Source organism: Pseudanabaena yagii GIHE-NHR1, from assembly GCF_012863495.1.
Lineage (GTDB): Bacteria > Cyanobacteriota > Cyanobacteriia > Pseudanabaenales > Pseudanabaenaceae > Pseudanabaena > Pseudanabaena yagii.
Genome location: NZ_JAAVJL010000001.1, coordinates 288,358 through 403,700, shown reverse-complemented (window position 1 = coordinate 403,700; position 115,343 = coordinate 288,358). Strand labels below are relative to the sequence as shown.

At 42.9% G+C, this 115,343-nt stretch carries 108 protein-coding genes, 8 tRNA genes and 6 pseudogenes (2 of these 122 only partly in view); 71 read left to right on the top strand and 51 right to left on the bottom strand.

The genetic code is table 11. From position 1 onward, the window contains the following. Both argZ and moaA read right to left on the bottom strand, forming a co-directional pair. Positions 1–1,033, bottom strand: partial view of a bifunctional arginine dihydrolase/ornithine cyclodeaminase gene (gene argZ, locus HC246_RS01990; protein WP_169361928.1) — the 5' portion only. It extends 1,079 nt beyond the left edge of the window; 1,033 of the gene's 2,112 nt are visible here — the first part of the coding sequence; it begins with the start codon at positions 1,031–1,033; its stop codon lies beyond the left edge, outside the window. A gap of 654 nt (positions 1,034–1,687) precedes the next feature. Beyond that, positions 1,688–2,671: a GTP 3',8-cyclase MoaA gene (moaA, locus tag HC246_RS01985; protein WP_169361927.1), complete on the bottom strand. Its 984-nt coding sequence runs from the start codon at positions 2,669–2,671 to the stop codon at positions 1,688–1,690. A gap of 126 nt (positions 2,672–2,797) precedes the next feature. Here moaA and HC246_RS01980 point away from each other — a divergent pair, with 126 nt between their 5' ends. Both HC246_RS01980 and HC246_RS01975 read left to right on the top strand, forming a co-directional pair. After that, positions 2,798–3,718: a branched-chain amino acid transaminase gene (locus tag HC246_RS01980; protein WP_169361926.1), complete on the top strand. Its 921-nt coding sequence runs from the start codon at positions 2,798–2,800 to the stop codon at positions 3,716–3,718. A gap of 367 nt (positions 3,719–4,085) precedes the next feature. After that, complete coding sequence (locus HC246_RS01975; protein WP_169361925.1) at positions 4,086–6,260, top strand: glutamine synthetase III family protein; 2,175 nt, start codon at positions 4,086–4,088, stop codon at positions 6,258–6,260. 107 nt (positions 6,261–6,367) lie between these two features. On the opposite strand, the gene HC246_RS01970 is transcribed toward HC246_RS01975, so the two are convergent. From HC246_RS01970 to uvrC, 4 genes are all read right to left on the bottom strand, one after another. Continuing rightward, on the bottom strand, positions 6,368–6,613 hold the full coding sequence (locus HC246_RS01970) for a hypothetical protein (protein ID WP_211167598.1): 246 nt from the start codon (positions 6,611–6,613) through the stop codon (positions 6,368–6,370). Next, positions 6,597–6,872, bottom strand: a complete 276-nt coding sequence (locus tag HC246_RS01965) for a BrnT family toxin (protein WP_169361923.1) — start codon at positions 6,870–6,872, stop codon at positions 6,597–6,599. Before HC246_RS01965 ends, HC246_RS01970 begins: the two co-directional genes overlap by 17 nt. Positions 6,873–7,567: 695 nt before the next feature. Continuing rightward, complete coding sequence (locus HC246_RS01960; RefSeq protein ID WP_169361922.1) at positions 7,568–8,089, bottom strand: hypothetical protein; 522 nt, start codon at positions 8,087–8,089, stop codon at positions 7,568–7,570. 387 nt (positions 8,090–8,476) lie between these two features. Beyond that, on the bottom strand, positions 8,477–10,354 hold the full coding sequence (gene uvrC / locus HC246_RS01955; RefSeq protein ID WP_169361921.1) for an excinuclease ABC subunit UvrC: 1,878 nt from the start codon (positions 10,352–10,354) through the stop codon (positions 8,477–8,479). Positions 10,355–10,626: 272 nt separating this feature from the next. Between uvrC and serS the strand changes: the two genes are divergently transcribed. From serS to HC246_RS01940, 3 genes are read left to right on the top strand one after another with little or no spacing between them, the layout of a single operon-like run. Continuing rightward, positions 10,627–11,901, top strand: coding sequence for a serine--tRNA ligase (gene serS / locus HC246_RS01950; RefSeq protein ID WP_169361920.1), 1,275 nt, complete (start codon positions 10,627–10,629; stop codon positions 11,899–11,901). Positions 11,902–11,946: 45 nt separating this feature from the next. Next, positions 11,947–12,618: an L-threonylcarbamoyladenylate synthase gene (locus HC246_RS01945; protein ID WP_169361919.1), complete on the top strand. Its 672-nt coding sequence runs from the start codon at positions 11,947–11,949 to the stop codon at positions 12,616–12,618. A 52-nt stretch (positions 12,619–12,670) separates the two neighbouring features. Next, positions 12,671–13,072, top strand: a complete 402-nt coding sequence (locus HC246_RS01940; protein WP_169361918.1) for a hypothetical protein — start codon at positions 12,671–12,673, stop codon at positions 13,070–13,072. 27 nt (positions 13,073–13,099) lie between these two features. On the opposite strand, the gene HC246_RS01935 is transcribed toward HC246_RS01940, so the two are convergent. Continuing rightward, a complete protein-coding gene (locus tag HC246_RS01935) occupies positions 13,100–13,732 on the bottom strand; it encodes a DUF1361 domain-containing protein (RefSeq protein ID WP_169361917.1) in 633 nt (210 codons plus the stop codon). A gap of 121 nt (positions 13,733–13,853) precedes the next feature. On the opposite strand from HC246_RS01935, the gene HC246_RS01930 reads away from it, so the two are divergent. The 6 genes and pseudogenes from HC246_RS01930 to HC246_RS26820 all read left to right on the top strand — a co-directional run. Next, positions 13,854–14,597 carry a TIGR00297 family protein gene (locus tag HC246_RS01930; protein ID WP_169361916.1) on the top strand — a complete coding sequence of 248 codons (744 nt, stop codon included), beginning with the start codon at positions 13,854–13,856 and terminating at the stop codon, positions 14,595–14,597. A 34-nt stretch (positions 14,598–14,631) separates the two neighbouring features. Further along, complete coding sequence (locus tag HC246_RS01925; RefSeq protein ID WP_169361915.1) at positions 14,632–15,066, top strand: DUF6918 family protein; 435 nt, start codon at positions 14,632–14,634, stop codon at positions 15,064–15,066. A 204-nt stretch (positions 15,067–15,270) separates the two neighbouring features. After that, positions 15,271–15,639, top strand: a complete 369-nt coding sequence (locus tag HC246_RS01920) for a cyclic nucleotide-binding domain-containing protein (protein WP_169361914.1) — start codon at positions 15,271–15,273, stop codon at positions 15,637–15,639. Positions 15,640–15,812: 173 nt separating this feature from the next. Continuing rightward, the gene (gene eno / locus HC246_RS01915; protein WP_169361913.1) at positions 15,813–17,096 is read left to right on the top strand and encodes a phosphopyruvate hydratase; all 1,284 of its coding nucleotides are present in this window, start codon (positions 15,813–15,815) and stop codon (positions 17,094–17,096) included. Between the two features lie 88 nt (positions 17,097–17,184). Next, positions 17,185–17,322 (top strand): annotated as a pseudogene (locus tag HC246_RS26825) (helix-turn-helix domain-containing protein); the annotation flags it as partial. Between the two features lie 13 nt (positions 17,323–17,335). Continuing rightward, positions 17,336–17,722: pseudogene (locus HC246_RS26820) on the top strand (transposase family protein); the annotation flags it as partial. 108 nt (positions 17,723–17,830) lie between these two features. Here HC246_RS26820 and HC246_RS01905 read toward each other — a convergent pair. From HC246_RS01905 to menB, 5 genes and pseudogenes are all read right to left on the bottom strand, one after another. After that, entirely contained in the window at positions 17,831–18,199 is a 369-nt protein-coding gene (locus HC246_RS01905) for a four helix bundle protein (protein ID WP_169361912.1), read from the bottom strand. A 204-nt stretch (positions 18,200–18,403) separates the two neighbouring features. Then, on the bottom strand, positions 18,404–20,740 hold the full coding sequence (locus HC246_RS01900) for a GUN4 domain-containing protein (protein ID WP_169361911.1): 2,337 nt from the start codon (positions 20,738–20,740) through the stop codon (positions 18,404–18,406). A gap of 58 nt (positions 20,741–20,798) precedes the next feature. After that, the gene (locus HC246_RS01895; protein ID WP_169361910.1) at positions 20,799–21,029 is read right to left on the bottom strand and encodes a hypothetical protein; all 231 of its coding nucleotides are present in this window, start codon (positions 21,027–21,029) and stop codon (positions 20,799–20,801) included. Next, a pseudogene (locus HC246_RS01890) lies at positions 21,017–21,295 on the bottom strand (hypothetical protein). The gene HC246_RS01895 and the pseudogene HC246_RS01890 overlap by 13 nt, the downstream one beginning before the upstream one ends. Positions 21,296–21,426: 131 nt before the next feature. Beyond that, positions 21,427–22,257 carry a 1,4-dihydroxy-2-naphthoyl-CoA synthase gene (gene menB / locus HC246_RS01885; protein ID WP_169361909.1) on the bottom strand — a complete coding sequence of 277 codons (831 nt, stop codon included), beginning with the start codon at positions 22,255–22,257 and terminating at the stop codon, positions 21,427–21,429. A gap of 603 nt (positions 22,258–22,860) precedes the next feature. Here menB and HC246_RS01880 point away from each other — a divergent pair. The 3 genes from HC246_RS01880 (at position 22,861) to petM (ending at position 24,255) form a co-directional block, all read left to right on the top strand. Beyond that, complete coding sequence (locus tag HC246_RS01880) at positions 22,861–23,157, top strand: hypothetical protein (protein ID WP_169361908.1); 297 nt, start codon at positions 22,861–22,863, stop codon at positions 23,155–23,157. Next, complete coding sequence (locus HC246_RS01875; RefSeq protein ID WP_169361907.1) at positions 23,091–23,978, top strand: hypothetical protein; 888 nt, start codon at positions 23,091–23,093, stop codon at positions 23,976–23,978. Before HC246_RS01880 ends, HC246_RS01875 begins: the two co-directional genes overlap by 67 nt. A gap of 166 nt (positions 23,979–24,144) precedes the next feature. Beyond that, positions 24,145–24,255: a cytochrome b6-f complex subunit PetM gene (gene petM / locus HC246_RS01870; RefSeq protein ID WP_169361906.1), complete on the top strand. Its 111-nt coding sequence runs from the start codon at positions 24,145–24,147 to the stop codon at positions 24,253–24,255. Between the two features lie 43 nt (positions 24,256–24,298). Here petM and plsY read toward each other — a convergent pair whose 3' ends face one another. Beyond that, entirely contained in the window at positions 24,299–24,940 is a 642-nt protein-coding gene (gene plsY, locus HC246_RS01865; protein WP_169361905.1) for a glycerol-3-phosphate 1-O-acyltransferase PlsY, read from the bottom strand. 152 nt (positions 24,941–25,092) lie between these two features. Then, entirely contained in the window at positions 25,093–25,299 is a 207-nt protein-coding gene (locus HC246_RS01860) for a hypothetical protein (protein ID WP_169361904.1), read from the bottom strand. Positions 25,300–25,685: 386 nt separating this feature from the next. Between HC246_RS01860 and HC246_RS01855 the strand changes: the two genes are divergently transcribed. From HC246_RS01855 to HC246_RS01845, 3 genes and pseudogenes are all read left to right on the top strand, one after another. Further along, positions 25,686–27,371 (top strand): DUF6930 domain-containing protein, encoded by a 1,686-nt coding sequence (locus tag HC246_RS01855; protein WP_169361903.1) that lies wholly within the window; start codon positions 25,686–25,688, stop codon positions 27,369–27,371. 60 nt (positions 27,372–27,431) lie between these two features. Further along, positions 27,432–28,481 (top strand): thiamine phosphate synthase, encoded by a 1,050-nt coding sequence (locus HC246_RS01850; RefSeq protein WP_169361902.1) that lies wholly within the window; start codon positions 27,432–27,434, stop codon positions 28,479–28,481. 161 nt (positions 28,482–28,642) lie between these two features. Beyond that, positions 28,643–29,635: pseudogene (locus HC246_RS01845) on the top strand (RtcB family protein); the annotation flags it as partial. Here the strand turns inward: HC246_RS01845 and HC246_RS01840 are convergent. After that, on the bottom strand, positions 29,635–30,693 hold the full coding sequence (locus HC246_RS01840) for an IS4 family transposase (protein WP_169361901.1): 1,059 nt from the start codon (positions 30,691–30,693) through the stop codon (positions 29,635–29,637). The pseudogene HC246_RS01845 and the gene HC246_RS01840 overlap by 1 nt on opposite strands. 74 nt (positions 30,694–30,767) lie before the next feature. Between HC246_RS01840 and HC246_RS01835 the strand changes: the two are divergent. Continuing rightward, positions 30,768–30,971 (top strand): annotated as a pseudogene (locus HC246_RS01835) (RtcB family protein); the annotation flags it as partial. Between the two features lie 182 nt (positions 30,972–31,153). After that, complete coding sequence (locus HC246_RS01830; protein ID WP_169361900.1) at positions 31,154–31,582, top strand: cupin domain-containing protein; 429 nt, start codon at positions 31,154–31,156, stop codon at positions 31,580–31,582. A 26-nt stretch (positions 31,583–31,608) separates the two neighbouring features. Here HC246_RS01830 and surE read toward each other — a convergent pair whose 3' ends face one another. Then, positions 31,609–32,313: a 5'/3'-nucleotidase SurE gene (surE, locus tag HC246_RS01825; RefSeq protein WP_169361899.1), complete on the bottom strand. Its 705-nt coding sequence runs from the start codon at positions 32,311–32,313 to the stop codon at positions 31,609–31,611. A 229-nt stretch (positions 32,314–32,542) separates the two neighbouring features. Next, positions 32,543–32,761, bottom strand: coding sequence for an NAD(P)H-quinone oxidoreductase subunit O (ndhO, locus tag HC246_RS01820; protein ID WP_169361898.1), 219 nt, complete (start codon positions 32,759–32,761; stop codon positions 32,543–32,545). A gap of 403 nt (positions 32,762–33,164) precedes the next feature. Between ndhO and HC246_RS01815 the strand changes: the two genes are divergently transcribed. Both HC246_RS01815 and HC246_RS01810 read left to right on the top strand, forming a co-directional pair. Further along, the gene (locus HC246_RS01815) at positions 33,165–33,416 is read left to right on the top strand and encodes a Ycf34 family protein (RefSeq protein ID WP_169361897.1); all 252 of its coding nucleotides are present in this window, start codon (positions 33,165–33,167) and stop codon (positions 33,414–33,416) included. 197 nt (positions 33,417–33,613) lie between these two features. Continuing rightward, positions 33,614–34,573 carry an N-acetylmuramoyl-L-alanine amidase-like domain-containing protein gene (locus tag HC246_RS01810; protein ID WP_169361896.1) on the top strand — a complete coding sequence of 320 codons (960 nt, stop codon included), beginning with the start codon at positions 33,614–33,616 and terminating at the stop codon, positions 34,571–34,573. 33 nt (positions 34,574–34,606) lie between these two features. Here the strand turns inward: HC246_RS01810 and prmA are convergent, their stop codons facing one another. Together prmA and HC246_RS01800 are read right to left on the bottom strand one after the other, a co-directional pair. Beyond that, positions 34,607–35,530 carry a 50S ribosomal protein L11 methyltransferase gene (gene prmA, locus HC246_RS01805; RefSeq protein WP_169361895.1) on the bottom strand — a complete coding sequence of 308 codons (924 nt, stop codon included), beginning with the start codon at positions 35,528–35,530 and terminating at the stop codon, positions 34,607–34,609. Positions 35,531–35,627: 97 nt separating this feature from the next. Then, a complete protein-coding gene (locus tag HC246_RS01800; RefSeq protein ID WP_169361894.1) occupies positions 35,628–36,029 on the bottom strand; it encodes a DUF4346 domain-containing protein in 402 nt (133 codons plus the stop codon). A gap of 228 nt (positions 36,030–36,257) precedes the next feature. Between HC246_RS01800 and HC246_RS01795 the strand changes: the two genes are divergently transcribed. Together HC246_RS01795 and HC246_RS01790 are read left to right on the top strand one after the other, a co-directional pair. Next, positions 36,258–37,970, top strand: a complete 1,713-nt coding sequence (locus HC246_RS01795; RefSeq protein ID WP_169361893.1) for a serine/threonine-protein kinase — start codon at positions 36,258–36,260, stop codon at positions 37,968–37,970. A gap of 66 nt (positions 37,971–38,036) precedes the next feature. After that, entirely contained in the window at positions 38,037–38,849 is an 813-nt protein-coding gene (locus HC246_RS01790) for a DUF429 domain-containing protein (RefSeq protein ID WP_169361892.1), read from the top strand. Positions 38,850–38,892: 43 nt separating this feature from the next. Here the strand turns inward: HC246_RS01790 and HC246_RS01785 are convergent, their stop codons facing one another. Further along, a complete protein-coding gene (locus HC246_RS01785; protein ID WP_169361891.1) occupies positions 38,893–39,273 on the bottom strand; it encodes a HepT-like ribonuclease domain-containing protein in 381 nt (126 codons plus the stop codon). A 34-nt stretch (positions 39,274–39,307) separates the two neighbouring features. Next, positions 39,308–40,096, bottom strand: coding sequence for a uroporphyrinogen-III C-methyltransferase (gene cobA, locus HC246_RS01780; protein WP_169361890.1), 789 nt, complete (start codon positions 40,094–40,096; stop codon positions 39,308–39,310). A gap of 305 nt (positions 40,097–40,401) precedes the next feature. On the opposite strand from cobA, the gene HC246_RS26670 reads away from it, so the two are divergent. From HC246_RS26670 to HC246_RS01750, 6 genes are all read left to right on the top strand, one after another. Next, entirely contained in the window at positions 40,402–41,604 is a 1,203-nt protein-coding gene (locus HC246_RS26670) for a pentapeptide repeat-containing protein (protein WP_169361889.1), read from the top strand. Position 41,605: 1 nt separating this feature from the next. Further along, positions 41,606–42,502, top strand: a complete 897-nt coding sequence (locus HC246_RS01770) for a pentapeptide repeat-containing protein (protein WP_169361888.1) — start codon at positions 41,606–41,608, stop codon at positions 42,500–42,502. A gap of 145 nt (positions 42,503–42,647) precedes the next feature. Continuing rightward, positions 42,648–43,406, top strand: a complete 759-nt coding sequence (gene pyrH / locus HC246_RS01765) for a UMP kinase (protein ID WP_169361887.1) — start codon at positions 42,648–42,650, stop codon at positions 43,404–43,406. Further along, the gene (gene frr / locus HC246_RS01760) at positions 43,393–43,941 is read left to right on the top strand and encodes a ribosome recycling factor (protein WP_169361886.1); all 549 of its coding nucleotides are present in this window, start codon (positions 43,393–43,395) and stop codon (positions 43,939–43,941) included. The genes pyrH and frr overlap by 14 nt, the downstream gene beginning before the upstream one ends. Positions 43,942–44,213: 272 nt before the next feature. Next, positions 44,214–44,912: a VIT1/CCC1 transporter family protein gene (locus tag HC246_RS01755; RefSeq protein ID WP_169361885.1), complete on the top strand. Its 699-nt coding sequence runs from the start codon at positions 44,214–44,216 to the stop codon at positions 44,910–44,912. Between the two features lie 20 nt (positions 44,913–44,932). Further along, on the top strand, positions 44,933–45,463 hold the full coding sequence (locus tag HC246_RS01750) for a hypothetical protein (protein ID WP_169361884.1): 531 nt from the start codon (positions 44,933–44,935) through the stop codon (positions 45,461–45,463). Between the two features lie 43 nt (positions 45,464–45,506). On the opposite strand, the gene HC246_RS01745 is transcribed toward HC246_RS01750, so the two are convergent. The 4 genes from HC246_RS01745 to HC246_RS01730 form a co-directional block, all read right to left on the bottom strand. Continuing rightward, complete coding sequence (locus tag HC246_RS01745) at positions 45,507–45,878, bottom strand: DUF5615 family PIN-like protein (RefSeq protein ID WP_169361883.1); 372 nt, start codon at positions 45,876–45,878, stop codon at positions 45,507–45,509. After that, positions 45,878–46,177 carry a DUF433 domain-containing protein gene (locus tag HC246_RS01740; protein WP_169361882.1) on the bottom strand — a complete coding sequence of 100 codons (300 nt, stop codon included), beginning with the start codon at positions 46,175–46,177 and terminating at the stop codon, positions 45,878–45,880. The genes HC246_RS01745 and HC246_RS01740 overlap by 1 nt, the downstream gene beginning before the upstream one ends. 254 nt (positions 46,178–46,431) lie before the next feature. Beyond that, the gene (locus tag HC246_RS01735) at positions 46,432–49,791 is read right to left on the bottom strand and encodes a leucine-rich repeat domain-containing protein (protein WP_169361881.1); all 3,360 of its coding nucleotides are present in this window, start codon (positions 49,789–49,791) and stop codon (positions 46,432–46,434) included. A gap of 191 nt (positions 49,792–49,982) precedes the next feature. Continuing rightward, positions 49,983–51,887: a tetratricopeptide repeat protein gene (locus HC246_RS01730; protein WP_169361880.1), complete on the bottom strand. Its 1,905-nt coding sequence runs from the start codon at positions 51,885–51,887 to the stop codon at positions 49,983–49,985. A 397-nt stretch (positions 51,888–52,284) separates the two neighbouring features. On the opposite strand from HC246_RS01730, the gene HC246_RS01725 reads away from it, so the two are divergent. The 5 genes from HC246_RS01725 to secA all read left to right on the top strand — a co-directional run bounded on the left by HC246_RS01725 (position 52,285) and on the right by secA (position 58,582). After that, positions 52,285–52,357, top strand: a tRNA-Ala gene (locus HC246_RS01725). Between the two features lie 143 nt (positions 52,358–52,500). Beyond that, a complete protein-coding gene (locus tag HC246_RS01720) occupies positions 52,501–52,653 on the top strand; it encodes a hypothetical protein (protein ID WP_169361879.1) in 153 nt (50 codons plus the stop codon). A 272-nt stretch (positions 52,654–52,925) separates the two neighbouring features. Then, positions 52,926–53,483, top strand: coding sequence for a hypothetical protein (locus tag HC246_RS01715; protein ID WP_169361878.1), 558 nt, complete (start codon positions 52,926–52,928; stop codon positions 53,481–53,483). 354 nt (positions 53,484–53,837) lie between these two features. After that, positions 53,838–55,205: a hypothetical protein gene (locus tag HC246_RS01710; protein ID WP_225902896.1), complete on the top strand. Its 1,368-nt coding sequence runs from the start codon at positions 53,838–53,840 to the stop codon at positions 55,203–55,205. A 566-nt stretch (positions 55,206–55,771) separates the two neighbouring features. After that, positions 55,772–58,582 carry a preprotein translocase subunit SecA gene (gene secA / locus HC246_RS01705; RefSeq protein ID WP_169361876.1) on the top strand — a complete coding sequence of 937 codons (2,811 nt, stop codon included), beginning with the start codon at positions 55,772–55,774 and terminating at the stop codon, positions 58,580–58,582. Between the two features lie 145 nt (positions 58,583–58,727). Here the strand turns inward: secA and tatC are convergent, their stop codons facing one another. Continuing rightward, positions 58,728–59,555: a twin-arginine translocase subunit TatC gene (tatC, locus tag HC246_RS01700; RefSeq protein WP_211167596.1), complete on the bottom strand. Its 828-nt coding sequence runs from the start codon at positions 59,553–59,555 to the stop codon at positions 58,728–58,730. 405 nt (positions 59,556–59,960) lie between these two features. Here tatC and HC246_RS01695 point away from each other — a divergent pair, with 405 nt between their 5' ends. Then, complete coding sequence (locus HC246_RS01695) at positions 59,961–60,362, top strand: hypothetical protein (protein ID WP_169361875.1); 402 nt, start codon at positions 59,961–59,963, stop codon at positions 60,360–60,362. Positions 60,363–60,636: 274 nt separating this feature from the next. Here the strand turns inward: HC246_RS01695 and HC246_RS01690 are convergent, their stop codons facing one another. The 4 genes from HC246_RS01690 to HC246_RS01675 all read right to left on the bottom strand — a co-directional run bounded on the left by HC246_RS01690 (position 60,637) and on the right by HC246_RS01675 (position 63,554). After that, positions 60,637–60,906 (bottom strand): hypothetical protein, encoded by a 270-nt coding sequence (locus tag HC246_RS01690; RefSeq protein ID WP_169361874.1) that lies wholly within the window; start codon positions 60,904–60,906, stop codon positions 60,637–60,639. An 18-nt stretch (positions 60,907–60,924) separates the two neighbouring features. Then, a complete protein-coding gene (locus tag HC246_RS01685) occupies positions 60,925–61,194 on the bottom strand; it encodes a hypothetical protein (RefSeq protein WP_169361873.1) in 270 nt (89 codons plus the stop codon). Then, the gene (locus HC246_RS01680; protein WP_169361872.1) at positions 61,187–61,501 is read right to left on the bottom strand and encodes a hypothetical protein; all 315 of its coding nucleotides are present in this window, start codon (positions 61,499–61,501) and stop codon (positions 61,187–61,189) included. Before HC246_RS01680 ends, HC246_RS01685 begins: the two co-directional genes overlap by 8 nt. A 223-nt stretch (positions 61,502–61,724) precedes the next feature. Further along, positions 61,725–63,554, bottom strand: coding sequence for an iron uptake porin (locus tag HC246_RS01675; RefSeq protein ID WP_169361871.1), 1,830 nt, complete (start codon positions 63,552–63,554; stop codon positions 61,725–61,727). Positions 63,555–63,740: 186 nt separating this feature from the next. Between HC246_RS01675 and HC246_RS01670 the strand changes: the two genes are divergently transcribed. After that, positions 63,741–64,241 carry a hypothetical protein gene (locus tag HC246_RS01670; protein WP_169361870.1) on the top strand — a complete coding sequence of 167 codons (501 nt, stop codon included), beginning with the start codon at positions 63,741–63,743 and terminating at the stop codon, positions 64,239–64,241. Between the two features lie 212 nt (positions 64,242–64,453). Continuing rightward, complete coding sequence (locus HC246_RS01665; RefSeq protein ID WP_169361869.1) at positions 64,454–66,298, top strand: ABC transporter ATP-binding protein; 1,845 nt, start codon at positions 64,454–64,456, stop codon at positions 66,296–66,298. Here HC246_RS01665 and HC246_RS01660 read toward each other — a convergent pair. From HC246_RS01660 to HC246_RS01650, 3 genes are all read right to left on the bottom strand, one after another. Further along, positions 66,289–67,254 carry a glutathione S-transferase family protein gene (locus HC246_RS01660; RefSeq protein WP_169361868.1) on the bottom strand — a complete coding sequence of 322 codons (966 nt, stop codon included), beginning with the start codon at positions 67,252–67,254 and terminating at the stop codon, positions 66,289–66,291. The two genes, HC246_RS01665 and HC246_RS01660, sit on opposite strands and share 10 nt — an antisense overlap. Positions 67,255–67,466: 212 nt before the next feature. Then, entirely contained in the window at positions 67,467–68,243 is a 777-nt protein-coding gene (locus HC246_RS01655; RefSeq protein WP_169361867.1) for a DODA-type extradiol aromatic ring-opening family dioxygenase, read from the bottom strand. A 118-nt stretch (positions 68,244–68,361) separates the two neighbouring features. Beyond that, the gene (locus HC246_RS01650) at positions 68,362–68,814 is read right to left on the bottom strand and encodes a MarR family winged helix-turn-helix transcriptional regulator (protein WP_169361866.1); all 453 of its coding nucleotides are present in this window, start codon (positions 68,812–68,814) and stop codon (positions 68,362–68,364) included. A 346-nt stretch (positions 68,815–69,160) separates the two neighbouring features. Between HC246_RS01650 and HC246_RS01645 the strand changes: the two genes are divergently transcribed. Together HC246_RS01645 and HC246_RS01640 are read left to right on the top strand one after the other, a co-directional pair. Beyond that, a complete protein-coding gene (locus HC246_RS01645; RefSeq protein ID WP_169361865.1) occupies positions 69,161–70,264 on the top strand; it encodes an ISAs1 family transposase in 1,104 nt (367 codons plus the stop codon). 227 nt (positions 70,265–70,491) lie between these two features. Then, complete coding sequence (locus HC246_RS01640) at positions 70,492–72,018, top strand: phosphomannomutase/phosphoglucomutase (protein ID WP_169361864.1); 1,527 nt, start codon at positions 70,492–70,494, stop codon at positions 72,016–72,018. Between the two features lie 183 nt (positions 72,019–72,201). On the opposite strand, the gene HC246_RS01635 is transcribed toward HC246_RS01640, so the two are convergent. Beyond that, a complete protein-coding gene (locus HC246_RS01635; RefSeq protein ID WP_174235239.1) occupies positions 72,202–72,606 on the bottom strand; it encodes an MAPEG family protein in 405 nt (134 codons plus the stop codon). Between the two features lie 81 nt (positions 72,607–72,687). On the opposite strand from HC246_RS01635, the gene HC246_RS01630 reads away from it, so the two are divergent. Next, entirely contained in the window at positions 72,688–73,176 is a 489-nt protein-coding gene (locus tag HC246_RS01630) for a GNAT family N-acetyltransferase (protein WP_169361863.1), read from the top strand. Here the strand turns inward: HC246_RS01630 and HC246_RS01625 are convergent, their stop codons facing one another. After that, complete coding sequence (locus tag HC246_RS01625) at positions 73,177–73,641, bottom strand: hypothetical protein (protein ID WP_169361862.1); 465 nt, start codon at positions 73,639–73,641, stop codon at positions 73,177–73,179. It abuts the gene before it with no gap. A 16-nt stretch (positions 73,642–73,657) separates the two neighbouring features. Beyond that, on the bottom strand, positions 73,658–74,791 hold the full coding sequence (locus tag HC246_RS01620; RefSeq protein WP_169361861.1) for a sensor histidine kinase: 1,134 nt from the start codon (positions 74,789–74,791) through the stop codon (positions 73,658–73,660). 99 nt (positions 74,792–74,890) lie between these two features. Here HC246_RS01620 and HC246_RS01615 point away from each other — a divergent pair, with 99 nt between their 5' ends. From HC246_RS01615 to HC246_RS01600, 4 genes are all read left to right on the top strand, one after another. Next, a complete protein-coding gene (locus HC246_RS01615; protein ID WP_169361860.1) occupies positions 74,891–75,193 on the top strand; it encodes a hypothetical protein in 303 nt (100 codons plus the stop codon). A gap of 569 nt (positions 75,194–75,762) precedes the next feature. Next, positions 75,763–76,035, top strand: coding sequence for a phage tail protein (locus HC246_RS26180; RefSeq protein ID WP_169361859.1), 273 nt, complete (start codon positions 75,763–75,765; stop codon positions 76,033–76,035). Between the two features lie 194 nt (positions 76,036–76,229). Then, entirely contained in the window at positions 76,230–78,152 is a 1,923-nt protein-coding gene (gene dxs / locus HC246_RS01605; protein ID WP_169361858.1) for a 1-deoxy-D-xylulose-5-phosphate synthase, read from the top strand. Between the two features lie 109 nt (positions 78,153–78,261). Further along, positions 78,262–78,858, top strand: a complete 597-nt coding sequence (locus tag HC246_RS01600) for a hypothetical protein (RefSeq protein ID WP_169361857.1) — start codon at positions 78,262–78,264, stop codon at positions 78,856–78,858. Between the two features lie 7 nt (positions 78,859–78,865). Here HC246_RS01600 and HC246_RS01595 read toward each other — a convergent pair whose 3' ends face one another. From HC246_RS01595 to HC246_RS01585, 3 genes are all read right to left on the bottom strand, one after another. Continuing rightward, entirely contained in the window at positions 78,866–79,363 is a 498-nt protein-coding gene (locus tag HC246_RS01595; protein ID WP_263972416.1) for a restriction endonuclease subunit R, read from the bottom strand. Positions 79,364–79,697: 334 nt separating this feature from the next. After that, the gene (locus HC246_RS01590) at positions 79,698–80,108 is read right to left on the bottom strand and encodes a hypothetical protein (protein WP_211167595.1); all 411 of its coding nucleotides are present in this window, start codon (positions 80,106–80,108) and stop codon (positions 79,698–79,700) included. A gap of 243 nt (positions 80,109–80,351) precedes the next feature. Next, positions 80,352–81,560, bottom strand: coding sequence for an FIST signal transduction protein (locus HC246_RS01585; RefSeq protein WP_169361856.1), 1,209 nt, complete (start codon positions 81,558–81,560; stop codon positions 80,352–80,354). Positions 81,561–82,290: 730 nt separating this feature from the next. On the opposite strand from HC246_RS01585, the gene apcB reads away from it, so the two are divergent. The 4 genes from apcB to HC246_RS01565 all read left to right on the top strand — a co-directional run bounded on the left by apcB (position 82,291) and on the right by HC246_RS01565 (position 85,698). Further along, complete coding sequence (apcB, locus tag HC246_RS01580) at positions 82,291–82,791, top strand: allophycocyanin subunit beta (RefSeq protein WP_169361855.1); 501 nt, start codon at positions 82,291–82,293, stop codon at positions 82,789–82,791. 240 nt (positions 82,792–83,031) lie between these two features. Then, a complete protein-coding gene (gene fba, locus HC246_RS01575; protein ID WP_169361854.1) occupies positions 83,032–84,111 on the top strand; it encodes a class II fructose-bisphosphate aldolase in 1,080 nt (359 codons plus the stop codon). Positions 84,112–84,341: 230 nt separating this feature from the next. Further along, positions 84,342–85,244, top strand: a complete 903-nt coding sequence (locus HC246_RS01570) for a response regulator (RefSeq protein WP_169361853.1) — start codon at positions 84,342–84,344, stop codon at positions 85,242–85,244. Then, the gene (locus HC246_RS01565; RefSeq protein WP_169361852.1) at positions 85,231–85,698 is read left to right on the top strand and encodes an HD domain-containing protein; all 468 of its coding nucleotides are present in this window, start codon (positions 85,231–85,233) and stop codon (positions 85,696–85,698) included. The genes HC246_RS01570 and HC246_RS01565 overlap by 14 nt, the downstream gene beginning before the upstream one ends. Positions 85,699–85,733: 35 nt before the next feature. Here HC246_RS01565 and HC246_RS01560 read toward each other — a convergent pair whose 3' ends face one another. Next, the gene (locus HC246_RS01560) at positions 85,734–86,069 is read right to left on the bottom strand and encodes a hypothetical protein (protein WP_169361851.1); all 336 of its coding nucleotides are present in this window, start codon (positions 86,067–86,069) and stop codon (positions 85,734–85,736) included. A 91-nt stretch (positions 86,070–86,160) separates the two neighbouring features. On the opposite strand from HC246_RS01560, the gene HC246_RS01555 reads away from it, so the two are divergent. The 12 genes from HC246_RS01555 to HC246_RS01500 all read left to right on the top strand — a co-directional run bounded on the left by HC246_RS01555 (position 86,161) and on the right by HC246_RS01500 (position 91,707). Then, positions 86,161–86,460 (top strand): hypothetical protein, encoded by a 300-nt coding sequence (locus tag HC246_RS01555; RefSeq protein WP_169361850.1) that lies wholly within the window; start codon positions 86,161–86,163, stop codon positions 86,458–86,460. 181 nt (positions 86,461–86,641) lie between these two features. Next, positions 86,642–87,175, top strand: a complete 534-nt coding sequence (locus tag HC246_RS01550; RefSeq protein WP_169361849.1) for an HNH endonuclease — start codon at positions 86,642–86,644, stop codon at positions 87,173–87,175. Continuing rightward, entirely contained in the window at positions 87,168–87,650 is a 483-nt protein-coding gene (locus HC246_RS01545; RefSeq protein WP_169361848.1) for an alr0857 family protein, read from the top strand. Before HC246_RS01550 ends, HC246_RS01545 begins: the two co-directional genes overlap by 8 nt. A 214-nt stretch (positions 87,651–87,864) precedes the next feature. Continuing rightward, positions 87,865–87,938: transfer RNA gene (locus HC246_RS01540), tRNA-Phe, on the top strand. A gap of 47 nt (positions 87,939–87,985) precedes the next feature. Then, positions 87,986–88,058: transfer RNA gene (locus HC246_RS01535), tRNA-Asn, on the top strand. A gap of 45 nt (positions 88,059–88,103) precedes the next feature. Beyond that, positions 88,104–88,175 (top strand) — tRNA-Pro (locus HC246_RS01530). A 133-nt stretch (positions 88,176–88,308) separates the two neighbouring features. After that, positions 88,309–88,385: transfer RNA gene (locus tag HC246_RS01525), tRNA-Met, on the top strand. 51 nt (positions 88,386–88,436) lie between these two features. Then, positions 88,437–88,509, top strand: a tRNA-Thr gene (locus tag HC246_RS01520). A gap of 215 nt (positions 88,510–88,724) precedes the next feature. Further along, complete coding sequence (locus tag HC246_RS01515; protein WP_169364403.1) at positions 88,725–89,660, top strand: IS5 family transposase; 936 nt, start codon at positions 88,725–88,727, stop codon at positions 89,658–89,660. Positions 89,661–89,698: 38 nt separating this feature from the next. Next, positions 89,699–90,193 carry a hypothetical protein gene (locus tag HC246_RS01510; protein ID WP_225902895.1) on the top strand — a complete coding sequence of 165 codons (495 nt, stop codon included), beginning with the start codon at positions 89,699–89,701 and terminating at the stop codon, positions 90,191–90,193. Between the two features lie 39 nt (positions 90,194–90,232). Further along, a tRNA-Arg gene (locus tag HC246_RS01505) sits at positions 90,233–90,304 on the top strand. A gap of 182 nt (positions 90,305–90,486) precedes the next feature. Then, positions 90,487–91,707, top strand: coding sequence for a DUF4336 domain-containing protein (locus HC246_RS01500; RefSeq protein ID WP_169361847.1), 1,221 nt, complete (start codon positions 90,487–90,489; stop codon positions 91,705–91,707). On the opposite strand, the gene HC246_RS01495 is transcribed toward HC246_RS01500, so the two are convergent. The 4 genes from HC246_RS01495 to HC246_RS01480 all read right to left on the bottom strand — a co-directional run bounded on the left by HC246_RS01495 (position 91,704) and on the right by HC246_RS01480 (position 96,245). Further along, positions 91,704–93,269, bottom strand: coding sequence for a cytochrome P450 (locus tag HC246_RS01495; protein WP_169361846.1), 1,566 nt, complete (start codon positions 93,267–93,269; stop codon positions 91,704–91,706). The genes HC246_RS01500 and HC246_RS01495 overlap by 4 nt on opposite strands. A 27-nt stretch (positions 93,270–93,296) precedes the next feature. Continuing rightward, positions 93,297–94,184, bottom strand: a complete 888-nt coding sequence (locus tag HC246_RS01490) for a bestrophin family protein (RefSeq protein WP_169361845.1) — start codon at positions 94,182–94,184, stop codon at positions 93,297–93,299. 71 nt (positions 94,185–94,255) lie between these two features. Further along, positions 94,256–95,155 (bottom strand): S66 peptidase family protein, encoded by a 900-nt coding sequence (locus HC246_RS01485; RefSeq protein ID WP_169361844.1) that lies wholly within the window; start codon positions 95,153–95,155, stop codon positions 94,256–94,258. Between the two features lie 22 nt (positions 95,156–95,177). Next, complete coding sequence (locus tag HC246_RS01480) at positions 95,178–96,245, bottom strand: D-alanine--D-alanine ligase family protein (protein ID WP_169361843.1); 1,068 nt, start codon at positions 96,243–96,245, stop codon at positions 95,178–95,180. 301 nt (positions 96,246–96,546) lie between these two features. Between HC246_RS01480 and leuB the strand changes: the two genes are divergently transcribed. Beyond that, on the top strand, positions 96,547–97,629 hold the full coding sequence (leuB, locus tag HC246_RS01475) for a 3-isopropylmalate dehydrogenase (protein WP_169361842.1): 1,083 nt from the start codon (positions 96,547–96,549) through the stop codon (positions 97,627–97,629). 76 nt (positions 97,630–97,705) lie between these two features. Here leuB and HC246_RS01470 read toward each other — a convergent pair whose 3' ends face one another. Next, positions 97,706–98,458, bottom strand: a complete 753-nt coding sequence (locus HC246_RS01470) for a hypothetical protein (protein ID WP_169361841.1) — start codon at positions 98,456–98,458, stop codon at positions 97,706–97,708. Positions 98,459–98,549: 91 nt separating this feature from the next. On the opposite strand from HC246_RS01470, the gene HC246_RS01465 reads away from it, so the two are divergent. Together HC246_RS01465 and HC246_RS01460 are read left to right on the top strand one after the other, a co-directional pair. Beyond that, positions 98,550–98,621, top strand: a tRNA-Ile gene (locus HC246_RS01465). 221 nt (positions 98,622–98,842) lie between these two features. Next, positions 98,843–99,553 carry an Arm DNA-binding domain-containing protein gene (locus tag HC246_RS01460; protein WP_169361840.1) on the top strand — a complete coding sequence of 237 codons (711 nt, stop codon included), beginning with the start codon at positions 98,843–98,845 and terminating at the stop codon, positions 99,551–99,553. A gap of 1 nt (position 99,554) precedes the next feature. On the opposite strand, the pseudogene HC246_RS01455 reads toward HC246_RS01460, so the two are convergent. Beyond that, positions 99,555–100,266: pseudogene (locus HC246_RS01455) on the bottom strand (IS1 family transposase). 459 nt (positions 100,267–100,725) lie between these two features. Between HC246_RS01455 and acs the strand changes: the two are divergent. Continuing rightward, on the top strand, positions 100,726–102,696 hold the full coding sequence (acs, locus tag HC246_RS01450; protein WP_169361839.1) for an acetate--CoA ligase: 1,971 nt from the start codon (positions 100,726–100,728) through the stop codon (positions 102,694–102,696). 365 nt (positions 102,697–103,061) lie between these two features. Here acs and HC246_RS01445 read toward each other — a convergent pair whose 3' ends face one another. Continuing rightward, positions 103,062–104,105 carry a hypothetical protein gene (locus tag HC246_RS01445; RefSeq protein WP_318655888.1) on the bottom strand — a complete coding sequence of 348 codons (1,044 nt, stop codon included), beginning with the start codon at positions 104,103–104,105 and terminating at the stop codon, positions 103,062–103,064. A 153-nt stretch (positions 104,106–104,258) separates the two neighbouring features. Further along, a complete protein-coding gene (locus tag HC246_RS01440) occupies positions 104,259–105,248 on the bottom strand; it encodes a permease (RefSeq protein ID WP_169361838.1) in 990 nt (329 codons plus the stop codon). Positions 105,249–105,868: 620 nt separating this feature from the next. Between HC246_RS01440 and HC246_RS01435 the strand changes: the two genes are divergently transcribed. The 3 genes from HC246_RS01435 to HC246_RS26815 all read left to right on the top strand — a co-directional run bounded on the left by HC246_RS01435 (position 105,869) and on the right by HC246_RS26815 (position 108,069). Beyond that, a complete protein-coding gene (locus tag HC246_RS01435) occupies positions 105,869–107,053 on the top strand; it encodes a HEAT repeat domain-containing protein (protein ID WP_169361837.1) in 1,185 nt (394 codons plus the stop codon). A 91-nt stretch (positions 107,054–107,144) separates the two neighbouring features. Beyond that, positions 107,145–107,501: a Spx/MgsR family RNA polymerase-binding regulatory protein gene (locus tag HC246_RS01430; RefSeq protein ID WP_169361836.1), complete on the top strand. Its 357-nt coding sequence runs from the start codon at positions 107,145–107,147 to the stop codon at positions 107,499–107,501. A gap of 307 nt (positions 107,502–107,808) precedes the next feature. Then, complete coding sequence (locus tag HC246_RS26815; RefSeq protein ID WP_225902894.1) at positions 107,809–108,069, top strand: hypothetical protein; 261 nt, start codon at positions 107,809–107,811, stop codon at positions 108,067–108,069. On the opposite strand, the gene HC246_RS01425 is transcribed toward HC246_RS26815, so the two are convergent. Then, the gene (locus HC246_RS01425) at positions 107,990–108,454 is read right to left on the bottom strand and encodes a VOC family protein (RefSeq protein ID WP_169361835.1); all 465 of its coding nucleotides are present in this window, start codon (positions 108,452–108,454) and stop codon (positions 107,990–107,992) included. The genes HC246_RS26815 and HC246_RS01425 overlap by 80 nt on opposite strands. Next, positions 108,451–109,965: an amidophosphoribosyltransferase gene (gene purF / locus HC246_RS01420; RefSeq protein WP_169361834.1), complete on the bottom strand. Its 1,515-nt coding sequence runs from the start codon at positions 109,963–109,965 to the stop codon at positions 108,451–108,453. Before purF ends, HC246_RS01425 begins: the two co-directional genes overlap by 4 nt. Positions 109,966–110,801: 836 nt before the next feature. Here purF and glpX point away from each other — a divergent pair. The 4 genes from glpX (at position 110,802) to HC246_RS01400 (ending at position 115,105) form a co-directional block, all read left to right on the top strand. Beyond that, the gene (glpX, locus tag HC246_RS01415) at positions 110,802–111,845 is read left to right on the top strand and encodes a class II fructose-bisphosphatase (RefSeq protein ID WP_169361833.1); all 1,044 of its coding nucleotides are present in this window, start codon (positions 110,802–110,804) and stop codon (positions 111,843–111,845) included. A 266-nt stretch (positions 111,846–112,111) separates the two neighbouring features. Next, positions 112,112–113,413 (top strand): glutamyl-tRNA reductase, encoded by a 1,302-nt coding sequence (locus tag HC246_RS01410; RefSeq protein WP_169361832.1) that lies wholly within the window; start codon positions 112,112–112,114, stop codon positions 113,411–113,413. Between the two features lie 369 nt (positions 113,414–113,782). Beyond that, positions 113,783–114,226, top strand: coding sequence for an HHL1-like protein (locus tag HC246_RS01405; RefSeq protein WP_169361831.1), 444 nt, complete (start codon positions 113,783–113,785; stop codon positions 114,224–114,226). A 198-nt stretch (positions 114,227–114,424) separates the two neighbouring features. Next, a complete protein-coding gene (locus HC246_RS01400) occupies positions 114,425–115,105 on the top strand; it encodes a hypothetical protein (RefSeq protein WP_169361830.1) in 681 nt (226 codons plus the stop codon). 38 nt (positions 115,106–115,143) lie between these two features. On the opposite strand, the gene HC246_RS01395 is transcribed toward HC246_RS01400, so the two are convergent. Further along, positions 115,144–115,343, bottom strand: the final stretch of a protein-coding gene (locus HC246_RS01395) for an Hsp70 family protein (protein WP_169361829.1). It continues 1,432 nt past the right edge of the window; the window shows 200 of its 1,632 coding nt (coding positions 1,433–1,632); the start codon falls outside the window, past its right edge; its stop codon occupies positions 115,144–115,146.

The window sequence follows — 115,343 nt, the reverse complement described above, 5'->3', positions numbered from 1 at the left end:
GGTCATGGGATGGTGCAGAAATGCGAATCCTTGCTAAGGATGTACTTTGTCTCTGTTCACCGAGATTAAATTCTAAAACTTGGAAGCTACCACCATTGTCAGTAACTAGATCGAGCGCCCGATTGATAATTCCAGAATCCAGTAGATGTCCTGTTAATTCCACAATTCTTGCCTCAACACCACTAGGCTCAAGAGCAGCCTGTTCACTGGTAATGGGAACTTCAAAAGTTCTGAGGGTTAAGCATTTAGCAGCTCCACCTGCTTTGAGGAATTCCGTAAGCGGTGTTTCGATCACATTAAAGCCAGCCTTCGTAATGCGCTGTTTTAAGCCATCGCTAATTTTGTTCATGACAACATTGCGATCAACATTCACCGCATTACAAGCAAAATTAACCGCATCAGCTTCCTCAATGGCAATCCGCTTTTCCGCAGGAATCCGCATCTCAATCAAACGATTGGAATAGGAATCAAAGGCAGGGGGATAATACAGTAAATAGCCATCAGTTAATGGGCAGAAGCAGGTATCTAAATGATAGAAGCGATTATCAATGAGGCGTAAAGATAGGACTTCTACATCTAACCATTTTGCTAGATAAGGATGAGCATCTAGTTCTGAACGGAAGCCATAACCAGCCCATAGCCAACCGCCTGCGCGATCGAATAGAGCGTCACCTGCGCCCTCAAAGGGTAAGTCCTTGGGCAGCTCATACACCGTGAAACCCTTCGACTCAAACCATGCTTTGAAATAGGGTTCTTCGCCCTGACGCTCTTTATGGAGGAAACGGCTTAATACGGCTTTGTCACCTAGTACCAATCCTGCATTTGCCGTAAATACCATGTCTGGCCATCCCTTAGCAGGGGGCACTAGCTCTACATTAACTAAACCCTTAAGGACTCCATATAGTTTTTGCCATTGCTCCACAGCGCGATCACGGCTAGATTTGTGGACGTTGCCTTCCATCCAAGGATTGATCACATAGTCTACATCGTAGTGATCAGGGGCACACATCAGATAATTCAACGAGGAAGTCATAAATATCAATAAATAGTTGAGAGAAAATGCGAAACTTAGCTCATGCTTCGGTGGGAGATCCCAAAAATTACCAAACAATGGTGAAGCTCCCAACCTTTAATGATACCGAATACGTTATGCCTCAACTCCTTGTAAAAGTTATGATCTCTTGATAATTGGCAATACTGAAATTATCCCTAAGGCTCTTGCGGATAAAAAATGTCCCACCAAAATTATCTAGATTCGACTTCGCTCAGCTAACGTTGGCTGAGCGAAGTCGAATCTAGATAATTTAATTAATAGCAAGTCCCTAAAAGTTTCATTTTAATGAGACTCACTTTAGTGCTAGTTCCAAAATGTCTCATTGAGCAGGGCATCAAAAATTTTTTGATAAACTCTTGCAAATATATCTCGATTACTGTACATTATTAGCAGACCCATCCTATTCCCCCCCGTGTGGGTCTAGTATCCCCGAAATGGCAATTACTTCCGAAAGGGGTAAGCGCAAATCAGTAGACCTAGAGCTATCCGCTACACATACGGTATGGTGGCTACTGATGCCGAAGGGATATTTTGTACTCTTACAACTAAATAAACAAATAAGGCTCGCTATGCGAGCCTTATTTGTTTATTTAGTTGTAAGAGAGTGGCGGCGCTTTGCGCCGCCACTCTCTGTTAGCCACCAATTTGGGACATGGTGCGGAAATAACTTTTTTGCTCACCAATGCCCCGATCACGTTCTTTAAAATTAATTTCCTCTTTTAAATTAAGTAAATCGCGCACCGCCATCCGTAATTCGGCAAAATGTTGACCCTGACGCAAGGCAGTTTTGAGATCGATCTGTCCTAACTCATTTAATAAACATGGTCGCAATAAGCCATCCGCCGAGAGCCGCATCCGATTGCAGCGATCGCAAAAACATTCCGACATTTGGCTAATAAAGCCTAAAGTCCCTTTCGCATTGGGGATTTGAAAAACATCGGCGGGTCCGTTGCCCTTACAGTTGCCAGTATCTAAACCATAGCGATCGCTAATTTGTTGCCGCAAGGTTGCCGAATCCACCCAGCCCTTATGGGTAAATAGGCTGTCATTACCAATAGGCATAAACTCAATAAAGCGAATATGCCAACGGCGATCAATGCTGAGGGCTGCTAAATCTAATATTTCGCGATCGTTCACATCTGGCACAACTACCACATTTAATTTAAGCGGATCGAAGCCTACTTCATAAGCCGCCAAGATTCCCGCCCACACCTTTTCCCAGAGGTTACGTCCTGTGATTTGGCGAAATACATCGCGATCTAGGGAGTCCAGACTAATATTAATCCGTCTCAAACCTGCTTCGTATAAGGGTTTTGCTAAATCACTTAATAAAAAGCCATTAGTGGTCATTGACAGATCTTCCACACCTTGAAGATTGGCGATCGCTTCTACTAGTTGCACCAAATCGCGCCGCAATAAAGGCTCTCCCCCCGTCAGGCGAAATTTTTTAAACCCTAATGGAATAAATACCTCTCGCAACAGGTTAATTAATTCAGTATTGGTAAGGCTTTCCTGTGCTTGGATATAATCGACTTCCGAGCCTTCTGGCATACAGTAAGTACAGCGAAAATTGCAGCGATCGATCAAACTGATGCGAAGGTAGTCAACATTGTTCACAGAGTTTTGTCCTCATGGCTTGCATTTAAGAAATTAACTTTGAGGCTTCGCGTCAAAATTAATTTCTGGGTTTTAATTTGTCATAGCTATATGATAGAAAAATAATTGATCCAGATGTGTTAAACCATGACCTCACAGTACGCCTATATACGCGGAACATTTGTCCCTCTCGAAGATGCCACAATCAATGTCCGCACTCACGCATTTCTATATGGTACGGCTGTTTTTGAAGGGATTAAGGCGTATTGGCTACCTGAAGAAAACCGCATGGCGGCATTTCGCCTAAAAGAGCATTATCAACGCTTAATCCAAAGCTGCCGCATTATTGGTTTGCAACATCCTCTTGATGTTGACACAATGATCAGCCTTACTACCGAGTTATTACATCGCAATCAATGTAACTCTGCGACATATATCCGCCCAATTATCTACAAAGCTGACCTTCGTATTGGACCAATTCTCAAAGTTCCTCATACCCATGATGATTTCTGTTTGTTCAGTGTGCCGATGGATGGCTACCTCGATACTAGCAACGGTATTAAAGTCGGTGTGTCTTCATGGCGGCGTTTAGATGACAACGCTATTCCTGCGAGAGCAAAAGTTAATGGTGCTTATGTAAATACTGCCCTTGCTAAGACTGATGGCTATGCTTCTGGCTTTGATGACGTTGTCGTTTTGACAAATGAAGGTCATGTTGCAGAAGGAAGTGCGATGAATCTCTTTTTAGTAAGAGAAGGAAAGCTGATTACTAGTTCTATTACTGACAATATTCTCGAAGGTATTACCCGTAGTTCGATCATTGAGCTAGCTGCAAAAGAATTAGGACTAGAAACTGTATCGCGCACAATCGATCGCACTGAGTTATATATTGCCGACGAGGCATTTTTTGTTGGTACTGCGACTGAGCTTGCACCGATCACTAGTTTTGATCATCGTCCTGTTGGCGATGGCACTATTGGCGAAATCACTAAGAAACTCCGTGATTTATACAGTAAGGCTGTTCAAGGTCTCTTGCCTGACTATCATCACTGGCTAACTAAAGTGTAAATAATAAAAAAGAGGGTTTGCTTAGCAAATCCTCTTTTTTATTTATCAAGAGCAGAAAACCTCGTGTAGCAAGGTTTTCTGTTAAGAGAGGTTTCGCGTAGCCGAACCTCTCTTAAAAACTATTTTGAGTTATCCCCAACGCGCAGTTTTTTAATCACTGAGTATTCTAGGTGCATATATAAAAATCGTATTCTTGATATATGTGTGACTTAAAAATAAAAATATGTAGGCATCAATCTTTTCTTCAAAATTTTGTGTGCGCGTTTATACCAATCAAGTGCGATCAAATCGGTATCTTTTTTATCTATTTGATAAATATATCTTGAGTATGATTAGAAAAACTTGACAATATCCCCTACGAACAACCATGAGCGGAAACGAGTCGCGCCTTCAAGCCATTTTTCAAATTACCAATCGCGAGCCACAGCCCAAAAAAGCTCCCAAGCGATTGGAAGAATTGTGGGCGACCGATGTGTTTACTCTGAGCAAAATGCAGGAATGCCTGCCTAAGCCAGTTTTTAAATCCATTAAGAAAACCATTCAAACTGGTGAACCCCTTGATAGCTCAGTAGCTGACGCGATCGCCCTAGCAATGAAAGATTGGGCAATCTCTAAGGGCGCTCTGTACTATGCCCACGTCTTTTACCCCTTAACCAATGCTACTGCCGAAAAGCATGATGGATTCATTTCAGTCCAAAGCGATGGATCGGCAATCTCAGAATTTGCAGGAAAATTATTAGTCCAAGGTGAACCAGACGGTTCTTCCTTCCCCAATGGCGGTATCCGCTCCACCTTTGAAGCCCGTGGTTACACTGCATGGGATGTCACCAGCCCTGCATACATCATGGAAACCGACAATGGTTCTACCCTATGTATTCCTACAGTTTTCGTGTCTTGGACTGGTGAAGCTCTTGACAAGAAAACCCCTCTCCTCCGCTCCAACGCAGCAATGAACAAGGCTGCAACTAGAGTTTTAAAAATCTTGGGTGAAAAGGAAATTGCCCCTGTTAACTCTAGCTGCGGTGCTGAGCAAGAGTACTTCCTCGTTGATGCCAACTTTGCTAATGCTCGTCCTGACTTGTTGCTCGCAGGTCGTACCTTATTTGGTAAGCCTTCGGCTAAGGGTCAACAGTTTGATGACCATTACTTTGGTGCAATCCCAGAGCGTGTACAGGTTTTCATGCAAGATGTTGAAGAGCGTCTATATCGTCTCGGTATTCCTGCTAAGACTCGTCACAACGAAGTTGCCCCTGGACAGTTTGAAATTGCTCCTGTATTTGAAGCAGCTAACGTAGCTACCGATCACCAACAAATGATCATGACCATGCTGCGCTTCACTGCTAAGAAGCATGGCTTTGTTTGCTTGCTCCATGAAAAACCCTTTGCAGGTATTAACGGTTCTGGTAAGCACGTTAACTGGTCCGTTGGTAACGCAACTCAAGGCAACCTGCTCGACCCCGGTGACACCCCTCACTCCAATGCTCAGTTCTTGGTGTTCTGTGGTGCAGTCATCCGTGGTATTCACAAGTATGGACCTCTACTCCGCTCAGTGGTGGCAACTGCGAGCAACGACCACCGCTTAGGTGCTAACGAAGCTCCTCCTGCGATCATCTCGGTATACCTCGGTTCACAGCTTGAGGATGTATTTGAGCAAATCCGCCAAGGCGATCTTAAGAGTTCCACTGGCAAAGGTCAGATGCATATTGGTGTAGATACCTTGCCTGTTCTACCTACTGACCCCGGCGATCGCAACCGTACTTCTCCTTTTGCATTTACTGGCAACCGCTTTGAGTTCCGTGCTGTCGGTTCTGGTCAATCGGTAGCTGGTCCTCTCGTTGCCATGAATACCATCTTGGCAGACTCCCTCAACTGGATGGCAGATCAATTAGAGGCTGAAATCTCTAAGGGTATTGATTTGAATGCTGCTATTGGTTCTGTGCTCAAGCAGGTGATGGAGTTACATGGCGCGATTGTCTTCAATGGCAATGGCTACTCTGAAGAATGGCACAAGGAAGCAGTTGAGAAGCGTGGTTTACGCAATCTCCGTACCACTGCTGATGCTTTACCTGTGCTCAAGGAACCTGAAATCATTGATTTGTTTGGCAAGTTGAATGTCCTCTCTCCTGTAGAGATGGCTAGCCGCTTTGAGACTTATGCTGAGCAATACATTAACTCTATTGCGGTAGAAGCAAAGCTGGTTGTGAGCATTGTGAAGACTTTGATTTACCCTGCGGCAACTCGTTACTTGTCAGAATTGGCAAATACTGCCCTGAGCCTCAAGGAAGTTGGTGTTGATTTTGATAAAGAAACCATTGACAAGGTTTCTTCACTCGCCAAATTGGCGATCGATGGTGTTAGCAAGTTGAGTGATGCTTTGGCTAAGCATGACTTTGCTTCTACTGAAGAGCATATGCAGTTCACGGCTCAAACTGTGCGTCCTTTGATGGATACAATCCGTGGATATGTCGATGCCCTAGAAGCTGAAGTTGCTGATGATCTATGGCCATTGCCTACCTATCAAGAGATGTTATTCATTAAGTAACATCAGTTTGACCAAAACAAAAAAACGTAAGAATCACTTAGTGATTCTTACGTTTTTTTGTTTTGCATTACATTGCATTAATGCAACCTAAATAGGCGATCGCGCTTTTAAGAGGTTGGCTCCAACGAGGTGTTAAGCTTCTGTCTTTGAGCAATTTGCATGAGCAGCCGAAGTGCTTCATTAACTGAGTCGCTTGTTGGAAATGCTTGAGCAACATCAGGATCAAGTAATACTACATTCGTTCCTGTCCTGTAGCGTTCAGCGTATTTTCCTCTAACGCCACCCTGCATCTTACTAAAGTCATACTCAGGTCTTAAGTCGTCTTCTAGCTCGTTGTTACTCTCCATCTTCATAAAACCTCTTCTCATTTCGGGTTGCTTCTCGTGCACTAATAATCCGAATACGATCTGCTCGATCTGTATGGTTGACTATCAGGATACGATTATTATTGGATAATCCAATGATAACGTAACGCTCCTCACCGTAAGAGTGGTCTGGATCAGGAAATGTCACAGATAAAGGATCGTTGAAAATAGTAGATGCCTCATTGAATGAAATACCATGCTTCTTCAAGTTTGAGTTTGCTTTGTTTGGATTCCATTCAAATTGCATCTAAACCATACTTGTTACTTTACTTCAAAAGCTGAGTTTAGCATTAAAAAAGTGCGTTACATTCCATTAACGCACCCTACGAGATCGGCGATCGCACTGACCTACGCTAGGAATAAAGCCTAAAATAATTTTTAGCTTTTAAATATCTCTTTTGAGAGGTCAGATCCGACTCAGTGTCTAGACCATGTTTATTTTGTGGATTTTTACACTGCCTTCTTCAAATAATTGAACTGTGAGTTAATTGCCTTGCATCAATGACAATCCAACAAAAGTTTCTGAATCAGCTAAGGTGCGTTACATTTCGTTAGGTTACACTACAAGATTGGAGATCGCTAAATCCCTTTAATTTTCAAGATAACCAAGCCTAAATGGTAGCTCGGGAAACTCATTTAGAAATCTTTTGGGTTACTCAACTTTCCCTATTTTGAACTTGCAGTGTCTGTTAAGGCGCTTGCGGATAAAAAATGTCCCACCAAAGTTATCTAGCTTCGACTTCGCTCAGCTAACGTTGGCTGAGCGGAGTCGAAGCCAACAGGTACTTTAATAAATAGCAAGTGCCTAATTATGAGTAAGTAACTGATATTTCCATCATTTCTTTTGTCATATAGCAATCCTAAAGGGTTTGAGGAAGCGCACCCCGCAGGGGGGCGCTTCCTCAAACCCAAAAATCTACAAATGATTTAGGACTGCGACAGTTATTTTTTCCTCCAAGCGTAAAATTGAAATTGCTTGTGTTGATAACCCCACTGTTTCATTTGGCTATCAGAAACTTCGTTACTCGCTACAGAGATCCAGTCTCTATCATTCGGCTGCCACCACCGATATACAGCTACTCCATTGGGAACTGGTGTTTTTGAAGCGTAAAATTGAAACATTTTATTTTGATAGCCCCACTCCTCAAGTTTTGCATCAGAATTCTCATTCTCTGCCAACGAAATCCAGTCCCTATCGTTCGGCTGCCACCATCGATACACGGCTACTCCATTGGAGACAGGTGTTTTTGAAGCGTAAAATTGAAACATTTTATTTTGATAGCCCCACTCTTCAAGTTTCGCATCAGGAATTTCATATTCTGCTAACGAAATCCAGTCCCTATCGTTTGGTTGCCACCACCGATAGACCTCAACGAGATCCTGAGCTTGAAAAGAGCCAGCCCAAAGCATCACACTTAGCAAGACTCCCGATACAAATATACTCAATCTCTTCCAACTGATCATATTACACCTCCATAAGGTATAAACAATATATGGCAACGTCACAGAATCTGTTCTGCACTTTTTCTCTGTATTACCCTGTATTATTCTTTGACATTGAGCGTACTATTGGTCATGAGTATTATTGCGATACCCATTGATGACAACCTAACGATTGACCTGAAACGCATTAACTAAGCTAAGTGATTAACTAGAATTCGTTTTTCTGTTAGGTTCTAATAACTTGATTATATATGACCAAGTTTCGCGGTTTTATCATATATTATCAAGCTCTATTTTAGAAGTGATAGAATATGCGATTTAGGTATTACTTCTCATCTATTCCATTTATAAAGTTTTGCTTCCAATTGTTGTTAATGGATTTCAAGTCAGTACAAAGGATTGAGTTGGTTAACTACTTGTTGGATGAAAATGATTATAAATATGTTGAGCTAACTTCTTGCCAATGCCATCAGTTTCGGCGATTTGTTCAACTGTAGCTTGACGGATATATTCAACTGAATGGAACTTCTCCAGCAGGACTTTTTGGCGATGATGTCCTAAACCTGTAATTTGATCGAGGTGCGATCGCTGCATCCTCTGACTGCGTTTTTGGCGATGAAACGTAATTGCAAAACGGTGGGCTTCATCTCGTAATCGCCTCAATACCTGCACCCCAGCCCGCTCTGGATCGCCACTTATCAAAGGTTCCGACTGCTCAGGCAAGAAAATTTCCTCACGTTTTTTGGCAAGGCTAATGACGGTTAGGCGATCGCGTAAGCCTAACTTATCGATGATTTTCATCACCGATGATAATTGTCCTTTGCCACCATCGATCATCACCACATCAGGGAAATCGGGTTCTGGAGAATTGGTGATTGATGATTGGTGATTGGCATGATTTTTGAATCTTCGGGCGATGACTTCCGCAAGGCTGGCGAAGTCGTCGGAATGTCCTGACTTGATATCAGGGTTACGGATTTTATAATGGCGATAATGTTGCTTAGCAGGAATTCCATCGATAAAAACGACTTGGCTTGCCACTGCGTCAGAACCTTGGATATGGGAAATATCGTAACCTTCTATACGGTGCGGTAAACTATCAAGATTGAGGAGTTCAGCTAAGTCTTCTAAGCCTTGTAAATTACGATCGCTTTGTTTTTGAATCCTTGCTAACTCATATTGGGCATTGCGTTCCACCATCTCAATTAACTCGGCTTTAAGCTGTCTCTGGGGAGTAGCGATCGCGACTTTACGCCCTTTGCGATCGCTGAGCCATGCTTGCAAAATTTCTACTTCAGGCAGTTCCAATTGGGTATGAATTTCATTGGGAATTTCTACAGGATCGCAATTTTGATAATGGGATTCGAGAGTACGTTGCAAAATCGCTTCTGGTGTATTGCTCTGACTATCCGCGACAAATGCTAATCGACCGACCAAGCGTCCTGCCCTAATCTGGAATAGCTGAATACAGGTATGTTGATCGTCATAGGCTAAAGCGATCGCATCGCGAGAAATCGTATCATCAGGTAGGGAAACCTTTTGATCGGAGCCAAGATTTTTCAGCACTTGAATGCGATCGCGAAGATCGGCAGCCTTCTCAAATTCTAAATTTTCCGCTGCCGCTTCCATCTTTTCCGTAAAGGATTCCACTAATTCACTAGAGCGCCCCTGAAATACCATCGCTACTCGTAACATTGTTTTGCGATATTCTTCTGGTGAAATCTTCTCCTGACAGACTCCCGGACATAAGCCCATGTCATAGTTTAAGCAGGGACGATCCTTAAACATGGGTACAGGTCTCTGTCGCAATGGAAAAGCTCTTTTAATGATTCCTAAAGTCCGTTTGAGATTAAAGACATCTACATAAGGTCCATAGTATTTATCCTTTGTGTTGCCCATTCTCCGTTTGCGCGTAATAAAAATGCGTGGATAGTCCTCTGACCAAGTAATGCAAACATAAGGATATTTCTTGTCATCCTTTAAGAGAACGTTGTAGTAGGGCTGATATTGCTTAATTAAATTTGCTTCGAGGGCAAGGGCTTCTGCTTCGGAGTCAGTGACAATAAACTCAATCTCATGCACCAACTGCACCATCATGGCAATGCGTGGTGACAAGTCCTGACTACTACGAAAGTACGATCGCACGCGATTGCGTAGCGCCTTTGATTTGCCAATATAGATGACCCCATCATGGCGATCGCGCATAAAGTAAACCCCTGCTTCCAGAGGGATTTCTTTTAACCTTGCCTGTAATTTTTCAGGATTTTGCAGTAATGGCTCCGTCATGATCTAAATCATATAGCAATCCTAAATGGTTTGTGGAAGCACACCCCGAAGGGGTGTGCTTCCACAAATCCCAAAAATCTACAAATGATTTAGGACTGCTATATAAGTAGCTGGGTGCAATTAAATATAAAACCCCAAAACCTGTGGCGCACGCGCAGCGTGCGCCACAGGTTTTGGATTTGGGTTTAGATACTTATCGCAAACTGATGTTACTTGATTGTGCTTCGCTGTGGGTTATGATGCTTTGAGTGCGTTTAGGTAAATAAAAGTCCGTGTTAGACATTAAGCTCGTGCGATCGCAGCCCGAACAGGTGCAAGCTCGCCTCAACAGTCGAGGCAAAGGTTACGACATTAGTAGATTGGTCGAACTAGAGCAGGAAGTTCGTGCATTAGAAACTCAGCGATCGCATTTGCAAGCCGAAAGCAACGACATCGGCAAGCAAGTTGGTATCAAAATGAAAGCTGGTGCGCCCGCCGCCGAAATTGAAGCACTAAAAGCGCGATCGCCCGAAATCAAACAACAACTCGCAGAGCTAGAACCTAAGGAAAGAGCGTTGCGTGAAGAAAGCAATGTCATCTTGATGACCTTGCCCAATTTGCCGAGCGAAACTACTCCTATCGGTGCAAATGAAACCGAAAATGTGGAAATCCGACGTTGGGGTGATGAATATAAGACTACACGCACCGATATTCTGCCCCATTGGGAAATTGGCGAAAAGCTAGGTATTCTCAACTTTGAACGCGCCGTTAAAATCGCTCAAACCCGTTTTGTGAATCTTATGGGTGCAGGAGCCGCCCTCGAACGGGCACTAATTCAATTCATGTTGAATACCCACACTGCCAATGGCTATGTGGAAGTTGCGCCGCCACTTTTGGTGAATACAGCAAGCATGACAGGCACAGGACAATTGCCTAAATTCGCAGAAGATTTATTCAAATGTGCAGAAGATGAACTGTGGCTTATTCCAACTGCCGAAGTTCCAGTTACTAATCTGTATCGGGATGAAATCCTTGATGAAGAAAATTTACCAGTTCATCATTGCGCTTATACCCCCTGTTTCCGTCGAGAAGCAGGAAGTTATGGACGTGATACTAGAGGTCTGATTCGTTTACACCAGTTCAATAAGGTGGAACTGGTTAAATTCGTGCATCCTGAAAAATCGGCGGAAGAGCATGAAAAATTGGTGCGTGATGCAGAATCAATTTTGCAAGCTTTAAAACTTCCCTATCGCGTGCTGGAACTCTGTACTGGTGACATAGGTTTTAGCGCTGCCAAATGCTATGACCTTGAGGTATGGCTCCCTTCTGCAAATACCTATCGCGAGATTTCTAGCTGCTCGAACTTCCTTGATTTCCAAGCCCGTCGCGCCAATATTCGCTTTAAGAGTAAGGGCAAAAAGGGAACGGAGTTTCTACATACCCTTAATGGTTCAGGATTGGCAGTCGGACGCACCATGTCCGCAATTCTGGAAAACTATCAGCAACCTGACGGAAGCGTCTTAATTCCTGAAGTGCTACAACCTCTACTTAACAGACAATACCTCTAGAGAAAGCATAGCGTGTTTTTCTAGAGAACTATCCAAGGCTCAACTATGGCAACCATTCATCGACTGCATCCAGACAATCCCCAAGCAAGGACGATCGCTCAGATCGTGAATGCTTTACGCGATGGCGCGATTATGCTCTATCCGACGGATACAGTCTATGCGATCGGTTGCGATTTGATGTCTAAGTCGGCAATAGAACGTGTTCGCAAACTCAAGCAAATGTCAAACGATAAGCCACTGACATTTCTCTGTTCTTCTTTATCGAATATCTCAGAATATGCGATCGTTTCTAATGCCAACTATCGCACCATGAAAAGTCTGGTTCCCGGTCCCTATACCTTCATTTTGCCAGCCACCAAACTTGTGCCGAAGTTGGTATTAAATCCTAAACGTAAAACCACAGGGATTCGAGTTCCCGATCATGGTGTATCTCAAACCATTATCGAAGCATTGGGAAATCCCATTATCTCCACATCGGCAAACCTGACGGAAGATGATATCGATGAAGAGGATTTTAGCCATCAGTCCAAAAATGCTAAGCAACGTAATGTGTGCGAATTGCCAAAGATGGAACTATTCGATCGCTTTTCTAAACTAGTAGATTTCATCGTTGATGATGGCTCCGATCATAGCTACGAAGTCTCCACCATCCTCGATTTAACCGATGATCTCAATCCAAGCGTGTTACGTCAAGGATTAGGGGTAGCTCCTTTTTAACTAAAGCGTTCATTTTAAAACTGCGAAATTTCTTACTCTGGAGATATAAGATATGCGTACTTTACGAAAACTGCCAATATTGTCGCTAGCTCTTGTATTAGTTGGTTATATTGCTTACGGGTGGTTGCTATCGATTCATAAAGCTGACTGGCGGATCTGGATTCCTGCTGGAGCGATCGCTTTTGGTGCAGAGTGGATATTTTCAGTCGGTTGGGCGATCGCGGCAGTAATTTTTGTATTTATCAAAAAAGAGCAATTTTTATTATCCCTTGGCATTAGCGTGGTCTGGGCAATGTTGATGTATGTAGCGAGAACTGAACTACGCGCATTTATGAATAATCGTGGTTGGAATTTCTTTGTACTTGCCCTAATTGCTGGAGCAGGTTTAGGGTTGGGATGGTTTACAGATACATTACCGACAATTCGGACTTTTGGGGAATCATTAATCAAATAAAAAAAGGGACGCTTTGCGTCCCTTTTTTTATACAGAAACTTGATTGGAACGATTGTGCCAATAGAAAGCGATCGCCAAATTAATCCATTTAAAAATGTAGTAGAGGCTTGTAAAGATTATAAAAAATAAGATTGTGCCAAAGAAGAAGTTAGGATTTTCGAGATTGCTAATGGCTGTTTCCAAAACTCTCCTTGGTTGTGTCAGTACATGCCAACTATTTAAGCGATTGAATCTTCCCCAATACACGCCAACGGCACAGATAAAGTTCATGCTGATTTCCATGAACGTAATATTTCTAATCAGCTTCAGCCATCCTAGGTACTGCACAAGTTTGATCAAAGAGAGCGCATAACATTGGAAGCCCAATAGGATGAAGATAGTATATTGAGGGATGATCAGAAAAATCACACCATTATCGGAAATCTCAGGTGTACGTGCATCATCCACAAAATGAATAATATCGGTAATTATGTAAGGGGCATTAGGCAGAAATAGGATAAAAGTTATTAGCCCTAACCACCACATAAAATTTTGAGGTAAGCGCTTTGGCGATCGCTTCGTAAATAAGATAAAGCTAAGTACACAAGGAATTATTGCCAAAAATAAGTTCCACCCCATCCACCGAAAATTTCCTAAAAACTGTTCAAATGCTTCTGTCATTATTTTTACTCCGTAGTATGTTGAATATAGGGTTGTGTTTATTTCCAAGCCAAAGGCTTGGAAATAAACATTTGCTTTTAGCGCCAATTATTACTTATTCATTTTTCTAAGATTGACTGCCATGATAAATAGTTTCCCCATTTCACAGGGCTGGTTGATCGCGATCGCCCTAAATACTTGTCTGGGAGCGATCGCCCTACTCTTACCTCGCAAAGTTTTAACCACAGCAGGAATTTACCATGCATGGATTTTAGGGATTGTGATCTGGGGCTGTTTAGGATGGCAAGGTTATGTAGTTATTTTAAGCTATCTGATCGTGGGTTCTGGGGTAACTCGCATCGGTAAGGACATCAAAGAAGCAAAAGGCATTGCCGAAAAACGCGACGGGGCAAGAGGTCCCGAAAATTTATGGGGTTCGGCGGCGACAGGTGCAGTTTGTGCAATTGGCTATGCGATCGCGCCAAGTCCTCTGTGGCTACTTGCCTATGTTGCTAGCCTCAGTACTAAGCTTGCCGACACAACCGCCAGCGAGATTGGCAAGGCATATGGCAAAAGTACATTTTTGATTACCACGCTTAAACCTGTCCCCGCAGGGACTGAGGGCGCTGTCAGCCTCGAAGGGACTATTGCAGGGATCATTGGTTCACTCTTAATCGCGGCAATTGGCTGGGCAGTGAGTTTATTAACGAGTCCTTGGGATTTGCTTTGGTGTGCGATCGCTGCCTTCATTGCCACAAATATCGAAAGCCTGATCGGGGCAACTTTGCAAGAAAAATATGACTGGCTCACCAATGAACTCGTTAATGGTATCAATACGACCATCGGTGCAGCGATCGCGACTCTGATTGCTGCAATTATGAGATGATAAATCGCGAATTTTAATATTTAGAAGAATTGTAATGGGACTAAGTGAAAATCTGTTAACCCCTGATAACAAAGCCTTAATTGTCCAAGAATGCTGCGAGATGATCGATGCACAACTAGCTAGCAAAACAGGCATGAGTGGGATCGCTCTCAAAACAGCCTTTGCTGCGCTCAAGGGGCTTAAGCCCAATTATATCTATAGTGTAGTTGATTCACTCTCGCAACCATGCTTTAACGAAATTGATCCCATTTGGGCAGAGGGACTCCAACAAGGTGAACCTGTAGAATATCTGAAAGCGAATAAGTCACGCACCGCAGATGCATTGTTAGCTGTTACTGATACAAAAGCAAAAAATACTAAGATTCAACTGGTGAGAGGAGTCTATGAGAAATTTCGTGATTCTGCCAAGAAACATGTTGAAGACGCGGTTCCAGATTTGGCGGAGATAATTGGTAAATATGCTAAGTAGCTTTCGATCAAAAGAACTATAAGAAAATTTTTAAAAGCGTTGCGAAGCAACGCTTTTAAAAATTTTCTTGGTTTGGGTTTGAGCACAAAGCGCTGTAAGTTAACTGTTCCTTAACTTTGCTTCGACCATCTCATATCATGATAAGTAAATGAACTTTGTGTTTATTCATTTTCAGATAAAGCAATAATAAAACGGAGCTACATTTTGACAACGATTGATTTATTTAAAAACGAAAAAAACTTCATTACAATTCCAGCGGGTGAAGTGATTTTCCAAAAAGGTGGGATCGCTGATCGCATGTATGTAGTGCTTGAAGGTGAAGTAGAAATTTCTATAGATGGTAAATTGCTAGATCTCACTGGTGCTGGTGGCATTGTTGGAGAAATGGCTCTCATCAGCGCATCCCCAAGAAGTGCTACAGCGATCGCCAAAACAGAATGTAAGTTGGTTCCGATTGATGAGAAACGCTTTACTTTTTTAGTGCAACAAACTCCATATTTTGCGCTTAGCGTGATGAAGATAATGGTTGAAAGAATTAGAAAGCTTGATGCTCTAGTTTTGGGAATTGAATAACTTTATGATAATTTCGTAGCAATAAGGGTGATTTAAAGGCTACAAATCAACTGAGTAAATGCCAAATTTGTCAATTTTTTTAATCAAAACCTAACATTTGAGAAATGGGGCATCGCAAAACTGTAAGATTATTGCGAATAGTTTCACTTAATCATTACAAGGAATAGTTCACAGTGACTAAAGGAACAGAAATCATTGCGATCGCTGCACGAGAAATCCTCGATTCGCGTGGTAAACCAACCGTTGAAGCGGAAGTCAAACTTGCCAACGGCGCAATCGGTCTCGCACAGGTTCCCAGTGGTGCATCTACAGGTAGTTTTGAAGCCCACGAACTACGGGACGGAGATAAAAAACGCTATGGTGGCAAAGGAGTTTTAATCGCAGTTCGCAATATTCACGAAAAACTTCTACCCGAACTCAAGGGGGTCGATGCGCTGAATCAAGAATTAGTCGATCGCATCATGATCAAACGTGATGGCACACCTAACAAATCTGACATTGGAGCAAATGCGATCTTGGCGGTTTCTCTTGCTACAGCAAAGGCAGCCTCCAAAGCGATCGGACAACCTTTGTATCGCTATCTAGGCAATCCTCTCTCGAATGTGTTGCCTGTGCCTCTAATGAACGTTCTTAATGGTGGCGCTCACGCTGATAATAACGTTGATATCCAAGAGTTTATGATTGTGCCCGTAGGCGCACCCACCTTTAAGGAAGCTTTGCGCTACGGTGCAGAAGTATTCGCAGCTCTTAGCTCCGTACTCCATGAAAAGGGCTTATCAACTGCCGTGGGTGATGAAGGTGGATTTGCCCCCAACCTTGAGTCCAATCAAGCAGCTCTAGAATTGCTAATCGATGCAATCACCAAAGCAGGTTATAAACCTGGGGAACAAGTGGCACTAGCGCTAGACGTAGCATCTAATGAGCTATTCAAAGATGGTAACTATGCGATCGATGGCAAGACCCTCAGTCCCCAAGAGTTCGTTAACTATTACGAAGGTTTGATCTCCAAATATCCTATCGTCTCTATCGAAGATGGATTAGAAGAAGATCAATGGGCTAGCTGGAAAGCTATGACCGATCAACTTACTAATACGCAATTAGTCGGTGATGACCTATTTGTAACCAATAAGACCCGTCTAGAGCGTGGTATTCGTGAAGGTTGTGCTAGCGCCATCTTGATTAAGCTCAATCAAATCGGTAGCTTGACCGAGACTCTAGAAGCGATCGCTACCGCAGACCGTAATGGTTATCGATCGGTGATCAGTCACCGTTCTGGCGAAACTGAAGACACCACGATCGCTGATCTTGCTGTTGCCACACGCGCAGGTCAAATCAAAACAGGTTCTCTCTGTCGTAGTGAGCGCGTTGCTAAGTACAACCGTTTACTCAGAATTGAAGCAGAACTTGGCAGCCAAGCAGTATACGCTGGCGCTGTTGGTTTAGGTCCTTCTCGCTAAGCAAATCTCTAGTACTAAAAGGCAAAGGATAGGCGGCGTACCGTCTATCCTTTATCGTATCCAAGGTGTCGCAATTGAACCGACATGTCAACTCTTAGTTACTTTGCAGTATTGGTGTGAATATCGCACCTATTTTCATATCGCTAACGATTGGGAGGTATCAGAATCAACGATCTGCCGCACTGTCAAAAAAGTAGAAAATGACTTAATTAAATCCAAGAAGTTTCGGTTAACAGCACCATGCCCTCAAAGCTCAACTGGTGGTTGATCTGACAAATCTCAAGATTATTTGTACTGCTTACGGTAATGGTAAGCAGCACGATTTTTCATTATTCAAAGCCAGTGGAGTTCGGGTTCACGAGTAGACACAAGGTTTAGCGGATAAGGGTTATCAAGGTTTACAAAATTTGCATCCTAACTCGCTAGTTCCTATCAAAAAGCCTAAAAATGGCTCTTTATCCAAGGAAGATAAGTAGTTTAATCGCCAACTTGCTCGTCAACGTATTGCGATTGAGCATGTTAATCGTCGGCTGAAGATTTTTAAAATTCTTTCTTTGCCTTATCGTAACCGTCGTCGTCGTTTTGGTTTACGTTGTAATTTGATTGCTGCCATTTATAACTTTGAAGTTGCTCTTCCTACCTCTAAAACTTCCTCTCCTCAAACGGGGCATTTCTGGGAGAAGCGATATCACAGTATGGGGGAAGGAAAAAGTAGAAAGTAAAAAGTAAAAATTTCAATCTGTTTTTTCCTTTTCATTTTTTCCTTTTGCCTTGACAATCGTTGCTCCTAAGATTCGGGTGATATCTTGGGCTTCTTGGGCGATTGGAGTGAGTCGGTTTTCGGGGAGGATTTCGGTGGCGGCGAGAAGTTTTAGCCAGTAGAGGGTTTCTCTTGCTTCTTTGAGTGCGATGTAATTTTTGTTGATAAAGTCGGCTTTGCTTTGCCCTGCTTGCCCTTCTTGGACATTTGCGCCAATGGATGTTCCAGATCGCAGTAGTTGTTTACCAATTGTTCGCGCTACGCCGCCTGATTCTTCGAGATGTTGGCAGAGTTTGACGATACGGACGGCGAATTGGAAGGTGCGATCAGGAATGCTTTGCATTTCAAGGAAAAAGTAGAAAGTAAAAAGTAAAAATTTCTGTTTATGTTAACGACCAATACCGAAACAATCTAAATCTATCTACATCTTATTTTTTCCTTTCTACTTTTTCCTTTTTCCTTGAGCAGACAGGTAACGGATCTTGGAAAAGCGCATTATGTCGTAGCTAATGGACGGTTTACAAAAGTTGATAGAAGTGTAAAATCCTTATAGGTTACACTTCACAAGTCTCGATGCGAGAAAAGAAGTAATACCTCCCATACCTACCCAACTCACCCCACCAATAAATACCCCCCACATACTCGGTGACGGGAGGTGACCCTTCACACACATAAAATTATTCTTAAAAAATGAGTCTGGATATGCCACCATCTTGCCTTCGCTCGCCCATGCAGTGCGATCACAAAACTCATTCCAAGTTTTAGAACTAGGATTGCTAACCTCTAGCTTACCATCACACTCGACATAAATCTGTTTCTGGACACTAAAGCCAAACTCAAATCCATGCTTTTTACTATATTCCACCCACAGGCGATCTAGTGTTAATAAATCCTCGCAAGGAAAATTTCTAATATTATCTAACTCTAAATTTCCCTCTTCTTCCCGATTTGTCACCTTGAGCATCAACTTCCAAGTTTCCTGATCCGCTTCATACCATTGCTGATTTTTGAGATACTCCTCTAATTGTTGATAGAGAGAATTTTTCACCTCAGTTTCCACAGCTTGCAACAGGCGCTGTTCTTCTAGGGCTTGCAAATCCTTTTTGACATTTGCATCAATCTGCTTTCTCGTTTCCTGAGTGCAAGCCAAAGCCAAATCGATTGCCCCTGCATCTAGCGCTTTTTTAATGAGATTGCTAGGCTTCTTAAACTTACTCACATACAACAAAATCACCTGCTTCCACCAATCTTCAGTAAAATGCTCGTATAAAATGCTTTCTTGATTTGTACGAATAATTTCCATCGCTGCTAGAAACTCTTGGAAACTTAAATGGGAAAACTCAAACTCATCAACTTCCCTTTGTACTAGCAATTCGCTAATTTGTTCTATTTGAATCAGAAATTCTGTCGCATTAATTGCATCTTCTTGTTCTGACAAGTAAACCTCAAATCTTTCTAGCAAAGTTTCGCGATCAATTCTTTCTTCTTTTTGAAGCATCATTTCTAGCGCCAACATCTGCAAAATTATTTGTGCTTCGTCCGTTAATACTGTTTGCAATTGACGTGCCTCAACGCGATCCTTGAGTTGCAACTTACAGATCTCCTCATACAGATCCGCCTTGCGTTTTGGTAATTCTGCACTAGGATAGCGACGATGAAACCGAGCAATCATCGTCAGCAATAGGGGATTACTAGCTAATTTTTGCAATTCATCACGCTTAGATATTTGTTGCAAGAGATCCTTTGCCGAGAGTTCCGCTTCTCTCCGAATAGCTGGTGAATCCGTTTTGCCAAAACTATAAAATTCTTGCGACCAATACCATTTCCCCACAAATTCTCTAATCTGCTCAGGCGTAAAGGGTTGTAAATTAAATACAGACTTCAAATCAAGTGAATCAGCAAATCCTTGCTCAGTATAGGCTTTGGGACGAGACGTTAAGATAAAAACTGATTTAGGATAGTTCCGCATTTGCGTATTCAGCCACTTCGCCACCAATGGACGCTGTAATTTAGGAACCTCATCAAATCCATCCAACATAATCAGCATCTTGCCTTTATTCAGCAAATCATGCACCCAATTTGTCGGCATCTGCAAACTATTATTGAGACTAGGAATATGATATTTTTCGATAATTGTGGGCAGATCTTCAGGATTTTCTTGAGTGAGTAAATCTCGATATTTCCTCAATAGCAATAACACAGGTACAAAACGTGGTACATTCTGGCCCTGTTTGTTTCTACTCAAACGATAGGCAACATGACGTAATAGCGTTGTTTTTCCATAGCCGCCCCAAGCCAAAATTGCTATTTGTCGATATATGGGATCGCTTTTCGCCTTTGCTAACAATTGCCAAATATCAACCGTAAAGTCTTCTGGATTAAAATCCTGATCGTTTAAGAGTCTTTTGGCTATCCTCTGCTCATTACGAAAACCTGCCATACCCATATTAAAATTGAGGCGCAATCGGACAAACACATCCTCTAGCATTAGTGTCGCGATGCCTTCAATCTTTCCAAATCCCTCAGTCTTACAAAGTTCACAGTCCGCCGCCTGTGCTTCAAAATAGCGATCTTCTACGGCGGTAACTTTTGCCGCTACAGCCTCACCGAAGCGATCCATTCCCTGATTAACTGCTTTACCCAACTGCTCAGCCCGTTCTTCATTGCGCTTATGGATTGGCATCAGCATCTTTGCCCCATAGGAAATCCCTGCACCAATCACCGCCGAGGCGATCGCTTTGGGGATGTCACTTTTGATAAACAATTCCCAAAAGGCATTTGCACCACCAACACCGATCCCGCCCGTCATGATTGCCTTGAGTAAGATATCAGTAATTTTTTCTTCCCAAGTTAATTTTGGTTTTGATTCTGGTTCTTGAGTCATGGTGCTTAAGGCGATCGCATTTTAGTCAGTATAAACCGATATCTCAAGTATGTATAAATTACGAAATATCAAAATTCGCTTGACCTAATTCCACCGACACGCCATCAAAGCGATTGTCATTAGGGTGATAAGAAAGCAACTCAATCCCGATCGCCTCATCAGTATCAGCATCCTTTATCAGAATAATTCCATCACCCAGTTCAGAACAAATTTGATTCTTGCGAGGAGATTGCCAAAATACGGTTAGCAATTCCATTTTAGGTTCATAAAAAACTTTTATCTGTGCCATAGCTGTCTACCTTCCTTAATTGCATCAGTTTGATAAGCCGTAATTAGAAAACCATCTCCATTTAATTTACGGGCTACTGCTACTACCCAACGTCTTTCCCGTCTTTGCAAATAAAACAAAAACACATCAGAGTCCCGATTACTTTCTCGAATCTCGTCAGGTAGCTGTAAAGCAGTTTCTACCAATTCCTCTAAATCTGCGAGATCGGGATGTTTGACTAAAAGTTTTTACCAATATTCGTCTGTTGTCCTGACAGTAAAGCCCAGTGGTGTTTTAACATCAAATGCAAATTAGCGATCGCCTAGAACAAAAAATCACATTAACTAGCCTGACTACCGAAGTACCTCTGACTGAAATTTATCGCCGTGTTGTCACTAATCAAGAAGCTTAAACTCATCTATGGAAGCTTAGGATATTGACGGAAATTGGGTTTGCGCTTTTCGAGAAAAGCTTGCTTACCCTCTTGAGCCTCCTGCGTCATATAGAACAATAACGTCGCATTACCCGCGAGTTCCTGAATACCTGCCTGACCATCACAATCAGCATTAAAAGCCGACTTGAGACAGCGAATCGCCAAGGGACTCTTATCCAAAATTTCCTGCGCCCATTGAATACCTTCCGCTTCCAATTGCTCCACAGGTACAACCTTATTCACCAAGCCCATTTCCAGAGCTTCCTGAGCATCATATTGACGACAGAGATACCAAATTTCGCGAGCCTTCTTCTGTCCCACCAATCGCGCTAAATAGGAAGCACCAAAGCCACCATCGAAACTACCAACCATAGGACCAGTCTGCCCAAAGATAGCATTGTCAGCAGCGATCGTGAGGTCACAAACTACATGCAAAACATGACCACCACCGATCGCATAGCCAGCCACTAAAGCAATCACAGGTTGAGGCATCGTGCGAATCAATCGTTGCAAATCAAGCACATTTAAACGCGGTACACCTGATTCCGAAATATAGCCACCATCACCACGTACTTTCTGATCCCCACCAGCACAGAAGGCATATTTGCCATCGGGAGCAGGCCCCGCACCAGTTAACAACACCACCCCAATCTCCACATCCTCCCGCGCATCAGCGAAGGCAGCGATCATTTCCGTAATTGTCTTGGGGCGAAAAGCATTACGAACTTGAGGACGATTGATCGTAATTTTTGCCATTCCATCGGCTTTGTGATAGAGAATGTCTTCAAATTCGGCGGCGAGTTGCCAGTCGGTCATGGGTTTTGAATATGGATAGTACAGGGACAGATTTTATCAAAATCACATCACAAAAAGTAGTTTGTGATGTAACCTACAGCGCTTTGCACTCAAAAATGTCCTCAAAAACCTATTAAAAGCGTTGCAAAGTAACGCTTTTAATAGGTTTTTGGGTTTGCTTGTTCGGAAATAACTATGGTTATCGGGGGTGCAAAATCTGTAAATAGTTATTAATTTTTGTTTTTTATCATGTCGTAGCTAATAAGCTATATGTATGTAGACATGTAGATACGGCTAAACAGTGAGTTCAGGAGATAGGGGCAATGGTTATTGTATGGAATAGTTTTTTCTTGGGGGTATTCTCCGCTTTTGCTTGCTCCAGCTTGTTTTTATGGGTAATGGTTGCCATTTCTTTAGGCAAATCTCCATTAGAATTCAAATAATTTTTTGAATAATTTTCTTGTTTTTATTCTATTATAAAATTTACCATAACTTTGTCGGAATGATTGCCAAAAGTAAAGAATGGGCTAAACGCGACCTCTACTTTTCAAACTTTGCGTGCTAGCGGTTGCTATAATCAAAATCTGAGATTTTTTAATAAATTTTTTAATTTAAGGGCAAATAATGGCGACTCCCCACAGGACAAAACAGGTAAATCTTCGTTTTCCTTTGCCTTTATTGAGCCAAATCAAATCCCAAGCCGATGCCAAGCAACAGGCGATCGCTGATTGGATTTTAGCGGTAGTGAGCCGTGAGTTTGCGCCAGAACCTACCACCGACGCAAAACCTGAAGCTGCTCCCCCTGAACCTGCTCCCTTTGTATTACATCATGAACTAGCCGCATATGTGGAGAGTTGTTTAGCGCCACTCCAGTCGCAAGTTGTGGAGTTGAGGACACAATTGGGGGAGTCCAACGCCTGATTGACAATGGGAAATCTAGTCAGGCTTCGGAATCTGTCCCAAATGCATCTAGTTACAGCGCTCAGTCTAATCAAAATCATGGGGTTTGGTCATCATCAGGCAATCCCAAGCCTTTATTTAGTTCTTTAGCAGGCTTTGCCTTAGAGGTTGGCGATCGCCTCGTCATTAACGGTGAAGAGTTAATTTTTAAAGGGTGGGTCGATCAATCGCAAACAGCAATTGAAGTAAAGTCTCTCTCTGATGAGGCGGCTCAGGTCAAGCAAATTCGTGCTAAAGAGATCAAAAGTTTGGCGCGATCGCCAGAAGATATTTCTAGACATGCGCCATCAACAAACAAGCAAACAACTCCAGAAACTGAGCAGTCCCCATATACAGGTAACTCTGAAGCCAGTGCAGAAACAAATTCCCCTGAAGTTGAAATAGCAACTGGCGATCGCGAAAATTCCGATCAAAAAATTCCTAATAATTCAGATAGCTCGGTAAGTAATTCTCCAACAGAAGAAACTCCTGAGATACCTAAGGAACCTGAATACAATGCTTGGGAAGTATGGACTTATCTAGAACGGCAAAGGGTAAAGACTCTCAAGCTAATCAATACCTTTCATGCCGAATGGGAAGCGAATCGGTTTGTCCGTGAAGCCGAACGGAGTACGCCGCCCAATTTGCGAGTGCACTATGAGATTCGTCCTGTTTTGCTAGATGAAGCCGAACTCAATGGTTCCTATCAAAAAGTCGAAAATACAGAAAAACAGCAGGAGCCACCATCCCATCCTCATGAAGAAGACTACGCCGATGCGATCGATGTGGAGATTTTGACTTAGGCTCATTAGAACCCAAATTGCTGTTTCGCACGCTATGCGTGCGAAACAGCAATTTGGGTTTTGTTTAAAACTATGCTGATCTACTTAGTGCTATATGTGAGCTATCTTTTACTGTAAAATTCCTAAAGCAATATTAAGCAATATTATTTATTTTAAAGAGAAAATTATGGGAGAAATGGTTAACGCGATGGTCTTGTGCATAGTACTGATTCCCGTCGGTATTGCATTTGGATACTTTTTGCTCAAGCTCCAAGGCGAAGAAAAAGAAGAAGCTTAAAGCTTTCTAAGGCATAAAAAAGGCTCCCGAAAGGGAGCCTTTTTTATGCCTTAGAATCTGATTTGAAGGTTAGCTCAGTGCCATTGAGGATACGCTCGATATTGGAGCGATGTAACCAAATTACAAACATACAACCTACCGTAACAAAGCTGGAATAAACAATATTGCCCTGTAAAGTCCACATGAAGATGGGGGCAGCAGTTGCCGCCGCAATGGAGCTAATAGAAACCGTGCGCCAAATTGCCATCGTGGCTAGCCACACGCTAAAGGCAGCGATTGCCACAATCCAGTTCAACATAAATAAAATCCCCACACCCGTTGCTACAGACTTACCACCCTTAAAGCCGAGCCAGACAGGGCGACTATGACCAATTAAAGCCAGCATCCCTGCGCCAATTACAAACAGCGACAGATTGTCGATCGCTATATTTGCCGTTAACCCAAAACTGGTGAGCAACCAATTCGCTTGCTGCATTACATAAATAGCGATCGCCCCTTTCGCAAAGTCCACCGCAAATACACTAATTCCTGCAAACTTACCGACATTGCGCCAGACATTCGTTGCCCCAGTCGAGCCTGAGCCATGTTCACGAATATCGATACCTGCCATCCGTCCCACCAGATAACCCGTCGGGAAAGATCCTAAAAGATAGGCGATCGCCAGCAAGAGATAAGGAAACCACATAAGCTGTATTTGAAATTATTTGAAAGTAGGTTTACAAACGTGAAGCTACATAAATTTTAAGGCTCGCTAAGCGAGCCTTAAAATTTTATTTTTGAAAGTGTGGCTTTGCCACACTTTCAAAAATTTTTCTCAAGTCAGCACTTGGTGCTGTATCAGTCAATCGAAATTGATTGTGGCCCATCACTTTTGCCACTGTTACTAGCAGAGGATGTCTTAGCTGGTGTTGCTCCTTGCTTCTCTAGCCAACCCTTTAACGGATCTTGTTGGAGATCGAGCTTGAGAAAGCCCGAAACGAGTCCACCAAAAAATGCAACGGGTTGCCCTAAGAACTCATTGAGAATCGGTTTTAGCTCGTCCATAAGTGTAGAAATTGTAATTTGGGTTAGATAATAGAAATATTTAGAAATACTAGTAACTATGCCAAGGGCTGTAAGAATTACTTATTACGATTGTATCGCAATCACATAAGGGACGTGCAGTAAAATAAGGAACTGATCTTTTGCGGCGTGGCGAAGTCACGTCACCCCAAAATCAGTTCTTGGGTCTATGGAATTGTGCCTATGAATCTGCATTCTAGGCATAAAAACTCAATATGAAGCTATTCTAAGCACCCATAACTACTTTCTGACTAGATGATTGCTACAATTTCTGATCTTCCCTAACAATTTCTAGCCATATCGTAGTTAAATCGATCAATGCACTCTTACGAATTTCCTGAGAGTGGCTAATCTAGAGAACATTTTCGATGACCACGTTAAACCGATCCACTCTTCGTCGCCTCAAAAAACTCAAGCAGACATCTGCGGTTTGGGAAGGCGATCGCCGTGCTTTACCTGCCAAGATCCGTCAACCACAAGACTCTTCTAACATTATTCCGCTTCATGCCCCTGATGAAGAGTCCAAGCCCCACTGTATTTTGTGGGTAGATGGCTCAATGGGCATGGTACGGTCGATGGATGTAGTCGATTCGGCAGTGGGGCAAGAGGCTTTTGTCCGCGCCTTATTGCAAGCGATCGAACATCCCCAAAGTCCTGCCCAACCCTCCTTGCCACAAAAGATTTTGGTATGCGATCGCGAACTGCAATTTTATCTACGTGGCGTACTCCAAGATTTAGGAATTTCCGTTGAATATATCGAGCGACTCCCCTTAATTGATGAAATTTTTTCGCATATTTTAGAAAGTTTTTCCGCCAACCCTCCCGTAGTACCAGAGCGATTTGCCGAAGCCCTACATAGACAGTCTGAACAGCTATGGCACAATGCTCCTTGGAACTCTCTCTGGGATCATCAGGTAATTTCCATCAAGCTGGATGCATGGGATCTAGAAACCCTCTATGCGATCGTCATGGGCAAAATGGGGCTAGAGCAAGGGGTGATCTTTTACCGCACCGAAGAATCCCTAGTCAAGTTTCGCCATCGGATCGTTGCAGGCAGTTCTGAGGATGAAATCGAAGAAACCTTCCTACATCAAGACTGTCTGTTTAATTTGTTTGAAACTCCAGAGTTGGAAATGGAAGATGATTTTCCGCCATTTCCATTTCGTGGCAAGGTGAGGGCATTGCCTGTCGCCTCTACACCCATGAAGCCGATCTATGGCACATTGCATCCTCTCGAAGGTGGTAGACCCTACCTATACGATGAAGAAGCGATCGCGCTGACCGTGGCGCTCGAAGCCTTAAATAAATTCTGGGAACAGTACAGTAATCGCCTGAAATCTAGTTTTGGTAATTTAACGGGGACTTACACTATTTATGCCCCCAGTCTCGATAGTGATGTCGAGGAAAGTATTGAAGTAGTTGTCCAGACCATGCCCGATCTGGCAGATGAATTACATAACTTGGTTGAAGATGACGATGATGATGACGATTCCCCATTGATCAAAGAGGATCTTTGGCCAGAAAATGCCCTGATCCATATGATGACCATTCCTTGGGCACAGGTGGAGTTTTTACGCAGCACAAATATCCATCGTCAGCTTGCGGACAAACCTATAGCGACATCTGCTCAAAAAAGTGAAGGCTTAGCAGGACTGATGATTCAGACCTCCCGCCCCAAAGCCTTAGAATTAATCGAAAGAATTAATAACTTTGGTGGTATCCACGCTTTATGCTTCAATCCTGCGGAGGATATCCTCGGTAATACCTGCCAACTGGGCTTAATGGTGATGAACAACGATGATCTCCATCTCTTTGGCGAATTTGACAGGAAAGCGCTCAATAGTGATCATCACAAACGTTGGAAGCAACGGGCCAAAAATACTAAAGGTAATATCTGCGTCATTATTGCCATGGGCATTACAGGCGGTTCACGAGGCAATCCTGCGCCCCATCATATCTTGGGCTATTACGAAATCAAGCTGATGGATGATAAAGAGTTAGGTTTAGGCAAATTACGCGCCGAACCAGCCTTTGACTTTGATTTTGACTTTTAAACTAAGAGGAGTGTGCGAAGCACACTCCTCTTAAGTTAGAAAAACTTTCCTTTTTGCCCCATGTCTCAACAAATTATTTATCGCATCCTTGATGCCAATCTCGATCGCGCCCGTGAGGCAATTCGCACCATCGAAGAATGGTGTCGCTTTGGTTTAGAAGATCTCGACCTATGCGATCGCTGTAAACAGATGCGCCAAGAACTCGCCCAATGGCATCGAGAAGAATTTCGTCGCGCCCGTAATACCCCAGATGACCCTGCCACGGGATTAAGTCACGCAAATGAGGTAAGTCGTGCGGATGTGCAATCGGTATTGCGAGCGAATATGGGACGCTTGCAGGAGGCGCTCAGGGTTTTAGAGGAATATGGCAAAATTGTTGATCCCAATTTGGGCGCAGCAATGAAGCAATTGCGCTATCAGGTCTATACCTTAGAGAGCCAATTACTAAGTTATGAAGCAACCAATATTGGACAGATGCGCCGCCAAAAGTTACAAGCTGCGAGTTTATATCTGGTGACTATGCCCGTGGATAACATTGTCTCCGTGGTGGAGTCAGCACTGCAAGGTGGGGTGCAGATTGTGCAGTATCGCCAAAAGGAAGGAGAAGACGGCACTCGTTTACAGCTTGCCCAGCAGCTTTGTGACATTTGCCATAAATACGATGCGTTATTTCTTGTAAATGATCGCGTGGATATTGCGATCGCCGTCGGAGCCGATGGCATCCATGTGGGACAAACGGATTTGCCAGTTGCCGCAGTGAGCCAAATCCTCAATGCTAATGGTGGTGATGCTTCCCAATACATCATCGGGCAATCCACCACTAATCCTCAAGAATTAGCGATTGCCCTGAATAATCAAGTGGATTATGTCGGTGTGGGGCCTGTCCATGCCACACCCACTAAACCCAATAAAGCAGCCGCAGGTTATGAGTATGTCAATTACGCGGCACAAAATATCCAGATACCTTGGTTTGCGATCGGCGGTATCGATGAACATAACTTAGAAGAAGCGATCGCCGCAGGTGCAAAGCGAGTTGCTGTAGTACGTTCCTTGATGAAGGCTGAACATCCTGATCTGGTGGCAAAACAAATGCGATCGCTATTAAAGTAATCAAAATGTTTGAAAGCACTGCGAAGCGGTGCTTTCAAACATTTCTCTTGGTTTTGCAGCGCAAAGCATTACCCTGCAAGATCATTCCCTCGTAAGGAACATTGCATGATCATGTTTCAATATGTAGTATATATACTACATATTGAAACATCATTAAAATTATGCCTTTTCAAAAATTAGATATTTCCACACCCAAGCCAGTCTTGTCTTGGGCAGATCATGACCTTGGTCATGCGGAAACCCAAATGGCGAAAAATGTTGCCTCCTTGCCCTTTGTGTTCAAACATGTTGCCCTCATGCCCGATGTTCATCTCGGTAAAGGTGCACTCGTCGGTTCTGTCGTTGCCACCAAAGAAGCGATCGTACCTGCGGCTGTGGGCGTTGACATTGGTTGCGGTATGGCTGCGATCAAAACTCCATTTCACTATGACCACTTAGAGGGAAAACTCAAGCAAATTCGTTTAGAAATTGAAGCCGCGATTCCTGTCGGTTTTAATGACAATAAAGAAGTAGAAAAGCCTGTCCTCAATTGGCAAGGATGGCGCGACTTCCGCGATTTGCATAGTGGCGTTCAGCATCTAGAAAGTAAAGCGATGAAGCAAATGGGTTCCCTCGGTGGCGGAAATCACTTCATCGAAGTCTGCATAGATACCGATCATCAAATATGGCTAATGCTACATTCTGGTTCTCGAAATATCGGCAATATGCTAGCGCAAAGACATATTGAGACGGCAAAGGATTTAGCAAAACTAGCAGGAACTTCTCTACCCGATAAAGACCTCGCCTATTTTGTGGCAGGTACTTCTGAATTCGCTGCTTACTGGCGTGATTTGCAATGGGCGCAAGCATATGCACATTTCAATCGTGATGTCATGATGGCGCGATTTAAGAAGATTATCGAGAAGTATGCTAGTGGTGGTAAACCATGTAAGCCTCTGCTAACGGTCAATTGTCATCACAACTACGCTGAGAAGGAAACTCATTTTGGTGAAGATGTGTATGTCACGCGCAAGGGTGCAGTGAGAGCGAGAACAGAAGACTATGGCATTATCCCCGGTTCAATGGGAGCAAAATCTTTCATTGTCAAAGGGAAAGGAAATGCTGAAAGTTATTGTTCCTGTTCGCATGGCGCAGGACGGTTACTCTCTCGCAGCTAAGTACAGGACAAAAATTTAATGGAGTTAAAGAAGGCTTGAGAATTGAGATGTAAGTCAAAGATGATGTGACGAAGGAAATCAAAACCAAGGCGAAAAATGCTTTTAGGAAGACGACCGTGTTTTTTAGGCTTGAGGGGATTTAGTTGAGCCAACCAAAGCCCAGAAGAAAAAGCCCAACATAAAGCCAGAGTAAGCAAAGCAATTAGTTTGGAAAGACGTTCAGGATCTTGAAGATGAGTGGACTCCAAACAAAAGCCACGGGTTTTAAAGCACCCGAATAAAGTCTCAATAGCCCAACGCTTAGCATAGTCAGCAATAGCCGTATCAGGGTCATGAGTCGTCGCGACAATTAATAAATCGCCATCATCAAGACGCATAGCGGCTATACGAAGCCAATGGTTCCAAACCTTTCTGGGCTTGGACAATACTTTGGACTGACCAACTTGGAGGTCTTGAAAACAAATGTCGGCACGCAGTTTTTTCTGCCCGTCATTGAGCAAAGTATTTTTACGGCGGATACGAAAACGGTTACATGGTTCACACAACAAGTAATCTAACCAATCCTCACCGACAAACTCTCGGTCTGCACTCAAAAAGTCGATTTTGCGGTCTCCAAATATTTCCAGAAATCGATTACACAATTCACAGCGCTCACGGGTGTTTGAGTTACCTTTTTTGTCCAGCATCATCCATACCAACGGGAATGCAATACCGTAATGCACTATTCCCAATGTCAGCACATTAAACACGGTTTTACCGAATTCCCAATCGGTGCGGTCGATAGAAATTACCCAAGGTTCGGGGATTTGCATGACTTTGACGACCATGAGTGCGATCTTTTCATAGTCCACTTCAAAGTCTCGAAAAAATCTCTGTAACCTCTTATAGTGTGATTCGACTTTGGCATAACCACTAAATCCTGTGGCAATTTCAGCTAGGTTTACTGTCTTTACTCGCATTAGCGCGATCAAGAACATGGACACAAAGGCTAGTCTTGCTCTATTCCATTGCAGATGTTGCTGCAACTTTTCTCGGAATAGGTTAATCTCTTTCATAGGGGTTTTATTTACGATGTGGTTATCTTTTATAAAACCCCTCCCTGCCTACTTTTGCAACTTTTTGTCCTGTACTAAGCTCTCGCAGTAAAGCGAAGGATCAGTTCACTTTAGATGATTTGATTCAGCAGACTAAAGGAATTGAATGTCGTAAGGACACAGGCATCATTGATGAGATTCCTGCGGCTTATAAACCGATTGAGCAAGTGATGAATCAGCAATCCGATCTCGTAGAAGTAGTCGCGACTTTGAAGCAGATTATCTGTGTAAAAGGTTGAATTACAGAGCGTTGCGTTGAATTAAAAGCCAGATAAATATTTAAAAGCGCGGCGAAGCCGCGCTTTTAAATATTTATCTGGCTTCACTAATACCCTCTACTATATTTTTTTGGTTATTATGATGTAATTAGCATTTGTCGTGACTATGCTAATGCTATCTACCAAACTTACTTGAAATTGCTATGGTTAATTCTGTTTCTGAGCAATTACCTGACCATTCCAGCCAAATCATCACAGTTCGTCCAGACAGTGAAACCGCCACTCTGCAAAAGCTGCCCTATTTTGTTGGTATATCTGGCACTACTGCGGGTGCAAAGGGAATTTCGATGAATCTGGTGATCATTCCCGCAGGAGGCAAAGCGGAGCCTCACTTTCATCGGGACTATGAAACTGCAATTTATCTAGTCAAGGGAAGAGTGGAAACTCGCTATGGCAAGGGTTTGAGCCAATCAGTGATTAATGAGGCTGGTGATTTTATCTTCATTCCCGCAGGTGTGCCGCATCAGCCTTATAACCTCAGTGATACGGAGGCAGCCCACGCGATCGTGTCCCGCAATGATCCCAATGAACAAGAAAATGTCGTTCTCTACGCTCCAAGTCTTTACAGTTAATTTCAAGAGAAAGAACTACAGATGTTCTAAACCCCCATTTGTGTAACTGCAATTTTGCCTGAGAAGCAGACATCGACATCGGTATTGGGAGCGCGATCTCGAAGATTGTAACGACCCGCATAGGTTACGCGATCGCCATCGACTTTAAAACCTAACGGCAACGGCTGACTCGACTTTTCGCAAAATACAATTTCAGGAATGGTATCAAGATCTGCCATCTCTAAATGAGGCAAATTCACATTCCAATAGGACTGCGGCGGAAGTTGAATTTCTAACAGTTGCTTAATTACCCTAGCGGAAGTCTCGGCAGCCCAATTCCAGTCAAACTCTCTACGCCGATCGCGATAATGGGAAATAGCGATCGCAGGAATATTATGAAAAGCTGCCTCGCGTACCGCCGCCACAGTCCCCGACATATAGACATCCACGCCCATATTGCCACCATGATTGATGCCTGATAGCACCAATTTCACATCACTATATAAATGTGCGATCGCCACCCTTACACAGTCCGCAGGCGATCCATCAATGGCATAGGTATCCTTGCCCAGTTCTGCTCTTTGCTGAATCGCGATCGGCGCATGGGTCGTGACTTGATGACCACAGCCTGAATATTGACGTATTGGTGCTGCGATCGCCCCCTTAGTTCCAAATACTAATTCTGTAGCTTTTTGCAAAGACCAAATTCCCTCTGCATCAATGCCATCATCATTAGTCAAAATAATAGTCATGAACTTACGAATATAGCCTATTTAGGGTTTGTGTAATACAAATAAATTTTGAAAAAGCTTGCGAAGCAAGCTTTTTCAAAATTTATTTGGGTTTCGAGAAAGCGCAAAGCGCTATATCTGTAATTATTAATGTTAAAGATGACAAGTCTTTCATTCTCAGAGCTTTTAGTGAGAATGAAAGACTCTACACATATTAAAAAGCTCATCCTTAGGATGAGCTTTTTGTAAACTATGCGGCTTGCTCTTCCAACTGATCCTTATGGAGCCAAATTACAGGGGTTGGCACTTTACTAAACTTGACTTGGACATAATCACCACGAAACTCCAATACTTCGCCCCATGTCTCAAAAATATAGGACGACCAGCGAGTATCATTAGCCGTTGCTTCAATGCTATTTTCGAGCTTTTCACGAATTGCGCGAACAAGTGTGCCTTTCTTTAGTGCCATAGGATTTAATGCAACAAATTATTAAGAAATTAAAACTGCTAGTAGGTATTGTATAGCAATCCGATGTGAGAGATACATAGCACAGGTTAAACCTCATACAGGGCTTTGTGGTCAATCTCGACCCGAGCAAATTTTGAAAAGCGTTGCTTTGCAACGCTTTTCAAAATTTCCTTGGGGCTTTGAATCCAAAACTGCTGCAACAAGCTCTCCCAGTAATTTATAGTTATGAAATCAATTGAAAATTCTCAATATCTCCCAAATTTCTACTAGCTAAGAATAGCTTTAAAGTCCTGCTTCATATGGTTTTGAATCTATTCTTATGCCCTATAGCTACTATAGGCTTTCAGTAAACATCTTAGGGATTTTTTTGTTAGGATAGCCCCATGAATTAGGTATAACTGCCATGTGTATCTGCATCAATTGCACCTATGTCGATCGCTGCACAACTTACCACTCCGTCGAAGCTTTACATCTGCAACCCCATTTAACCGATCATCCAGATTTTGAAGCAATTTCTCCAACAATTAACGTTAATATCCGTACAGAATCAACTGACGATATTCAAATGGAATGGGATGTTGTCGGTTGTGAGAGCTTTGTTTCAGAAATGGGGAAATGGATGAAATTGCGTCCTGGCGAACTTGTTCCCACTTAAGCAGATCACAGATGATTGTGCCGCCCAATGGGTGGCACAATCATCTGTGATCTTGCATCTATTTTTCGATCATTTAGTCACCATGCGTTATATAACAAGAGAATACAAATAGCGTCGCTTTGCGACGCTATTTGTATTCTCTTGTTATAAATATCTCTCAAGAGATTTATAACGCCTCAGCAACGAGTTAGGAATTCATGTCCCAAGTTATCAAACCATTTTTGCTAAGCACTTTATTAGGACTATCTTTTAGCGATTATTTCATTCCCAATTTTAAAAATGATCAAAGGGATCAGATTATTGTCACAGCAACAAATACACAGACTGAGCGTAAAACTTCACCTCCAAACTCTTCCCAAAATTTATCTACAGACTCTGCAAAAGATAGAAAAGAATATCAGCGATTAATGCAATTATTTGGCGATCGCCAATTATCAAAATCATCATTTAGTGAAGTTCTGAAATCTGTTGCGAATCAGTTCATTGGCACAAGCTATCGCGAAGGATTATTAGATCAAGGGGAAACAGAAAAACTATTTGTCTCATTTACAGAATTTGACTGTGTGCTATTTGTAGAGACAGTTTTAGCCTTCTCACGCAATTTATTAGCCGCGAATCCCTCCTATGAGAACTTCGTCCAGAATATTCAAGAAGTACGTTATGCAGATGGTAAGCTAGATGGCTATTGCAGCCGTTTGCATTACTTCTCGGAATGGATACGTGATAATCAGAAACGAGGTATTGTAAGCGATCGCACTGAGGAGCTAGGTGGCATTCCGCTTAACAAATCCCTAAACTTTATGAGTAGCCATTGGCAAAAATATCCTCGTCTCAAGAATAGTGAAGCCAATTATCAATGTATTTTGGCAACGGAAAAGAGAATGGAACTGGAAATGCGATCGCAGCCATTGCGCTATATTCCCTCTCATAAAATCCATTCGATTTATCCCTCATTAAAATCTGGCGATATTATTGCTGTAGTGACAGATATCAAAGGTTTAGATACTACTCATACAGGATTAGTTTATCTCACGCCAAAAAATACCAGCTTCATCCATGCTTCCCCATCAGGAAAGGTCAAAATCTCTCCTGATTTACAGCGTTATGTCGAGCGTGTCGATCATGCGATCGGTATTATGGTTGCCCGTCCAATTTAATATTAAAAAGGAAAGCGCATAGCGCTTTCCTTTTTAATATTCTGATCGCCTAATTGTTAAACAAGCCCATTCCTGACGCTTCCAAAAAGTGGCAACCACCCACTTGTGGGCATCTAGGGCATCCGCGACCTTGGGGACTTGTTCGATTAAAATACCACTCAAAATTCCCCAGCCATTCTCATCGACTAACTGATCGAAATAGGGAACCATATCAACAATGATATCGGCGAGAATGTTGCAAGTAAATCCATTGGCAGGAGCAGGCATATTCGCAATCAAATCTTGAATACTGCCTTCCTGTACCCAGATTTTTTCTTCAGGGATGTCGTTAAGTTGGCGATTGTGATTAGTTGCTTTGATCGCCAAAATATCATTGTCGATCGCATAGGTTTGGCTTGCACCAATTAACAAAGCCCCAATACTGAGAATTCCTGAACCGCATCCGACATCCGCCACGACAATATTATCTTCTGGCTTTACTCCCCAAAGGCGCATTTCTAGAGCTTCTAAACATAACTGTGTCGTTGCATGAGCACCTGTACCAAAGGCACTACCAGGATCAAGTCGTAAAATTTTGCGATCGCTATCTGTCGGTGGATCAATCCAAGCAGGATAAATTACCAACATATCGCCGATTTCCTGTGGACTCCAATGTTGCTTCCAGCTTGATGACCAGTCCTCATCGCTGATGACTGTCCACTGCGTAATCGGAGCCTCGTAATTGCAGGCGATCGCATCTTGTTTGAGCAATAGCGCCAGAGCTGCTAAATCTAAAACCTGCCCTTTCTCAATAGGCAGATAGCTATTAACGCGAATCTGTCCATCTTTTTTTTGTGTCACCATACCTTGGCAACCAAAACTTTGTAATCGCCAAAAAATTTGTTCTTCTAATGCCTGTTCAGCAAGAACTTGGATTTCCCACCAATTATTGATTGAGGTGATGCTCGAAGGTGACATCTGGCGCTTATGACTAAATTTAATGATTATTCTATGACTATATTTAGAGGATCACGATACCCAGCAGCAAGCGCCTTTCATCGTAATATTTCAGGATTCAGTCTTGGATATATTCCTGCTGCTGCAATAACGCTAATTCTGCGCGTTGTGCTTCTCGCCCCAAATAAGCGGCATGGTCGAATAGTGTAACAGGACAAGGTTGTGTTTTTTCAAAGATTTCCACACAGAGTTCCTTAGCAGTTCGACCTGTAAACAATTGCACCGCTTGACGATCTACTTTGCCTCTTGCAGGAATTGGTTTGCCAGTTTCAGGATCAACGGCTAAGCCCTGTTCATTAATGAAGTTGCTATAGTGTTTCGCACAAATTAAATTTTGCTGGCGATCAACATAAATTATAAAGTAGCCGCTAGGATCAAGGGCTAGCGATCGCTTGGACAGTTCATCGTCAATTTTCTGGACTTTTTTTGTAAGTACATCCGTTTCCACAATCAGATTCATTCACTTTGAGGCTTGAAAATATTTTGTTTAGATCCCCATGATACGACTTAATATAGCTATTTATAATATGACAACTATCAAATCCAGAATTCTCATTATCAGTTTCTTACAGCTTTTCCAGTCTACGAAAGAATGAAACGTAGAACCGTAAAATTATAAGATTAGAAATTATAAAATTAGTAAGATGCCCTCATATATCCTTAGCTCATAACTAAAGAGGCGATCGCCATGCCAGCCAAAGTACTCGACGGACGTTATAAATTAATTAAAAAAATCGGTGCGGGAGGTTTCGGGCAGACCTTCATCGCTAGGGATATGCGTCGTCCGGGTTCGCCCCCCTGTGTCGTCAAACAACTCAAGCCTGCTAGTGATGATCCTAACTTTATTCGTGAAGCAAGGCGGCTATTTAACACTGAAGCCGAAACCCTCGAAAAACTAGGAAAGCATGATCAAATTCCGCAGTTGCTTGCCTATTTTGAGGAAGATAAACAGTTTTTCTTGGTTCAGGAATTTATCGAAGGGCGATCGCTCTATGACGAATTAAAAGCCCCTCTGCCCGAAGTATCCGACCTCGATCATCAGACCCAAGAACAGATTCTTGAGGAACTACAAAATATTGATGCTCCCCCCAGAGATAAGCAGCTTGGTGAAGTTGAAGTCCTCAAGATCTTAAAAGATGTTCTGGAAGTTTTAGAGTTTGTTCATTCTGAAGGCGTAATTCACCGCGACATCAAGCCAGATAATTTAATTCGCCGTAAGAAAGATCAAAAAATTGTCCTCATTGACTTTGGCGCAGTCAGAGCGATGCAGGATGCTAATACAAAATTGACAGCCGATGAAAAAGGCGAGTCACGCTTCACTGTAACGATTGGGACACCTGGCTATATGCCTAGTGAGCAATGTGCAGGTCGCCCGAATTACAGTAGTGACATCTACGCATTAGGCATGGTAGCGATTAAGGCGCTCACGGGCTATGCCCCCACGGACTTACCCACAGATCCATCTACAGGCGAATTAGTGTGGCGGGACAAAGCGAAGGTGAGCAATGGCTTAGCTATGGTTTTAACAAGAATGGTGCGCTATCACTACACTCAACGCTATCAGTCGGTGCGTGAAGTCAATCAAGGTATTACTACATTTGCGACGATGACTGAAGTTGAGCGCCAAGCTACTACCAGCAAGATCGTCAGATCAACCATTCTTACTGAGTCCAGTCGCCTAGCCCTCTCTAATAATGGTTCCAAGTCCATTAGCGATCGCCCATCAACGCGCCGCACTGTATCAGCATCTCCATCATCTAGTTCTAACTCTGGAGTCCTATTTTTGTTTGGGGGGCTTTTAGCTTTAGTTGCCGTAATTGCTGCATTTGCCCTGCCAGCAATGATGCGGAATAATCAGCAATCGGTAATTGTCAATAATGCGCCTCCTATCCCTAAGCCAATTTCTACCGAACCAACAAATCCTATTGCTACTACTAACCCCAATCCAGAAGCGGTGAATCAGGTACTTACAGTGGAGGCAAATAAGGAATCGTTAGTGATTCCTAACAAAATATCGGGGAATGCAGTTCATGCCTACAAGATTACGGCTAAGGCTGGACAATTGCTGAGTGCGACAGTTACAGGGAATGGAGTATTACTGAGTATCTTGAATGAGCAGGGAGTGGGGATACCTGGTACGGTCAATGTGCCAAGTACAGAATTAGATATCCCAGCGGATGGTACATATTTGGTTCAGCTAAGAGTTATTGCAGGTGCGCCTGAGACTCCCTATCAGTTAAAAGTCGCACTAAAGGATAAGGCGATCGCAGCACCTCCTACTCCCCTTGCATCTCCATCAGGTGTACCTACTCCAGCTACAGGTGCACCTACGCCACCTACGCCATCCGCAACGCCATCCCAAGCACCAGCACAAATAGAAATTAAAGTTAGGAATAGATAGAACATCCAGCCTAGAGAAAATTTTGAAAGTACGGCAAAGCTGTGCTTTCAAAAATGGACTGTATACATGAAAATATATGGAATTGATTTTACGAGTGCACCTAGTAAAGCTAAGACGATTGTCTGTGCGGAGGCTTGGCTCGATGATATAGTTTTGCAAGTTGAGAGGATTGAGCGCTTTACCAACTTTCCTACTTGGATGGAATTTTTACAGCGATCGCCATCTTGGATTGCAGGTGTCGATTTCCCCCTTGGTCAACCACGCAAACTGGTAGAAAATCTGCAATGGGGCAAAACTTGGGCAGAATATGTCAAGTTCGTAGGACGGATGTCTAAACCAGAATTTGTAGAAACTTTAAATCAATATCGGCAAGGTCGTGCCAATGGCGATCGCGAACATTTAAGGCAAACTGACCGCCTCGCAGGCGCAATTAGTCCGATGAAGGTCTATGGCGTGCCTGTGGGCAAGATGTTTTTTGAAGGTGCGCCGAGGATGCTCGCAGCAGGTTTTAGCATTTTGCCTTGCCATCCCACGGATGATCCACATATCGTTATCGAGATTTATCCCGCCCTCATGGCAAAAGCGATCATTGGTAAACAAAGCTATAAATCCGATGATAAGCACAAGCAAACTAGAGAAATGCAATTAGGTCGCCAAGCAATTATGAATTACTTGCGATCGCCAAACTTTGCCGAGACCTATGGATTGAGCCTAAATATCAATGATCAGCTCGCATGGGAATGCGATCACGATCCATCTGGTGACACATTAGATGCTGTACTTGCCGCAATTCAAACAGCATGGACATCTCGACAGCCAAATTATGGCATTCCTAATAATTGCGATCGCCTTGAGGGATGGATTTGCGGCAAGCTATAGAATTAGAGAGAGCACGACCCTTTGGGGTGCATTCTCTCTAATTCTACAAATTAGCGATCGCCTTTTTCATCTGTTCTTTGATAAAAGGGACATCCTGCTGCGCTAACTTCCACAAAGTATTCAAGTCAACTTCTAAATAGCCAAACATCAAACTATCACCGATGCTAGTCAAGCTGCGCCAATTAATTTCGGGATATCGATCCATAAAACTAATTGGTAAACGCCTTGATGTTGCCCCGATGATGCTGATTGCCCGTTCTACTGCAAAAATTGTCTTTTGATCGCGACTAAAGTCTAGAAAATCTATCCCCGCTACAAACGACTCAGTTGCTGTAAGTGCCTCTAAGATGTCGTGTATTTGAACTTCAAGACGATGTTTGTTGTTATCTATTTCAGCAGGAATACTCACTTCACTGGTTGCCATTAGCTTTTTTCCTTTAAAAAAACTAGTTTAACATTCAGCAGCAATCCCGAAAATTGACAATATTGCCTATAACTGCGATCGCAGGTGGCGCAAATTTTGCCTCCTGTACCAATCCGACAATGTTACCCAAACAGCCAATTAACTCTGACTGATCGGTGCGCGTCCCCTGTCGAATTAAGGCTACAGGCGTGAAATCAGGTAAACCAGCTAAGTTTAATTTGGTCACAATTTCCGCCAAATTATGTAGCCCCATATAGACCACAATCGTTTCGGCAGCTTGTGCGATCGCTGTCCACTGTACCTGTGGACGATATTTTCCTGCGGACTCATGCCCCGTGACAAAAATTACTGACGAACTAAAATCGCGATGGGTGAGGGGAATCCCTGCATAGGCGGGAGCCGCAATCCCTGAGGTAATCCCAGGGACAATCTCCACCTCAATCCCTGCTGCTCGCAAATCTGCCAACTCTTCCCCACCGCGCCCAAAAATGAATGGATCGCCCCCCTTCAGCCGCACGACACTCGCATGACTTTGAGCCTTTTCGATTAATAGCTGCGTAGTTTCCTCCTGTAATAACGAATGATTACCACGTCGCTTCCCTGCATGGATTTTTTCAGCGATCGGATTAATCATGGCAAGAATTTCATCACTGACCAAAGCATCGTATAGCACCACATCACAGGTCTCTAAAAGTGCTTTCCCCTTTAGCGTCATCAAACCCGCATCTCCAGGTCCCGCCCCAACTAAATAGACCTTACCCAAAGTAGGTGGCTGGAATTCTTCTACCAAAGACTGATCTGTATTTATATCTGTATCTACCATCGTGAGCATTTTATATATAGCGAGGCAATCTTACTTAGCCAACCCTACAGATGTGATTCTCAAGAATGCTGGATATCTAAGCCAAATATTGCAAGGCGATCTCATCACCATTTTCCTCATGTATTCTAATTGTATTAGGTTGAGACGCAGCCATCTTGTCAAGCCAGATCAAGGAGAAGAAACTATTTCAGGAATCCTGATGGAACTTCTGGTTAATCTTGTCATGCAATCTCGTCATGAAATATTTATATGCTTAAAGCTCTTCTTGAAATGTAACGAGTACAACGAATCAAAATGAGGCAGGCGTGAATCTTACCGACTTTACCAAAGCAAATCTTACCAAATCTAGTCTAGAAGGAATCAACCTCAAGGGGGCGGATCTTAAGCGCGTGAATCTCAGCAATGCCAAACTTGCAGATGCGATGCTTTCCAAAGCGAATCTGACAGGCGCATTCCTGCATGGAGCCGATCTCAATCACGCACATCTTATCGAATCGAATCTGACCGAAGCAAATCTAACTTCTGCATTGCTAATCAAGGCGGATCTACAACGAGCTTGCCTCAATGATGCATATTTAGTTGCAGCAAATCTTAATGGTGCAAATCTCACTAGCGCCTCTTTAGTGAATGCCGATCTCAGTCTTGCTACCTTAACGGGAGCCTGTCTCAATGGTGCAAATTTGAGTCAAGCGAAACTGAATGGTACATTTTTTATCGAAGCCAATCTATTGGGAGCAGATCTCAGCAGTTCAGACTTTACGGGCGCATTGATGATCAAGGCAAATCTCAGTGGTGCAAATCTCAGCCAAGCTTGCTTGATGAATGTCGATCTTACTGAAGCTAATCTCACAGGGGCAGAGTTGCATGACGTTGATTTATGTGGCGCAATTCTCAACGAGGCTAACCTCAATGCGGTCGATCTTGTCCATGCGAATTTGAGTGGCGGATCGCTAAGTCGCGCCAACTTAGGTTGGGCAAATTTGCAAGGTACAAACCTAGAAAAAGCCAATCTCGTTGGTTCTGATCTGAGCTGGGCAAATCTGAACGAGGCAAATCTAGTCGATGCGGACTTGAGTTGGACAAATCTCACGGGGGCTTTTTTGATGAAAGCCAACCTCAGTGGCGCAAATCTCAATGGGGTCAATCTGTCTAATGCCAACCTCAGTGGCGCAAATTTGAGCGGTGCAAACTTGATGGGGGCGAGCTTAAGCGGCGCAGATCTGAGCAATGTCGATCTACGAGGTGCTTATTTAATTCGTACCAATTTACATAATGCGATTCTAAATGAGGCAAATCTAACTGGTGCAAACCTTGATGAAGCTGTCCTCAACGGAGCTAGTTTAAATCGCGCTAATCTCAATCGCGCTAATCTCACGAGAGCTAGCTTGACAGGGGCAAATCTTAAAGGAGCATTTATGCTGTGGACAAATTTGAAAGGAGCTTTCATGCTGTGGACAAATTTAGACGGAGCAAATATGACTGGTGCGATTTTACCGACGGATAAGTAACATGAAAGCTAGAGAACTAGTCGATCGCTATAACAAGGGTTTTCGAGATTTTAGTGAAATAGATCTCAGTGGTGAAAATCTCAGTGGTGCAGGTTTAACCGCGATCGATCTAAATAATGCTGATTTGAGTGACACAAACCTATCGGCAAGCACTTTAAATGAAGCCAATTTGTATGGCGCAAAATTGCATACAGCGGTTCTATATCGGGCAAGTTTGAGTGATGCAAATCTCTGTGAGGCGGATCTAAATGGTGCTAGTCTGATTAAGGCTGATTTGCATGGTGCTAGTTTGGAAAGGACAAATCTAAAAGATGCTGATTTAACTGGTGCTAATCTCAATGCTGCAAGTTTAGTAAATGCTGACTTGACGGGAGCAAATTTAAGTTGTGTGTCTCTTGTTGGAGCCAATCTAGAAGGTGCAAATCTCACGGAAGCATTTTTGAAAGGAGCGAACTTAGATGGGGCAAAATTAAACGGAGCGAATCTTCAAGGCGCTAATCTAAGTGGGGCAAGTTTTAGTGAAACGAATCTTAGTCATGCAAATTTCTCTGCATCTGATCTTTCCCATGCAAATTTGTATGCAGCTAATCTCAGTGATGCTTTGTTGTCAAAAGCGGATCTTAGTGGAGCAAATCTAAGTGGCGCGAATCTTAATGATGCCAATCTTCAGGATGCTGATCTTAATGGAGCATTTCTGATCGATACTCAGTTAGGTAGGGCAAATCTTGAAGGCGCAAACCTTAGTAAATCTAATTGCTATAAAGCTAATTTTAAAGGTGCATTTTTACTAAGAACTAATCTCAATGGTACTAACTTAAATTGCACAGATTTTGCCAATGCATCTCTGCAAGCCATTGAAGATGATGTTGATCATCGTCCCGAATATGCAGCAGATTAAGCAAATTACATAAAGTTATTTAAGTTACGCCATTTGCCGTAGAAACCGCAAACGTATGTAGATACGTCTGAATCTAGTAGAGAGCAAACTATCAAAAGCGATCGCTCATAAGAATGCTCAGCAAATTAACGATTAGGAATGAAACATGAACGCAGTAAATACCCAGCAAGAAGTGCCAAAATACAAACGTATTTTATTAAAACTCAGTGGCGAAGCGCTGATGGGCGATCGCAGTTTTGGGATTGATCCTGAGGTTGTCCAAGACATTGCTTTACAGGTTGCGGAAATTGTCCGCGATGGCATCGAGGTAGCGATCGTTGTCGGTGGTGGTAATATCTTTAGGGGTATTAACGGGGCGGATAAGGGTATGGATCGAGCCACGGCTGACTATATTGGCATGATCGCCACCGTGATGAACGCCCTAACCTTACAGGATGCCTTTGAACATTTAGATGAGCCGATTCCCACCAGAGTAATGTCCGCGATCGCCATGCAAGAGATCGCCGAACCCTATATTCGCCGCCGCGCTATTCGCCACCTTGAAAACAATCGGGTGGTTATTTTTGGCGCAGGCTCAGGTAATCCCTATTTCACCACTGACACAACTGCCGCTTTACGGGGAGCTGAAATTAATGCCGATGTCATCCTAAAAGCAACTAAGGTTGATGGGATTTATGACAGCGATCCCAAGAAAAATCCTAAGGCAAAACGTTTTCAGTCGGTCAGTTTTGATCATGCTCTCATCAATGATCTACGTGTCATGGATGCCACAGCCTTTGCCCTCTGTAAAGAAAATGGCATCCCAATTATTGTGTTTGATCTGGGTGTAACAGGTAACATTCGTCGCGTCGTCATGGGAGAATCGATTGGTACTTATGTTGGAGGTTCCTGTGAAATTAACTGATGTTGAGGCGCGAATGCAGAAAGCTGTAGAAGCGACCCAGCACAATTTCAATACTGTGCGAACGGGGCGTGCAAATGCTTCGCTGTTGGATCGGATTACGGTGGAATATTACGGTGCAGAAACACATCTCAAGGCGTTGGCAAGTATCTCTTCGCCTGATGCCAGCACCCTACAAATTCAGCCCTTTGATCGTTCGACGATGCGGGCGATCGAAAAGGCAATTTCTGAGTCTGATATTGGGCTAACCCCAAACAATGACGGCACAAGCATTCGCTTAAATATTCCGCCTTTAACTACCGATCGCCGTAAGGAGTTGGTAAAGATGGTTGCCAAGCTCGCCGAGGAAGGCAAAGTTGCGATTCGGAATGTGCGACGTGATGCGATCGACTCAATTCGCAAGCTAGAAAAGGCAAAAGAAATTTCTGAAGATGATTCCAAAAGCCAACAAGAGCAAGTGGATAAGTTAACAGAAAAGTTCGTTAAGAATATCGATAAAGTAACTGCCGAAAAAGAAAAAGAAATTACCACAATCTAAAAATTAAAGGCGACGCAATGCGTCGCCTTTAATTTTTAGATTGTATCCAAAAAGCGCGCTTCGCAAGATCTTTAAAAATTCATCTAGACAAAAAACAAAAGTGGGGCGCACGCTGCGCGTGCGCCCCACTTTTTGTTCTGGTTATGTCAAAGCCTGTAGATTCTGTAGTGATAAAATAGGATGATAGATTCGTTATTTTTTAAGAATCATGAACCACTTGGCTATCAGACTAGGTTCTAGAAGCGATCGCCTATAAACACTTTCCGAGCGTCATGAAAACAAAACCCCACTATGAGTACCACTTTTCATCTAGCGAGTTTGTCCGTGATATTGTCATTGGCATGTCGGATGGCTTGACCGTACCCTTTGCATTAGCGGCGGGCTTATCTGGCTCAGTTGCCTCCACATCAATTGTGGTTACAGCAGGTTTAGCCGAAATCGTCGCAGGGGCGATCGCGATGGGGTTAGGGGGCTATCTCGCGGCAAGAACAGAAGCGGAACATTATGAAAGTGAACTGGAGCGCGAATATCTCGAAGTGAAGGAAGTCCCGATGACTGAAGTTGCCGAGGTTATGGAAATCTTCCAGTCCTACGGAGTTTCAGAATCAGAGAGTGCAGTCATTAGCAAAGCTCTACTCAATAATCCCGAAAGCTTTGTCAATTTCATGATGCGCTTTGAGTTGGGATTAGAAAAACCCCATCCTAAGCGGGCTGTCACTAGTGCGATGACGATCGCTAGTGCCTATTTGGTTGGCGGTCTAATTCCCTTATTGCCTTACTTTTTAAATCGTGATCTGCATACTGCTTTTATTGGTTCGATTGTGATCACGCATATTGCTCTGGCTGCCTTTGGCTATGTGAAGGGCAGATTTACAGGGACAACGCCGATCCGCAGTGCCATTCAGACTGTGTTAATTGGGGGAATTGCGGCGGCAGCAGCTTTCTTTATTGCTAAAGCAATCTCGCATTAATTAACAATGGATATGAACCTATGGAAACTGTCTTTCTCTTCCTAGATATTGATGGCGTAGTGAATACAAGCGTTAATGCTGACTCGCAGTTTCTTGGGACATATCAAGGTAGAGATTTGCGGGGTTCCCCATCGCCCTATGTGCAGCCTTTTCTCCATGCTGTAGATCGCGCAGAACATATCAAGCCGTTTTGGATGTCATCAGGTTGGCGAGAGCATTCCAATATTTGGAATCGCTGGGCTGGGATTGCGCCTTGGACTGTGGGCTATCCGATTGATTTCGCGAAGGCGAGATATGTGATGGGACGCTATGGCAAACAGCTTAATCTTGATGAAATCGAGGATAGCAAGACTATCGCTGTTCTCTATCATTCTGGTAATACTCCAAAAATCGTCTGGATTGAAGATGGCTTTTCTCAATCTGCTATGACTTGGGCAAAACTAGATCCTAGAGTCACTTTAATTAATACAATCCATCCTGAAGATCCTTCCCTATTAGGGATTCAAAATTGGAATATTGGCTTAATCTCAGAGGTTCTAAATATTAGTTAAATGATTAATTTAAGTGTGATCGCTAACAGACCCTTATCGCTTATCAGACATTATTTTTTAGATAATTACTTAAGAATGTCATTTGATTTAGCATTTCTTCTGCGGTAAATGAAGCAGCAAGTACAGATAATCCATACAGTCTTTCGCCAATCGAAAAGTCTTGATGCATGAGTACTATCCCTGCATGAGCTTGATTTTTAGCTAAAGTCTGCTTGTGGAGTTTGCTAAAGTCGCGAATGTTATAGGTACAAATAACTCGATTGTTTTGAGTAGACCATAGTAATTGTTCTTCATCAGAAAATCCTTCCCTTTTTACTTCGCTTACTGTTGTTACATCAATTTCTCTTTGACGTAATGCTATTAGTAATGAGCGATTCATGCTGTCTTCATCTAGATAGAAGCGAATGGAAGCCATTATGCAATTACCTTTGTCGCAAGATGTTCGGCATATAGGCGATCATAATCTTCCCGATCGCGTCGTAATGCTTGCTCGATTTCTTCACGGTTTGCATGATAGTAAGTGAGTGCAGCATAGACCTGCGCCATACTGAGATATCCCCAGTTTTCAGCTATTTCTTCAGGGGTTAAACCTTGTTTCCACAATGTCGCGATGCGTCCAACTGTAATGCGCGTACCTGCGATGCGAGGACGATCACCACAAATGTCAGGAGAGCGAACGATGAATGTGCCAATATCAATAATGGTTGCTGTCATATCCTTTAGCCTTTTTGTTATCTTTATGATAAGTCAATGCTTGTCATGTGAGTAGAGATCGCTACTCAATAAAAGAAATCGCTCACTTAAATTTATCATTACGAATTAGCAAGCCGATCGCCTTTTGTCATCATCAATCGCGATCGCTAACAGAACATTGTAGATAAAAGTAATCGACTCAAACATCAAAATTTGAGCAAGACAGAAATGGGTGATCGCTTATCTCGCGGGAAGTCCACCAATCTATATAGATTTCAAAATGGTATATCGCTATAATCGTCTTCTACTTTTAAACCCTGAGATTTCCAAAGATCTATTTTTTCCCGACTACCCGTGTAAATTGTAAGGTTAGTTAAATTTTTTAGAGGTAGAACCTCAGTTATTTGCGTGTAGCTCAAATACAATTCTTTTAGCTGAGTGAGAACACTCAAGGGAGATAAGTCCGTTACTTGCGTGTAGCTCAAATCCAAACGATTTAGCTGAGTGAGAACACTTAAGGGAGATAAGTCCGTTACTTGCGTGTAGCTCAAATCCAAACGATTTAGCTGAGTGAGAACACTCAAGGGAGATAAGTCCGTTACTTGCGTATTTCTTAAATCCAAATGATTTAGCTGAGTGAGATCTCTCAAGGGAGATAAGTCCGTTACTTGCGTGTTGCTCAAATCCAAACGATTTAGCTGAGTGAGATCTCTCAAGGAAGATAAGTCCGTTACTTGCATATGGTTCAAATACAAGCTTTTTAGCTGAGTCATAACACTCAAGGAAGATAAGTCCGTTACTTGCGTATTTCTTAAATCCAAATGATTTAGCTGAGTGAGATCTCTCAAGGGAGATAAGTCCGTTACTTGCGTGTTGCTCAAATCCAAACGATTTAGCTGAGTGAGATCTCTCAAGGAAGATAAGTCCGTTACTTGCATATGGTTCAAATACAAGCTTTTTAGCTGAGTCATAACACTCAAGGAAGATAAGTCCGTTACTTGCGTGTTGCCCAACAACAAGTCTTTTAGCTGAGTGAGATCTCTTAAGGGAGATAAGTCCGTTACTTGTGTGTTGCTCAACATCAAAATATTTAGCTGAGTCAATTCTCTCAAGGGAGATACGTCCGTTACTTGTGTGTTGCTCAACATCAAAAAATTTAGCTGAGTCAATTCTCGCAAGAAAGATAAGTCTGTTACTTGCGGATTGCTCAGCATCAAAAAACTTACCTGAGTAAGCACTTCAGAAATATAGGCGCTTTGCTCAAATACATCAAATCCCTCACTGATCTCTTGACCTATCAAATAATTATCATAATCGTCTTGAAATCGAGCTTTGGCATAGTCCACCAACATTAACATTGCAGCACTATTACCAATCTGAACCAAAACATTAATACATCGACAAGCTTCTTCAGCCGAATAATGAGATTCATATTTGAGTAGCGGGATGATCTCATTACCCACCGCGGCAAACATTGGGACTTCATCATCATCTTTAGGAGGCAGTATAGCTTTCGCACAGCTTAAAACCTTTTCGCGTATTGCTGGATCAACAGTTGTAGCGGTTTCTAGACAGGCAACAGCTAATAAATGCAAATATTGCTGTTTGTCAGGTTCGCTATTACCGCGATTAATCAATGAATCTAACAGCATCCCCCGTTCCTTGGGACGCGCTAAACCCGCAGTCAAAATAATCGTCTCTCGCCATTGGTCATCTGTAGCACGCCCCAATAGTTCCTCTAAACTTTCATCCGCTAGAGCCTCCTTCCCTGCTAAATATTCCTGAAAAGTACGATGGGCAAAATCAATTTGATTAACCGATGGCTCCCGCAATAGACCAGATCGATCCACAAAAAGATCACGAATCTGCCTACCTGTAATATTTTTAGATAACCTTGTCTTACTCAATTCACCCTGAAAATGGCGATCCACGCGCTCCGCTTCTAAAGTCGAGAGATTTAGCCGCATTAACTTCAAAGCAAGCCCCTGAAGCAACTCAATTTTTTCCTCTTCATCTAATCCTAGTGGATAGGTATCATCCAAAGGGATTCTGCGACCGCGATCACGCCGATTGAGCAGCATATCAATACAATCGCGATAAAGTACAAGTCTTGCATTTGGTAAATTTTCTTGGCGATCGCGATGTAAAGCGCAAATCATCGCACAGAGCAAAGGAGTCGCCGCCAGTCTTCGCAATTCAGGACGCTGGCGCAACTGAGTTTTTAAATTTGTCGCGAGTTGAGTCAGATCTTCATCACGATGAGGAGACAAAGACTCATGCCACCGCTTCACAAATTCCTCAATATTAGCGATGCTCATTGGTTCCAATGTCCAAGTAGCGAAGCCATTCGACCTAACCCACTCTTCCCATTCCTCCCATTCATCACCCTGCATATTTTTTAATCCTGAAGGACGGGATGTAACGATAAAAGTAGCTTCCTCAAAATCGCTGACTAAATCCTTCAGAGCCTCAAAAAAATCTTGTCTCTGTAGTCGGGGCAACTCATCTACACCATCAATTAAAACTAGAGCCTGTCCGCGTTTGAGATATTGATGCACCCAGCTTTTAGGCATCTCATCAGCATAATTCTTAGCAATAAATTTAGTAAACTCCTCTGGTGTAGGAAATTCAAGTTTAGCAACCTCCCCTGAAACAGAGACTTTCTCATCTACTAAGTCCCGTAAGCGAATAAAGAAAGGAATCTTACAATTCCAATGATGCAAGTTTTCAGGAAAAGTCTGAGTTGCTGCCCGTACTGCAATCCATTGTAACAGCGTACTTTTCCCCGCCCCTGCACTACCACGAATCACCAACCTCCGACAATTATAAATAGCCTCATCAACCCTTCTCGACCGATTTCCTAACTCATGCTCAAGGCGATCATCTCCCATCAGCATTAAAGGCGATTTTTCATCTTCATCCTCATCATGAGGACAATTAGCCGATAGATTGATATAAGCCATACTCAGGCTTTGCTGTCTAGATAGACTATCGATTCTATCTAATCCAAACACCTCTAATTTATCCAATTTCTCCTGAACCTTGCGCCGATAATTCTTCGCATACGCATCCGCCGCCTGATTCGCCAATTCGCGAGCGATCGCCAACTGCCTCAACACCTCATCAAGTCTCTGTAAAGTCACCGCCGCCGCACTCAAAGCAAAGCCTTGCATCTGGGCAGCCGAAGCAATCAATCTTTTGCTCGCTAAATCAACTACCTGCCGATACAAAGACTTTGCATTATCAGAAAACCCTATTAATACCTCTGGATAGACCACCAACAAATAATCCTTAAGCCGTTCCTCATCAAAATTCATCTCCGCCAAAGTATCCGCCGACAATCTCGCCTTAATCAAAGTTTCTGCCACCGAAATCACAATGGCGTTTTTAGTCTCTCTCTGTAAATTCTGAGCCTCTCGCTCAAATAAGGGCTTGATATCATTGGCAAGCTGTTTCGCAATTTGATCGATATTAGCTTTCTTTGCCTCTACAGAACTCAAAACACCCTCACTCGTATTGTCAATTACCTCTTCCAATACCGCATTCAATAGTTTAGTTTCAATATGAAACGACTCTAATAGAGTTTTAGCGATCGCAGGAGCAAAAATCTTCAAAGCCACCAGAGACAAAGACATGAGCTAATACTTAGGTAAGTATGATTGAGTCAACAACATCATAATATCACCTGATTTTTACAAAACTCATTGCTTTACAAATAACTAGAAGCCTTGTATCAACGCTTAGCGATCGCATCTTCTATAGAATTTTAAAAGCAGAAACCGTCATAGCTATTCAACTATGACGGTTTCTGCTTTTGTAAAAGATTTTAAGATGTTTTTATATCTCCTTGTCGATAACGTTCAATTAAATTTGGCAAATGATCAAATCCATCAATACCAATGAGAGCAATAAACTGCGATCGCATTTGTTGCAGAATATTAGAGAATGCCTCAGAGCCTAATTTCCCTTGCAAAATCACGACCAAAGCTGCGGACTGTTGCCATGCTTTGCTATGCCGTTGCTCTAGCAAATACATTCCTAAACAAGCGTGATAAGTAGCATATTCTAGTTGATTAAGTTGATAGAAAGTTTCACCGAGATAGGCATGACTGAGAGCTTGTAAATCGCGATCGCCGATTTGTTGAGTGATGGCTAAGCCTTGTTCTAAATGAATTTGAGCTTGCTGTGGTTGCTCGATCGCCACATAGGCAGTTCCCAAACCTACCCAGCAAAGAGCTTGATTTTGCAAATCATTCAATTTCTCAGATAGCTTTTGCCCACGTTCTAAATGATTGATTGGTGTTTCCATCTCTTCGGGAGTCACATATTCCTGTTGCCGCGCCAGCATCACTTCGCTATAGCCTAAATTTGCTAGAGCATTAGCCTCTCCTTGGCGATCTCCATTTTGCCGCGCTAAAATCACCGCTCGCTGAGCTTGAGATTCACTATTACTGAAATCCTTTTGAATGAGGCTAATCCGACTCAGATGATTGAGATTAGCAATTTCGCAGCGTTGATCACCAACTTCACGGGCAAGGGCTAGCGCCTCTTGATGCAGTGCGATCGCCTGATTATGCTGCCCCATCCAAGCTTGGGAATAGCCTAATACTGTGAGGATACGGGCTTTCTCTTGAGTATTTTCTGCTTCCTTAAGAGGTTGATCGAGATAGTTAATCGTTTCGCGGAAGCTTTCTCCTGAGAATGACGCAAATACACCACCATAGAGGGGAAAGTTTTCACGCTGAGCAAAGGTTCGCAAAGTTTGGAGACTCAGACGGAAGCAGATTTTGGCAAAATATTGGCGATCGCGTTCTAATAAATTCTGAGCATTTTGGAAGCCACTGCTGAGTTCACCCCAAATCATCGCAAAGGCAACAAAGGTAATACCTGTCATATGCAATCCTGCTTTTGCATCATAGGGTTGCTGATCAAACCAGCGCACTAGCCCATTCTGTAAATATCGCAAGAGAATTGATAACTCCACCCAAGCACTAATATCGATGCTCCGTTGCGATTGGGCGATCGCTGCTGCTGACTGATTGAGAGCCTGTCCTGCAAATAGCTCCTTGGGTAATGGACTATTAATCTGTTGCGACCAGATCTGCCAAGGACCAGCTACCTTTGTCCTTTCAAAGCCCACCTGTCGCTGTGACTCATAGAGCCAACTGACGAGAAATCCTTCCAATAGGTCAAAGGATGCTAAGCCGCGAGTTATTCCGATCGCAAATTGTCGCAATTGAAAAGCTTCCGAATCATCGGCTAATGTCTCCGCAGTTTTTTGCAACAATTCCGTAAGGATTTGAAGATGCTGACGTTCAAAGACAGGTGTGTGATTGGGGTCAAGAACTTGGATTAAAGCCAATAAGCGATCTTGCGCCTCAGCGTCCAATATCCTCTGTAAACCCCTAGTGCAGGTATCCTGAACTTGATAGTTGGTTTGCCACTGCTCCCAAGCATCTTTGAGAATTTTCATGGCACGCAGGCTTTGGGTTGCCTTAGCTTGCTTGACCGTATCAGTCTGAGCATCAAAATTTGCTTGCAACAGATTGCTATGTTCGGCAAGCGATCGCTCAAAAATTTCCCCTGTGCCAGATTCTAAGCTGTCACTGAGAATGCGATAGACATGTTCTTTAGATAGCAATTTGCCATTATTTATGTTGAGAATTATCCGCTCAACGAAAATAAGGTAGCGCTCATAGGTAGTGAGGGGTTTGCTTACGGGATCTGACATATGTTTGTTTTTTTATTTTATTTAGGTTTAGTTCGCAAGGAACCGATTTATATGGCTCGGCGAAGCCATGCCACAAAAATCGGTTCCTTATTTTCCTGTATGTCCCTTAACAATGCCAATCATTTTGGCAATATAGCAATCCTAAATGGTTTGTGGAAGCGCACCCCGAAGGGGTGCGCTTCCACAAACCCAAAAATCTACGAATGATTTAGGACTGCTATAGCAATGTAAGGATTGCTTAGGACATAAACCCCAAATAAGTGAAGGCGGCACGAAGTGCCGCTTTCACTTATTTGGGGTTTGATTTGCAATTTTTAGGCGATCGCATTTGACATAAAATCCAATTTGAGCGATTATAGACAAGCTAATAAATTGATTAGCATCTAAATCAAATTTCGGGGCTATAGCGCAGTTGGTAGCGCACCTCAATGGCATTGAGGGGGTCAGGGATTCGAGTTCCCTTAGCTCCATAGGTTGCAGCTTTTAAGTAAAGCAATTAGCCCTTAATTAGCCTTAATCAGTGAGTAGTTGTTAAACCATACGACTATCTCTAGATTATGACTATCAAAAACAACAATGGAGCTATTTGCTTATATTTCACTTTCAGTTAATTATGAGTGAAAAGGTAAATACTAGAGGTGGTAAGCGTGAAAACGCTGGTATGAAACCACTTGACGGTGAAAAGAGAGAATACAAATACTTTCTGACTCTTACCGAAAAAGAAATTATTGATAGCTACAGAACTAGCAAGGGATTGGATAAATGATCACTGGATTAACCGTATTTTTTGTAAGCTTGTTGCTAATAGCTATAAGCGTGTACTTAGTTCTGACTCCTAAACAAAGAAGACAGGTTAGATGCTGGTTTATACCTAGTCCACCTAAAACGACTTATAGACGCAATAATCGCGATAAGGATACTGGTAGGTATCTGTGACCCTATTTCTTTAGAACCATTTATCAAAGAAATAATTGATAAACATAAATCAGCACAAAACTAGATATAGTGATAGTTAAGTGAGTTTTTAAAAATAATCAAGTGAAAAGAAATAGAGGTAAGACAAAGCAAAAGGCTTTTAGCTTTAGGCTTTTGCTTTTATCGATCCTTTTAGGATTAGCGTCAGGTGCTGTAGTCCTGTTAATAGCTTTAGGGATTAGGGGATACAAATTTGAATGGGATAGGCTATTAAGTGCAATGGCTCTACAGCTAGCTGCTAGCTACGGAATACAGCTACAGAGAAAAGGCAGCAATAACAGCAATAACAATCCTGAATCAGGTACAGATCTAAATCCTAGTCCAGTAAAGCCTAAACCGTTTAACCCTCCTCCTTTTGCATCTGTGCAAGAAAAAGTAGAGGTGCAAGAGGGTAATTATGTATCAATGGCTAGAGATCTAGGAAAAAGACATTTAGAGCTAACTGTAAGCACAAATATAGTTTCACCAACGTATATACCTATTCAGGTGTCTAGTTTAGTAAATGGGAATAGGGATCTAGCACTTAGACTATTTGATGGTGAAGCTAATCGAAATAAAGGTAAAAGTGAACAATGGGTATGGGAAAAGGTAGCAGAAGATTTAATTCGTGATAGGAGATAAATTTAGCCTAATACCTATGCTAAAGTTGATTTAGCCTACTTATTGGTTATATGATTACAGAGCTATAAAGCTTACTGTGTGATGGCTTTAAGGCATTTTCATAAATTAGGATTGCAAACAATTACTAAATGGAATTGAGGGGGGCAGGGATTCAAGTTCCCTTAGCTCCATACTCAACATAACATTTTAGAAATGAGTACATACTCATTTCTAAAGCAAGACATATTCAAGATTTTGGGATTTGATTTTGCCGTAGGCAAAATCATCTATTAAGTAATCTCTTTATTTTTTAGAAAAAAAGTTTGTGATACATTACACGAACATTGCGCGGTTCGAGAAACTATGTATCAATTCATGTCTAGTGCTTTGGCAGCGATCGCCTTTTTTGTCGCCTCTACCTCACCTCAAATGGCGAAGGCGCAGACTCCGCCGATCCGTTCCTATCAGCCCAAAGCCACTGAGACAGCCAGAAATGCCCAAATTCAAGACCAACAGCAAAAGGCGCATCCTAGTAGATTTGATCTCAAAAAATATCCGATTATTGACAGTAACTCTGAGCATTGGCAAGACTCGCTATGGGCGATCGGTGTATTAGCACCTGAAGAAACCTATGCCTTACAAGCCTTAGCCAATGTTTTGCAGATGACAACGGCTCCGAATCTCACCGATCCGCAAAAGGGCATCATCGATACGGCAATGCAGGTAGGGATGCAGCTATATACCCTCAAACCTGCGGTATATGGCAAGCTCAAACCCTACTTTGTCCGCACAGTCAATGAAAGTAGCGATTCCCAATGGATAGCACTATCACTATCAGCTTTAGCTAAATCCACCGATCCTGCTCAAAGTCTTAGCAAGGCACAGCTTGACAAACTCATTCTCAAAATTCAGCAACGTTTTCCCAATTGGCAGCAGGACTTACATTTACGAGCAACCATCCAAACTGCCCGCAATGATAACTCTAATCAAGGCTCCACAATGCCCAATCTTGCGGATTTGTTGAAATGGCAAATTGCGCCACAACAGTCCCATATGTATGTTCTTTGCCGTCCCAATCGCGAGGTTTTATGTTTAGCAATAGTCAAGGATAGCAATGGGAAATTCCTAAAACGAGGTAAACAACTTTGGTCAGTTCCTCTATTACTGCAATCCTTGCGAAATCTCGATTGGTACTTTACCAATGGACGCACACCGCAGGGTATTTATCGCATGGAAGGAGTCTCCTTGCAACCCGATGATGAATTGTTTCACGCCTATGGACAATTTTCATTGGTGAATCTATTTATGCCTTTTGAGGATGGGGTACAGGCTTTTTTACCCAATCAAAAAGGAAAATTCACGGGTAATCTCCAATCCTATCAAGCACTCCTCCCTCCCACATGGCGCAACTATCAACCCATTCTCCAAAGCTATTGGGCAGGTAATGTCGGGCGATCGCTATTTCGCATTCATGGCAGTGGTGCAGCGATCGACTTCTTCCGTAATAAAGATAAAGTGGTCAAGGCAAAATATTTTGATTGGAATGCGACTTTAGGCTGTCTCTCGGCTCTAGAACTTTATGATCAGCGCGGAAGTTTGATCAAGGCAGATATGCCCAAGATTCTTGATGCTTTAAATACCGTCGGCAAAGGTAAAGTTGAAGGATTTCTGATCGTTGTCGATGTCCCCAGTACATCCAATGAACCAATCACAGTTGATGAGGTTGCTAAGTACCTCAATTAGTGGTGAAGTTTGATTAGGGGACAATCATTTGCGCCACAGTGTTTAACCCCCCTCAAAAAAATTTCAATCTGCAAATGTTTGATCGCCTTTGTTAAGGGACTTGCTATTAATTAAAGTACCTGTGGCTTCGACTTCGCTCAGCCAACGTTAGCTGAGCGAAGTCGAACGTTATAGATAATTCAAATAAGAACTACAGCTTCGACTTTGCTCAGCTAGCTTACACCGATGGCTGAGCGGAGTCGAAGCCCCTCTGCAAATTATTTAAAACAACTATAGCTGAGCGGAGTCGAAGCTAGATAACTTCGGGGGACATTTTTATCCGCAAAAACCTAAGTAGCCATTAAACGATAAGAAATGTGATTTTTTGAAAAAAATGCGATCGCTAAGTGGGGCAATAGTCTAGCTTTAGGTAGAATTTGTTACTGCTTTAGTGATCGCTTCGGATAACCGAAGCTTGTATTCTCAACAGTCGGGTAATATATACTGGTAGTCCAAAATCAGATTAAATATCACATTTGGCGCAATTCCCCGTTTTTAAATCCCCGTTTTAACTGCATTCGGTAGCTATGTTTAACCTAAAAAACCTGATTGGCGATCCTAACAAGCGCAAACTCGACAAACTCCGTCCCGACGTGGCACTCATCAACTCCCTTGCCCCAGAGTTAGCGGCGCTAAGTGATCGCGAATTGCAAGCAAAAACGGGAGAGTTTAAACAACGCATAGAAAAAGGTGAAACCCTTGACGATTTATTGCCCGAAGCCTTTGCTGTCGTGCGTGAAGCTGCTACGCGCGTTTTAGGATTGCGGCATTACGATGTACAAATGCTTGGTGGCATGGTTTTGCACCGTGGTGAAATCGCGGAAATGAAAACAGGGGAAGGTAAAACCCTTGTGGCAACATTGCCTAGCTATCTTAATGCCCTTACAGGTAAGGGTGTCCATGTCGTTACAGTTAATGACTACCTTGCACGTCGTGACGCGGAATGGATGGGACAAGTCCATCGATTTTTGGGAATGTCAGTTGGCTTGATCCAAAACTCAATGGAGCCAATCGAGCGTCGCAAAAACTATAACTGTGATATCACCTACGCCACCAATAGCGAATTGGGCTTTGACTACCTGCGCGATAACATGGCAACCAGCATCGAAGAAGTGGTGCAACGTCCCTTTAACTTTTGTGTTATTGACGAAGTAGACTCAATCCTGATTGACGAAGCCCGTACACCACTGATTATTTCGGGTATGGTAGAGCGTCCTACCGAGAAATATTTGGGCGCGGTGACGATCGCTGCACAATTAGAAAAGGAAACCCACTACGAAGTTGATGAAAAGCAACGTAACGTAGTCATGACCGATGAAGGGTTTGAACTTGCTGAAAATTTACTAGGGGTTAAGGATTTATTTGACCAGCAAGATCCTTGGGCACACTATGTATTTAATGCACTTAAAGCTAAGGAACTATTCCTGCGGGACGTAAATTACATTGTTCGTGACGGGGAAGTAATTATTGTGGACGAGTTCACAGGGCGCGTCATGCCCGGTCGTCGTTGGAGTGATGGTTTGCATCAAGCGATCGAAGCTAAGGAAGGCGTACCGATCGAAAATGAAACCCAAACCCTCGCGACCATCACCTATCAAAACTTCTTCCTGCTTTATCCCAAATTGGGGGGAATGACAGGTACTGCGAAAACTGAAGAAGCCGAGCTTGGCAAAATCTATAACCTCGAAGTGACTACTATGCCCACTAATCGAAAGAGTGGACGGGGTGACTGGTCGGACGTGGTTTACAAAACCGAAGCAGCAAAATGGCGCGCCGTTGCTGAAGAATGTCGTGAAATGCATGAAACAGGGCGACCTGTTCTTGTGGGAACTACTAGTGTTGAGAAATCGGAAGTTCTCTCGCGTCTGTTAAGTGAGAAAGAAATTCCTCACAACTTGCTGAATGCGAAGCCTGAAAATGTGGAACGGGAAGCAGAAATCGTGGCTCAGGCAGGTCGTAAAGGATCGGTGACGATCGCCACGAACATGGCTGGTCGTGGTACAGACATCATTCTTGGTGGTAATGCTGACTATATGGCGCGTTTGAAGGTGCGGGAAAATTTCATGCCGCAGATTGTACGTCCTGAAGATGATGACGACTTTACCAATGAAGGTCAACGCATGTTTAGCGATCGCCCTCAAAAGGGTCAAGGTTTTGGTAGTACGAGCGAAGGTAAAAAGAAGAAGACTTGGAAAGTTTCCGATAGTCTATTCCCCTGTGAACTTTCTAAGGATGCCCAAGCCCAACTCAAGGACGCGGTCGAATTTGCTGTCGAGAAATTAGGCAGAATGAGTCAGTCCGAGTTAGAAGCTGAAGATATGCTAGCCGTAGCTTCTGAAAAAGCACCTACCGATGATCCAGTCATTCAAAAGCTGCGTGATGCCTTTACGTTAATTAAGCGTGAATACGAAGCTGTCACCGATGCTGAACATGAAGAGGTAACTAAACTTGGTGGCTTACATGTGATCGGTACTGAACGCCATGAATCCCGTCGTGTTGATAACCAATTGCGCGGTCGTTGTGGTCGCCAAGGTGACCCCGGCTCAACGAGATTTTTCCTCAGCCTCGAAGACAACTTGATGCGGATTTTTGCAGGCGATCGCGTGGCAGGTTTGATGAATGCCTTCCGCGTCGAAGAAGATATGCCCATCAGTTCAGGAATGCTCACCAGCGCTCTCGAAAATGCTCAGAAGAAAGTCGAAACTTACTACTACGACATTCGGAAGCAAGTGTTTGAGTACGATGAAGTGATGAACAATCAGCGTCGTGCGATTTACGCCGAGCGTCGTCGGGTGCTAGAGGGTGAAAACCTACGCGATCGCGTAATCGAGTATGCTGAGCGCACGATGGATGATATCGTCAATGCCTACGTCAACCCAGAGCTTCCTCCCGAAGAATGGAACCTTACAGCTATGGTAAAAAAGGTCAGAGAATTTGTAAATCTCCTCCAAGACCTTGAGCCAGAGCAACTAGATGATATGTTCTTGCCTGAAATGCAAGCCTTCCTCCGAGAAGAAGTCCGTCGTGCTTACGAAATCAAAGAAGCACAGGTAGAAGCATTACAAGCAGGTTTAATGCGCCAAGCCGAACGATTCTTTATCTTGCAACGGATTGACTCACTCTGGCGCGATCACCTCCAAGCGATGGAAGCTTTACGAGAGTCTGTTGGTCTACGTGGCTATGGACAAAAAGATCCTTTGATCGAATACAAGAGTGAAGGTTACGAAATCTTCCTTGATATGATGACCCAAATCCGCCGCGATGTGGTCTACTCACTATTTGAGTTTGATCCTCGCCCTAAGCAACAACCCGAAACCATCGAAGCTGAGTTTGTATAGTTGTTAAGTCGAAGAAAAGAGGAGCGGTGCTATGCACTGCTCCTCTTTTCTTCGATGCTAATTTTGAAGTAACGCTATCTAAAAAAAAGGAGCGCTATGCGCTCCTTTTTTTTAGATAGCGAGATTTATCTAGCTAACCAAGATGTTATTTTCCCATTGCTTTGACTAAGAAAATACCACCAAAATATAGGATACCAACTGCACCCGCAAGTAAACTCTGTGTCATCGGATCAGTTGAAGGCGTTAACACAGCACCAAGGATAACTGCCCCAAGCACTACATAACGCCAACCTGCCAGCATCCTCGCTGAGTTGACAATACCTGTAAGTGCCAACAATGCCTGAATAACGGGAATTTGAAAGGCTAAACCTGTGCTAAATAGCAATAACAATACAAACTCAAAATAGCGATCAATTGACCAAAACTGCTCAACAACATCACCGCCATAGCTAATAAAAAAGTTGAGTGCAGCAGGAATCAATAACTGATAAGCAAAAACTATGCCTAGGACAAATAAAATACTGGAACCAAATACGATTGGCGCGATCGCTCGTTTTTCCTTGCGCGTCAGTCCAGGCAAGATAAAGCGCACAATTTGGTACAAGATGGCAGGACTAGAAACAAGAAGTCCGCTATAGCCTGCAACCTTAATTGATACAAAGAAATATTCCCCTGGAGCAAGCTGGAGAAATTTCACTCCCTGTGCAGGAATTTCCAGTAAGGCAACAATCTTGTTAACTACTGCAAAGCAACCAATCACGCCGATGATAACGGCAATCAGGGCATAAAAAACCCGCGATCGCAATTCTTCGAGGTGATCAAACAGAGACATCTCTACATCATCGATTTCGTCAAGCGCGTCATCATCAGATGGTTGATCGGCAATAGCGATCGCTGTCTCACTTACATCCTCAATGGTTGCTGTGTCTGTAAAATCCTTGGGTTGGTCTGCTTCACTTACCGTCTCTAGCATGGTGTCATTACTAAAATCTACTTATCGATCACTTCACCCGATTGCTTAACAAACTATCAAATAATCGAAGTCTTATCGATACTATAGCAACCAAAAGCATTTTAGAGTCGTACCCTTCGAGGATGTCCCCAAATTAACGCGAGTTCGAGATAATTTGAAACTGACTTTGAGAGAGGGTTTGCGTAGCAAATCCTCTCTCAAAGTCCAAAAGTAAAAGCCTTGCATAGCAAGGCTTTTACTTTTGGATTCTTAAAATTTGCCAGCTTAGCCAGAACTGACGTTAATTATGTTATGTGAACTTTCTGACATTTGGCGGTAAATATTTGCGGCTAATGTTAGCTTTAATAAAGCTGGCTAAGTAATGTCGTGTTGTAGTTCACCATGTAAAGTCTTAGGAAGGTTCATATGGCTTCGTACAAAATTTTGGGGTTGCTGGCGATCGCTAGCAGTATGTTTGCTATCAATGTGGGGGATACTAACGCGCAAGTCAGCATTGGCAGAGGGCAGTCCAATAGCCTATCACCTGCTCAGGAAATTTTATTAGAGATGCAGCAAACCAATGCACCTGCTGTTGGGGGCGGTAGTATGCAGTTGCTCCGCTTCACCGATACCAATGTCTCTTTTGCGCCTTTAGAGGGACTAGATCGATTATTTAATTGGCAGATTTCTGACGATACGGGCTTACCATCGGAGAAAACTATGGGCGATCGCGTTGAAAAGTTTAAATTAGATCAACGTCGCCAAATAGTTTCTAACAGTCAAATGCTAGAAGCAATTAATCGCATTTATCGACCTACTGATAAATAATTACAGCCTATTGAGGCTTAAAGTCGTACAGAGAAATTTTTGAAGGCGCGGCGAAGCCGCGCCTTCAAAAATTTCTCTGTGTTTCAAGTCATCGTAAAGTGCTGTAACTTTGGAGATCAATACAATTTTGAAAATAATAAAACCCATAGATTAATGAATACTATGTGCTAGTACATTTAAACTATGGGTTTATTCATATTAATATTCTTAAAAGGAAAGTTTTAGAAGAGGTAAGATTAGACTGTAATTTGCCCAGCTTACTCTTACTTTACCATTAGGTACTAACACGTGTTGGGGCAACGAATACAGGTGCTTTCGGTAGTGTTGCATCAAAATTAGAGTTTGGGCTTGTTGTTGGTACTTCCAGTGTTTCCTTACCTTGATTATCAATGATCAAATTAATGATTTGACTAGGCACTTCATCACTAGGCTTTTGTCTTTCATAGATTACATCTATCGCCTTAGCAGGTGTGGCGAATGTGATCAGTGAGGATGCAAAACTACAACCTATCAGGGAAATAGGTACAAATAAATTTTTAGACATAATTGACTCCAAAAAACTTTATTTAAATGAACAACCACTTGTTGGGGGAACAAATACAGGTAATGGAAGTGGTGGGATATCAGAAGGAGTTTGTACCCGTATTATCGATAGATCTCCTTCAGGAGACATATTAATGATTCTACTGAGAGGCTCTCCACTATCATCATTATAGTTGTCGTTTGCAACAGTAGTTGCACATGCCGCAAATGTAGCAGAAGGTAAAGTTAGAAATGAAGGTATAAAACTAACGCCAGTAAAGGCGATCGCTACAAATAAATTTTTAGACATTCACTTCAACAAGTTTTTCACTAAAGTTTATACAACCCACTGCAACTGCTGGTGGTGGTGTTATTACTGGCACTGGTGGTAGTGTGACATTAAAACTGGAGTTGGGGCTTGTAGTTGGAACTTCAATTCCTTCATTACCCTGATCATCAACAATTAAATTAATGATTTGACTAGGCACTTCATTACTAGGTTTCAGTCTTTCGTAGATCACCTCTGTATTTGCTTTTACAGGTGAGGTAAATGCCAGCAGAGAAGATGTAAAACTACAGCCAATTAGACAAATAGTTGGTAATAAATTTTTAGGCATAGAAAACTCCATTGCTATGTTTAGTAAGATTAATACCCTAGGAATACCTATTATTTACAGGCTATTGGTTTATGTTGTATTTCAAATAAGTGTTTACAGCCTGTTGAAGTTTGAAGTAGTACAGAGAAATTTTTGAAAGCTCGGCTTCGCCGAGCTTTCAAAAATTTCTCTGGGTTTCAAGTCAGCGCAAAGTGCTGTAATCCTTTGAAATGCAAAATGCAACTTAGAAAGAGAAAGTAGTCCTTAAAACACCAATTGTGACGGTATCACTACCTGTCCGATTGCCATTATTAAATAGGAAAATCAAACCAGGGGTAATGCTAATGTTCTTGGAAATACGATGGCGATAGAATAGCTCAACGTGGGTAGCCGAGGTGTTTTGACCGCCAGAATTAGCTCCAGATGTAGCTGATACTAAATTATTGAGATAGTCAGGGACGTTACTATTACCACTCAAGCTACTACCTGTAATTTTAGGAAGTTGACCAACATAGAGTCCACCCAAATTACCTTCCTTAAAGAGGTCGGGGAAAGTTAGATAAGACATCCAGTTAAAAGTCTGAACACTACCCGTCAATCCACTCACTGTTGAAGTCGTAAAGCCAACCCATCCACCTAGATTAAGTTTAGGTGTAATTTTCCAATTGACTGTACTGCCAAAAGCATCAGTACTGAGTGGCAGTGCGCCTCCAGTTGCGTTAATAGCAACGATATCGTCTCCCACACCTGTAAGTAATCTTGCATACTGAGGGTTGGTGGTTGTGGAGTTATTTGAGTAGGAGCGGAGGTAATACAAAGCTACATCTACAGGCTCTACTGGAGCAAAGAGGAATTGTGCACCTAGGGTGTAGTTACCACCAAACAAGCCGCCATTTCCTGAGGCTGTCTGAGGTGTACCTGCGGAATATATAGCCTGTAAACTAGTTCTCTTAGCAATTTGCCAGTCTAAACCTATACCACCTGTAGTATTGCCAAGGTTTAAAATTGGGTTGCGCTGAGCAAATAGGGAAATTGCACCTTGTCCAGCACTCTGATAGCGATCGGGTCCGCGAAAAACGGAAACTGGACTGACTCCCACAGGACCAACAATGAGGGCTAAATTATTAGTAATAAGAGATCGATAGGTAAGATCGCTAAGGACAACAGTATTACCTGAGTCTCCTGTGAGGGATTCGTAACCTAAACGGGTGAATGTATTAGTAAATCCACTGTTGCCAGTTGAGGCTGTAGAGATATTGCCAATACTAAGTCCTGTCAGCAAAACACTGCGAGGGGTAAACTCAGTGAGCAAACTAAGCTGAACCGTGCCGCCAAAAGTAAGGTTAGTGCCTGTGTCAGCAGTTTTTGCACCAAAGATGCTAGGAGAATTACTAAAGCGTCCTTGTAAGCCAAAAATTGCTTGACCGAATAACTTTGTAGTTGTGGAAAACTGTTGGGCTTCAAGTTTGGTAACTTTGGCATCAAGGGCATCGACACGCCCACGTAACGTAGCAAGTTCTGCGGCAAATTCTTCTTGCAATTTTTTCAAAGTGGCAAGATCTTCTTTGCTGACCTTATCCGCTAGCCCTGTGGAAATAATCTCGTTGATCTTGTCGAGACAAGCGTTTAAGCCAGCCGCAAATTCATAGCGACTAGTGGCTTGTTTACCCCGAAAGCTGCGATCAGGATATCCTGCAATACAACCATAGCGTTCAACCAAAGATTGCAATGCGGTAAAAGCCCAGTCAGTCGGCTTCACGTCACTTAATTGAGAAACGGAAGTGACATTCTGTGCAGTTTTATCGGCGGACAGAGGTTCTGCTAGAACATCTTGATTAATTTTCTGCACGATCGCAGTATCTGTCGATTTGGCTGGTGCAGGATTAACTGTTGACTGCGATCTCACCTGCATTGGATCGCTAGCAATCTCCTTACCTAAAGATGAAAACTCAGATTGATTAGATGGTAATGTTGTGGTTTCAGCTTGAGCCGATTCACGAAAGTAGGTAGCTGATGCTAGAGCAGCAACTAACAATGTTGATGATAATGATAGCCTTGTAAATCTATGAAGCATGATATTCCTTACACCCTGTATGAACATTAAAATGTCTGTGCCAGCAGCTCCCCCACTTAATCTTGGTACAAACACTTTCCGAGTTATAACCGATATTAATATGATTATTATCAGGATTATGTAAATTATATGTGGTTTGGTGGCAACTGCCAAGATATTTGAGAATTCTGTAAAATTACTTAAACAATGGATTACTTTAGTTCGCGATCGCCTGTTTCCTTTATGTCTGCCCCTTGCCCCATCTGTAGGCATGGAGCGATCGCGGAAATGCCCATGATGGACTCACTGGGCTGCAATTTTTGTAATCACATTTTCGTTATTGAAAAAGAATCAAACTCCATGCGCCAAATTTTGCGAATGGCGGATACTATCTCGACATTGCGCTGGGTTTGGAATGGTAAGGGTTGGGAAAATGCCAATGAAGTTCAGGTATATACCAGTCGTTGGTTAGTCGTAGTGGGAATTTTATTAGTATTAGTGCCAACAGCGATCGCCTCACTTGCTGTTTATTTGTTCCCAACCGAACCTGATGTTCCATTGGCATGGTTTCCGAAGTTTTGGGCGATCGCAACATTTTTTGGTCATCTATTTGTGTTGTTATCAATTACCCAAGATTATGTCCAGTTTCCATTTCAAGCCTATTGGCGGAGAATTACAACAATTTTTAAAATGGCAAAGCCATTTTAAAAATTCAAGAGTTTGACTGGGTATTGTTTTTAATTCAACTAAGTGGAGTTGCCTTCCACTTAATTTAACGAGAGTTCAATCTAGCCATTTGCGCCTTGCTTCGCAAGGCGCAAATGGCTAGGAATGGTAAGAATCCGCTTAGCGGATTCTTACCATTCCTAGCTTTTGTCAAACTGACGTTAATTTAAGATGATTGAGATAACATAGACTGCATGGCAAAAAAGAAAAAAAGTGAATTGAAGGGATGGAAACTGATTGGCAAGACAATGCGAAAGTCTTTGTCGATCTTCCGCTATGGCATTAAAGCTTTAGGACTAGTGTGGCAAACTAGCGCCGTATTAACTGTGGCGATCGCTATTTTTACGCTGATGAGTGGACTGCTCCCTGCGGCGATCGCTTATGTGGGTAAGTTGATCGTGGATGGCGTGGTGCTAGCTTCTCGGAGTGGTTTAATTAGCGATCGCAATTTGGCGCTTAGTTATGTAGGATTTGAGGCGCTATTAATTGTGATTTTGGCGGCTGCTCAAAAGGGATTGAATGTATCGCAATCTTTGCTCAGAGTGCTATTGGGTCAGCAAGTGAATGTCTTGATTTTGGAGAAGGCGCTCACTTTAGAGCTAGCCCATTTCGAGGATTCGGAATTTTATGACAAAATGACACAGGCGCGATCGCAAGCTTCTAGTCGTCCATTATCCTTAATTAGCCGCATTTTTGGCTTAGGTCAGTCGGCACTAACACTCTTAACCTTTAGCGGATTGCTATTACAGTTTTCGGTTTGGGCAGTAATTGTTTTGGTACTAGCTGCCATTCCTTCTTTTATTGCAGAAACTAAGTTCTCCGAGCATTCATTCCGTCTCTTCAAATGGCGATCCCCTGAAACACGACAGCAGCATTATCTAGAGACTTTACTAGCGCGAGAAGACTATGCGAAGGAAGTGCAGCTTTATCAATTAGGTGGAATGTTATTGCGGCGCTATCGCGATATTTTTGATCGCTTGTATGACGAAGATCGCAATCTCACGATTCAAAAGGGGATTTGGGGCTATTTACTGGGATTGCTGAGTACAGGTGCATTTTATGCCGCCTACGCATGGATTGTGATCGAGGCGATAGCAGGCAAAATCAGCTTAGGGGAAATGACGATGTATCTAGTTGTCTTCCGCCAAGGTCAAGCTACTTTTGCGGCGGCGCTAACTTCCATCGGTGGTATGTATGAAGACAATCTCTATTTAGCGAATCTTTACGAATTTCTCGAACAACCAATTCCTAAATCCGAAGGCTATATCACTAGAGGTATTGAGCCTGATGGAATTAGATTTGAAAATGTTTCATTTTGCTATCCCGAAAGTACAGAGCCAGTTTTAAAGGATATTTCCCTACATCTCAAGCATGGCGAAAAACTAGCGATCGTCGGCGAAAATGGCTCGGGCAAAACTACTTTGATTAAGCTCCTGACGCGGTTATACGTTCCCACGAGTGGCAGGATTTTACTGGATGGCGTTGATCTCAATGATTGGGATATCGATGTTTTACGAAAGAGAATCGGTGTAATTTTTCAAAACTTTGTGCAGTATCAATTTACAGTCGGAGAGAATGTCGGTGTTGGGGATGTGGAACGCTTAAATGAATATCAAGAATGGGAAGTCGCCACCGAAAAAGGGATGGCAAAACCATTTATTAACAATATGCCCAAAGGGTTTAGTACCCAGCTAGGTAAATGGTTTAAGGGTGGTCAAGAGCTATCGGGTGGTCAATGGCAAAAGATTGCTCTGTCAAGAGCTTTTATGCGATCGCAAGCGGATATTCTCGTCCTCGATGAACCAACTGCGGCAATGGACGCTGAAGCTGAGATGAACATTTTTAATCATTTCCGTTCGCTCACCAAGGATCAGATGGTAGTTCTCATTTCCCATCGATTTTCCACTGTCCGCATGGCAGATAAAATCATCGTGATGGCTGATGGCAAAATTATCGAGCAGGGCAGTCATGAGCAGTTATTGGCTACCGATGGACGCTATGCCCATCTTTTTTCTTTGCAAGCAGCAGGCTACAAATGATGAGTATTTAGTCCAAAAGCGATCGCAGGTCCTTTAGGAACAATGCGAGATGGATTGAGTTCGGGTAGCCCCGCATAATAGAGACGCTTCACATGGTCGATACTGCAAACGGATTGAGCCTCGGCATATTGATATAACTCACGGCAATAGTTCCATAGATTTGGGAAATCTACTAAGCGCTTAAGATTGCACTTGAACAGTCCATAATAAGCCAAGTCAAATCGAAATAGCGTTGTAAATAAACACCAATCTGCAAGGGTTATTTGCGTGCCACATACATATTTTTGTTGTCCGAGGAGGGTTTCATATTTTTCTAAGGCTTGAAACAACTCAATAACTGCTTCATCATAGGCTACTTGCGAAGTGGCAAATCCGCAACGATATACACCATTGTTGATGGGCTGATAGATATCATCAATAATGCGATCGATCTCATCGCGCAGATGTGGCGGATAAAAATCGATGTTCTGAAATTCTGCATCTAAGAATTTGTTGAACTCAGAATTAAACATTTTGATGATTTGCCGCGATTCATTGTTGACAATCTGATTGGTCTGCTTATCCCACAATACAGGCACTGTCACCCGTCCCGTGTAGTTCGGATTAGACTTGACATACACTTGCCATAAATAATCGGCATTATTCACAGTATCGCGAATAGATCCTGCATAGTCGGAAAATTGCCAACCTTGCTCGCTAATCACTGGATCGACTATCGAGAGACTAATGATATTCTCTAATCCCTTTAACTTCCATAGCAGCACTGTGCGATGCGCCCAAGGACATCCCAAGGAAATGTAGAGATGATAGCGTCCAGATTCTGCCTTAAAGACGCTAGAGCCATCTGCTGTAATCCATTGATGGAACTGCGTGGACATACGCTGAAATTGCCCCTTCTCATTGCGTTCTGTCCATTCTGTTGTCCATTTACCATTGACTAATTGACCAAGTGCCATTTTATTTACTCCTAAATTTTATTTGGATTTTATTGATGTTAGGACTTACGCAATAGCCCTGTAATAAATTGCGGGCTGAAAGCTTAAACCCGTTGAAACAGGTTGATCATAGAAGTTCTTTAGTCTGCTTTAGCTGACTTTAGCTTTGAGCCAAGAACTTGAGTTCTTGGTTGTTTTGCGTAAGTCCGAGATGCAAAATCTTTGCGCCCATTTCAACTCGTGAATGCGTAAGCTGCCATACTAAAAACGCCATAGATATAGCTACTATGCAGTTGCTTTCCTTTCGCACCTCCTGCGCCCATAGCTACAAATAAAGGCATTAGATGCTCATCTGTCGGGTGGTTTTCTTTGGCATAGGGAGCGCGTTGTCGGTATTGCAATAGTGCTTCCTGATTACCTTCAGCAATATTTTGGGCAAGCCATTGATCAAAAACGCGCACCCAATCGGGAGGTTCGGCATTATAAGACTCACCAAAAGCATACATATTGTGAGTGGCGCTACCACTGCCGATAATAAGAACACCGTCATGGCGTAATGGTTCTAGGGCTTTTCCTATTTGCCAATGATGGAGGGGATCGCGGTAGTACTGCATTGATAACTGCGTCACAGGAATATCAGCGGCTGGATAGGCAAGAAGCAAAGGAGTCCAAGCTCCATGATCAAAGCCTCTTGTAGGATGCGTTTCACAGGGAATGCCTGCTTGCGTCAGTAATGTAACTACGCGATCGCTAAGTTCTGATGATCCCAATGCAGGAAAGCTCAGTTCATAGAGTTGACTGGGAAATCCTGAAAAGTCATAGATAGTTCTGGGATGAGTCGCAGCGCTCACCATTGGGGGATCAGAGTGCCAATGTGCTGAGATCACCAAAATTGCTTTGGGCTTTGGAAATTGCTGATGTAGCGATCGCAAAAAATCACTAACAGCACCATCTCGAATCGGTAAATCTGGCGCACCGTGGGATAAGAAAATTGTGGGTAGGCTATCCATATATTTGTTTTATATAGAATAGTTCTAATTAGAACTATATTCATAGATTAGTACCTGTAATTTAGGTTGTCAATAGCTCAGAAAGATGAGTTGCTGCGCGAAGCGCAGCAACTCATCTTTAAAAAGCCTGTCTAAGACGACTGAGTAAAACCTTAAGTAACTCTAGTTCTGAAGGTTCAAGTTTCTCGAACCGTTCTTTAATATGAGCAATATGGACTGGAAAGACCTGCTCGAAAACCTCTTGTCCCTTTGGCGTTAATTGAACATTCACGCAGCGACGATTATCTAAGGGAGTTTCTCTGGTTACTAATTCTTTTTGAATTAGGCGATCAATTACCCCAGTCAAAGTCCCTTTAGTAATTAAAGTTTTTTCGCCTAACTCCCCCATGTTCATGCCATTGGTATTACCAAGGGAGGCAATGACATCAAACTGAGCAGGTGTAAGATCAAATTGGCGGACATGGGTTTCGGAGCAAGCCGACAATGCTTGATAGGTTCTGACTAATTCGCGCATTGTTGGGATAAAGGCTTCACGGGCAGCTTGGACAGATTTATTCTGTGTTGAGGCCATTTGATTGCCATTAGAACTATTTTGATTAGTAATATTATAATTAAGGAATGGCAGCGGATCGCACTACAATTCCTACTGACGTTACGTGGAAACCACATTCCCACCTCTATCAAGGGAGATTTCATGTACACACAAGTCATAAAACCTAACTAAGTCAATAATTAATCGTCCCCTAGCCCCCAATTCTGGGGGAACAAGAATTTTCAAAGTCCCCCAGAATTGGCGGATTTAGGCAGGGTGGTTTCATTTTCGGGAAGTGATAGTGAGAAGGGATTACAGAAAAACAGCAAAGCCAAAATAGTAAAAAATGGTCTGTTAAGAGCTAAACAAAAAGCAAAACCAGACCATGAACTTTATAGAACAATTAAAGCAGATCCCAGACCATCGGAAAAGTAAAGGTAAGCGACATCCACTATGGCTAGTCATGTGCTTAACCTTGCTGGGAGTATTGTGTAATTATCACGGATATCGACCCTTAGCAGATTTCTGTGAGAAACATTGGCAAACCCTACAAACAAGGCTAGAGCTAGCACCAGAGAGTCGAATCCCGTCATATTCGACCTTTCGTCGTGTCATTCAAGGAGTAGAAATTGAGCCAATAGTTAAACTATTTAACGAGTGGTGTAGAAATAGCTATACAGGCGAATCAGGGCAATGGCTGGCGATGGACGGAAAAAGCATCAAATGTACTGTCTCCAATCAGACTGATTCTAGGCAAAACTTTACCAGTACCGTATCAGCCTTTACCCATGAAACGGGAGAAGTAATAGCCCTTGCCGTATCCGAAAACAAACAAATTAGTGAAATCGAAGTCGTTAAACAAGTGATTACCTCTTTACAAGGGCAGAAAGCCTCTTTCACCCTAGATGCCTTACATTGCCAAAAAGATACGGTGAAATTAATTGTTGAACAGGAACAGCATTATTTGATTGCGCTCAAAAATAATCAACCGAATTTGCTCAAGATTTTGGATAACTTACATCAAACCACGGAAGCCCTTAGCTATGCTGAAGAGTTTGACAAATCTCATAGCCGTCAAGTGCGCCGTCGCGTTTGGGTTTATCCTGCGCCGACTCACCTACGTAAACAATGGTCGTCTCTACAGTCTTTGATTTATGTGGAACGCGAGGGCTGGCGTGATGACAAGCCTTTTGTCGAATCAGTTGGTTATATTTCTGACTTGTCTCTCAAGGCGGCTCAGTTTCTTGACCCGATTCGCCTACACTGGGGCATTGAAAATCGCTTACATTGGGTGCGCGATGTCCTTTTTCAAGAGGATACGGGGTTACGTCGTGGTGGTAATGCTCCTACTATTTGGGCAATTATTCACTGTTTTATCATGACCACTGTTCGTCGCCTTGGCTTTCGGACGATTCCTCAGGGGCAACGGGTTCTCGCGAATCAGGTTCATCAAGTTTTTGATATTCTCTCCTGCTCTTATTCTTACTGATTTCCTCCTTCTAAATTTTCTGCTTCTCCCTTCCTGCTTGCTTTTCCGAAAATGAAACCACCCTGCAGAATTGGCGGATTTAGGGGGCTTAGATACATTCCCAAGGCGGGTACACAATCCCATAGTGCTAAAGCTAGCTCGAAATATGGATAAATAATATTGATCTATAGAAGTCTTGGATTAGAACCTTAGACTACTTAGTAGTAGCGTATGAAAGCAAGATAACGATGCAAGATTTCAATTGGAAAAAGCTGCAAAATGGCTCAGATATTCGTGGCGTAGCGATCGCAGGCGTACCCAATGAAGATGTAAACCTAACTCCTGCCATTGCCAAAATCCTCGGACAATCTTTTGCAATTTGGCTATCTCAGAAACTAGACAAACCTACCTCAGACCTACTTATTTCCGTAGGACGCGATAGTCGGCTATCGGGCTTGGAGTTAATGCAAGCAGTAATGGAAGGAATAACTTCCCTCGGCAGTCAGGTATATGACTTTGCGATCGCATCGACTCCAGCGATGTTTATGAGTACAGTTACCGATGGCTTTAACTGTGATGGCGCAATTATGCTCACAGCAAGTCATTTACCATTTAATCGCAATGGTTTAAAGTTTTTTACGGCTCAGGGTGGCTTAGAGAAAAAAGATATTACGGATATTCTCAATCTTGCCGAGAAGAACGAATTTGTAATTTCCGCTTCTCAAGGAAATATCACCAAGCATGATTTTATCTCAGTCTATGCGAATCAATTTGTCACCAAAATTCGTGAAGCAGTCAATCATCCCGACCATTACGAACAACCACTTCAGGGATTAAAAATCATCGTCGATGCGGGTAATGGTGCTGGTGGATTCTATGCTAGTAAAGTCTTAGAGCCTCTCGGTGCAGATATTACAGGCAGCCAATTTCTCGATCCCGATGGCACATTTCCCAATCACGTTCCCAATCCTGAAGATAAAGTAGCAATGGCTTCCATTTGTGAAGCAGTTGTTAAACATCAAGCAGATTTTGGGATTATTTTTGATACTGATGTCGATCGCAGTGCGGCGGTCGATCAATTTGGCAAAGAGCTAAATCGGAATCGATTGATCGCCTTAATTTCGGCGATCGTCCTCAAGGAGCATCCCAATTCAGCCATTGTCACTGATTCGATTACCTCCGATGGGCTGGCGAAATTCATTACTGAGGATTTGCAAGGTGTACATCATCGTTTCAAGCGTGGTTACAAAAATGTAATCAACGAGTCAATCCGTCTTAATCAATCAGGGCAAGAGTCTTGGCTAGCGATCGAGACTTCGGGACATGGCGCGATGAAGGAGAACTATTTCCTTGATGATGGCGCTTATTTGGTAAGTAAGCTCTTGATTGAATTAGCCAAATCCAAATTAGCGGGAAAATCGCTCACCGATTTAATTGCCAACTTACAAGAACCAGCCGAAAGTGAAGAGTTTCGTATCAAAATGCTGGTAGAGGATTTTAAAACTTTAGGAGAGAAGGTCATTAACAATTTACAAGACTTTTCCTCAAACCAAACCGATTGGCAAATTGTACCGAATAATTATGAAGGTATCCGCGTTTCCTGTACTGCTGATGATGAGAATGGCTGGTTTCTACTACGGCTCTCATTACATGATCCTGTGATGCCTTTAAATATTGAATCGAATATTCAAGGTGGCGTTGCCAAGATTGCGAATCGGTTATTCGCTTTCTTACAACCCATTGACGGATTGGATCTTTCTGCTTTCCAAAAATAAAAAAGCTACCTAGTGGACAGCCTTTTCGGTGACGATCAGGAAGGATAAGCGGCGCTTATCCTTCCCTAAAAATATTCCCAAAGTAAATGCCACTGAATCATGAAACTTCGCAAGAGTCTCAAAAGTAAACAAAAGCTATTTCATGAAGGAGGCGCTTCGCGCCTCCTTCATGAAATAGCTTTTTTAGAAAAGACTTGCAGAAAATAGTCCACCAATGCAGACCATACTGATTGCCCACATCGGCGATCGCAACCAAGGTAAATCAAGAATATAGAACAAGGTAAACAAAACCCTTGCTGCTAAAAATATCAATATATCGAGGGAAGTCTTATCAGAGGCAGAGTTACTGACATATGCCGTGAGGGCAGCAGCCGCAAATAAAGCAAATACTTCAAAGGAATTTTGGTGCGCCCATGTAGCGCGTTTGGCATAGTCAGGTAAGCGATCAAACATTGCTCTCGGTGCATTTACGTCATAGCCAACACTCACCCGTCCGTAGGCGACAACGATGTAAGGCAAGTAGATCAGTCCCCCAGCGATCGCAATTCCATAGAGCAGTATTTGTGATGGAGTTAAAGTCAGGTTCATAGCAGTTTGTCGAAATATGCGATCAATAAAGTTAACTTTTGTTAAGCTTATCCTACAGGAAAAATCGACTTACCTCTAAAAATGACTCAACCGCAATTTAAGATTCGTCCCGCCACAATTCAGGATGTTCCAGCCATTTTTTCGCTAATTCTTGCCCTTGCTGACTATGAGAAACTCTCGGATCAGGTCACAGGCGACAGTCAAACTCTCCAAGCAGATCTATTTGGCGAAAATCCTTGTATTGAAGCGATCGTTGCGGAGATAGAACCGAATCAAATTGTAGGATTTGCCCTGTTTTTTACCAGCTATTCCACCTTCCTCACCCGTCGCGGCATCTATCTCGAAGATTTATTTGTACTATCGGAATATCGCGGCATTGGCATTGGTAAAGCTCTAATTACTAACCTTGCTCAGATTGCAGTATCCAGAGACTATGGTCGCTTTGAGTGGTCAGTTTTAGATTGGAATGCACCTGCGATCGCCTTTTATACTCGCATTGGTGCGGAAATCCTGCCTGATTGGCGCATTTGTCGGGTTACGGGTGCAGCATTAGCGCAATTAGCAGGATAGTTATTCAGCAACTTTATGGATACGAAGCGTTGCTAGGAAAATTACTATGGCAACCAGATATAGCACTAAAGCTATGGAAAATGACGTTTCTACTATTTCCCAATGAGGAGTTTTATTAGCAAAATCCCTAAGATTTTCGTTGCTTAAAAGTTCTTGAATAAAGGAGTAACAGCTTCTCCCTTGATGCCAACCATAGCAACTAGCAGGACTAGCCAAGATTTTGACACCTTGAAATATCAAAACACATCTAAGTAGATATTTGTTATACCTAACCGTAGCATGACGATTTTTCATATTAGTGCTAACTATGGAAGCAACACAAAGGCTATAGAAAGGTAAAAGGACAAAGACGACAATAATACCAGCAGGAGAAGTGAAGGAAGTCAGCAGATAAACGAATAGACTCGCAACTGTATAAATACAGAAGTATCTAGTAAATTGATTAAGAGCGATTGCCTTAGACATAACTAAGCCCATAATCCTATAGCGATCGCTTGAGTGTCACAGCAAAAGTACTACCTTTACCAACTTGACTGATCACATGGATACTGCCTTCCATTTTTTGGACTAACTCATTAGCGATCGCTAGTCCTAAACCCGTACCTGCGATCTCACTTTCCGCTTGTCTACCACGGAAATTACGTTCAAATAAGCGCGGCAAATCTGCATCAGGAATGCCCACACCCGTATCTTGGACATAGATATAAACTGTGTCAGGTTTGACATCCGCACCTAGTAATACATAGCCACCTTTAGGCGTGTATTTGAGTGCATTCTCGGCAAGATTTCCGATCGCTTCTCTAAGTGCAGACTCGTTACCCAAAACTTTGGGTAAATGGGAAGGGATATTTGATAGAAACTGAATATTCCGTTCTTGGGCGATCGCACTAGCAAAGTTAGTAATTCCATCTAAAATTTCACTCAGATCAATCTCGGTTAGCTCCATTGTTGCCGCAGGTAAGAGCGCTTTTTCATGTTCGGCTTCCGATAGTAAGAGTGGCGCAGGGCGATCGGCTTCACTGAGCAAGTCTTGAATATGCTGAGTTTCGCGCAAAATTCCCGTTACAAACTTTTGATTAGGATCGTCAGCAACAATTCGCCGTGATAATAGCTGGGCAAAGGTGCGAATTGCGGTGAGAGGATTGCGGAGTTGATGCAGCAGTGAGGCTAAAAAGTTACTTTGTTCTTCGTAATTACGCTGTTGATTAGCCGCCAACCATTGATTGCGGCGATCAAGCGCACAGGCGATCGCTAAAGTATTGGCAATTTGTTGAATTTGTGATTGTTCATAATCAAACCAGTCCCGATCTTCCCGTCCCGTCATCAAAAAACCTAAAATTGCCTCTTCATAAATTAAGGGCAAAATAAAGCGACGTTGTCTGACTAAACCACCAGTCCCCATCGATAAAGTTGGCAAAGCCTCAGCCGAAAAAGTCTCAGGTAAAGCGATCGCCCCCTCCTCTGGAAACACGGCAACTTCGATCAAGTTGGGCGGCATCCCATCTGCCACATTTTCAGTGATATACATAGCGCTAGCTACTGCCCCCAAACTCTGGGTCAGTAAAATAATTTGCGATCGGGCTAGGGCTATGAGATCGGGACTTGCGGAGAGCATGGAAAAGTAAAAACTATGTAAATCTCAGTATAACTCTCCAATGAGTTGATGCTAGTATCTGTAGCAATTCATGAATGTGATTGGACATTCCTTTGCCCTATGAAAAAATCATCCTTAGCTCTTGTGAGCAGTCCTGCTCTATTGGCAACTTTTTTAGCCTCAGGTACTCCTGCTTTGGCAAATACCAGCATTAGCTCTAGTACAAACAAAGATCCTGATACTTATACAGAGTCAGTCGTAATTACCAAAACAACTACTGAGTCAAACAATCAATCCCTTAGCGATCGCAATGATCGTTCTGATGGTTTAACTAGCGATCGCATAGGTGATTTGGCAGTTCAGAAGTTTGGGTGCGATTGTATGGGATGTCGTCAAGCAACATTGTCCTTATTATCAAAATAATAAAAAACAAGATTTTTTGTTCTTTGACACCGAATCTCAAAAATTGGTCACTGTACACCTAGATAGATATATACAGCCTGTTTAGGTCAGATAAATTTTAAAAAAGCTTGCTTCGCAAGCTTTTTTAAAATTTATCTGGATTTTGAGAAAGCGCAAATCTCTGTATAGCAGTCCTAAATCAGTTGTAAATTTTTGGGTTCGCTTCCATAAATTGAGGATTGCTATATAGGGAAAATTCTAACGAATGAGTAAATTATGTCCTTTATCACTTTTAATCACAAAAGGACATACGCTATTATTCTAATTGACAGATAAAATACTATAACTTTATTATTTAATTATATCTAAGCAATCAATATTGCGTAAGATTAGAAAAACGAAATTACTGTCAACAAAAAATATCAGCTACGACAACTCTAGGGGGGCTTAGAAGTTTTGTACAAACATATCTTTTTGTAGGTGCTGCTTTCCTATCTCAGCACATTACTTGAGGTGTCTAGATATTGATGGATTTCGTTAATCTGCCTAAGAATACTAACCACTTAACTAACAACGAGAGTATACAATCTATGGATCCACTAATTGGTCAGATTGCCATTTTCCCTTGGAATTGGGCACCGAAACATTGGGCAAAATGTGATGGACAACTTCTTCCTATTTCTCAAAACTGTGCCTTATTCGCATTGATTGGGACTGAGTTTGGTGGAGATGGCAAAAATAGTTTTGCACTCCCCAAAATGCCTCCAATTAAAACAGAAAATGTTGATGAGAGCGGTAACGACCGTGGTGGTGATTTAGCTTATTACATTGCCTTGCAAGGTTACTTCCCTGCCAGAGATTAAATATTGTAATCTCTGACAAATCAAAAGCCAAAATAGCCAAAATAACAGTGGTGGAGCAAAGCGTCGTCACTGTTATTTTGGCTTTTATACCCTGAGTGACATAGTTAGGTTTTAAGAACTGTGATCGCGATGAACGTTTGTGGGGTGCGCTTCAGTTAAACTAAAGGAAGTCATTTTATAAAAAATAAGTATATATGCGGCTAAGTGAAGTTACCCACCCTAACCAGTTGCATGGTTTAACAATCTCGCAATTGGAGTCAATCGCAAAGGAAATTCGGCAAAAACATTTAGAAACGATCGCGGCTACAGGCGGACACCTCGGTCCGGGGCTAGGCGTAGTCGAGCTAACCCTCGCCCTATACCAAACCCTTGACTTGGATCGCGACAAGGTGGTGTGGGATGTGGGGCATCAAGCCTATCCCCATAAATTGATCACAGGACGCTACAAAAATTTCCATACCTTGCGTCAAAAGGATGGGATTGCAGGCTACCTCAACCGTCGCGAAAGTGAATTTGACCATTTCGGGGCAGGTCACGCATCGACTAGTATTTCGGCGGCTTTGGGTATGGCGATCGCCCGTGATTTACAAGGCGATAATTACAAAACAGTAGCGATCATCGGTGATGGCTCCTTGACAGGTGGCATGGCGCTAGAAGCGATCAACCACGCAGGACATCTTCCCAAAACGAATTTATTAGTTGTCCTCAATGACAATGAAATGTCGATTTCTCCCAACGTGGGCGCAATTCCTAAGTATTTGAATAAAATGCGCCTCAGCCCCCCGATGAAATTTATCACCAACAACCTTGAGGGACAGATCCGCAATATCCCCTTTGTCGGCGAACAAATCAGTCCTGAGATTGAGCGCATTAAGGACAATCTCAAGATTGTGACGATGGTACAAAACAAAGTGGGAGCCGTATTTGAAGAACTCGGCTTTACTTACATTGGTCCCGTCGATGGTCACAATCTCAAGGAATTGATCGATACCTTCAAGATGGCGCATACGCTCACAGGTCCCGTCATGGTTCACGTTAGCACCACTAAGGGCAAGGGTTACAGCTACGCTGAAGCCGATCGCGTGGGATACCACGCTCAAAACTCCTTTGACCTCGCCACAGGTAAAGCAAAACCATCAACTTCTAGCAAGCCCAAACCTCCTAGCTACTCCAAGGTTTTTGCGGATACGCTGATTAAACTTGCTGAGCATGACAAGCGTATCGTTGCCATTACCGCCGCCATGTCCACTGGTACAGGTTTAGACAAGTTCCAAGCGGCTCTCCCCAATCAGTTTATTGATGTTGGCATTGCGGAACAACATGCTGTTACTGTCGCCGCAGGGATGGCTTGTGAAGGAATGCGCCCCGTTGCTGCAATTTATTCCACATTCCTCCAACGCGCCTACGATCAGATCATCCATGATGTCTGTATCCAGAATTTGCCCGTTTTCTTTTGTCTCGATCGCGCAGGTATTGTCGGAGCCGATGGTCCTACTCACCAAGGAATGTATGACATTTCCTATCTGCGCTGTATCCCTAACATCGTGCTGATGGCTCCCAAGGACGAAGCCGAAATGCAAAGCATGATCGTTACGGGCTTAACTCACAATGGCGCGATCGCCATGCGTTATCCTCGCGGTAATGGCGTAGGCGCACCATTACAGGATGAGGACATCGAGCCATTACCAATCGGCAAAGCGGAAGTTTTGCGCGAAGGTAAGGATGTCTTGTTACTTGCCTATGGCTCAATGGTTTATCCTTCGCTACAGGTTGCGGAACTTCTCAATGAGCATGGAGTTAGCGCCACAGTTGTGAATGCTCGCTTTGCGAAGCCCCTAGATACCGAGCTAATCCTGCCCCTTGCTCAAAAAATCGGTAAGGTGGTCACCCTTGAAGAAGGTTGCTTAATGGGTGGATTTGGTAGTGCTGTTTTAGAAGCGATGAATGATGCGAATGTATTGGCTCCCGTTTACCGCATCGGGGTTCCCGATATTCTCGTTGAACATGCTTCCCCAGAGCAGTCTTTCAATTCTCTTGGTATGTCTAGCGGTCAAATCTGCGATCGCATTCTCAACCAGTTTGCCTTTAATAAGCAAACTGCGGCAAGTGCTAGTTAAGTCTACAAAATTTGTCTAGCCAGACTTCGATTGTATAGACAAGGAGATTAATCTCCTTGTCTATAATTTTTTATATCAAGAAAAAGACAATTCATCATGGCTTATCATCATGGCTTACAGTGACTTTACATTAGCGCGAGTTAAAGAAGACCTAGGTTTATTGATCAAGGAAGGTGAAAGTTTATTTGCAGAAGTTGAGCCAGTAACACCATCTGATTATCTTCGCGAAACTTTGAAACGTGCAGAATCCTTTGTAACTTTAGTCAATACTGAGAAAGTACGCTCAGAATTTTTGATCGCGCCAGTTTTAGGAGAAGTGAGAGCGCAATTGCAACCATCGGTTAGCTTATTTTCTGGAACTGAGTTTAATGTTGATGTATCGCTCGGATTGCAGGGCTTTTGTGATTTTATTTTGAGCAAATCATCGGAACAGATAGATATTACGGCTCCTGTAATTGCGATCGCTGAAGCCAAAAATGAAAGTATTCGTAGTGGTTTAGGTCAATGTATAGCAGAGATGTTTGCTGCCCAAATCTTTAATCAACGTCATGGGCAACCATGCGATCGCATTTATGGTGCAGTTACCACAGGCAGTTTATGGCGCTTTCTGATACTAAAAGATAATATTGTTTATATTGACCAGCCTGAATATTTTATCGGTAATGTTGATAAGATTCTTGGGATCTTAATGCTGCCATTTGCATAGACTTTTTCTAAAGAAGACCATTTTGAACTTTGCAAATTGCTTTTAAGACTTGCAATAGTTTTTCAGAAGACTCAGGTTCCATTAAATGCAACGATGGTAACGGCTGATAAGTGGAGTAGGAGTCTTGATCAACACTTTGTTGGATATACACAAACTCGTAATACACACCATTGGTGGTTAAACCCCATACCGTTTTTTGATTTTCTAAACTTTTATAGGCATAGGTCAATAGTTGCGGTAATCCTTCCGAAGCGCTGATACTCGTATTCTTTGATTCGATCGCTAAAACCCAAAAGGCAATATCACTCATTTTGGGGCGATCTTTATTAACACAGATCAGATCTAATCGCCCCGTAATACTTATATCCTCATCTTCAATATTAATCCGATCTATTTCCTGCTCCATTTGCATCTTGATCGGCGCACGATAAAAGCCTGCTAATCTTAACAATGGCAAAATTGATAGTGCCTTGACCGTGCCTTCTAAGACTTTTCCATCTGTCAAATAATTTTCAAAAATCATTCCGAATTTGAGTAAGTTTAGTAATCTCAAAGTCAGACAATGGTTCTAATTGAAGTAACGATTTAAAAGAGTTATAGGATAGTTTTTGAAATTTCAGGTAATGATAAACCTGATCTAAAGTCAAGGTACTAGCGTTGAGGACAGTCGTTATTTTCGCCAAAATGCTTAATCTGAATTATATCAATTCAAAAATCAAAATAGAATTAGCAATGCTAATTCGGTAGTGCTAAATAGGTAAGGATGGACGGCGCGAAACGCCGCCCATCCTTACCACAATAAATCCTTCCCTTTTTAGGACTACCGCTAACTCTTCTAGCTACTGTAATGAATTAAGGACAACGTTAGATGATTTTTCAATCTGCATAAATCTCTGAAGGAACTTGACTAAAATCCCTAAATAATCAATTTCAATCTGCTTAATTTTTAGCCAAATTGCGGTGAGATTAACTGCTAAACAGGTAATTCCTAAAAACATCAAAATAAACGTGGGAGCCATCACTACGCCGATGATGTACCAACTAATTACATGTGCAATCATGAGTAATGCGTAAATAATTGCACTAGCGCTAATTGTGAAAATCTCAACAGGCGATCGATTCAAGATCGTCAATAAAATTGTTTGTGAGGTGGCGATTAAGTTAGCGGGTACGAGGAATGCACAAATAGCTACACAATGCGATCGCGAAAAATCTCCCACAACACTACCTAAGCAATGCAAATCGAACATTCAATTAATCCTTATCTATTCCCTCAAGGAGTTCTCAAAATATATAGAGCAGTCCTAAATCATTTGTAGATTTTTGAGTTTGTGGAAGCGCACCCCGAAGGGGTGCGCTTCCACAAATCATTTAGGATTGCTATAGATGAGTAAATCCATTGTTAAAACTGCATATACGGTAGCATGGCAATCTCAGCCCATGAGTATTTGTAACTAATCGCAAACAAAAAGAGCGCTTTGCGCTCTTTTTGTTTAACTTTTGGGTCTGACAATACCAAAAACTGAGGTATAGCCATGCAAAAAAGTTGTACCGCCAACAGGTCCAATTTCTCCAGAACAGAAAAAGCCACTAAAGGGAATTAAGCCAATGTGCTTTTGTAATAACTCTGAATCAAAATTGGGTTTGCCATAGAGACGCTCACCACGTCCCATACAGGAAAACATCAGGGCTGCCGTAGGGGTTACATTAGGAGCCTCTAGATTTAACTGATTCATGTAGTTGATCAGAGCTTCCTCTAAATCTTCAGCCGATGCCTTGCCATCTCGTAAATGCAACTGAATTCTTTGCCCCGGACGCATCCGATCGCCAACAGCGATCGCTCCAGAGCGTGGATCGACACCAATAATATTGCGAATTAAGAAATCTCCCTGTGATGGATTTGCCTTAAACTCATTCATTACTACACCGATAAATAATGAATGCTGAGCAAGTTCGCGATCGCTTTGGCTCAAATCTCCAACGGTATCTTGCAATAAAGATAATGGTGGTTTACCTTCTAGTCCCAAAATCAAATTGCGCTCGCATTCCGAAACCTGCATGATCTTACCGATAGGACGGCAACCCTGAGCAACCACAGGATCAATGGTTACATCACCCCATAGTGCGACACCAAGTAAACCTGTGCGATAAAGCTTATATTGATTTTCTTCATGAAAACAAAATAGGGCATTAGCTCCCATACCACCACTACTAGCCAATCCACCAACCTTAACCGCATTTGGATAGGCAAAGTCTAGACCTTGAATCAGGTCATTAATCGGGAAGGAAAAAGGATCACCAACTAATACAAAGCTAGGTGCAAGAGAGGGACTAACATCCGTCAGTTTTTCCCATCGATCAGGAGAACTATCAAGATCTGGTAGCTCACTATCATCGAGATGAAATACTTTCGCTTCCGTATTTGGCAAATGACCGACTAAAAGAGCGATCGCAGGCTTATCTTCAAACTCACGACCATTGCCGACGATCCCACCACCAGAGCAACCAACTAATTTTTTGATTGGTAGTTTTTCGGCAAGCAAAGGTAGCAAGCGTGGATAGTCACTGGAAAATGCCGTAGATATAAATAAAAAACCTAAATCAAGGGATTGCTCACCGAGTGCAGCCAGCACTTGCTGAGACAAATCTTGCACCGCAGCTTCTAACGATATTTTTGTCGAAAGACTAGTAACCCACTTCATATACCTAGCCCCACATCAATTTCATTTCCAGACATTTCCTTATAAACTGCTCGAAAAGGTTCAATAAAACCATCTATATCTAGCTTAGTATCTAAGCTTACATCGCAGTGAGATCTTTCCGACATTTCCTACAGCGTTGCGTCGTAATTCTCCCTAAATTAACGAGAGTTCGAGATAATTTAAAACTGGCTTTGAGAGAGGGTTTGCTACGCAAACCCTCTCTCAAAGCCAGAAATCAAAAGCCTTGCTTAGCAAGGCTTTTGATTTCTGGCTTATAAAATTTGCAAGCTTAACTCGACCTGACGTTAAGTAGCTAGGAGACGAAAATAAGGAACCGATTTTTTGTGGCGCGGCTTCGCCGCGCCACAAAAAATATTGCACCAGCTACTTACAGTGCGTTACCTAGAGAAAATTTTCTCAATAGATTTAGCAAATTCGCCCCGAATCGACTTTCTGGTAATGTTATTTAATGTGGCGTTTGGTAAACCAAGATTTGGTGAGACGCTGAAACCACAGTAAAATAATTGCGGTAACTATCCCAAGGATGTCCCAAGGATTAAGTTATTGCAGTAATTTCCGCTCAAATGAACCGCAAGAAAGTTTTTATAAAAAATTCTTGATTCGGATTCAAGCGCAAAGCGCTGTTAAGTTTAAGTTATATATAGTTTACAAACTTTACAAATCCATTTACAGATACATTTATTACAACTAAATCAACGGAGAAAACTATATGCCACAGGATGCAATCACTAGCCTGATCAGTACTTACGATGCCACTGGTAAATATTTTGATCGCGATGCCTTGGATACCCTCAAATCCTACTTTGCTACAGGTAACGCTCGTCTAGCGGCTTCGGCAGCAATCACCGCTAATGCTGCATCGATTGTCCGTAAAGCTGGCTCTCAGTTATTTGAAGAAGTTCCCGATCTGATCCGTCCCGGTGGCAACGCTTACACCACCCGTCGTTTTGCTGCTTGCTTACGTGATTTGGACTATTACCTACGTTATGCCTCCTATGCTCTAGTCGCTGGTAACAATGATGTCCTCGACGAAAGAGTATTACAGGGCTTGCGTGATACCTATAGCTCTCTAGGCGTAGCCATTGGACCTACTGTCCGTGGTATCCAAATTCTGAAGGAGCTAGTTTTTGATTTAGTAGGTGAAAGTGCTGATTGGCTCGGCGCACCTTTTGAATATATGGCTAGTGAATTGGGCGAAAACAATCTATAGATTTCTCTAAGTACCTCGGCGCAATTAAATATAAAACCCAAAAACCTACGGCGCACGCGCAGCGTGCGCCGTAGGTTTTGACTCTGGTTTTTAATTATGCTCAACTACTTATAGCGATCGCTAGATCAAAAAAGGGGGTGTGCTAAGCACGCCCCCTTTTTTGATTTATTTAATCTTCAAAATGATTTAAGATTGTTAATAATCGCATAAGCTCGATTTTGTCTAGGAGAGATTTTATATATGGCTTTAGTACCAATGCGCCTGCTGCTCGATCATGCGGCTGAAAATGGATATGGCATCCCTGCATTTAACGTCAACAACATGGAGCAGATCCAAGCGATCATGCAGGCTGCTAATGAAACCAACAGCCCTGTAATCCTACAAGCTTCTCGTGGTGCGCGCAATTACGCAGGTGAAAATTTCCTACGTCACTTGATTTTGGCTGCTACCGAAACTTATCCTCATCTCCCTATCGTGATGCACCAAGATCATGGTAATGCCCCTTCGACTTGCTACTCAGCAATCCAAAATGGCTTTACTAGTGTCATGATGGATGGCTCTTTGGAAGCTGATGCTAAGACTCCTGCTAGCTATGAGTACAACGTAGCTGTTACCTCAGAAGTAGTCAAAGTTGCCCATGCATTTGGCGCAAGCGTCGAAGGCGAATTAGGTTGCTTAGGTTCCCTTGAAACTGGTAAGGGCGAAGCAGAAGATGGACATGGTTTTGAAGGTGCTTTAGATCATTCCCAACTTTTGACCGATCCTGATGAAGCTGCTGACTTCGTTGAGCGTACTCAAGTTGACGCTTTGGCTGTAGCGATCGGTACTAGCCACGGTGCTTATAAGTTCACTCGCAAGCCTACTGGCGAAATCTTGGCTATTAGCCGCATTGAAGAAATTCATAACCGTCTACCTAATACTCACCTCGTCATGCATGGTTCTTCTTCAGTTCCTGAAGATCTACTTGCATTGATCAACGAGTATGGTGGTGCAATTCCTGAAACCTATGGTGTACCTGTTGAAGAAATTCAAAAGGGTATCAAGAGTGGTGTACGCAAGGTTAATATTGACACTGACTGTCGTCTTGCGATCACTGCTGCGGTGCGTGAAGCTATGGCGAAGAATCCTAAGGAATTTGATCCTCGTCATTTCTTGAAGCCATCGATCAAGTACATGCAAAAAGTATGTGCCGATCGCTATGTTCAGTTTGAAGCTGCTGGTCAAGCTAGCAAGATCAAGCAAGTTAGCATTTATGATTTCGTTCCTAAGTATGCTACAGGCGAATTGAAGCAAGTAAGCCGCCAAGCTGTTAAGGCTTAGTTATTACACAAATATAGATTTACTGAGCCAAGCTTGAGTCAGTCTAATTGTTAGAAAAAATAAGGGGCGCATTGCGTCCCTTATTTTTTATTAGTCAAAAATTTCTTTGATTTATAGTACAGCGCGTTGCGACGTACTATAAATCCATTCTCAGTGGTTTGTGCTGGACTATTCGGGGCAATCTTCCACAAACTGCTATATTTGCAGTCAGTATTAACTAGATTTTGCTCATGAGTTCACCTTTGTTTTCTGCTAATAAGCTAAATAAAGCTAATCCACTCCCAAAACCAAAGATTTTGGTGGTTGATGATGAGCAAGATAATCTTGATTTGCTATATCGCACTTTTCGTAGAGAATTTGTGGTGTTTCGCGCAGATAGTGGTCTGAAGGCGCTTGAAATTCTTGCAAAAGAGGGAGAAATGGCGGCGATTATTTCTGATCAACGGATGCCTGAAATGAAGGGGACAGAATTTCTGCGGCGGACTGTGTCAGATTTTCCTGACACCATGAGAATCGTACTGACTGGTTATACCGATATTACAGATTTGATTGATGCCATCAATTCAGGACAAGTTCATAAATATATTACTAAGCCTTGGGAGCCAGACCAACTGAAGTCAGTAGTGGTAGAGGCAACCCAAAATTACGATCTGCTGAAGCAACGTTCTGAGGAGTTGAGCCGATCGCAAGCTCAGAATGCTTTGTTGTCAGTAATTATAGAAATCACTCAAAGTTCTCACCAACTATCGAATTGTGTACTGCCCTTTGCGAGTGCCTTTTGGCAAAATTTTGGTGCAGATGCAGTGATTTTGCAGTTAGTTGAGCATAGCGCTCTAATTGATACTCAAGCAATATGTGGCAATTCCTATTGGGATTTAGCAACCGATCCTCTAGTACAGACAGCAATCGCCACAGGACAGTCACAAATTTGCTTGAATGTAGACGATCCTGATCAACAATATAAAACTAACATCGCGATCGCAATTACTTTTCGGGAAGAAGTTTTAGGCATATTTTCGATGAGATGGTTATCTCCAAATGCTATTAGCTCTGGCGATGTTACTGCAATTCAGCAATGCGCTGATGAAGTAGCGATCGCTCTTACCTGTATCCGTTTCTATGCCAAATTTTGAAGCAAATTTAAAAACTACGATTCATCCTGTAGATGAAAAACTTCTTGCTTTAGCGATCGCGATCGCTACTAAAGCCCATGATGGTCAATTTGATAAAGCAGGTAAGCCCTATATTTCGCATCCCTTAACGGTGATGGCGCAGATGGACACCCTCGAAAGTAAGATTGTGGCGGTTTTGCACGATGCGATCGAAGATTCTGATCTGAAGATTACAGACCTAGTACAGCAAGGATTTCCCGACTTTATCGTTAAAGCGATCGCCGCTATTACTAAGCTAGATGGTGAGGCGTATGAAGATTACATTTTGCGGGTAAAGTCTAATGCGATCGCCCGTAAAGTCAAGATTGCTGATCTGACACACAATATGGATATCAGTCGGATTGCCAATCCTACAGAAAAGGATTTTCAGCGTTTAGAGAAATATCAAAAAGTTCTCCAAGAATTAACTACTTGACTAAAAAAGATGCGCGAAGCGCATCTTTTTTAGTACTAGAAACTGCCCACGCTTAGGGGAACCCAATCGCCATTGGTGGTTAAGCCTAAAAACATCGATTCTTGCGATCGGATCGATTTGCCAGTGAGGGCGCAAGATTCATCTCGCTGAGCCGTTGCGGTGACACTGGCACGAATTTGTTCTAGGGAAATCCGCTTTTGCATCGGTGAGGGTTGCCTATTTTCAATGTAATCCCAAAGAACACCACGGATTAGAGCCTGATAGCCTTGCCCACCCGCCAATTCTTTGAGCTTTTCCTTTAGTTCCCGCTCTAGGCGAATGCTGGTAACTTCCATGTCTGTGGTCGCAGGCATTTGGTGTAGTGTCTGCATAATTTTTCTCCTAGTTAGTTTACAAAGTTCGATATCTATGTTTATACTACAAGTGTAGTATGACTATCTAAGAAATTCCAAGTACATTCCCATGAAATTCTATTTGTCCATCGGTCAGCATCAGATCGGATATCACCAAGTTTGGCAGCGAGCCAATTCCTTGGCAATATCTGGCTTTGCAATGACCATTTCGGACAGAGATGCGATCAGGATTTGTGGCGATATTTATGGTGATATTTTTGGCGATCGCGGGAACTTAGAATCCCCCGAACATTCAACCCAAAAAGGCTCGCGGAGAGATGCTCTCACCAGCGTTAGCAGATTTATTAGTGTAATTAATCCAGAGACATACCCAAGCGGGAGGTATCGGCAGGTCGCCGTACCCACATAACGATTAGACATTAAGTCTTTCGCCCCCGCTTTCACACCTAAGAAAGCGGGGGCATTTTTTTATAGTGGTTTTCCAATGAGTGCATACTCATTGGAAAACCAAAAATCAATCCTAGTAAGAGTTTTGAGGTTTCTTTTTGCCGTAGGCAATAAGAAACCAGCTATATCGTGAGGAGAAGCCAATGCAGCTTATTAACCAGTATGAACCAGATGTATTGAGGCAATCGGTAGTCGTGTTTTCGCAAAACTATCTGCCAGTGAGCCGTATCAATATCAAACGGGCGATCGCTTTGCTAGTCACAGGTCGCGCCGAACCCTTGGAACTAATGAGCCAACAAACATGGCAAGTTGTTTCCCCCAGACTAGTCCTGCAAGTGCCAGAACATATCCGTCTGACGCTGACGAAATCAGAACGATTTTGGCGAGTTCCACCCGTTGCCCGTAGAGAAATCCTGCGCCGTGACAATCACACTTGCCAATATTGTGGTAGCACCAAAAAACTAACGATCGATCACGTCATTCCTCGCTCTAAGGGTGGTCTGAATACTTGGGAAAACGTTGTCATTGCTTGCGAATCCTGCAATCAACGCAAGGGCAATCGCACTCCTCAGGAAGCAAATATGACTTTGAGGACTAAGCCGAAAGCACCCGTTCATCCCACCGTTGCTTTTGCGGAACAATTCTGGCGATCGCAACAAGAAATAAACAGTGGATAGCGATCCTCGCGATTTTCAAGTTACCTACGGCAGCTTGAAAATCGCTCCCCTACTTAGATTGATATATTCTGGAGCATCAATCACCATGTTGAAACTCACTTATACCGAAGCTGGATTGCACTTGGAGAAATTAGATATCTCCTTAGAGGAATTCGTCACCAATCGGATGTTGCTCAGTTTGCGTTCTGGCTCATCGATCCATATCGAATCCAGTCGCGCTGCTTTTCTCTTGACTGCGGATGTTGTTGATTTGTTATTACTCAAGTCCGTCATGTCCGATCAGATCGCGAGCAAGCTGAGCGTGGATAAGGTTGACGATCGCTATGTTGAGGTCTGCTTTAGTGGTACTTGGATCGCTAACGATCTCTGTGCTGAAGAAGGGACTCTCGTTACCGCTTTAGGAGATCGCGTCGAGTTCTATTTGCATAAGCTCTGGAAACTCAGCGAGTCCGCTTTAACATTCGCGAACTTCTAGAAAGGAAGCGCTTGGCGCTTCCTTTCTAGACAATTAAAAACATTTTGAGAAATCTCTTGACAATTATGTAGTATATATAATACAAATATACTACAAAGCAATTACAAAAGCTTCTGCACCTTGAAAACTGAATATTTGCAACTGAATATTTGCATTAGATAAATCCGCAGCAAGTTTGATTTTGTCAAAGATAAAATGAACTTTGCTCAAACTTCCCTTGGTAGCTCAGTTGGTAGTAGCGCCTGTCTGAAGAACAGGAGGTCGTCAGTTCAATTCTGACCTAAGGGGTTTTAGTTGAAAAAATTTGCTAAGCAAATTTCTTCAACTATCAGTGTTGCCTTGTAGCTCAGTGGTAGTAGCGATCGCCTGTTAAGCGAGAGGTCGTAGGTTCAATCCCTACCAAGGCAGTTGCCACATAACATTTACAGCAGCTTAGGGATATGTGGCATTAAACCGAGTGTGGCGCAGAGGTAGCGCGGCTGCTTTGGGAGCAGAAGGTCATAGGTTCAATCCCTATCACTTGGATACAGCGCTTATACCAAATAAAGAAATGGCTACGCCATTTCTTTATTCAAAACCCATACTGGATTTGGTATTAGCGCTGAGAGTAATTCAAGAAAAAATTGCAAAGTAATTTTTTCTTGAATTGGGAAAGCTATGCAGGGATGGAGCAAGGGAGGCTCTTGAGACTCATAACCTCAAAATCGGCAGGTTCAACTCCTGCCTCTGCAACCAAATATCACTGAGATTAAGCGTGCAAAGCACGCTTAATCTCAAAATACTTTTGCTGGTGTAGCTCAACTGGCAGAGCATCTGTCTTGTAAACAGAATGTTACAGGTTCAATTCCTGTCATCAGCTTAAAACTGTAATAGAAGTCTCCGTAGAAGACTTCTATTACCTAACAAATTAAGGAGAACGATCATGTTGCATTTTTACTCACCAGATTTCTTGAAATTTTTTTACTTCATTATCAGCTTTCAGAATTCCGTTATTAGATATTTGAGAGGCGTTGTTGCATAAAAAGGGGAAGAGAAGGTAAATTAGATAAAAATCAGGAGATGGAGTCCCAGCAAATGACACAGAAACATGAGATCCGCAACTGGACAGAGTATAACGCAGGGCTAAAACAAAGAGGAAGCCTGACTTTTTGGATGAGCGAAGAAGTAATTGAAGGATGGTTAAATCAAACATTAAGTGGCAAACGGGGAGCTTCCAAAGATTACAGTGATATAGCAATAGCGACATTTATCACGGTCAAAGCGGTATATCAGCAAGCAGGAAGACAAACGCAAGGACTGTTAGAGTCAATATTTGCCTTGATGGGAATAGATTTACCAGTACCAGACCACAGCACCGTGTCAAGACGGACAGCAAGTTTAAGTGTGACCTTACCAGTAATCCCGAAACAGGGAGCAGTGCATGTAGTAGTTGATTCGACAGGGATCAAAGTATACGGCGAAGGGGAATGGAAAACACGGCAGCATGGAATTAGTAAGAGACGGACATGGCGCAAATTACACCTAGGAGCCGATGAATCAACAGGAGAAATACTGGCTGCGGTCGTCACCACGAATGATTGCCACGATGGAGAAGTACTCGCCGATATTCTCGATGCGATTGATGCTGAAATTGCTCAAGTTTCCGCAGATGGAGCTTATGACCATCGTCATTGTTATGACGAGATTGCCCAACATGGTGCTAAAGCCGTGATTCCTCCGCGCAAAGATGCCAAAATCTGGCAGCATGGCAATACCAATGCTCCACCACATCCGCGTGACCAAAATCTCCGTTATATCCGTAAACATGGGCGTAAAAAATGGAAACGTGACTCAGGTTATCATCGGCGCTCTTTGGCAGAAACTACGATGTTTCGTTTCAAAAAAATCTTTGGTGCTACTTTATGTTCTCGTAAATTTGACAATCAGGCGGTTGAGTTGTTCATCAAATGTGCTGCTCTTAATCGCATGATTCAACTGGCTAAACCTCTCTCCTCTCCTGTTGTTCGTTAATTTTCTAAGATCCTCCATCTTTTGGCTTCTTTTTATTCATGCAACAAAGCCTATTTGAGACTATGAGCGAACATCGCCTAGAAGAAATTGTGATCGAACGTCCGCGTGGTGGTATGAGACAAAGCTCCCGCAGATTAAAAGGTGAGCGCAAGAAACTCGATCTCCTAACCCTTGAAGCTAGCGAAGATGGTTTACTCAGTCCCTACTTAATCAAGGTGAGACAGAAAACCAAATACTTCTCCGATCATCTGGCTCCATTACGGCGATTTTTGCGATCGCATGTTAGTCAACCTTGGGATCTGGTGTATAGCAAACTATGTGATCGCCTTGACCAAAGAACTGTGACTGGACAGCATGTGGTTACGCATCTCTGGCAGTATGTGGAACGCTATGTCGAAATCGTCGATGGTAAGCCCTGCCGTAAGCCATATCAACCTCGCTACCTTGGTGATGGATGTTTTGGTAGAAGGTATGACGAATTTTATGTTCATCCTGAAACAGGGTTGCTATGCGAAGCAAAGCGCTTACTTTAAGAATAGAGAGTGGGCAAAGCCCACTCTCTATTCTTATTTGGGAATGTCGCCTAATGGAGGGGCATCGATCTTCTAAATCGATCTGTGTAGGTTCGAGTCCTACCATTCCTGTAAAACCCAAAAGAAGCTGATTTGACCGCAAAGCGGTCAAATCAGCTTCTTTTGGATTTATTAAACTGACGTACTTACAGCTCACGCAAAACATGCGATTATTTAATGAAAGTTTGATTGGGGATAGCGATCGCATTATGATATTTGCACTGTAAATAGTATGCGTACTGAGAGCGAGGTTAATGACTGCCCAAGCAACACATCACAAGTCTGAGCATGAGCCAAGCAGCCCAAAGGACTGGTCGTGGAAATTTTGGCAGGTTGTGCCGCTTTATCCCTATGGTCAGAGACGCACTATTCGCAAAGAAATTGTCAAGGATGCGATCTGGTCTTTCGAGCAGATTCAGGGGATTTTTTATGTAGTCGTACCGATCAGAATGACGGTAGTAAAGTTGTCGGCTGGGGGACTGCTGGTATATGCGCCCGTTGCTCCGACTCCTGAATGTATTCGCCTCGTTAATGAGTTAGTCAACGAGCATGGCGAGGTCAAATACATCATTTTGCCAACAGTGTCAGGAATTGAGCATAAGGTGTTTGTGGGTCCCTTTGCACGGCAGTTTCCCAAGGCTCACGTTTATGTCTCGCCGCACCAATGGAGCTTCCCATTCAATTTGCCGCTTAGTTGGTTAGGTTTACCTTGGGGACGCACATCGCTGTTGCCTGAAGATAGCTCAAAGGTTCCCTTTGCCGATCAGTTTGACTATGCAGTTTTAGGTTCGATCGAACTGGGCTTAGGAAAATTTGCGGAAGTAGCGCTATTTGATAAGCGATCGCAGACTCTTTTAGTGACGGATACGATCGTGTCTGTTCCTGAAAAGCCACCAGAAATATTACAAATCGATCCCTATCCATTACTATTTCATGCTAGAGATGGTGCGGATGAACCCATTGTCGATACAGAAGTGAATCGGATTCGCGGTTGGCAAAGAACGGCTCTATTTCTATTCTATTTCCGTCCCCAAGTTTTGGAAACTGTTTCCTTTTTCCAAGCTTTACTAGATATTACCAAAGCCCCAGAGCGATCGCGCAAAGCCTTTTTCGGTCTATTTCCTTTTCGCTGGAAATATAACTGGTATCAGTCCTTTGAGGCTCTACGCGGCAATGGACGTATTTTCGTCGCGCCAATCTTGCAAACTCTTATTCTCAATCGCGATCCGCAAACGGTAATTGCATGGGCGGATCAGGTTGCTAGCTGGAATTTTGTGCGGATTGTTCCTTGCCACTTTGATAATGCGATCGCAGCAACACCTACTGATTTTCGCCGAGCCTTTAGCTTTTTAGAAAAGAATCCGCAACTATCATATAGTCCAAATCTGCCTGAAGAAGATTTTGCAGTTCTCAATCAAATCAATAATATTTTGCAAAGCAATCGCATTATTTTTGAAGTAAAGGACAAAGTCTAAATGCTTATAGATTCCCTCAAGCGAAATCGCAAAGGCATACCATCTGAAGGGTAAATCAGTAGGTTCTGTTGGAGATTTTCTAGGGATGCACGACCGTTGACCAACTCCCAATCAAATTGCCGTAACAGTTGCACCAACATAATCGTTGCTTCTAACATTGCTAAATGTTCACCGAGACAACGATGAGAACCTGATCCAAAATCAATCATCGGTAGCGAAAGACTTCCATGCCCTTCTTCGAGCCAACGCTCTGGTAAAAATTTGTCAGGCTGGGCATAGGTTTCAGCATCCCTGCCAGCAGCTAACATCGACCAAAATATTTTTGTGCCTACAGGAATAGTAATTCCCTCAATGGTGGTTTGTTTGATCGCTTGTAACGATGTAGAACCAGATGCAACGGAATAAAGGCGAAGGGTTTCTTTAACAATGGCGCGGATATAGTTAAGTTCTTTTAGACTTTCGATAGAGATTGCTCCATGCTTTTGCCATACCTGATCGGCGATCGCCTGTGCCTTCTGGAAAACCTCTGGGTGGGCGGCTAATTCACCAACAGCAAAGGATAGAGTATGCGCTGTGGTATCAGTCCCAGCAATCATTAACTCAATTACTTCGGCAATTAATGTCTCCCTTGTGTAGCGAGGTTCCTTAGAGGTAATTTTGACCAGCATTGACTCTTGGAATAGAGTAGAAATTGAACTGGAATCTTTAACCTGTTGATCTCTGAGTTGCAGAGCAAGGTCTACACGAGGAGTGAGAAATTGTTCAATATATCGTCGGGCTGCCCAATAATCACGGGACGATTGGGTAGGCAAATATTTCATCCAAGGATTTTCACTGGTGGCGACGCGCAGAAATCGATAGCCCAGCACTGACATTGCTTCGTAGACTTTGGGAACATCGAGGGGCGCTCCTTCAGGACTAACAACTTTGCTATCTACAGGAATGCCTAACAATAAGCTAGCAATTACCCGCATCGTCAATTCCACAAACAAGCGATCAACAGGAATTGCATCTGAAGAGACATCGGCTTTAATTTTGTTGGTGATTTGCGAACAGGCTTGCTCCACAACACCAATATATGCCGAAATTCCCACTGGACTAAATTCTGGATTCCAAGCCTTGCGTCGCCATTGCCACTCTGCTCCACTTTGTCCGAGTAAAATCTCGCCACTAATATCATTCCAAGCACGAGTTGCATTTTGAGACCGAATTAAACTACCATCTCTCATGCCATTAATAACTGTACTTTCAATGACTGAAGGCTTACTTAAAATGACAACAGGCGTACCTGCCCAATAAACATAGATAGAACCATATTGCTTACTCCAATCAAACAGTAGTTGAAAAAATTGTTTTTTCTTTACTGCTGCCAATACTTGTGGAATATTGCCTAATAACCAGTGTCCTAACGGAGAAGGTAATGCTTTAAGAGATTGATAGCGTTTTCTTTTTGCCCAATATTGCCAGCTCAGGATTCCTGCAATAATGATGATTGTCGTAGGGAAGAGGTAAGGGAATACTGTAGATAGAGAAATCATTGCAGGACTCAATAATGTGGGCATAAATTCATAATCATTTAAGTTAAGTGATTAAATTATATCCTGCAAAGCGATCGCCTGTTCCACATTGGCTGTGATCCCTTCACAAATTGCATCGATAGGTAAGTCATTAAAATCATGCCCAAACGGATTCTCAATTTCATTGCCAATTTGCTCTACTCCCATCAGAATAAAGCTAACTAAGCCAACTGCGATCGCTGTGAGCCAATGGATATCGATCACTAAATGGAATGGTAAACCGATGCAATAAATTAAAATTAGGCGCTTTAAATAGATACTGTAGGCAATGGGTAATGGCGTTTTGAGAATCCGTTCGCAACTGGTTAAACCTTCCACTAGGGCATTAAGGTTATTATTCATCGCCACAAAATAATTAGTATCTATGCGATCGCTTTGCACTTGTTGTTGGAGATAGTTGCCCAACCAGAGAGTTAACTCTAGCGGTACATGCTTTGACTCCTTTAATTTTTGAGTTTCGGCTTCGGTGAGAATTGCATCTAAATCTTGATTAATTTCCTCATTACGAAGATGTAATTTTGTCGCGATCGCAAAAGCTGTTAATAACTTGATCGATTGCTCTTTTTGTTGCTTTGGTTCGCCTTCAGGGCATTTAATGGCAATTTGCATTAACCTCGACAAATTCCGAATATTGACTACTAAGGTTCCCCATGCTTTGCGACCTTCCCAGTAGCGATCATAGGCAGTATTTGTCCGAAAGACTAACAGCAAACCTAAAACTAGATTGAAAACCACATTATTTGTAAGATCTCCTAAAGCATTGAGCGATATCTCTGGCATGTAACAGTCAACTAGAGAAACGCAAAGGGCAAATCCTACAAAAACAAGTGTTCTTGGCAAAACAATCGGTGCGACCGATCCTTGAAGTTTAAATGCAAGATTGAACCATTGCCAAGTCATAAAGGTGATTAATGAAGTTAGAAGTTAATTTTAACTGCGAAGAGAGGGATGATGCGAAGCATCATCCCTCTCTATCTACTATAGCGAAGAGTTCCATTATCGCTATCTATTTCAGCCATGCAACCAACTGGTAAGGGGGCATTCTCACCATCATGCCCAAAGGGTAAATTACTGACAATGGGAATGCCTAAATCAGATAGGCGATCGCGCCATACATCCTCCATTGGAAAACTAGGTGTTGATACTTCCGCTTGGCTAAACCGACCAATCGCAATGCCTTTGAGCTTTTGTAAATGCCCAGACCAGCGCCAATGGGTTAACATCCGATCAACCCGATAGGGTGCTTCCCCCACATCCTCGATCGCTAAAATCACATTCTCTAGATCGGGACAAATCGCAGTACCGATGATATGTGTCGCGAGCGTTAAATTTGCGGGTAAAAGCACACCTGTTGCTTTACCATTACTCCACCCTTCGCCAGATAGAGTAATCGCATTTACCTTGCCCTCTAGCCAATCAAATAACTGCTGTTGCGATCGCGCAGGTTCATTGCCTAACGTTGTTAGCACTGGTGCATGTAAGCCGCCAATACCCTTATGTTGAGCAAATCCCCAGAGTAAAGCCGTGATATCAGAGAAGCCAATTAGCCATTTCGGGTGATCGTGGAGTTGTTGCCAATCTAATTTTTCCATGAGCCGCATGGAGCCGTAACCTCCTCGCGCACAAACGATCGCCACAGATTTAGGGTCATTCCATGCGGCGATTAATTGTTGACAGCGTTGCTCATCGGTTCCTGCGAGATAGCCCCAAGGTTGGCTTAAGTCTTCAGGAATGCCCAATTCATAACCGCGATCGCGCCAAATTTTTACACCCTGTTCAAAGCGCTCCCATTCTCGTAAGGCTCCACTAGGAGCAATGACTTGCACCTTTTGCGAAGGATTAATACTTGATGGAAGTTGGGATATTCTCATCCTGAATCACCTTCCGTATGGTTTAGTAGTACTTCTCAAGAGCTAAATCTACCAGTCGATCGCATAGTTCTGTAAATGGAATTCCTGAATATTCCCATAGCTTAGGATACATGCTCAGCGAAGTAAATCCGGGGAAAGTATTAATTTCATTGATTAAAACCGTTCCCGTTGCTTCTACATAAAAGAAATCGACTCTGGCTAAACCTGAACCTGCTACTGTTTGGAAAGCTTTCACTGCCATTGACTGCACTGCTTGAGTCACATTGTCGGGCAATTGACTGGGGATAATCAGATCGGCTTTCCCCGCGGTGTACTTAGTTTCATAATCATAGAAGTCACTGGTGAAGGTGATTTCACCGATCGCCGAAGCTTGAGGTTGCTCATTACCGAGCACCGCACATTCGATTTCACGGGCTGTTACACCTTGCTCAATGATGATCCTTGGATCGTAGCTAGTAGCACTGGCGATCGCTTCTTTTAACTGTTGGCGATCGCGCACCTTAGAAATCCCCACTGATGAACCAAGATTAGAAGGCTTTACAAAACAGGGATAACCGAGAGTTGCTTCAATATGCTCACTCCAAGCTAGTTCATCCTGTTGCCATTGCCAGCGATTTAGCGCCACATATTTGACCTGAGGCAAGCCCGCATTCGCGAAAATTGCCTTCATCGCGATTTTATCCATACCGACCGATGAGGCAAGCACGCCATTCCCGACATAGGGCTTATGCATTAGTTGTAAAAGCCCCTGCACCGTACCATCTTCACCATTTGGTCCATGAAGAACAGGGAACCAAAGATCAACTTGTTGCACTTCCGTAGGCAAGAAAAAAGCCGCATTAGTTAATAGTTCTGCATCCTGTAAAGCCTTGCTAGAATCTAAAACTTGTTGCGATACATCGGGACTGCGCCATGTGCCATCGCGTTGAATATAAAAAGGCTGTAGTTTGTAACGAGAGTTTTGATTGAGGGCTGAGGCGATCGCTCTTGCCGATGTGATCGAGACATCATGTTCGCCTGACTGTCCACCAAATAACAAACCGACATAAAGAGGAGATTTTGCCTTCAAATCGATCAATACAGCCGTCATTAGTAAACACCCTCGCCAATCTGACGTTAACTTTTAAGTACTGACTACTTTACCTTACAGCGCTTTGCGCTTTCTCAAAACCCAAATAAATTTTGAAAAAGCTTGCGAAGCAAGCTTTTTCAAAATTTATTTGGGTTACATAACCCCTCAATAGACTGTGTAGAGTTTTTATTTTGCCTAGGGCAAAATAAAAACTCAAAATCCTCACAGAGATGACTGTCGCCACTTTGTGGTGATCAGAAACTCAAAATGCTATGTTAGGAAATCTGTCTTTGTATTCAATTTTGAATTTAATCTTGTAATGTCTAAAAACTATAAAATTACGCTCCTCCCTGGTGATGGCATTGGTCCTGAAATTATGAAAGTGGCGGTAGCGGTACTTCAGGCGATCGCTCCCAAATTTGATCTCACCTTTGCTTTTGAGACGGCTTTAATCGGTGGAGCAGCGATCGATGCAACGGGACATCCCCTACCCGATGAAACTTTGCAATCATGTAAAAATAGCGATGCGGTTTTATTAGCTGCTGTGGGAGGCGACAAGTGGGACTCAATGCCATCACATTTGCGTCCTGAACAAGCATTATTAGGCTTGCGTGGTGGGATGGAACTATTTGCAAATTTACGTCCTGCTCAGATTTTGCCCCAATTAATTGATGCCTCCACCTTAAAACGTGAAGTTGTCGAAGGCGTAGATATTTTAGTAGTGCGCGAACTTACGGGTGGTATCTATTTTGGTAAACCTAAGGGAATTGTTGCTGATGAGAATGGTGTGCGTCGCGGCTTCAATACGATGGTGTATACCGAGCCAGAAATCGATCGCATTGCCAAAGTTGGGTTTGAAGCAGCTCAAAAACGACGTGGTTCCGTTGTCTCTGTTGATAAGTCCAATGTTTTAGATGTGTCGCAGCTATGGCGTGAGCGTGTAACCGCAATTTCTAGTGATTATCCTGACGTGAAGCTATCGCATATGTATGTGGATAATGCCACGATGCAGATTATCCGCAATCCTAAGCAATTTGACGTAATTCTGACTAGTAATCTCTTTGGCGATATTCTCTCCGATGCGGCAGCGATGCTCACGGGTAGTATTGGTATGTTGCCCTCAGCTAGCCTTGGGGTGGCAGGTGCACCGGGGGTATTTGAACCTGTGCATGGTTCTGCTCCTGACATTGCAGGTAAAGATTTAGCCAATCCATTAGCACAGGTTTTGAGTGCAGCAATGATGTTGCGCTATGCCTTTAATGAAGGTGCAGCAGCCGATGCGATCGAGTCAGCAGTCAATAAAGTTCTTGATTCAGGTAAGCGTACAGGCGACATTATGGCGGATGGTTGCGAAAAATTAGGATGTATCGCCATGGGCGAAGCTCTACTCGCAGCGATATAAAACAACATGAGCTTTCTGTGCTGTGCTTCGCACAGTCTAAACAACAAAGGCGGTGCTTTGCACCGCCTTTGTTGTTTTAAGGTCGATTTATCTCAGTACGAGAAGGTTGTTGTTCAGGAATAAAAAAACTACTGGTTGGTTTAGTCAAGATTTCGACATCGCTAACTCTTTGGGAGTTCACTAAAGCCGTATCACGATCTTCCCATCGACTGCGTATTGGTGCTATGTCTACAGATGTCGATAATACAGGCATCGTGCTTGCCTTATTGGAGATCGGGCGATTTAGCTCAAAATCATTTTCATAAGTACGACTACGGCTATAGACGGTTTGGCGCAATAAGGCAATTCTCTCGGCAATTCGCTCATCGGCATTTGCAGAGATGGCTAATGGCTCACGGATTGAGTTATAGGCTCGATCAACTCTGGTATAGATCCTTTTGCGATCGCTAATATTGGCTTTTGCCACATAGGCTGGGCGAGTCAGTCCACCTAATTCCTGCTGCGATCGGGCTTTTATTTCGGCAAGTATATCAGCTTCATCTAACAAAAATGAAGTTTTGCTATCTTGGCTAGAGGTTGATGATTTTGGTGCATCCTTAGGCTTAGCAGATGGGGACGGACTCACCTTTGGTAGTTTAATCCCCGCAGGCGATGGATTAACTCCCTCTAAGGCTTGTTTCCCAAATCTATAAGCAACAATACCAGCTACAGAACCTACAACTACCATTGCTAATAGCAGCAGAAGGCTATAACTAAACCTAAACTTTTTAGGTGTTTTTTTTCTCTTACGGAGACGCTTTTCTGGCTTTTCGGGGCGGGTTGTTGCCATCACAAACTTGTTTAGCTAAAATTTCCCTTGGGCAACCTACAAGGTAGCTTGCTGATAGCATATAATACTTACGGTTATAATCACAATATTACCAAGGTTGGCTGACTGGTAAAGCAAACGACTCATAATCGTTGATATGTCGGTTCAATTCCGACACCTTGGATAAGACGCACAAGCCACTACAACTAAATTACACCGTGTAAATACTTACACGTTAGACACTTTTGGACACATTTAGCCTAGTTTTGACTATGATATGACTATGAATTCTGTTGTCATAGTCATAAGCAAACGAGTTCATAGTCAAATATATGTATGCATCTAAAGAGCGTCAAAGCAAAGGCACAGTCAGCGTCGAGGTGTTTCAATGACGACTGGCTGAGATTGCCAAGACAGCTATTTGATGGCAAGCAGAAATACTTAACGCTTGGGCTGTCAGATACTAAAATCAATCTCAAAATTGCTGAAGCAAAAGCTCAAGAGATCCAGACTGATATTGTTCTGGAGCGATTTGACTACACACTAGATAAATATCGTCCCACCCACTTAAAAACTGTGACTATGAATTATAGTCAACAGGCTTTAAATATTGGGGCATTGTGGGATAAGTATATGGAGTTTAAAAAGCCAATCGCTTCTCCTAGTACTATTGGCAATCAATACGCAGGATTTACCCGTGTGATCGCGCTTTTGCCATCACAAAATTTAAAAGACTCTATACTGATTCGAGATTGGATCGTCGCTAATAAGCCACCTAACGCAGCTAAGCGTTTGATTGTGCAACTGAATGCTTGCTGTAAATGGGGCGTGAAATCAGGACTAATCCCTGAAAACCCATTTGTTGATATGGCATCTGAAATCAAGTTGCCTAAAAATCAGCGTGGTGAAGATAACGAAATCTCTCCATTTAACAGAGAGGAAAGAGATCTAATCATTGAGGCTTTTGCAAAGCATCCTCACTATTGCTACTACACAGCCTATGTCCAGTTTTGCTTTTTTACTGGTTGTAGACCGAGTGAGGTGATCGGGCTGCAATGGAAGCATATTGATTTTGATAATAGTGTAGTTAAGTGGCGTTGCACAAATAAAAGATGAATCAAGTAAAGGAAGGAAATGATTTGTACTTAAGATAGTGAATTAACAGACGAATTGAATGTCTCAACATTTGTTCCGATTTTGAATAACATAAAGTTTTTCTGTGCAATCGAGCTAAATAATGTCTCAGTCTCGTATTTTCACACTCAACTCTAGTCATGTAGGTTTTGCTGATAATTTGGTCTTCTGAGTTGATAAACATTTTGTAGACGCAGTAACCATCAGTAACCCAGAAATAGCATTGCCAAACTTTAATCAATGTCCACAAGTTTTCAAAGGTTTGATGGTTACTGAGCCTGTCGAAGTACTACTCCTATCCCCTAAGACCCAAGCCAATATGCCTTGACTAAAATGATTCATCGCAGTCCATAACCAAATCAAGTTTTTTTTGACCCAACAAAAGTCTGGAGTTCATCCAGTTCACCAACATCAGGAATAGTCTCAATCGGTGGATGTTCTGGTAATTGCTTTGCTGCTTCATTAACCCAGTTGATTACTGCGTTGTGACTAACATCGGTACATCTCTCAATCTGTCTAAATCCCATGCCGTTGCAGTACATTTTTAGGCATATTTTTTTGACATCTTGCGAATATCCAAGCTCTGAGTAGTTATCAATGAACTGACCACCACAATCAGCACAAATATGATTTTGTTTGTCTCCTCGTTTCCCATTTTTACGAATATGTGTTGAACCACACCTTGGACATTTCATTTTTTTTCATTGCTTAAACTCATTGTCTTTATATTTACTAATTCATCTTTTATTTATGCAATGCCCCTGACCTTCGTCATCGACATTCTATCCGTTTGCAAGGATATGACTACACAAACGCAGGAATCTATTTTGCAATCATCTGTAGCCATCAAAGACAGCATTTATTTGGAGAAATAGATAATCGGTATTGCTGTTCGCCATATTTTCTGTACCAACCTTTTACCCAAGATCAACCCAGAAATAATCGCTGATGTTGCCGATTATTGCGGAATCTTAGTATTTCTCGATTAAATAATCTGCGTAAATTAAACTAGGGTTATAACCATCACCTTATTAGATTAACTATCAAATTTTTCCTGATTTATAGCGCTTTTCACACAAGCGAGGAAACACCCCCGTACTTCACTAGACTGGGAAACGCTATAAATTGATTTAACTATAGATCTTGCAATACCTATGTCTCAACCCACGATTGAATCAGTTTTACAAGAAAGGCGCTTATTTGAGCCATCGGCTGAGTTCTCACAAGCTGCTCACATTAAGAGTCTAGAAGAATATAAACAAATATATGACCGTGCCGCCGCCGATCCTGCTGCCTTCTGGGCAGACCTCGCGGATAAAGAATTGCATTGGTTTGAGAAATGGCACACCGTTCTCGATTGGCAGCCCCCATCGGTGAAATGGTTTGATGGCGGCAAAATCAATATTTCCTATAACTGCCTCGATCGCCACTTGACCACATGGCGCAAAAATAAAGCGGCGTTAATTTGGGAAGGGGAAAATGGCGATTCGCGCACCCTCACCTATGCCCAACTCCATCGCGAAGTCTGCCAGTTTGCCAATGCTCTCAAGCAATTAGGAATTAAAAAAGGCGATCGCGTAGGTATTTATATGCCGATGATTCCTGAAGCCGCGATCGCCATGCTTGCCTGTGCCAGAATCGGCGCAGTGCATGGGGTAGTATTTGGCGGCTTCAGTGCGGAAGCTTTGCGCGATCGCCTTGTGGATGCTGAAGCCAAACTAGTCATCACCGCCGATGGGGGATGGCGCAAGGATGTCATCGTGCCATTAAAAGATCAAGTGGATAAAGCGATCGCTAATGGCGCAGTTCCTTCCGTTACCGATGTACTGGTCGTGAAGCGGACAGGACAGCATATCCCCATGAGCGCAGGTCGCGATCATTGGTGGCATGACCTCCAGCAAGGCGTTTCCGCTAAATGCGAAGCCGAGCCAATGGAAAGCGAAGATATGTTGTTCGTTCTCTATACTTCAGGAAGCACAGGCAAACCGAAGGGAGTCGTGCATACCACCGCAGGCTATAACCTCTATAGCCACATGACCACCAAATGGATTTTCGATCTTAAGGATACCGATGTCTATTGGTGTACTGCGGATGTGGGCTGGATTACAGGACATAGCTACATTGTCTATGGTCCTCTCTCCAATGGGGCAACGACCTTAATGTACGAAGGCGCACCGAGAGCTTCTAATCTCGGTTGTTTCTGGGATGTGATTGAGAAGTATCAGGTCACAGTCTTCTATACTGCACCGACTGCGATTCGTTCCTTTATCAAAATGGGTGAACATCATCCTAATACTCGCGATTTAACTTCCCTGCGTCTATTGGGAACTGTGGGCGAACCAATTAATCCCGAAGCTTGGATGTGGTATCACCGTGTGATCGGCGGTAGCCGTTGCCCAATTGTCGATACATGGTGGCAAACGGAAACGGGTGGAATCATGATTACGGCTTTACCGGGGGCAATTCCCACCAAACCCGGTTCAGCAACTCTTCCATTCCCTGGCATCATTCCCGATATTGTCGATCTTGATGGCAATCCTGCTAATGATAACGAAGGCGGCTATCTAGTCGTGCGTCATCCTTGGCCGGGGATGATGCGAACGGTTTACGGCGATCCAGAGAGATTCCGTAAGAGCTATTGGGAACATATTCCGCCCAAGGATGGTAAGTATGTCTACTTTGCGGGTGATGGCGCTCGCAAGGATGAGGATGGCTATTACTGGGTGATGGGTCGTGTGGATGATGTGATCAATGTGGCAGGACACCGTTTAGGCACAATGGAAATTGAATCAGCGCTCGTTTCCCATCCTGCGGTGGCGGAAGCTGCCGTAGTCGGTAAGCCCGATGAGGTCAAGGGTGAGGATATCTTTGCCTTTGTAATTCTTGAAGGCGATCGCCAACCTAGCGAGGAACTGGCGAAGGAACTTAAAAAGCACGTTGTCTCAGAAATTGGCGCGATCGCACGTCCGAGTGAGATTCGCTTTGCCGAGGCATTACCAAAAACGCGATCTGGCAAAATTATGCGGCGCTTATTGCGATCGCTAGCCTCTGGTCAAGAAATCACCAGCGACACTTCCACTTTAGAAGATCGTTCGATTTTAGACAAACTGCGCGAAGGTGCATAGATTTTGGCATTAGGGACTTGCTATTAACTAAAGTACCTGTGGCTTCGACTCCGCTCAGCCAACGTTAGCTGAGCGAAGTCGAAGCTAGATAACTTTGATAGGACATTTTTTATCCGCAAGAGCCTTACCTATCAGCCAACGTTAGCTGAGCGAAGTCGAAGCTAGATAACTTTGATGGGACATTTTTTATCCGCAAGAGCCTTACCTATCAGCCAACGTTAGCTGAGCGAAGTCGAAGCTAGATAACTTTGATGGGACATTTTTTATCCGCAAGAGCCTTACCCACATTCATGAAATTCCTAGAGTAATTTCTCTGTGGTTGCTAAACCAGTATGGGGTGGTGCAAATGCACCACCCCACATTTTTTAAGACTCTTCTGTAATTTGTAAGCGAATCGTTCGTCCTGATTGATCATTCCCAATTTGCACTGCCACATTAGGACTAGCAAGAGAATCAAGAGAATTGAGTAAATCAATTAAATTGGGAGTACTTGCACCTGCTTCTACATATAGCTGATCGGCGGACATTGAGACTCGTTTCCATGTGCTGTAGAGTTTCGCGATCGCCTGTTCGAGTTGTGAGGCTTGGCTAACGAGATCCGAGGCAAGCTTGAGACATCCGATGCGTAGGGCTTCTTCGAGGGCAAGATCGATATTTACCGAACGCTGCGTAATTGCTTGGACTTGACTGGTATTCGATAGATATTTAGTCAACCTTTGAGCATCAGCAGTGACGAGTTTGATATTGTCCAGATCAGAACCATCCGCGATCGCCTGTTTGATCGGTACTTGATAAGCTTCAGGCAATTTATCAATTTCGCGCACCAATGGAGCCACATATCTTGTGGGGATTGTATGAGCAGCAACCTTCTCTTTTAAATCATCGGGAAGATGATCAGAACTCATGGCAGTCCATTCATCGGAAAGTTGGCGCACTTCACGACGGGTAATCTTTTCGCCATTTCGAGCCGCATCGACAATTAGTTGCTGCACTTCAGGAGCCGCTTGGGAAGTTTCCAGAAAGGCGCGTTTACTAAACTGACGAATATCATCGGCATCTAGCTGCCCATCCGCCATGAGCGTATCTGCACTATTCGCTAGTTGAATCCATGAATAGGCTTGAGATTTACTGATTTCGCGTTCTTGTAGCCATTTCAAAAAGCCCGTGCCACGACCTTCCCCATTTGCCTTTTCGCGATCGCGCACAGTTCGCAAAATTCTGCCACGCCAAATATCTGTTTGTAAATCAAAGCGATCGCATACTTGCCATGCTTGATCAACTTCTGCAAGAAATTGCCCTTCCGCTAAACCTTCATCATTTGGATCAGGTAAAGATAACGAAAAATCTGTGGGATCGATATTGGTTAAGGATTCATTAGTAATGGATTCGACAGAGATAGATTCGAGCACAGATTCACTAACAGACACGGGCAACCTTTCAATTTAGTAACGGAGAATAGCTTTTGATCAGCATACAGCGCTTTGCGCTGACTTAAAACCCAAAAAAATTTTTGAAAGCATTGCGAAGCGATGCTTTCAAAAATTTTTCTGGGTTTTAGTAGCTTAACGAATTTGGAAATTGATAAACAGACAACTTAAAAAGGTGAGTTGGGCAGTTAGCAAAAACATATAGATAACGGCGCGTTTTTGGAAAATCGTTAAGATCAAACCGATCGCTTTAAGATCGATCGTCGGGCCAAACACCAAAAAGGCTAGCAACGATCCACCTGTAAAAGTTGACGCAAAGGATAGGGCAAAAAATGCATCCACCGTTGAGCAAATGGAAACGATCGCCGCCAAAATCATCATGGACACGATCGAGCTAACTGGTCCCTGCCCCAAATTGAGAATAATATCGCGAGGAACCCATACCTGAATGATCGCCGCGATCGCACTCCCAAACACCAAAATTGCGCCTAATTCGCGCATTTCTGCAAGGGTATTGTCTAACAATAGATTTAAGCGATCGGGCAAAGATTTCGTAATAATTTGATTACTTTCAGTGTTATAGCCTGATAAATCTAAAGGCTGACTGCGATCTTCCCCTAAGAAAAATGTACCTGTAGGCACAGCACCAACTTTAACTTTGGGGGCAGGCAAGGCGATCGCAATATTTGGCTGCAAAATCGGACGTAAATCTTTTTGAGCGCTAAATATCATTGATACAATCGCCGCATTTGCTAGGGATAAAACTACTCGCAGCACGGCAATTTCAGGCTGGTCGCGAAATGCTGTCCAAGTTGCCCAAATTACGACAGGATTAATCGTCGGAGCCGCCAACAAAAAACTTACCGCTACCGAAATCGGCGCACCTTGAGAAATCAATCGCCTTGCCACAGGCACGTTGCCACATTCGCACACAGGAAACATAAAACCGAGGAGGCTCCCTGCCAAAGCACCTAAAAAAGGATTTTTGGGTAAGATCTTAATAAGCTTGCGTTCATCTACAAATATTAATAAAGCCCCAGACAGCAAAACGCCCATCAGCAAAAAGGGAATTGCTTCAACAAGGAGACTTAAAAATAAAGTAAAGGCGCTCAGAAGTTGGTTCATAGATTAGCTATTAGCATTATTTTGCAGGCTTTCAGTACAATCTAAAAACCGCATGAAGTTCTCAAATAATGGGAGATTTTGGGAGATAGATTTCTAGAATGTTAAACAAAAATCTATATATTGGAATGCAACAAGTTAATGGAGAAACCGATTTTTCTGGTAAAGCTTTGCCCAAAAAGTTAGTTTCTTATTTTCTTTTGTGTCCCTCAAATTCTTAAATAATTTCTTAGACTTATGGGGATTGCTATATTAATGGATAATTTGCATTTAAGTTACATATACATATTTACTTGCCGTTGATTCACAAATAAGTAGCTAATCATAGTAATCTTTCAACAATTATAGATGCTTAGACGTTAGAAAACTTTTTGGAGGATTTTGAGTTTAAATCACTGTTATAAAGCCATTTTGTGGGATATACAACGATTTAGAGCCCAAAGAACTCAAAATCTAGCTTTGCAAAAAATTGATAACTACCCAACCTAAAGCAAGATGATTTTTGTAACCAGTGTTGCGGACTCTGCTCGTAAAATGTAATGTTAAATATAGCGAACCTTTGGCTTGTTGTAATGGGTAACGGGACTAAACAACATAATTAATGCTTAATTAGGACAGCCGATATGAATGCTCAAGAACCACCTGAAATACCCAAAATCCCGCCGAATTCAAAATTTATTCCACCAAAGCTTGAAGATTATCGGATTCCTGTATCTCCGGGGTATGCAGTTTCCGACAATCGTCATATTCTGTCTGCTCCTGAATTAGGGGGGGAGTCAGCAATTCTTGCTGAGTTTGATGCGGCTGCTCGTTCTGATCATTTTTCGATCGCACTTCAAAAAATTATTCGCTGTCGTGAAAATGTTGTTCCTGCATTGCTTGATCGCTTAGAGAGCGACGAAGTTTCCATCTCCAAAAAAGCAGCGATCGCCCTAGGATATTTGCGATCGCCTTTAGCTATTAATCCCCTCATCGAAGCAACTAAAAATCCTAATCGACAAATTATTTGGCAGGCAGCCTCGGCACTGAGCTGGATCGGCAGTGCTGAAGCCATTAATGCCTTAATCAGTTTATTGCGTCACCCATCGATCCAAGTGCAAGCGGCTGTAGCCAAAGCCTTAGGGCGCGCAAGTCTACCTGCGGTATCACCTCTAGTAGATGCCCTCAAGTACAGCGATGATATTGTCAAAGTCCATGCAGCCCACTCCCTAGGTCAGATTAGCTCACCCCTAGCAGTGACTACCCTGATCGAAGCGCTCAAACATGGTAGTAAGTCCGTAAGGTTTGAAGCAGCTTGGGCCTTAGGACAGATTAAATCACCGCTATCAGCCCATCCTCTTGCTAGCCTATTAACCGAGAATGATATCAGTGTGCAATCGCAAGCTGTGCAAGCTCTGAAAAATATTGGTGTTCCTGCGATCGCACCTGTCGCCCAAATGCTCAAAAATTCTTCTAGTCATACCCGCAGCGTTGCTGCCCGTACTCTAGGACAAATTGGGATGGAGGAAGTTGTCCCACTACTGGCTAAAGTCCTAAAAGAGGATGATTATGCCTATGTACGTTGTGATGCGGCTTCAGCATTGGGGGAAATTGGTACTCATGATGCCGTATTTTATCTTTCGCAATTCCTCAAAGATCGCGATCGCTCTGTACGCAAAGCGGTGGAGAGAGCCTTAATTCATATCAATTCCCCTGAAGCACAGGAAATTCTCCATAGTCATAGACACACTATTTCCATACCCAATTATTCCGTATCAAATCTGAGGGATTTTGGTGACGAATCAGACTATACGACGATTCAAGGTTGATTAGGCAAAAGATTGCCTCTCTCACTTACAATAGCGATGCATAACACTATTGTTGTATAGAGAAAAGCCACCATTTATACCGAGAAAATTCATGTCTATTCAAGTCTATGGCATTCCTAGTTGTGGAACTTGCAAAAAGGCGATCGCTTGGCTAGAAGCTCAAGGTATTGCCTATGAATTTATAAATACCAAAGACTATCCGCCATCTAGAACAGCGATCGCTGAATGGGTAAGCATTTTAGGGGAAAGATCTATGAGAAATACCTCAGGGCAGTCTTATCGCGCCTTGGGTTCTGAAAAAGAAACATGGTCACATATTCAATGGATTGAAGGCTATGCCAAGGATGCCATGCTGCTAAAACGTCCTTTATTTGTCAAAGATGGTAAAGCGATCGCTGTAGGATTTAGAAATCCTGAAGATCTTAAACAAAAACTAATATCTAACTAACGTCAGTTTGGGTTAAAGCTGGCAAATTTTTGTTTTTGAGAGAGGGTTTGCGTAGCAAACCCTCTCTCAAAAACCGTTTCAAATTATCCCGAACTCGCGTTAAGGCTTTTGCGGATAAAAAATGTCCCACCAAAGTTATCTAGCTTCGACTTCGCTCAGCTAACTTTGGCTGAGCGGAGTCGAAGCCACAGGTACTTTAATTAATAGCAATTCTTTAGTTAGATATTTATGCTTTCATTCCAAAGAGTGATAGTAATTCTGAAGTAGCTCAACTTATATTGGTCTCATCCTAAATTAGAGAACATATATGAACCAAAGACTCAAACGATGGGAATCTCCTCGCAGCGAAGGTCGTAATAACAAAGGGAAAGGTGGCTCAGCACGCCAACGCCAAAAAAGAAAACAATTTCAGATGCTTCGGAACAAATTAAAATCACACAAAAAAGGAGATAGCGCTAGTGCTATCTCCTTTTTTATTAATGTTTTTATTACTTGTAAGTACCAACTGCTACTTGTTGAGCAAAATCTGCATCACCGACTTCATGAAAATCAGTCTCGCCAAAAATAGCTGTCTCAAACTTGTAATGCTTAAACTCTAAAATATTACCTGAATGATCAGCTAAGAAAAAAGTTCGATGCTCTAAAGGGGTATCAACAAAGCGAACCTTAGGTTTTTGATAAAATTTCAGTCGCTTATCATGCACTTTTTCTAATAAAGCCATCCAGTTACTTTCAGAATAGAAAACTAAGCCGAAATGACGAGGATAAATTCCACGTTGTACTTCGAGTGATTCGTGAACAACGTGCGCTACCAACTGGTGTCCGTACAAACTCATGATCAGTGAGTCATTTGACTCGCGCCCCGCAAGACAACCCAAGCCGTCAATATAAAAAGCCTTGGTGCTTGGAATATCTTTGACTGGGAATGCGAGATGAAAGAGGATCTTGGTCATGGTGCAGTATTTTCTAGCATAAGTTTGGTGCGCTTGAGCTTATCAGGAACGTCAATAGGATATTTTCCTGTAAAGCAAGCTGTGCAAAAATGCGTGGTATCAATTTGTGTCGCTGTTAACATTGCGTCGTGACTGAGATACGCAAGCGTATCAACCTCAATCTGTTTGGCGATCGCTTCTACAGAATTGTGTGAAGCAATCAAATGATCTTGCGAGTCCGTATCAATACCATAAAAACAAGGGTGAGTCACGGGCGGTGAAGAAATACGCATATGTACTTCAGTCGCACCAGCCTCACGCAGTGCTCTTACTATTTTACGACTCGTCGTTCCTCTTACGATCGAATCATCGATCACAATTACCCGTTTACCCTGCAAAACATCCTTGAGCGTATTCAGCTTCATGCGGATGCCAGACTCACGCATTGCCTGAGTTGGCTGGATAAAAGTACGTCCCACATAACGGTTTTTGATCAAAGCCTCACCATAAGGAATCCCTGACTCGCGGGAAAACCCAATCGCCGCAGGAATGCCCGAATCAGGCACACCGATCACAATATCCGCTTCCACGAAATTTTCTTTCGCCAGTTCACGACCAATTCGCAGTCTATAGGTATAAAGACTTTCATCATGCATGACGCTATCAGGTCTTGCAAAATAGATCATCTCAAATACACAAAGCTTGGGTTTGGATTCTTCCCATTGCAAAGATTGAATCCCTTTTTCCATTGTGATAATGACAAGTTCCCCCGGAAGAACCTCACGCACATATTCTGCGCCAATAATATCTAATCCACAGGTCTCTGACGACAATACATAAGAGCCATCGGGAGTCTTGCCAATTACTAGGGGACGCACACCATAGGCATCTCGTGCACCAACAATTGCATTAGGAATTGCCATCACCAAGCTAAAAGCTCCATGACATCGCCGCAAAGCCGTAACAATCGCCTCTTGCCAGTCTTTGCCTTCTTCTACTGCCTCTCCGACGGCAAAGGCAATACCTTCGGAGTCAGTGGTTGATTCGAGGGCATGACCTTGAGCAGAAAGCTCACCGCGCAACTCCGTAGCATTTACCAAGTTGCCATTATGGGCGAGGGAAAAATCACCAAGGCGAGTAGTTACCACAATAGGCTGAGCATTGCACACCTTACTCGAACCTGTGGTGGAGTAGCGATTATGCCCGATCGCCAAAGCCCCTTTCATTTCTGACAAAATAGTCTCATTGAAAATCTGTGAGACTAAGCCCATCGCTTTATAGGTATGGGTTATACCGCGATCGTCATAGACCGTAATCCCTGCGGACTCTTGTCCACGATGTTGTAAAGCATATAGTCCAAAATATACAAGTTTGGCAACATCCCCCTCTGCTGCTAGTACTCCGAAAACTCCACAAGCTTCCTGTGGTTTATCAGTCTCGATATTATTATTTGTCTCTAGATCATTAAGATCATGGTGATTAAGAAATTCGGTAGGCATCTCATCAGCAAAAACAGAATGGTCTGGCAGCATAGCAGTTATACGCAGTACGTTAATTGGGATAGAGGAGAAAAGCCCATGCTTAGATCGTACCAGTGTTAAGCATTTCTTAACCAAAATTAGTAAACGAGGTAAAGCAGGTCGGGCAATCCAAAATTTTTGAGTAATTGCAATCACTCAAAACACATATAGCGCTTTTCAATCAAGCGAGGCACGCAGGATAGTTTCCTGCCGAAGGCGGGAGGAAACTATCCAGTACTTCACTAGACTGTGAAACGCCATATAGCAGTCCTAAATTATTTGTCGATTTTTGAGTTTGTGGAAGAGCACCCCGAAGGGGTGCTCTTCCACAAACCATTTAGGATTGCTACATAATAATTAGCTAAACATAATTAAAAAAACAGAGACAAAACCTGTGACATACGCTGCGCGTATGTCACAGGTTTTGGAGTTGTGCATTTCATTGTGACTAGCTATTTACAGACAAAAACAAAGCATAGGAGAACGTGGGGCGTTAACTTAAAATTCCAAGATTTTTGATAAGTAGACCTCTGCCAAACTTACAAAAAACCTGAGAATACCTTGTGCTTTCAAAAGTTCTGTGAATTATCTCTCAATTAACAGAGGCAGCACTTTGTACCGCTCTATAGGGTTTTATCATTTAAATCGTATCAAAACTTATAAAAACTTAATACCATCCATTTGGTCTTCTTATCAGTTTCGTGTCAGTCTGACCTGTAAACTAGATTACGAGGTTGTGTAGTAAGGCACAACTAGACTTAACTTTGTTTTCGGTTTCTAGAAAATTTCTAGAACATAACAAAAGCTTAATAGTTGCAAAATTTAGATAAATATAGGGATTCCTACGCATGGATAATACAATCAGCCTTGAGATTATTGAGGTCGTTGAACAGGCTGCGATCGCATCTTCTAAGTGGATGGGCTTGGGCAAAAAAGACGAAGCCGACGAAGCAGCCGTTGAAGCAATGCGTGAACGCATGAACAAAATTCATATGCGTGGACGCATCGTTATCGGTGAAGGTGAGCGCGACGAAGCACCCATGCTATATATCGGTGAAGAAGTTGGTGTTTGCACACAGCCCAATGCTGCTGAAGTTTGCACAATCGAAGAATTACAAGAAATCGATATCGCTGTTGACCCTTGCGAAGGTACAAACCTAGTTGCTTATGGTCAAAACGGTTCGATGGCTGTTTTGGCTATTTCTGAGCGTAATGGTTTATTCCGCGCTCCTGACTTTTATATGGACAAATTAGCTGCACCTCCTGCTGCAAAGGGTCACGTAGATATCCGCAAAACACCTACCGAAAATTTAAAAATTCTGTCTGAATGTCTCAATCGCTCGATCGAGGAATTGGTTGTTGTTGTGATGGATCGTCCTCGTCATAAAGGCTTAATCTCGGAAATTCGTGCTGCGGGTGCTCGTGTACGTTTGATCAGTGATGGTGACGTATCTGCGGCAATTTGCTGCGGTTTCGCTGGTACAAACATCCATGCTTTGATGGGTATTGGTGCTGCCCCTGAAGGTGTAATCTCCGCAGCCGCAATGCGTTGCTTAGGTGGACATTTCCAAGGTCGTCTAGTATATGACCCAGCCGAAGTTAATACTCCTGAAAGCGCTAAGTGGACTCGTGAAGGTAACTTGGCTCGTCTTAAGGAAATGGGTATCGAAGATGGCGATAAGGTCTATGATGCTCATGAGTTGGCTTGTGGTAAAGATGTATTATTCGCTGGTTGTGGTATCACCCCCGGTACTTTGATGGAAGGAGTCCGCTTCTTTGGTGGCGGTTGCCGTACTCAGTCTTTGGTCATCTCTACTCAATCGAAAACTGCTCGTTTCGTTGATACCATTCACTTGACTGGCGATAGCCCTAAAACTATTAATTTGCGCTAAGGGACATACAGGAAAATAAGGAACCAATTTTTTGTGGCGCGGCGAAGCCGCGCCACAAAAAATTGGTTCTGTATGACAATGATCTGCCGTCAGCAGACTGTATTGGACTTTTCAACAAGGGGCTTAAGCCCCTTGTTTTTATGTGTACGTTACAGAACATTAAGGAGTAATAAGTACCTACTACAGTGGTAGCTATCTCCTGATAAGCTCTACCAATAAGATAATTATTTCTAGTCCAATTCCTAAATAAGAAACGCATTTACGATATGAATATTGCAGTTGTTGGCTTGAGTCACAAAACGGCGACTGTGGAAGTAAGAGAAAAGTTGAGTATCCCAGAGGATCGCATGGAAGCTGCGATCGCTCAACTGATGAGCTATCCGAATATCGAAGAAGCTGCAATTTTAAGCACTTGTAATCGCTTAGAGTTGTATGTAGTCACCAGCGAAGCCGAAGGTGGCATTCGCGAAATTATGCAGTTTCTTGCGGAATTTAGCCAACTACCTCTACAGTTCCTCCGTCGCTATCTGTTTATTCTGCTCCGTCAAGATGCCGTGACTCACCTGATGCGAGTTGCTTCAGGCTTAGACAGTCTCGTGCTTGGTGAAGGACAAATTCTTGCACAGGTCAAAAATACCCATCGTCTTGCCCAACAACACAATGGTGCAGGTCGCATTCTCAACCAACTTTTTAAACAAGCTCTCTCAGCAGGTAAACGAGTTCGCACTGAAACCGAAATTGGGACAGGTGCGGTGTCAATTAGTTCAGCAGCAGTAGAACTTGCTCAGATTAAGCTGCAAAATTTATCGGATAAGCACACAACCATCATTGGTGCTGGCAAGATGTCGCGCCTATTGGTCAAGCATTTAATTTCTAAAGGTGCACAAAAGATTGCGATCGTTAATCGCTCCCGTGCGCGTGCCGAGGCAATGCTCAAGGAATTTGAAACGAGTGGCGCTCAGTTTGACATTCATCCTCTCGATCAAATGTTTGATTGTGTGGCAGTTTCCGACTTGGTGTTTACCAGTACGGCTTCCACTGAGGTGATTATTAGCCGTAAGCATCTTGAAGAAATTTCTACAAATCATAATGGCTTAACCCTCGTTGATATCTCTGTACCCCGCAACATCAGTTCTGATGTAAACGAGTTGCCGAATACTAGAGCCTACAATGTGGACGATCTCCAAGCAGTGGTTGCCGAGAACCAAGAAAGCCGTCGGCAAATGGCAATGCAAGCGGAGATTTTACTCGAAGGTTGTGTAGCTGAGTTTGATATGTGGTGGAGATCGCTCGAAACGGTCCCCACGATCAGCAAGCTACGTCAAAAAATGGAAATCATCCGTGAGCAAGAGATGGAAAAGGCTCTATCTCGCCTTGGCAATGATTTTGCTGATAAGCATCAGGATGTGATCGAAAGCATGACTCGCGGCATCATCAATAAGATCTTGCATGATCCGATGGTGCAGTTACGCGCTCAGCAGGACATCGAGTCGCGCCGCCGTGCCATGCAAATGTTACAAGTCCTATTTGATCTAGATTCACCCTCTAGCCAACTGAAAGAAGGTTAATCAAAAAGCCGCCTGTAGGCGGCTTTTTGATATCTGACGTTTGTTAAGGTAGGTAGCAACCGCCTGATTTAGCGAGTAAATATAAAATCTAAATAAGCTGCTTCGTCCGCGAAGCAGCTTATTTAGATATAGCAATCCTAAATGGTTTGTGAAAGCGCACCCCTTCGGGGTGCGCTTTCACAAACCCAAAAATCTACAAATGATTTAGGACTGCTATATAACTACCTACTTAAAGAATGATTGTGTTTACATCATCCACTAAAGTAAACTTTTGTAAACGCATTTAATAATTAAAAAGATTTGATATGTGCTACTTCGCAGCACATATCAAATTCCTCAAAACTATTTTTAAAAATCAAAGGTAAAGCTATGCCTGTAAATAAACCAACTGGATTTGCTCAAGGTTCGGGTCAGTCTAAGAAAAAGAAAAAAGCTCCTAATAAACATCAAGTTGCTGCTAGTAAATATGACGAGTTGAAAGAGAAGGGTTTGCCTGAGTTCAATATTTACATCCGTATTAAGGGAAAAGAATGGGTTCCTGCGGGTTCGATGGCAGTAGAAAGAAGTAATCTGATTAGTCGTGCTATTTTCCAGCAAGAGGATGCTTTGCTTAAGGGAGCAATTCGTCTTTATCCAATTCTACGGAAGTATAAGGAAAATCTTGAGTATGGCTATCGTCTCAAGGAATTTCCCGATGAAGAAATTACTGTTGCCGTACTTCCTGAACCTACCATTGGTGATAAGTTGAATTATGCTTTCACTAAGGCTAAACAGTATTTTAATAGCGTAACGAAGAAGCCAGATAGTAAATAGAAGCAAAATCCCAAGGACTGTAGCACACAGAGTGCGCCACAGTTCTTGGGATTCTCGATATGGCTGTTTCTAGTTTCATTTCTTGTGCCAAAGACAAGATAGTCTGCGGATGGGATATCAGGATTGCATAGGCGAAAATCTTTCAATAAGGCATAATTATCTGAGTTACCTCACCTCTAGCAACCTCTTGCAAAAGTTATGGCAAAAAAATTGGCGATCGCTATAGCTGCATTTTTGCATTTTGGTATTAGCACAGCAGCCTATGGCGATACCAAAATGGCACGGCAAGCTAAGGACATCGAAATCGATCGCCAAGTGATCGAAAGTAGCCCTGTATTACGCCGTTGGCTAGAGAAACCACCCGATCTTTTAGACGATATTTATAACGTGCCGAGCTTTGATAAAAAACTGAAGCTAGGAATTACATCGCGGAATAACTCACTGGGAATTGAGGCGGGATTTGAAGATATGTTTGTGGGGCAATCACCCCTAACCGTCAATGGTAGTTATCAGACCGAATTTAGTGGTCGCGAAAGCGAGCTACAGGCAAATTTCCGCTACTATATCTTGCCCCTAGGTTCCTATTGGAATATAGCGCCAATAGTCGGTTATCGCCAGTTCAATCAACTAGATCGTCCACAAATTTCAGGGCTAGATGTGGGATTGCAAGGAGTTTTGATATTATCGCCCCATAGCTCAGACCTGCGGTTGAGCCATACCTTTACCTCTCCTAGTGGTGATCTAGAGATGAGTACAACGACGCTCTCCACTAGCTATGCTATTACCAATAATTTACGGCTCGGCACAAAAATTGAATGGCGGCGATCGCCTTTAATTTATGACAGTCGGGTTGGCTTTTTATTAGAGCTGGCACTTTAAGCACTAAACAGGTTGTTGCTTTGCAACAACCTGTTTTTTTAATGCAATTTTGCGGCAGGATAATCGGTTAATAGTTGGCGTTGCATGAGTAGATCGATCACTGTAACCAATAACTCGCGATTTTCACTAATGCTAAATAAAACCTTGAGGCGATCGCAGTCGGGCTGTCCGAGTGGATCGAGCATGGCGATTGCTTGTGGGATACCCTCACCATTAACATCAGCTTGTAAGGGTTGAA

Coding starts and splice junctions, on each gene's coding strand:
- HC246_RS01980 (WP_169361926.1), top strand. CDS start 2,798: ATGACCTCACAGTACGCCTATATACGCGGAACATTTGTCCCTCTCGAA.
- HC246_RS01975 (WP_169361925.1), top strand. CDS start 4,086: ATGAGCGGAAACGAGTCGCGCCTTCAAGCCATTTTTCAAATTACCAAT.
- HC246_RS01970 (WP_211167598.1), bottom strand. CDS start 6,613: ATGAAGATGGAGAGTAACAACGAGCTAGAAGACGACTTAAGACCTGAG.
- HC246_RS01965 (WP_169361923.1), bottom strand. CDS start 6,872: ATGCAATTTGAATGGAATCCAAACAAAGCAAACTCAAACTTGAAGAAG.
- HC246_RS01960 (WP_169361922.1), bottom strand. CDS start 8,089: ATGATCAGTTGGAAGAGATTGAGTATATTTGTATCGGGAGTCTTGCTA.
- uvrC (WP_169361921.1), bottom strand. CDS start 10,354: ATGACGGAGCCATTACTGCAAAATCCTGAAAAATTACAGGCAAGGTTA.
- HC246_RS01945 (WP_169361919.1), top strand. CDS start 11,947: ATGGCAACCATTCATCGACTGCATCCAGACAATCCCCAAGCAAGGACG.
- HC246_RS01940 (WP_169361918.1), top strand. CDS start 12,671: ATGCGTACTTTACGAAAACTGCCAATATTGTCGCTAGCTCTTGTATTA.
- HC246_RS01935 (WP_169361917.1), bottom strand. CDS start 13,732: ATGACAGAAGCATTTGAACAGTTTTTAGGAAATTTTCGGTGGATGGGG.
- HC246_RS01930 (WP_169361916.1), top strand. CDS start 13,854: ATGATAAATAGTTTCCCCATTTCACAGGGCTGGTTGATCGCGATCGCC.
- HC246_RS01925 (WP_169361915.1), top strand. CDS start 14,632: ATGGGACTAAGTGAAAATCTGTTAACCCCTGATAACAAAGCCTTAATT.
- HC246_RS01905 (WP_169361912.1), bottom strand. CDS start 18,199: ATGCAAAGCATTCCTGATCGCACCTTCCAATTCGCCGTCCGTATCGTC.
- HC246_RS01900 (WP_169361911.1), bottom strand. CDS start 20,740: ATGACTCAAGAACCAGAATCAAAACCAAAATTAACTTGGGAAGAAAAA.
- HC246_RS01895 (WP_169361910.1), bottom strand. CDS start 21,029: ATGGCACAGATAAAAGTTTTTTATGAACCTAAAATGGAATTGCTAACC.
- menB (WP_169361909.1), bottom strand. CDS start 22,257: ATGACCGACTGGCAACTCGCCGCCGAATTTGAAGACATTCTCTATCAC.
- HC246_RS01880 (WP_169361908.1), top strand. CDS start 22,861: ATGGCGACTCCCCACAGGACAAAACAGGTAAATCTTCGTTTTCCTTTG.
- petM (WP_169361906.1), top strand. CDS start 24,145: ATGGGAGAAATGGTTAACGCGATGGTCTTGTGCATAGTACTGATTCCC.
- plsY (WP_169361905.1), bottom strand. CDS start 24,940: ATGTGGTTTCCTTATCTCTTGCTGGCGATCGCCTATCTTTTAGGATCT.
- HC246_RS01860 (WP_169361904.1), bottom strand. CDS start 25,299: ATGGACGAGCTAAAACCGATTCTCAATGAGTTCTTAGGGCAACCCGTT.
- HC246_RS01855 (WP_169361903.1), top strand. CDS start 25,686: ATGACCACGTTAAACCGATCCACTCTTCGTCGCCTCAAAAAACTCAAG.
- HC246_RS01850 (WP_169361902.1), top strand. CDS start 27,432: ATGTCTCAACAAATTATTTATCGCATCCTTGATGCCAATCTCGATCGC.
- HC246_RS01840 (WP_169361901.1), bottom strand. CDS start 30,693: ATGAAAGAGATTAACCTATTCCGAGAAAAGTTGCAGCAACATCTGCAA.
- HC246_RS01830 (WP_169361900.1), top strand. CDS start 31,154: ATGGTTAATTCTGTTTCTGAGCAATTACCTGACCATTCCAGCCAAATC.
- surE (WP_169361899.1), bottom strand. CDS start 32,313: ATGACTATTATTTTGACTAATGATGATGGCATTGATGCAGAGGGAATT.
- ndhO (WP_169361898.1), bottom strand. CDS start 32,761: ATGGCACTAAAGAAAGGCACACTTGTTCGCGCAATTCGTGAAAAGCTC.
- HC246_RS01815 (WP_169361897.1), top strand. CDS start 33,165: ATGTGTATCTGCATCAATTGCACCTATGTCGATCGCTGCACAACTTAC.
- HC246_RS01810 (WP_169361896.1), top strand. CDS start 33,614: ATGTCCCAAGTTATCAAACCATTTTTGCTAAGCACTTTATTAGGACTA.
- prmA (WP_169361895.1), bottom strand. CDS start 35,530: ATGTCACCTTCGAGCATCACCTCAATCAATAATTGGTGGGAAATCCAA.
- HC246_RS01800 (WP_169361894.1), bottom strand. CDS start 36,029: ATGAATCTGATTGTGGAAACGGATGTACTTACAAAAAAAGTCCAGAAA.
- HC246_RS01795 (WP_169361893.1), top strand. CDS start 36,258: ATGCCAGCCAAAGTACTCGACGGACGTTATAAATTAATTAAAAAAATC.
- HC246_RS01790 (WP_169361892.1), top strand. CDS start 38,037: ATGAAAATATATGGAATTGATTTTACGAGTGCACCTAGTAAAGCTAAG.
- HC246_RS01785 (WP_169361891.1), bottom strand. CDS start 39,273: ATGGCAACCAGTGAAGTGAGTATTCCTGCTGAAATAGATAACAACAAA.
- cobA (WP_169361890.1), bottom strand. CDS start 40,096: ATGGTAGATACAGATATAAATACAGATCAGTCTTTGGTAGAAGAATTC.
- HC246_RS01770 (WP_169361888.1), top strand. CDS start 41,606: ATGAAAGCTAGAGAACTAGTCGATCGCTATAACAAGGGTTTTCGAGAT.
- pyrH (WP_169361887.1), top strand. CDS start 42,648: ATGAACGCAGTAAATACCCAGCAAGAAGTGCCAAAATACAAACGTATT.
- HC246_RS01755 (WP_169361885.1), top strand. CDS start 44,214: ATGAAAACAAAACCCCACTATGAGTACCACTTTTCATCTAGCGAGTTT.
- HC246_RS01750 (WP_169361884.1), top strand. CDS start 44,933: ATGGAAACTGTCTTTCTCTTCCTAGATATTGATGGCGTAGTGAATACA.
- HC246_RS01745 (WP_169361883.1), bottom strand. CDS start 45,878: ATGGCTTCCATTCGCTTCTATCTAGATGAAGACAGCATGAATCGCTCA.
- HC246_RS01740 (WP_169361882.1), bottom strand. CDS start 46,177: ATGACAGCAACCATTATTGATATTGGCACATTCATCGTTCGCTCTCCT.
- HC246_RS01735 (WP_169361881.1), bottom strand. CDS start 49,791: ATGTCTTTGTCTCTGGTGGCTTTGAAGATTTTTGCTCCTGCGATCGCT.
- HC246_RS01730 (WP_169361880.1), bottom strand. CDS start 51,887: ATGTCAGATCCCGTAAGCAAACCCCTCACTACCTATGAGCGCTACCTT.
- HC246_RS01720 (WP_169361879.1), top strand. CDS start 52,501: ATGAGTGAAAAGGTAAATACTAGAGGTGGTAAGCGTGAAAACGCTGGT.
- HC246_RS01710 (WP_225902896.1), top strand. CDS start 53,838: ATGTCTAGTGCTTTGGCAGCGATCGCCTTTTTTGTCGCCTCTACCTCA.
- secA (WP_169361876.1), top strand. CDS start 55,772: ATGTTTAACCTAAAAAACCTGATTGGCGATCCTAACAAGCGCAAACTC.
- tatC (WP_211167596.1), bottom strand. CDS start 59,555: ATGCTAGAGACGGTAAGTGAAGCAGACCAACCCAAGGATTTTACAGAC.
- HC246_RS01695 (WP_169361875.1), top strand. CDS start 59,961: ATGGCTTCGTACAAAATTTTGGGGTTGCTGGCGATCGCTAGCAGTATG.
- HC246_RS01690 (WP_169361874.1), bottom strand. CDS start 60,906: ATGTCTAAAAATTTATTTGTACCTATTTCCCTGATAGGTTGTAGTTTT.
- HC246_RS01685 (WP_169361873.1), bottom strand. CDS start 61,194: ATGTCTAAAAATTTATTTGTAGCGATCGCCTTTACTGGCGTTAGTTTT.
- HC246_RS01680 (WP_169361872.1), bottom strand. CDS start 61,501: ATGCCTAAAAATTTATTACCAACTATTTGTCTAATTGGCTGTAGTTTT.
- HC246_RS01675 (WP_169361871.1), bottom strand. CDS start 63,554: ATGCTTCATAGATTTACAAGGCTATCATTATCATCAACATTGTTAGTT.
- HC246_RS01670 (WP_169361870.1), top strand. CDS start 63,741: ATGGATTACTTTAGTTCGCGATCGCCTGTTTCCTTTATGTCTGCCCCT.
- HC246_RS01665 (WP_169361869.1), top strand. CDS start 64,454: ATGGCAAAAAAGAAAAAAAGTGAATTGAAGGGATGGAAACTGATTGGC.
- HC246_RS01660 (WP_169361868.1), bottom strand. CDS start 67,254: ATGGCACTTGGTCAATTAGTCAATGGTAAATGGACAACAGAATGGACA.
- HC246_RS01655 (WP_169361867.1), bottom strand. CDS start 68,243: ATGGATAGCCTACCCACAATTTTCTTATCCCACGGTGCGCCAGATTTA.
- HC246_RS01650 (WP_169361866.1), bottom strand. CDS start 68,814: ATGGCCTCAACACAGAATAAATCTGTCCAAGCTGCCCGTGAAGCCTTT.
- HC246_RS01645 (WP_169361865.1), top strand. CDS start 69,161: ATGAACTTTATAGAACAATTAAAGCAGATCCCAGACCATCGGAAAAGT.
- HC246_RS01640 (WP_169361864.1), top strand. CDS start 70,492: ATGCAAGATTTCAATTGGAAAAAGCTGCAAAATGGCTCAGATATTCGT.
- HC246_RS01635 (WP_174235239.1), bottom strand. CDS start 72,606: ATGAACCTGACTTTAACTCCATCACAAATACTGCTCTATGGAATTGCG.
- HC246_RS01630 (WP_169361863.1), top strand. CDS start 72,688: ATGACTCAACCGCAATTTAAGATTCGTCCCGCCACAATTCAGGATGTT.
- HC246_RS01625 (WP_169361862.1), bottom strand. CDS start 73,641: ATGTCTAAGGCAATCGCTCTTAATCAATTTACTAGATACTTCTGTATT.
- HC246_RS01620 (WP_169361861.1), bottom strand. CDS start 74,791: ATGCTCTCCGCAAGTCCCGATCTCATAGCCCTAGCCCGATCGCAAATT.
- HC246_RS01615 (WP_169361860.1), top strand. CDS start 74,891: ATGAAAAAATCATCCTTAGCTCTTGTGAGCAGTCCTGCTCTATTGGCA.
- HC246_RS26180 (WP_169361859.1), top strand. CDS start 75,763: ATGGATCCACTAATTGGTCAGATTGCCATTTTCCCTTGGAATTGGGCA.
- dxs (WP_169361858.1), top strand. CDS start 76,230: ATGCGGCTAAGTGAAGTTACCCACCCTAACCAGTTGCATGGTTTAACA.
- HC246_RS01600 (WP_169361857.1), top strand. CDS start 78,262: ATGGCTTACAGTGACTTTACATTAGCGCGAGTTAAAGAAGACCTAGGT.
- HC246_RS01590 (WP_211167595.1), bottom strand. CDS start 80,108: ATGTTCGATTTGCATTGCTTAGGTAGTGTTGTGGGAGATTTTTCGCGA.
- HC246_RS01585 (WP_169361856.1), bottom strand. CDS start 81,560: ATGAAGTGGGTTACTAGTCTTTCGACAAAAATATCGTTAGAAGCTGCG.
- apcB (WP_169361855.1), top strand. CDS start 82,291: ATGCCACAGGATGCAATCACTAGCCTGATCAGTACTTACGATGCCACT.
- fba (WP_169361854.1), top strand. CDS start 83,032: ATGGCTTTAGTACCAATGCGCCTGCTGCTCGATCATGCGGCTGAAAAT.
- HC246_RS01570 (WP_169361853.1), top strand. CDS start 84,342: ATGAGTTCACCTTTGTTTTCTGCTAATAAGCTAAATAAAGCTAATCCA.
- HC246_RS01565 (WP_169361852.1), top strand. CDS start 85,231: ATGCCAAATTTTGAAGCAAATTTAAAAACTACGATTCATCCTGTAGAT.
- HC246_RS01560 (WP_169361851.1), bottom strand. CDS start 86,069: ATGCAGACACTACACCAAATGCCTGCGACCACAGACATGGAAGTTACC.
- HC246_RS01555 (WP_169361850.1), top strand. CDS start 86,161: ATGAAATTCTATTTGTCCATCGGTCAGCATCAGATCGGATATCACCAA.
- HC246_RS01550 (WP_169361849.1), top strand. CDS start 86,642: ATGCAGCTTATTAACCAGTATGAACCAGATGTATTGAGGCAATCGGTA.
- HC246_RS01515 (WP_169364403.1), top strand. CDS start 88,725: ATGACACAGAAACATGAGATCCGCAACTGGACAGAGTATAACGCAGGG.
- HC246_RS01510 (WP_225902895.1), top strand. CDS start 89,699: ATGCAACAAAGCCTATTTGAGACTATGAGCGAACATCGCCTAGAAGAA.
- HC246_RS01500 (WP_169361847.1), top strand. CDS start 90,487: ATGACTGCCCAAGCAACACATCACAAGTCTGAGCATGAGCCAAGCAGC.
- HC246_RS01495 (WP_169361846.1), bottom strand. CDS start 93,269: ATGCCCACATTATTGAGTCCTGCAATGATTTCTCTATCTACAGTATTC.
- HC246_RS01490 (WP_169361845.1), bottom strand. CDS start 94,184: ATGACTTGGCAATGGTTCAATCTTGCATTTAAACTTCAAGGATCGGTC.
- HC246_RS01485 (WP_169361844.1), bottom strand. CDS start 95,155: ATGAGAATATCCCAACTTCCATCAAGTATTAATCCTTCGCAAAAGGTG.
- HC246_RS01480 (WP_169361843.1), bottom strand. CDS start 96,245: ATGACGGCTGTATTGATCGATTTGAAGGCAAAATCTCCTCTTTATGTC.
- leuB (WP_169361842.1), top strand. CDS start 96,547: ATGTCTAAAAACTATAAAATTACGCTCCTCCCTGGTGATGGCATTGGT.
- HC246_RS01470 (WP_169361841.1), bottom strand. CDS start 98,458: ATGGCAACAACCCGCCCCGAAAAGCCAGAAAAGCGTCTCCGTAAGAGA.
- acs (WP_169361839.1), top strand. CDS start 100,726: ATGTCTCAACCCACGATTGAATCAGTTTTACAAGAAAGGCGCTTATTT.
- HC246_RS01440 (WP_169361838.1), bottom strand. CDS start 105,248: ATGAACCAACTTCTGAGCGCCTTTACTTTATTTTTAAGTCTCCTTGTT.
- HC246_RS01435 (WP_169361837.1), top strand. CDS start 105,869: ATGAATGCTCAAGAACCACCTGAAATACCCAAAATCCCGCCGAATTCA.
- HC246_RS01430 (WP_169361836.1), top strand. CDS start 107,145: ATGTCTATTCAAGTCTATGGCATTCCTAGTTGTGGAACTTGCAAAAAG.
- HC246_RS26815 (WP_225902894.1), top strand. CDS start 107,809: ATGAACCAAAGACTCAAACGATGGGAATCTCCTCGCAGCGAAGGTCGT.
- HC246_RS01425 (WP_169361835.1), bottom strand. CDS start 108,454: ATGACCAAGATCCTCTTTCATCTCGCATTCCCAGTCAAAGATATTCCA.
- purF (WP_169361834.1), bottom strand. CDS start 109,965: ATGCTGCCAGACCATTCTGTTTTTGCTGATGAGATGCCTACCGAATTT.
- glpX (WP_169361833.1), top strand. CDS start 110,802: ATGGATAATACAATCAGCCTTGAGATTATTGAGGTCGTTGAACAGGCT.
- HC246_RS01410 (WP_169361832.1), top strand. CDS start 112,112: ATGAATATTGCAGTTGTTGGCTTGAGTCACAAAACGGCGACTGTGGAA.
- HC246_RS01405 (WP_169361831.1), top strand. CDS start 113,783: ATGCCTGTAAATAAACCAACTGGATTTGCTCAAGGTTCGGGTCAGTCT.
- HC246_RS01400 (WP_169361830.1), top strand. CDS start 114,425: ATGGCAAAAAAATTGGCGATCGCTATAGCTGCATTTTTGCATTTTGGT.